Below are 90819 nucleotides of genomic sequence, written 5' to 3'. Positions count from 1 at the left end.
GAGCGCCAGGATATTGGTCTGGAAGGCAATGCCGTCGATCACGCCAATGATGTCGGCGATCTTGCGCGACGAGGCGTTGATGGCCTCCATGGTGTGAACCACCTGCGCCACCACAGAGCCGCCCTTGATGGCCACCTGCGATGCCGACTCGGCCAGTTCGTTGGCGTGCTTGCCGCTGTCAAAGTTCTGTTTGACGGTGCCTGCCAGCTCCTGCATGGAGGCTGCTGTTTGTTCCAGCGCGCTGGCTTGCTCCTCGGTGCGCGAGGACAAATCCAGGTTGCCCGCAGAAATCTGGCTGGTGGCGGTGGCAATGGTGTCGCTGCCGCTGCGCACCCGGCCCACAATCTCTTGCAGGCTCTGGTTCATGTCTTTGAGTGCCTGCATGAGCTGGCCAGTCTCGTCGCCCGAGCGCACCTCGACACGGCTGGTCAGGTCGCCCGCTGCCACGGCCTGCGCCACCTGCACGGCCTCGCGCAGCGGGCCAGTGATGGAGCGCGTGATCCAGTACGCCAGCGCCACGCCACTGACCAGCCCGGCCAGCCCCAGCAGCAGCAGCATCCAGCGCGCCGACTGCGCCTGTGCGCTGGCCCGGGCGCCACTCTCGACCACCAGGCGCTGCTCCATTGCAGACAGCTGATCCACGCGCTGCTGCACGATGGCCAGCTCGGGCAGGGTACGGGCGGTCAATTCAGCGTAGGCCTCTTCCTTGTTCCCGGCGTCCACCAGCGCGTTGAACCGGGCTTGCGAAGTGACGTAGCGCCCACGGGCCTGCTCGGCTTCGGCCAGCAGCGCCCTGGCCTCGGGCAACTGCACCATCTCGGTCAATGTCTTGAAAGACTGGACGAAAGAAGTGCGCGCGGCCACGATTTCAGCGCGCATCTTGGCGCGCTGGGCCTCGTCGGGGGCCAGGTAAATCTCGATGGTGCGCCGCGTATTGGCCTGCGCAATGGCGCTGAGCGTGTTGGCCGCCTGCGCCTTGACCCAATCGACCTCGATGATGTGGCTGTTGGCCGCCGACACACTCGTCAGGCGCAGCACACCGACCACCACCATGACCAGCATCATGGCAATCAACAAACCAAAACCCAGGGCCAAGCGGGTTCCGATGTGCAGGCCGCGCGCACGCGGTTGGGACGTAGGGGGCATACAAGCTTCCTTTTGGTGAAATATGCGTACCGCGCAGAACTGGCGGGTGTTTTTTGCTACTTTTTTAATAGCAAATGACTGGCGTAACCTAGCATTCTTACATCGCAACCACGCAGGCCAAAATTACCTGCATTGCGCAGCCCAGAAGCCGACGAAAACGCACCACCATTGTGCGCAGCCTGCACCAGGCTTGTGCGCCGCTCCTGCACCGCCACGCTCATCCCCGCACTGGGCCGTTGCACCGCCCGCATGGCCGCAGGCGAACGCCGCCTGGCCCAGCGGCTGGAGGACAAACTCGACGGCAATTCGACTCTTCAGACAGACACCCACACCAGCAAAAAACGGCACACCCCTGCCGCTGCCTGCCGGGGCGCGTGCGCCAGCGCCGCTGCCGCACAGCCACCCGGCGATACTTGCCTGCCTGGGCGCCCCACCGCTGACCCCTCCTGCGCCGTCGCCCTGACTGCCCCCTTCCGCCACCTTTGCCTCCCTTTTCCCACCCCTGATTGACGTGCCTACACCCCACTCCACGCCCCCCGCCCCGGCCATCGACTTTGACGAGGCCTACTACCAGCGCTTTTACTTCGACCCCAAAACCAGCGTGGCCGACCCGCAGCACATCGAGCGCCTGGGCGCCTTTGTGTGCAGCTACCTGCACTACCTGCGCGTGCCGGTGCTGCGCGTGCTGGATGTGGGCTGCGGCATCGGGCTGTGGCGCGATGTGGTGGCGCGGCATTTTCCGCAGGCGCAGTTCCACGGCGTGGAGGTCAGCGCCTACCTGTGCGAGCGCTTTGGCTGGGAGCGCGGCTCGGTGCTGGACTACCGCGCCAGCGCGCCGTTTGACCTGGTGATCTGCCAGGGCGTGCTGCCCTACCTGAACGCCGCCGACGCCCAGGCCGCCATGCGCAACCTGGCGCGCCTGAGCCAGGGCGCGCTGTACGTCGAGGCTGTCACGCGCGAGGACTGGGAGCAGGACATCGTCGATCAAACCCTGACCGACACGCGCCAGTACCGCCACCGCGCGCAGCTGTACCGGCGCACGCTGGCCGAGGGCTTTACCGAAATCGGCGGCGGCCTGTGGCTGAGCCACCGCGCTGAAGTACCGCTGTTCGCCCTCGAACATATGGGCGGGCGATGAGCAGGGCGGGCCTGGTTGGCGCTGGCGCAGGCGCGGCTACAGCGGCAGCACCTGCCACGTTAACGGCACCCGCTGCGCTGGTAGCAGCGGCCGAACAGGCGGCGCCCCATGCCACAGCTACGGCAGCAGCGCCCATGCCTGCGCCACCCCACGCTGTCTCGCGCCTGCGCACGGCGCGGCTGGCGCGCAGTGCCAAGCCGTTTCTGGCGCGCGGTGGCTCGCGGGTGCTGCGCTGCCCGGACTGCCGTGTGGCCCTCAGCCACTGTCTGTGCAGCCTGCGCCCGCAGGTGGCTACGCAGGCGGGCATGTGCCTGATCATGGCCGACATCGAGCCGCTCAAGCCCAGCAACACCGGCTGGCTGATTGCCGACGTGGTGGCCGACACCTGGGCCTTTGGCTGGGCGCGCACCGAGGTCGATCCGGCCCTGCTGGCGCTGCTGGCCGATCCGCAGTGGCAGCCGGTGCTGGTGTTTCCGGGCGAGTTCGTCGCGCCGCAGCGGCTGCTGACGGCGTGGCCGGGGGCAGACAGCACCCATGCCCATGCCAGCGCAGGTGGCACTGGCACCACGGCCAACACCAACCCTGGTGGTGCCTGCGCAGCAGAGGCACCCCAGGCCACCGAGGCACTCCGGGATGCCGCTGCCACCGACAGTACCCGCGCCGCGCCCCCCGCAGCCGCGCCCGCCCGGCGCCCGCTGTTTGTGCTGCTGGACGCCACCTGGTCGGAGGCGCGCAAGATGTTCCGCAAAAGCCCCTACCTCGACCACCTGCCGGTGCTGAGTTTGCAGCCCGAGCAGCTCTCGCGCTACCGCCTGCGCCGCTCCCGGCGCGAAGACCATTTCTGCACCGCCGAGGTCGCCGCCCTGTGCCTGGAGCTGGCGGGCGAGCCCCACGCCGCGCGCACACTGGAGGCCTACCTGGACGTGTTCACCCACCACTACCTGCAAGCCAAGCAGCAACTGCCGGTGGATTGGCACAGCGCGGCACATGCCCAACTGCGCAGCCTGCGCCCGCCAGATGTGCCAGCGGATGCGGATGCGCCCGGCAGCCGCCAGAACCATCAAAATGTATAGCTGCTTGCGCCCGAAATGTAAGGGCTGGAGGCCCATTGAGGCCTGATTTTTTCTGCCTGGCAGTGCTGCGCCACACAGCACGCCCACCACCGCCTATTTGCTCCCGAATCAATAGCTTCTTACGCTTATTTCATAAGGGCTAGAGGCCAATTTGACCTGCATTTTCCTGGGCGATGGCACGGAACGGCGCCGACACCCGCGCATCCTGCGCCACCGCCTGCCAGAAGCGATGCGCCAGCGCCTGGGCCTGCGCCCATTCGCTCAGGGTGGCAGTGCTGGGCTGCAAAGCGCGTTGGGCAAAATCGCGCGCCACCAGCTCACCGCCGACGGGGGCGTAGAGCATGGGCAGCATGTCGTAGGTGGGCGACAGCGCCCAGTCGTCGCCGGGGCGCAGCAGTTGGCGCTCGGCCATGCGCTGGGCGGTGGCAGCCCAGTTGTCGATCTCGCCCACCGAATAGCGCGAGGGGCTCTATCCATTTGGGCTGGCCGCTTGCGGCCTGGAGGCAGAACCGCCCCCATTGGCTGGAGGGGTAAGCGCAGCCAGCCTGCTGCTGGATGTACTGCTGGATGATTTCTAGCGGTGCCCCGCCGCACGACAGTACACAGTAACTGCGCGACCAAAGCACCGGCTTGGAATACACGCCGGCCAACTCTTGGGTAAACATCGTGCGCAAGCGCCTGCTGGTGCCCGTCTTGAGTGCATTCACAAACCCGTATAGTGACCAATCATGAGCGAAGCCCGCAACCTGCGTAAAACAACCTATCGGCTGTACCCAACGCCAAAGCAGGTGTTTGCGCTCGATGCGCTCTTGCGCTCACACCAACAGCTTTACAACGCAGCCTTGGAAGAGCGCATCAGCGCCTGGTCAAAGGCGGGCAAATCGATTTCCTACGCTGACCAGTGCAAGAGCCTGACGCTGTTGCGCCGTGAATTGCCCGAGTGGCGCGATGCAGCCAACTGCTCCAGCCAGCAAATGACGCTGCGCCGCCTGGACAAGGCCTTTACCGCCTTCTTTCGGCGGGTCAAAGCGGGCCAAACACCGGGTTTTCCCCGCTTCAAGTCGCTGGGGCGTTTTTCCGGTTTCAGCGTCAAGAGCCATGGCGACGGTTGGCGCTTCACACCCACAGATGGCTGGAAACACGGCAGCTTGCGTCTGTCGGGCGTGGGCCAGATTCGTGCCCGTGGCCAAGCCCGTCAGGGCGGGGAAATTCGGGCGTCGGACATCCTGCACCGCGATGGTCGCTGGTATTTGTCGCTGACCGTGGCCGTGGCCAGCCCAGAACGCACCCGGCAGGCCGATGGCGCACTGGCCTATGACTGGGGCGTGGAGCGCTTCCTGTCGGGTGTCACGCACACCGGCGAGCTGGAGAACATCGACAACCCGCGCTGGTGGCAACAAGAGATGGAGCAGACCATCCGGTTGCAGCAAGCCGTTTCGCGCAAACCTAACCGCCGCTCCAACCGCAGAAAGAAGGCTGTGCGCAGGCTGGCTGCTGCCCGCGCCAAGGTAGCCCGCAAGCGGCTGGACTGGGTGCACCAGCAAACGGCAGCGCTGGCAGGCAAATATGCCTTGGTGGCAACGGAAGAACTCACGCTCAAGAACATGACCCGCAGCGCCTCGGGCACTGCGGAAGAACCGGGAAAACAAGTGGCCCAAAAGGCGGGCCTGAACCGGGAAATTCTGGACACCGCCCCTGGGCTGTTCACTTCGCTGTTTCGCTACAAAGTGCTGGAAACTGGTGGCGAATGGGTGGACGCTCCAACCCGCAAACTCAAACCCAGCCAGCGCTGCCCCCGGTGCTGGCATGTGGCCAAAAAGCAGTTGTCGCAGCGAATGCACTGCTGCGAGCAATGCGGGCACCAGGAGAACAGGGATACGGCTTCAGCGCGTGTGGTGCTCTGCTGGGCTTTGGAATCAATATCCGGTCAGGAACTGGCCGAGACGGGGATTCATTCTCCCCGTGAAACTCCACCCTTTGCAACGCATAGGGTGGAGTAGTTCATCTTTTGCACCTGGCCCGACTGGATCAAGGGCGCCAGCGCGCGCGAGACCGTGGGCTGGCTGACGCCCAGCAGGCGCTGCAAGTCGGCGCTGGAGAGTACGCTGCCTTGTCGGCGCAGGGCTTGCAAGGCGTGGGCGGTAAGATCGTTTTGCGGTGTCATGAATGGTGGCATGAATAGATACTTTTTAAAAATATCTATATATTTCAAATAGTTATAAATTTTTCTGAATAGATTGTGCAGCGCAGATTTTTGCTCATTGCCGGGGCGGCAGCCGTGGCCGGCGCACTGGGCGCCTGTGCCAGCGCGCCCTCGCACACCGTGCTGCCGCTGGCGCAGTTGCAGCAGGCGCTGGCACAGCGCTTTCCGCGCACGCACACGCTGGGCGGGGCGCTGGTGCAGCTGCAATGGCAGGCGCCGCAGTTGCAAGCGCTGCCCGAGCGCAACCGGCTGCGCGCGCAGCTGGCCGTGCAGGTGTCGGGGCCGCTGCTGCGGCGCAGCGTGGACGGCACGCTGGCGCTGGACTTTGCCCTGCGCTACGAAGCCAGCGACGCCACACTGCGCGCCACCGATGTGCGCCTGGGCACGCTCGACTTTCCCGGCCTGCCCCCGGCCACGGCGGCGCTGGTGAACACCGCCGCAGGGCCGCTGGCGGCGCAGTGGCTGGGCGAGGTGGTGCTCTACACCCTGCGCCCGCAAGACCAGGCGCGCCTGGCCGCCCGGGGCCTGCAGCCGGGCGCCATCACCGTCACAGCGCAGGGCCTGGAAGTGCAGTGGCTGCGGCCAGGCACACCGTAAATTGCACAATCCACTATCAAATCAATAGCTACCAGCGCTTTCTGTACGGGCCTTGAAAGCCATTTTGGCGCTTGATTTACCACGCTGCGCCCAGTCACCGCAGAGCGCGCCCCAGGGCGGTGCAGCGCAGTGCCCTGCACGCCCTTGCCCGCCAGAGGCGCCCCGCCGGGGCAAAATCACCCCCTATGAGCTGGAACCGCACCCTATCCAACGACTTCAGCCAGGCCACCGCCCTGGTCGCTGATGCCAATACCTCCACCCGCAGCGTCATGGGCGCGCAGCTGCGTGAGCTGGGCGTGAAATCCATCCGCCAGGTCTCGCGCGCCAGCGATGCCCGCAAGCACCTGGAGGCACAGACCTTCGACATCGTGCTGTGCGAACAAAACTTTCCACAGGAATCCATCACCGGGCAAGAGCTGCTGGACGACTTGCGCCGGGGCGGCATGCTGCCGCTGGCCACCATTTTCATCATGGTCACGCCCGAGGCCTCGTATGCCAAGGTGGCCGAGGCGGCCGAGTCCATGCTCGACGGCTACCTGCTCAAGCCCTTCACCGCCGCGCGCCTGCAAGAGCGCATTGCCCAGGCACGCCAGCGCAAAGTGGCCCTGCAAGAGATTTACCAGCTGATTGAAGACCAGTCGTTCATCCAGGCCGCGCGCCTGTGCCTGACGCGCTTCAACGAGCGCGCACCGTACTGGAACTTTGCCGCCCGCATCGGCGCCGAGCTGCTGCTGCGCCTGGCGCGCTTTGAGATGGCGCAAAAGCTCTACGAGGCCATGCTCACCGCCGAACCCGCCCCCTGGGCGCGCCTGGGCCTGGCGCGGGTGCAGCTGGAGATGGGCCAGCCGCACAAGGCCAAGCCGCTGCTGGAGGCCCTGCTGACCGACGAGCCCAGCTACGCCGATGCCTGCGACAACTTTGCCCGCACGCTGGTGGAACTGGGCCAGTTTGAAGAAGCGCTGAAGGCCTACAAGACCTCGACCGACCTCACGCCCGCCTCGATTGCGCGGCTGCAACGCCACGGCATGCTGGCCTTTTACCTGGGCGATAAACCCACCGCCGTGGCGCTGCTGGAGCGCTCGGTGCGGCTGGGCCTGGGCTCGAAAATGTTCGATGGCCAGACCCTCACGCTGCTGGCCATGCAGCGCTTCGAGATCGACGAGCCCAAGCAGTTTCGGCAGTTTTTCAAAGACCAGCAGGCCATGTCCGAGCGCAACCCCGAATCGGTGCGGCTGCGGCGCATGGTGCAGGCGCTGCATGTGCTGGACGCCTGCCTGTACCAGGGCGCGCCCGAGACGCTGGAAGCGCTGAGCCATTTGACAGAGCCGATTTTGCAGCCCGACTTTGACTTTGAGGCCGCCTGCAACCTGCTCTCGGTGCTGGCCCTGCTGGCCACCAAAGACATTATTCCGCCCGATGGCGAACGCACCGTGCAGACGCTGGGCCTGCGTTTTGCCACCTCCATGGCCATGTGCGAGCTGCTGATGGGCGCCGCCTACAAGCACGAGCGCACCTGCGAGCTGCTGCAAGCGAGCAACACCCAGGTGCTGCGCCTGCTCGACCAGGCCCTGGCGCCCAGCCGCAGCGGCGAACCCGGCACCGCAGGCAAGGCCGTCGAAACCCTGCTGGCCCAGGGCGTGGCCACGCTCAACGCCAAGGTGATTGAAACGGCCTGGCGCGTGCTGCAACGCTACGAAAGCGACATTGCCAACGCCACCGAGCTGGCCGAGAAGATCGAGCCCTGGCGCCAGGCACTGGGCAGTGCCTACAACAAGCCCGTGCTGGGCGACCGCAACATGCGCCAGTCGGGCGGCGTGAGCCTGCGCGGCATGGACTCGGCACCGCTGCAACCCACCATGGGCGCAGCGCACCACGCCCACGCCGTCTGAGGGCCTTGCGCACGCCCGGCGCGGTAGCGGCTCAATGGGGAAACCCGTAGGGCGTGAACCGGCTCTGGTTTTCATCGACCTCCAGCGCGCGCCCGACATACGGAAAGGCGCGCTGCGGGCAACGGTCGCGCTCGCACACCTTGCAGCCCATGCCGATGGGGGTGGCGGCCTCGGGGGTCTGCAAATCCAGCCCCTGGGCATAGACCAGGCGCCCGGCGTGGCGCACATCGCAGCCCAGGCCGATGGAGAACGTGCGGCGCGGCGAGCCATAACCGCCCTGGCTGCGCGCAATGGAGCGGGCCACCCACAGGTAGCGCCGCCCGTCCGGCATGTTGGCCAACTGCGCCAGGATGCGGCCCGGTTGGCCAAAGGCTTCGTACACGTTCCACAAAGGGCAGGTGCCGCCCGTGCGGCTGAAGTGAAAGTGTGTGGCCGACTGGCGCTTGGAGATGTTGCCCGCCCGGTCCACGCGCACAAAGAAAAACGGCACCCCCGGCGCACCCGGGCGCTGTAGCGTGCTCAGGCGGTGGCACACGGTTTCAAAGCCCACGCCAAAGCGCTGCTCCAGCAGTTCGATGTCATAGCGCAGCGACTCGGCTGCCGCCAGAAATGGCCCATACGGCAACAGCAAGGCCCCCGCAAAGTAGTTGGCCAGGCCCATGCGGGCCAGCTTGCGGGCCGCCGTGTCGTGGGCCAGCTGCGGCACGCGGATCAGCGCATCAATGGTGTCGGCGTGCTCCAGCAGTGCCCATTGCGTGCCCAGCTGGAATGCCTGCTGCGCGCCGTTGAGTTCGGCGGCCAGCTGCAAGGTGCGCCGCTCAGGGGCAAAGCTGCGTTTGCCATGCGCCGCATCCTCGGTGCGCTCCATGCGCACACCGTGGCGCAGTTCCAGGCGCTGCGCCAACCAGTGCGCTAGCGCGTCGCCCTGCGCCTGGGCTTGGGTGGCCAGGGCTTCGGCAGCGCGGTCGAGCACGTCGAAATGGTTCTGGTGGGCAAAGAAAAAGTCCCGCACCACCTCAAAGGGCATGGCCGTGGGCGCGGCGGCATCGGAGCGGCCATCGCCCAGGCGCAGGGACATCATCTCGATGCGCTCCATGGCCTCCAGGTGCCGGCGGTGCAGCGCCAGCACGGCCTGGCCCAAGGCGGGCATCTGCGCAGCCACCTCTTGCAACTCGGGCAGCGCCACGGGCTGGGCGGCATCGGCAAATACCTCTTTCAGCCCGGCAATCAAGCGCGCCTCGTCGTCCTCGGAAAACTCCTGGATATCGACGCCCAGGGTGCGGTTGAGCTTGAGCAACACCGACACCGTGAGGGGCCGCTGGTTCTGCTCGATCTGGTTCAGGTAGCTGGGCGAGAGGCCCAGGGCATGGGCCAGGGCGATTTGCGACATGCCCCGCTCCGCACGCAGTTTGCGCAGCTTGACGCCCATGAAAGTTTTTTTCACAGCACCCCCGAGAGCAGCGACAAATTTGCAAAATTTGCAATTTCATGGATGGTGTTTCGCAAGATTTCGCCTTTTTAGCTCTGTTGGGAACCGGGTATTTTGCGTAAATTGCGAAGAATGACAACCCCCGGAGACCACCCCATGACCACCCCGACCGCAGACAGCGCTGCCCCTGCCAGCGCCAGCTTCAAGCCCAAGAAATCCGTCGCCCTCTCGGGCGTGACCGCAGGCAACACCGCGCTGTGTACGGTGGGCAAAACGGGCAACGACCTGCACTACCGGGGCTACGACATCCTGGACATGGCCCAGGTGTGCGAGTTCGAGGAAGTGGCCCACCTGCTGGTACACGGCAAGCTGCCCACGCGCGCTGAACTCCAAGCCTACAAAGCCAAGCTGCGCGCCCTGCGCGGCCTGCCCGGCAGCGTGAAGGTGGCGCTGGAGCAATTGCCCGCCGCCAGCCACCCCATGGACGTGATGCGCACCGGCGTCTCGGCCCTGGGCTGCGCCCTGCCCGAAAAAGACGACCACAACCTGCCCGGCGCGCGCGACATTGCCGACCGCCTGATGGCCAGCCTGGGCAGCATGCTGCTGTACTGGTACCACTTCAGCAACTCGGGCCGGCGCATTGAGGTGCAAACCGATGACGACTCCATCGGCGCGCATTTTCTGCACCTGCTGCACGGCGCCAAGCCCTGCGATGCATGGGTGCGGGCCATGCACACCTCACTGAACCTGTACGCCGAGCACGAGTTCAACGCCAGCACCTTCACCGCGCGCGTGATTGCGGGCACGGGCAGCGACATGTATTCGAGCATTGCCGGGGCCATTGGCGCGCTGCGCGGCCCCAAGCACGGCGGCGCCAACGAGGTGGCGTTCGAGATCCAGAAACGCTACGACAACCCCGACGAGGCAGAAAACGACATCCGCCACCGCGTGGCCAACAAAGAGGTGGTGATCGGCTTTGGCCACCCGGTCTATACCGTGAGCGACCCGCGCAATGTCGTCATCAAGGAGGTGGCGCGCCAGCTCTCGCTGCAAGCGGGCAGCAGCAAGATGTACGACATTGCCGAGCGCCTGGAGCGCGTGATGTGGAAAGAGAAAAACATGTTCCCCAACCTCGACTGGTTCAGCGCCGTGAGCTACCACATGATGCAGGTGCCCACCGCCATGTTCACGCCGCTGTTCGTCATGGCGCGCACCAGCGGCTGGGCCGCGCACGTGATCGAGCAGCGCCTGGACAACAAGATCATCCGCCCCAGCGCCCACTACACCGGGCCGGACGACCAGCGGTTTGTGCCCATCGAAGAACGCCATTGAAGCAAAAACCATAGCTGCCAGCGCTTATCACATAGAGCTTTCGGCCTGTTTTTGTGCTGAAAGCAACGTCCACCAAGCGCAAGCAGCTCACAAAAAAAGAGCAAACCTGTCCCGCCCCATGATGAACACTGCCCACCGCAAACCCCTTCCCGGCACTGCCTTGCAGTATTTCGACGCGCACGAGGCCGTCGAACAACTCCAGCCCGGCGCCTGGGCCCAGCTGCCCTACACGGCGCGCGTACACGCCGAAAACCTGGTGCGCAGCGCCGACCCCGCGCAGCTGAACGACTACCTGCGCCAGCTCATCGAGCGCCAGCGCGACATGGACTTTCCGTGGTTCCCGGTGCGCGTGGTGTGCCACGACATCCTGGGCCAGACGGCGCTGGTGGATTTGGCCGGGCTGCGCGATGCGATTGCCAAGGAGGGCGGCGACCCGGCTGCCGTGAACCCGGTGGTACCGGTGCAGCTCATCGTGGACCACTCGCTGGCCGTGGAGTGCGGCGGCTTTGACCCCGACGCCTTTGCCAAAAACCGCGCCATTGAAGAGCGCCGCAACGAGGACCGCTTCCACTTCATCGAATGGACGAAGAAGGCGTTTACCAACGTCCAGGTCATCCCGGCGGGCAACGGGATCATGCACCAGATCAACCTGGAGAAGATGTCGCCCGTGGTGTACGTACAAGACGGCGTGGCTTTCCCCGACACCTGCGTGGGCACCGACAGCCACACGCCGCACGTCGATGCGCTGGGCGTGATCGCCGTGGGCGTGGGCGGCCTGGAGGCCGAGAACGTGATGCTGGGCCGCGCCAGCTGGATGCGCCTGCCCACCATCGTGGGCGTGGAGCTGACGGGCGCGCCCCCCAGCGGCATCACCGCCACCGACACCGTGCTGGCGCTGACCGAATTCCTGCGCCAGGAAAAAGTGGTGGGCGCCTACCTGGAGTTCTACGGCGCGGGCGCGCAGGGCCTGTCGGTGGGCGACCGCGCCACCATCAGCAACATGTGCCCCGAATACGGCGCCACTGCCGCGCTGTTCGCCATCGACGCGCAGACGCTGGCCTACCTGCGCCTGACGGGCCGCGACGAGGCGCAGGTGCAGCTGGTGGAAACCTATGCCAAAACGGCAGGCTTCTGGGCCGACACGCTGCGCGAGGTGCAGTACGAGCGCGTGCTGCGCTTTGACCTCGCAAGCGTGGTGCGCAACATGGCCGGGCCATCGAACCCGCACCGGCGCCTGCCCACCTCACAGCTGACCGAGCGCGGCATTGCCGGTGCCGTGAAGCTGGAGATGGCCCGCGCCGACGAGGCCGAAGGGCGCATGCCCGATGGCGCCGTCATCATTGCCGCCATCACCAGCTGCACCAACACCAGCAACCCGCGCAACGTCATCGCCGCCGCACTGCTGGCGCGCAACGCGCGCCGCCTGGGCTTGGTGCGCAAGCCCTGGGTCAAGACCTCGCTGGCGCCCGGCTCCAAGGCCGTGGAGCTGTATTTGAAGGAGGCCGGCCTGATGGAAGACCTGGAGGCGCTGGGCTTTGGCATCGTCGGCTTTGCCTGCACCACCTGCAACGGCATGAGCGGCGCGCTGGAGCCGAAAGTCCAGCAAGAGATCATCGAGCGCAACCTCTACGCCACCGCCGTGCTCTCGGGCAACCGCAATTTTGACGGGCGCATCCACCCGTATGCCAGCCAGGCGTTTCTGGCATCGCCGCCGCTGGTGGTGGCTTATGCCATCGCAGGCACGGTGCGCTTTGACATCGAACGCGACGTGCTCGCGGTGGTGAACGGCCAGCCCATCCGCCTGCAAGACCTGTGGCCCAGCGATGAGGAGATCGACGCCGTGGTGCAGGCCGCCGTCAAGCCCGAACAGTACCGCGCGGTGTACGGGCCCATGTTCGCCATCCACGCCGACGGTGGCGACAAAGTCAACCCGCAGTACGACTGGCGCGCCCAGTCCACCTACATCCGCCGCCCGCCGTACTGGGACACCGAAGGCGTGGGCGCGCTGGCGGCCTTCCCGCGCACGCTCCAGGGCATGCGCGCGCTGGCGCTGCTGGGCGACAACATCACCACCGACCACCTCTCGCCCTCCAATGCCATCCTGGCCGACAGCGCAGCGGGCGAGTACCTGGCCAGGATGGGCCTGCCCGAAGAAGACTTCAACTCCTACGCCACGCACCGGGGCGACCACCTCACGGCCCTGCGCGCCACGTTTGCCAACCCGCAACTGCGCAACGAGATGGCGGTGGTCGGTGGCCAGGTGCAAAAAGGCTCGCTGGCGCGCATCGAACCCGAGGGCCAGGTGGTGCGCATGTGGGAGGCCATCGAGACGTACCTGCACCGCCGCCAGCCGCTCATCATCATTGCCGGGGCCGACTACGGCCAGGGGTCAAGCCGCGACTGGGCCGCCAAGGGCGTGCGCCTGGCGGGCGTGGAAACCGTGGTGGCCGAGGGCTTTGAGCGCATCCACCGCACCAACCTGATCGGCATGGGCGTGCTGCCGCTGGAGTTTGCGCCGGGCGTGAACCGCCGCACGCTGCACCTGGACGGCAGCGAAACCTACGACGTGCTGGGCCAGCGCACCCCGCGCGCCGACCTCACCCTGGTCATCCACCGCCGCAGCGGCGAAACGGTGCAGGCGCGCGTGACCTGCCGCCTGGACACCGCCGAGGAAGTGTCGGTGTACGAAGCGGGCGGCGTGCTGCAACGCTTTGCCCAGGACTTTCTGGAATCCAACCCCAAAACGGCCTCTGGCGCTCTGCGGTAAAGCGCAAGCAGCTATCAAAATATGAGCAAACTACCCCAAATCAAAATCCCCGCCACTTACCTGCGCGGCGGCACCAGCAAGGGCGTGTTCTTCCGCCTGCAAGACCTGCCCGGCGCCGCGCAGCACAGCGGCCCCGCGCGCGACGCGCTGCTGCTGCGCGTGCTCGGCAGCCCCGACCCGTATGGCAAGCAAATCGACGGCATGGGCGGCGCCACCTCGTCCACCTCCAAGGCGGTGATCGTGTCGGCCTCCAGCCAGCCGGGGCACGATGTGGACTACCTGTTCGGCCAGGTGTCCATCGGCCAGCCGGTGGTCGATTGGAGCGGCAACTGCGGCAACCTGTCGGCGGCGGTGGGGCCGTTCGCCATCGCGGGCGGGCTGGTGGCCAAGGAGCGCATTCCCGACAACGGCATCTGCACCGTGCGCATCTGGCAGGCCAACATCGGCAAAACCATCGTGGCGCATGTGCCCATCACCCACGGGCAGGTGCAGGAGACGGGCGACTTTGAACTCGACGGCGTGACCTTCCCCGCCGCCGAGGTGCAGCTCGAATTCCTGGACCCCGCCGATGGCGGCGAGGAGGGCGGCGCCCTGTTCCCCACGGGCAACGTGGTGGACACGCTGGACGTGCCCGGCGTGGGCCGCTTGCCGGCCACGCTCATCAACGCGGGCATACCCACCATCTTCCTCAATGCCCGCGACCTGGGCTACACCGGCACCGAGCGGCAAGACGCCATCAACGGCGACGCTGCTGCGCTGGCGCGTTTTGAAGCGATCCGCGCCTGGGGCGCCGTGAAGATGGGCCTGATTGCCCAGGTAGCCGACGCCGCCACGCGCCAGCACACACCCAAAATCGCCTTCGTGGCACCGCCCGCCGACTACGTGGCCTCCAGCGGCAAGGCCGTGCAGGCGGGCGAGGTGGATTTGCTGGTGCGCGCGCTGTCCATGGGCCAGCTGCACCACGCCATGATGGGCACGGCAGCGGTGGCCATTGGCACGGCGGCGGCCATCCCCGGCACGCTGGTCAACCTGGCCGCCGGGGGCGGCACACGCAACGCCGTGCGCTTTGGCCACCCCTCGGGCACGCTGCGCGTGGGCGCCGAAGCCCGGCTGGCGAACGGCCAATGGACAGCCACCAAAGCCCTGATGGGCCGCAGCGCCCGCGTGCTGATGGAAGGCTGGGTACGGGTGCCTGGCTGACCCCAGTTTTTTGGCAGGAGCGGTCGCCTCGGGGGCCATGGCAAGCACTCCTGTTTTCATAGCTGCTAGCGCTTGCCCAGCGGGCGCTGGCGGCTCTTTTTATATAAATCCTACCGGCACGGGTGCTGGCTGCACGGCGCTGGCCTGTGGGGCGATGGAGAAAAAAGCAATGTCCACACGCAAACAACTCAAGCAACTTGTCGAGGCCCGCAGCGGCCTGATCGTTCCGGGCGCATTCAACGCGCTGTCGGCCACCGTCATTGCCGACCTGGGCTTTCAGGCCATTTACGTCACCGGCGCGGGTGTGACGAACATGTGGTTTGGCATGCCCGACCAGGGTTTCATGGGCCTGCACGAGATCGCCGAGCACACCGCCCGCATCCGCGACGCCGTGCAGGTGCCGCTCATCGTCGATGCCGACACCGGCTTTGGCAACGCGCTCAACGTGGTCCACACCGTGCGCACGCTGGAGCGCGCCGGGGCCGACTGCATCCAGCTCGAAGACCAGGTGGCGCCCAAGCGCTGCGGGCATTTCAACGGCAAAGAGGTCATCAGCACCGAAGAGGCCGTGGACAAGATCAAGGCCGCCGTGGATGCGCGGCGCGACCCCGATTTGCTCATCATGGCGCGCACCGACGCTGCCGCCACCCACGGCTTCGAGGCCGCCGTGGAGCGCGCACAAAAGTTTGCCGAGGCGGGCGCCGACATCCTGTTCGTCGAAGCCGTCACCCAGGCCGAAGAGGTGCGCGCCCTGCCCCAGCGGCTGGCCAAGCCGCAGTTGATGAACATGGTGATTGGCGGCAAAACGCCCCTCTTCAACGCCGACCAACTGGGCGCGCTGGGCTTTGGCATCGTGCTCTACGCCAACGCGGCCTTGCAGGGCGCGGTGATGGGCATGCAAAACGCCCTGACCGTGCTGCGCGACACCAAGGAAGTGCGCGAGGACAGCGGCCTGGTCACCCCCTTTGCCGAGCGCCAGCGCCTGGTGGGCAAACCCCAGTGGGATGCGCTGGAGCAGCGTTACACCGGAGGCACCAGGGCACCGCAATGAGCGACTTTTTCTACCGCTGTGCGCCAGAACCGTGCGCACCGACCACCGCGCCAAACTTGCAGCCCCGCGCGCTGTACGAGGCCCTGGCAGACCGTGTGCGCGAGCGCATCCTGGCCCATGAACTGAGGCCGGGAGAGCCCATCAGCGAAACGGCCTTGATGCACGAATACGGCGTCAGCCGCACGCCGGTGCGCGAAACCCTCAAGCTGCTGCACCACGAGGGCTTGCTGACGGCGCGCCCCCGGCGGGGCATGTCGGTTCGCATCCTGGGCACACAAGAGCGCGAAGAGGCCATGCGCCTGCACCGCCTGCTGCAAACCCACGCCAGCGCCCATGGCGTGGCGTTCGGGGCGCAGCCATGCCAGTCGTTGCTAGGCCGCATCCTGGGAATGACCGAACTGCACCTGCGGCTGGCCTACGGGCCGGCCTTTGAAGGGATGCTCCAGAAAGCGCAGGGCCAGCAGGGGCGCTGAAGGGCACCGCGTCAGGCCAGCAGCGGCTGGCGGGCCTGCGCGATGAAGGCTTGCAGGTAGTCGATGGCCGTGTCCCCCTCGCGCACGCCCAGGTAGATGTGCTTGGCAATACCATGCGGCCCCAGCCGCACGGGCACCACGTCCATCTTGCTGGCGTACTCCTGCACCAGCCAGCGCGGCAGTCCAGCCACGCCCCGGCCACTGGCCACCATCTGCAACATGATGTCGGTGGTTTCAATGGTTTTGTGGCGCTTGGGCAGTACGCCTGCGGGCAGCAGAAACTGGGTGTAGATGTCCAGCCGGTCTGTGGCCACCGGGTAGGTGATGAGCACCTCTTGCGCCAGCTGGCGGGGGTTGACGCAAGGCGCATCCGCCAGCGCGTGGCCGCGCGCTACCACCAGCACCTGCTCGTAATCAAACACCGGCTCAAAGTGCAGGCCCGGCTTGAATACCGGGTCGGGGGTGACCAACAGGTCAATCTCGTAGCCGTACAACGCGCCCATGCCGCCGAACTGGAATTTCTGCTTCACATCCACGTCCACGTCGGGCCACGCGGCCAGATAGGGAGACACCACCTTCAGCAGCCACTGGTAGCAGGGGTGGCACTCCATGCCGATGCGCAGCGTGCCACGCTCGCCTTGGGCGAACTGGCGCAGCCGCTCTTCGGCCAAGCTGAGCTGGGGCAGCACGCGGCCCGCCAGCGCCAGCAGGTACTGCCCGGCCTGCGTGAGGCGCAGGCTGCGGCCCTCGCGCAGCCAGATGGAGGTGCCCAGCTGCTGCTCCAGCTTTTTCATGCTGTGGCTCAGGGCCGACTGGGTGACGCAGAGCTTGTCGGCAGCCGCCGTGAGCGAGCCCTGGCGCTCAACCTCCTGCACCACGGCGAGATGGATACGCTCCAACATAAATATATGAATAAAACTAATCGATACGTGAGATAAGACCATTTTACTTCATCGATAACGGGGTCTACGATGCCCTTTTTTCGCTTGGATGAAGACCGACATGACAACGATTCACAGCCTTGGCTTTCCCCGCATCGGCGCCCGCCGCGAACTCAAGTTTGCGCTGGAGTCCTATTGGAAAGGGCAGTCTTCGCGCGACACCCTCCTGCACCTGGGCGCGCAACTGCGCCAGAAGCACTGGGCAGACCAGAGCGGTCTGGACTGGGTACCCGTGGGCGACTTCTCGTTTTATGACCAGGTGCTGGACATGAGCTTTACTCTGGGCAACCTGCCCGAGCGGGTGCAGGGCTTCCAGGGCGATGCGCTGGACAACTACTTCCGCGTGGCCCGGGGCCGCTCTGCCCCAGCCGCTGACGGCACTCCAGACTGCTGTGGCGGCGTGGCTGCGGGCGAGATGACCAAGTGGTTTGATACCAACTACCACTACATCGTCCCCGAGTTCAGCGCAGCCACCACGTTCACCCTCGACGCCTCGCGCCTGCTGGCGCAACTGGCGGAAGCTGCAGCCCAGGGCGTCCAGGCCAAACCTGTGGTGCTGGGCCCCCTCACCTACCTGGCCATCGGCAAGGCCAAGGACGCTTCTGACAAGTTGGCACTGCTGGAACGCCTGCTGCCGGTGTATGCGCAGTTGCTCGACACGCTGGCCCAGCAGGGCGTGCAGTGGGTGCAAATCGACGAGCCCATCCTGGTGACGGAGCTGGACGCCGACTGGCAACACGCCTTCAACACCGCTTACCACCACCTCAAGGCCGCCAAGGTCAAGCTGCTGGTAGCCACCTACTTCGGCCAGTTGCAGGACAACGTCTATCTGGCAGCCCATCTGCCGGTGGCGGGACTGCATGTGGATGCCGTCAACGACCGCGAAGGCGTACTGCCGCTGCTCAACCTGCTGCCCACGCACAAGGTACTGTCGCTGGGCGTGGTCAATGGCCGCAACATCTGGAAAACCGATCTGACCGCCGTGCTCGACTGGCTCGAGCCGTTGGCGCAGCGCCTGGGTGAACGCCTGTGGATTGCGCCGTCGTGTTCGCTGTTGCATGTGCCGGTCGATCTGGACAGCGAGCAGCAGCTCGACAGCGAGGTCAAGTCCTGGCTGGCGTTCGCGCTGCAAAAGCTCGATGAGCTGAAGGTGCTGGGCACCGCACTGCGCCAGGGCCGCAGCGCAGTCCAGGATGCGCTGGCCGCCAACCAGGCCGCCCTGGCTGCGCGCCGCACGTCTGTGCGGGTGAACAACCCCGCAGTGCAAACGACCGTGGCCCGGATCAGTGCCCACCTGGGCCTGCGCGAAAGCCCCTACGCCCAGCGTGCGCCCAAGCAGTCGGCGCGGTTGAAGCTGCCACCGTACCCCACAACGAGCATTGGCTCCTTCCCGCAGACAGCGCAAATCCGCCAGGCGCGCAGTGACTTCAAGGCGGGCAGGCTCGACCCGGCTGGCTACCGGGCCGCGATGCGGCAGGAGATCGCGCGCAGCGTGCGCGAGCAAGAAGCGCTGGGGCTGGATGTGCTGGTACACGGCGAGGCCGAGCGCAACGACATGGTGGAATACTTCGGCGAGCAGCTCGAAGGCTATGCGTTCAGCCAGTTTGGCTGGGTCCAATCCTACGGCTCACGCTGCGTCAAGCCACCGATTTTGTTTGGTGACATCAGCCGCCCCCAGGCCATGACGGTGGAATGGATCGCCTACGCCCAGTCGCTCACCCGAAAGCCCATGAAGGGCATGCTCACCGGCCCCGTGACGATCCTGAACTGGTCCTTTGTGCGCGACGACCAACCGCGCTCGGCATCGTGCAAACAACTGGCACTGGCGATCCGCGAGGAAGTTCTCGATCTGGAAAAAGCCGGCGTGCGCATCATCCAGATCGATGAGGCCGCACTGCGCGAAGGGCTGCCGCTGCGCAAAACGCAGTGGAAAGAGTACCTGGACTGGGCCGTGGAGTCGTTCCGCATCACCGCCAACGGCGTGCGCGACGAAACCCAGATCCACACCCACATGTGCTACTCGGAGTTCAACGACATCATCGCCTCGATTGCCGACATGGATGCCGACGTGATCACCATCGAAACCTCACGCTCGGACATGGAGCTGCTGGATGCTTTCGAGCACTTCCAGTACCCCAACGAGATCGGCCCCGGCGTGTACGACATCCATTCGCCCAACATCCCGACGCAGGAGCACATCGTGCAGCTCATGCAGAAGGCTGCTGAGCGCATCCCTGCCGAGCGCCTGTGGGTGAACCCGGACTGCGGCCTCAAGACGCGCCAGTGGTCTGAAGTGATTCCCGCGCTGGCCAACATGGTTGCTGCCGCCAAGACCCTGCGCGCCTGCACCGCCTGAGGCACCCGCCCAGCCCCAGGCGCGCAACACACTATCCTGGCAGCGGCACCTTGTCTGGCTGCGCAGCGGTCGTATCTCATGTGACACTGGAATGCTGCATTCCGACCACAGGAGCTTTGCCATGACCGCTGCCGCCACCGCCATCCTCACCACCCAGCCGCTGGGCCCGCTGTGGCCCACGCTGGACCCGTTTTTGTTCTGCGCCCACCACGACGACGCCTACCCGGCGGGCAATGGGGCCTTCGGGCCTGCCGCGCCGCTGCTGGCAGGCCGCCAGATGGGCAGCGATTTCAGCCGCCAGGACGGCTGGAGCATGTACCACGGCCAGGCGGTGCCGGGTTTTCCGGTGCACCCGCACCGGGGCTTTGAAACCGTGACACTGGTGCGCCAGGGCCTGATCGATCACTCTGACTCGCTGGGCGCGGCAGCGCGCTTTGGTGGCGGTGATGTGCAATGGATCACGGCGGGCAAAGGCTTGCAGCATTCCGAGATGTTCCCGCTGCTCGATGCCAGCGCGCCCAATCCGCTGGAGCTGTTCCAGGTCTGGCTGAACCTGCCTGCGCGCAACAAGATGGCCACGCCGCACTTCACCATGTTCTGGAACGAGCGCATTCCGCGCCTCATCCACCACGACGACCAGGGCCGCACCACCACCGTCACCGTGGTGGCGGGCGCCCTGCCGGGCACGGCGGCCCCGCTGGCGCCGCCGCCCGAGTCGTGGGCTGCGCAGCCCGATGCCGATGTGGCCATCTGGACGCTGCACCTGGCGCCCGGCGCCACCTGGACGCTGCCCGCTGCCCAGGCGGGCACGCGGCGCATGCTGTATTACTTTGTCGGCGACGGCCTGCGCCTGGGACTGCACGACGTGCCCGGTCACGCGGCGCTGGAGGTGGATGCCCGCCAAGACTGGCTGCTGACCAACACCGGCACCCAAGCCGTCGAATGCCTGGTGCTGCAAGGCCGCCCGATTGCCGAGCCGGTGGCGCAGTACGGCCCATTCGTGATGAACACGCAGCAGGAAATCATGCAGGCCATGCAAGACTACCGCAGCACACAGTTTGGCGGCTGGCCCTGGCCTGCCAGCGACCCGGTACACGGCCCACAGGCGCGCCGCTTTGCCCGCTACCCCGGCCAGGATCACGAAGTATTGCCGCCCGACACCACGGCGTAAAATTCATGCCAAATCAGCCGCAAACGCTTACAGAGCAAGCGCAAGCAGCTATGATTTTTATCAGCCCCACCCCCCTCTACGCAAGAGAAAGCACCGCATGAACATCACCGCCGATACCGCCGTCACGCTGAGCTACACCGTTACCAGCCTGGCAGGCAAGCCGCTGGACGCGGGCAGCCTGGCCTATTTGCACGGTGGCTACGACAACATCTTCCCCAAGGTCGAGGCAGCGCTGGACGGCCAGGCCGTGGGCTTTGCCACCACGCTGGAGCTGCCCGCTGCCGATGCCTTTGGTGAGCGCGATGAATCGCTGGTGCGCACCATCCCCAAGGCCGAGTTTCCGCCCGGCGTGAAGGTGGGCGGGCAACTGCAAGGTCTGGGCCCGGATGGCCAGCCGCAGGTGTTCAATGTGGTCAAGATCAAGGGCCCCGAGGTGCATCTGGACGGCAACCACCCGCTGGCCGGGCAGGCACTGAAGTTCAGCTGCAAGGTGACCGACGTGCGCGCGGCCAGCGCCGAAGAAATTGCCCACCGCCATGTGCATGGCGCCCACGGCCACCAGCATTGAACGGGTGAATCGCTGGGCAACGGCACAGGGGCGGCGCCAGCCCGCCCCTCAGGTGCCCAGCAAGGCGGCCACCTCGTCGTCATCGACCGGGCCAAAGTAGCTGTAGCACTGGCCCACCGACCGAAAGGGCTCGGGCGTCTCCAGGCACACCACTTCGTCGGCCAGCAACTGGACTTTGCGCAGGGCCGCGTGGGCGGCCACCGGCACGGCGCACACCAGCCACAGCGGCCGGTGCGAACGCACCGCGTGCAACGCGGCCACCATGGTGGCGCCTGTGGCCAGGCCGTCATCCACCACGATGGTGGTGCGCCCCGCAGGGCTGATGGGCGCACGCAGGCGCGTGTACTGGCTGCGCCGGGTGTGGATGGTGCGCATCTGGGTGCGGGTTTCAGCGGCCAGGTAGTCGGCATCGGCGCCCTGCGAGGCGGCACTGGGGTCGATGTAAGTCCAGCCGCTTTCATCGACGGCGCCGACGGCCAGCTCGGGCTGCAAGGGCGCACGCAGCTTGCGCGCCAGCACCACGTCAAACTCGCCGCCCAACTGGTCGGCCAGCAGTTTTCCCATGGGCACGCCGCCGCGCGGAATGGCCAGCACCAGCGGGTTGCGGCCCTGAAAAGCACTGAGCCGCTGGCACAGGCGCTGGGCGGCTTCTTCTCGGTCACGGAACATGGCGAACCTTTGCAAGAGGGGTCAAGGGGGAGCGGGCGCTCCATCGCGCAGCGCGTGCGGCTGGAGCACATCCACCTTGAACGTGGGCTCGTAGGGTGGCACGTTGCACTCGATGATGTCGGACGGCGCCACGTCGAGGCGCACGCCCAGCACATCGGCATGCACAGGCAATCGGGCCACGCCCCGATCCACCAGAACGGCACAGCGAATCTGTGCGGGCTGCCAGCGGGCCAGGTACTCGACCACGCGCAGCAGGGAGTGCCCGGTGTAGAGCACATCGTCCACCACCAGCAAGGTGTGGCCTGCCAATGCCAAGTCGGCGTGCCGGGGCTCTTCGGTCAGCCGGGTTTCCGGGTACAACAGGGTCAAATCATCGGCATAGCGCTTGACCGAAAGGTCCAGGCGCAGCGGTATGGCCAGGCCATGGCGCTGCACCATCAGCGCAGTCAGCCGATCGGCCAGCGGTGCGCCACGGCGCAGCACCCCAATCACGGCCACTGGGGTACAGCTGCCTGCCAGGCCACTGGCCAGTTGGCGCGCCATGGTGTCCATGACTGCGCCCAGTTGGGGGGTATCGTAGAGACAGGTGCGAACGCCTGGGGGTGCGGTCATGGTGAGGCTCTCCAGTCTGGCGCAGGGGGCGGTGGGCAGGCGTCACGCTTGCGGCGCGGGCTCATCTGCGCTGCGTACCAGCAGCACGGGCACCGGGGCCACGCGCAGAACCTGCTCGGCATCGCTGCCCAGCAGCAGGCGGCTCACACCACGGCGACCGTGGGTACCCAGCACGATGAGATCGGCAGGCCAGCTGCGAACCTGCTCCAGCACGGCATCGGCCAGACGCCGACCCGGGGCTTCATCCAGCACCACGTCGGCAGCAATGCCTTGGTCGATGGCCTGCGCCCGGGCCTGGTTGAGCAGCTCCTGGCCCGCCTCGTGCAGCACGGCAAAAATGTCCGTCGCCACCGGCGCGTAGGAGCCCAGAGCCAGCGCCGCCGAGAGCTCATCGGTCACGTGCAGCAAGCGCAACTGGCCACCGCTCAAACGCGCCAGCGCAATGGCTTGCTGCAAACCTTGCAAGGCGGTGGCGCTGCCGTCAACAGGAACAAGAATACGCTGGTACATGTGGGCTCTCCTGGGTGCGGTGGTTTGGCTGGTGGGTACAAATGCCGGTGTTGTTGCGCACCGGCTTCAGTGCCGGCGCAGCAGTGCCTGGCGCAGCAGGCGCGCGGCACGGTCACGGATATGCAAGGGGCTGTGGCCCGGTTGCGGCGGTTGTACGCGGGTGGCACTGCAAGCGGCCAGAAAGTCGTGCAGGATGGCGGTGTCATCCAACGCGTTGTGGCCCTGGCGGTGGAACTCGGGGTGCCACTGGGTGGCGGCGATGTAGCCGCGCCCGGGGCCCGGACGGCGGCGAATGGCCTCGGGCACCACATCGGGGTGGCTGTAGGCCTCGATCTCAAAGTCCGGCGCCAGGCGTTTGATGCCCTGGTGGTGGATGCTGTTGACGCGCACGCGCCGCTGGCCTGGGTACAGCTGCGCCAGGCGCGAGCCGGGCACAAACTCCACCTGGTGGAAGTTCTGGTCGTAGGTGCTGGCGTTGCGGTGCTGCAAGGCGCCGGGGCGTTGGGTTTCGATGTCCTGGTAGAGCGTGCCGCCAAAGGCCACGTTGATCAGTTGCAGACCCCGGCAGATGCCAAAAATGGGCTTGCCCGCCTGGGCAAACGCCTCGACCACGGCCAGGTCGTAGAGGTCACGCACGCGGTCGCCCTCCCACGCCTGGCGCAAAGGCGCCTCGCCATAACTGCCGGGCCAGACATCGGCGCCGCCGTGCATGACCACGCCATCGAGCCAGTCAGCGTAGTGCGCCAGCGTGACATCGCCGCGCGCTGTCTCGCCCGTGGGGCAAGGCACCATCACCACCATGGCACCGGCGGACATGATCCAGTGGGCCACCGATTGCTCGATGTACTGCAAGGTTTTGCCCGTGAACAGGGAACGCGACGGATCAGCGTGCGAGAAGCAGGCAGAAAGCCCGATTTTGAGGCGGCGTGAGGCTGGCATGCCCTGGTTGTAGCACCTGCGCCTGCGCGGGCCTGTAGGAGGGCACCGCAGACGCTGGAGCTGCCAGCGCAGTGGGGGACGGGCGGCAACAATTGACATGCATCAAGCCTGTACCGCCCGCTGTCTGCACGATACCCGGCACTGGTTTACAGTGTTCGTGTCGGTACGATGCCGATCCATAGCTACAAAAGGAGCCCAACATGCAAGTTCAGGTACACACCAACGACCACATTCAAGGCGGCGAGTCGCTGGCACTCTGGATTCAGGAAGAAGCAGCAGCCCGGCTGGCACGCTTTCGCGAGCACATCACCCGTGTGGAAGTGTTCCTGACCGACGTGGACGCAGGCAAGTCAGGGGTTAACGACAAGCGCTGCCGCCTGGAAGCACGCCCCGCCGGGCACCAGCCGATCACCGTAACGGCCGATGCCGACAAAGTAGCCAGCGCTTTCACCAGCGCCGCCGACAAGCTGATCCGCGCACTGGACGCTGACCTGGGCCGCATCAAGGACAAGAACGCCCGCGAAACCATTCGCACCCTGGAGGAATGAGCCCCCCGCCCCGCGCTGGCCAATGCCGCAGCGGGGCTTGATTAGCTCACTTTTCAGGAGCTGCAAGCGCTTGTATAGCAAGCCTTGCAGCTCTTTTTTATGCCTCTTTTAGCCATGACCCACACCCACGATACCGAGCAGCGGCTGGCCGACCTGGAAATCAAAGCCAGTTTCAATGAAGACCTGCTGGACCAACTGAACCTGACCATTTACCGCCAGCAGCAGCACATCGACTGGCTGCTGCAAGAGGTGCGCCGCCTGGGCCAGCAGCAGCCCGAGGGCGGCGGCGCTGCACCGCGCAGCCTGCGCGATGAGCTGCCGCCGCACTACTGACAGCGCACAGTGCAGGCGCGGCGGCGGCGCCCACACTGCGGGGCTCAGTGCGCCGTGTCAGGCAACGCTGAGGGCACCGGCCTGGGTCAGCCGCTCGGGCACCAGCAGCAGGTTCATTTCTGCCTGGCCCATGATGCCCAGCTCCTCGGCGGTCAGCGCAATGGTCTTGCCGCTGGCCATGGCCGCCTTGGCGATGGAGGCCGATTTCTCGTAGCCGATGAGGGGGTTGAGCGCCGTCACCAGCGTGATCGACTCGGCCATGCGCTGGGCCAGCAGCGGGTGGTTGGCCTCAATGCCTTCGACGCAGTTGACCTGCAAGGTCTGGCAAGCGCGCGCCAGGTGCGTCAGGCTTTGGTGCAGCGCCCAGCCCATCAGCGGCTCAAAGGCGTTGAGCTGCAACTGGCCGCCTTCCGAGGCCATGGTGATGGCCACGTCGTTGCCAATCACCTCAAAGCACACCTGGTTCATCACCTCCGGAATCACCGGGTTGACCTTGCCCGGCATGATGGACGAGCCCGCCTGGCGCGCAGGCAGTTTGATGTCGCCCACACCGGCCTGCGGGCCCGACGAGAGCAGGCGCAGGTCGTTGCTGATCTTGGACAGTTTGGTGGCGATGCGTTTCAGAATGCCCGAAATATCGACAAAAGCGCCGGTATCGGACGTGGCAGCAATCATGTCGGCGGCGGGCGTGACGGGCACACCCGAGAGGCGCGCCAGCTCGGGGATGACCACATCGACATAGCCCACAGGGGCATTGATACCGGTGCCAATGGCGGTGCCGCCCAGGTTCACTTCGGTCATCAGGTGGGCCGACTCGCGCAGGCGCGCTTCGTCGGCGGCAATCATGCTGGCAAAGGCGGTGAACTCCTGGCCCAGCGTCATCGGCACGGCGTCTTGTAGTTGTGTGCGGCCGATTTTGAGGACGGGAGCGAATTCACGCGCCTTGGCTTCAAACGCACCGCGCAGGCTGGCCAGGGCGTCCAGCAGCGCCTGGATTTCGAACCAGGTGGCCAGCTTGAGCGCGGTGGGATAGGCGTCGTTGGTGCTTTGCGAGGCGTTGACGTGGTCGTTGGGGTGAACAACGTCGTAGCGGCCTTTGGGCAATCCCAGGTGCTCTAGTGCACGGTTGGCGATCACCTCATTGGCGTTCATGTTCGTGGAGGTACCAGCGCCGCCCTGAATGACATCGACCACAAACTGGTCGTGCAGCTGCCCGGCGATCAGGTCGTCACAGGCTTGGGCAATGGCGTGGGCTTGGGTGGGGTTGATGGCGCCGAGCTGCAAGTTGGCGTGGGCAGCGGCTTTTTTGACGAGGGCAAAGGCACGGATGAGTTGGGGCATGTGGGCCACGGTGCGGCCGGTGATGGGAAAGTTCTCCACCGCACGGGCGGTGTGAACCCCCCAGTAGGCTGCGGGAGGGATGGTCTTGACTCCGATGAAGTCGCTTTCTTGGCGCATGAAACAGTCTCAGTAAGGTGACAAAAAACGGATGGCACCCGCCCGAACCGGCCCGGCGCCACCAGTGCAAAAGCCCTGCCGAAGGGAACTGGAAAACCAGTCCCCGAAAGCAGGGCTCCGGGGCAGATTATGTCCCGCTGCGGCATGGCCCCCATACTGATCGGCATAACCATAGCGACTCCCGTGTCGCCCACCTTGCACTCAATCCTGGCAGAGCAGCCCCTGTACCGGGCGGACGCTGCGCTCGACGGCACCATCCAAAGTGAAGGCGTTGGCCATGTGCGCCAGGTGGGTGGCCTGGTCTTGCAGGCTGACTGCTGCTGCTGCTGCCTGTTCCACCAGTGCAGTGTTTTGCTGGGTACCGTCTTCCATGTGGACGATGGCCTGGTTGATCTGCTCGATGTCGTGGATTTGCTCGCTGCTGGCCTGGCTGATCTCGGCCATGATGCCGGTGACGCGCTGCACATTGGCCACGATCTCCTGCATGGTCTGGCCCGCCTCCTGCACCAGCGCGCCACCACTTTGCGCCTTGTTGACCGAATCGTTGACCAGCGCACTGATCTCCCGTGCCGCAGCTGAGGAGCGCTGCGCCAGGTTGCGCACCTCGCTGGCCACCACGGCAAAGCCGCGTCCCTGCTCGCCCGCGCGCGCCGCTTCCACGGCTGCGTTGAGCGCCAGGATGTTGGTCTGGAACGCGATGGAGTCAATCACGCCATTGATGTCGGCAATCTTGCGCGACGACTGGTTGATCTCATCCATCATCGTCACCACGCCCGACACCACGGCGCCACCCTTGAGTGCCACCTGCGATGCCGACTGGGCCTGGTGGTTGGCCTGGGCCGCACTGTCGGCATTGCGCCGAACGGTCTGGGTGAGCTTGTCCACCGAGGCCACTGTATTGCCCAGCGCGTGGGCTTGCTGCTCGGTGCGCGCCGACAGGTCGCGGTTGCCCGAGGCGATTTCAGAGGTGGCGGTTTCCACCGACCTGCTGGTGTCGCGTATCTGGTGCAGCACGGTGGCAATGTTGTCGGCAAAACGGTTATAGGCCTGGGCGATCTGGGTGAGTTCGTCCGACCCCGATGCCTCCAGGCGGTGCGTGAAATTACCCTCTCCAGCCGCGGTGATGGCCAGACGCAGGCCCTGCAACCGCGCCAGCGCCCGGCTGATAGCGAAGTACAGCAGGGCGGCAGCCACCAGTGCAATGACCACCGATGACAACACCGAGGTCGTGAGCATCGTGCCCAGACCAGCGGTGACTTCGGCATGGTCGATGACGAGTGCCAGGCGCCAATCCGAGCCTGGCACCACGTGGGAGTACACCATGGCGGCGCGCCCACTGAAATCCAGGGTGGGTACTTCTGTGGTGCGGGTGGGCTCCAGCAGCGGCAGCGACAAATCGGGGTGAATGGCCGTGATCGGCTTGAGCGTCAAATCCCGGTCGGGATGTGCAATCACCGTGCCGGTGCCGCTGACCAGAAAAGCAAAGCTGTGGGGCGTGGGCCGGATGGCGCCAATCGCGGTAATGACCGCCTCCAGCATGACGTCACCGGCCACCACGGCCTGCACCTGGCCAGGGCTGCCGACCAAATCAGAAAACGTGATGATCAGCTTGCCCGTGCTGGCACCGATGAACGGCTGGGTAATCGCCGCCCCGCCTGCTCGCACCGCCCCCTTGTACCAGGCGCGCTGGGTGGGGTCGTAATCGGCAGCGCGCGCCCGGTTTTCAGAAAAAACAAAATGCTTGTCTGGAAAACCCATGTAGGCCTGATCGAATTGCGCCGCCTGCACCGCAGTTTGCAGCATCGGCACCGGATTGTCAGAGGCCACATGGGGCTTGAGTGACGCCACCACACGTTGCTTGGCCTGCAGCCACTGGCCTAGCGCAGTGCTGTGGGCACGCACCAGCGCGGCAGACTGGCTGTTGATCATGTCCATACTGCTGCTGCGGGTCATCAGCAAATTGGTGGTAGCAACGATCACCATCGCCAACATAACGATGCCAACGCACAGTGCCACCATGCGTGTTCGGAGAGAGGAAAACATAGGCAGATGTGGCAACGCCCTGTTGAAGGGGGTGCAAAGTGCAGTGGACCGAGGCAAGAATGCCGTTTTATCGCACTACTCCACCCTGTGCGCGGCAAAGGATGGAGTAGTTCACAAAGTCCGCTTGTCAGCGGGGTAATACCGCTCAGTGTGCAGCGGCGCTGGCTGCGCCCACGCCCGTTTGGGCACGAACGTACTGGTCGTCAAAGGCGGCACGCTCCATCCGGGCTTGTTCACTGTTGTCCAGCTTGGAGAACACGTAAATGCAAAGGAAGGCCAGCGGCATGGCAAACAGCGCTGGCTGGGTGTACGGGAACAGCGGTGCCGCGTTGCCCAGCACATCCACCCACACCGACTTGGAGAACACCACGAACAGCACCGAGCTGATCAGGCCGGTATAGCCACCCACCAGCGCGCCGCGCGTGGTCAGGCCGCGCCAGTACATGGACATCAGCAGCACCGGAAAGTTGGCGCAGGAGGCCACGCCAAAAGCCAGCGCCACCATGAAAGCCACGTTCATCTTCTCGAAGGCCACACCCAACAGCACCGCCACCACGCCCAAACCCAGCGTGGCCATCTTGGAGACACGGATCTCCTTTTCTTCGGACACATTGCCTTTCATGATGACGCGCGCATACAGGTCGTGCGAAATGGCCGATGCACCCGCCAGGGCCAGACCCGCCACCACGGCCAGGATGGTGGCAAAAGCCACCGCCGACAAAAAGCCCAGCAGCAAATTGCCGCCTGCGGCCTTGGCCAGGTGCAGCGCCACCATGTTGCCGCCGCCAATCAGCTTGCCAGCGACGTCGCCGCCCTCAAAGAACTGCGGGTCGGTGCCCACCAGCACAATGGAGCACAGGCCCATGAAGGCAATCACGTGGAAGAAGAAGGCGATGATGCCGGAGGCATAAAACACCGACTTGCGCGCTTCTTTGGCGTTGGTCACGGTAAAAAAGCGCATCAGGATGTGCGGCAATCCGGCAATGCCGAACATCAGGCCCAGGCCCATCGAAATGGCCGTCACCGGATCGGCCAGCAGGCTGCCCGAGGCCAGCAGATTGGGGCCCAGCTTGTGCACTTCCATGGCGCGGTTGGTCAGGGTCTCGAAGCTGAAGCCAAACTGGCTGAACGCCAGCAGCATGATGGCGGTGCCGCCCGTCAGCAGCATGCACGCCTTGATGATCTGCACCCAGGTGGTGGCGACCATGCCGCCAAAGATGACGTACACCATCATCAGCACACCGACGATGACCAGGGCCACGTTGTATTCCAGCCCGAACAGCAGCTTGATGAGTTGCCCGGCACCCACCATTTGCGCCACCAGGTAAAAGCACACCACCACCAGCGAACTGATCGCGGCCATGGTGCGCACCTGGCCCTGGTTGAGGCGGTAGGCGGTGATATCGGCAAAGGTGAACTTGCCCAGGTTGCGCAGGCGCTCGGCCATCAGGAACAGGATGATGGGCCAGCCGACGAAGAACGCGACCATGTAGATATAGCCATCCACGCCTTGGCCGTAGATCATGGCCGTCAGCCCCAGCAGCGTGGCGGCAGACATGAAGTCGCCGGCAATGGCCAGGCCGTTTTGCTTGCCGCTGATGCCGCCACCGGCGGTATAGAAGTCCGATGCCGACTTGGAGCGGCCCGCCGCCCAGTAGGTGATGCCCAGCGTCATCAGCACGAAGGCAAAGAACATGCCGATAGCGTGCAAGTTCAGCGGTTGTTTTTCCGTGGCGCCCAGGTCGGGGCCTGCCAGGGCCAGCGCGGGCAGGCACAGCAGCGCAGCCGCCAGCACACGCCCGGGGGAAGAAAGCAGAGGGGGCGTTCGGGTCATTTGGTTTTCCTCAGGGCGTCTTGGATGATTTGTTCATTCAGGGTGTCGAACTCGCCATTGGCACGGCGCACATACACCCAGGTAAGCAGGCAGAAGAACACGAACTGGAAAAACCCCAGCGCCACGCCCACCGTCAAATTGCTGCCCGCAAAAATGCGCACTGCAATGGCGCTGGGCACAAATGCCACCAGCAGCACAAAACTGAAAAAAACGCCGATCACCATCAAGGCCAGCATGGTGGCAAAGCGCCCGCGCTGCTGTATCAGCTCGGCGTAGCGCGGGTCGCGCTTGATGTTTTCGTACAGTGGATTGGACATGGGCCTCCCTAAAGAATCGCAGCCTGCTGACCGCGCTAAAAAGGCGCCATTCTAGGAAGTCAATCCTGTTAAATCCTTACAGAAAAATACCAGCTTCTGGCGTATGGAAACGCATTTTCACGAGGCTCCCAAGCGCCCACAAAAAAGCCCGAGCAGAGCGGCAGACCGGTGACTTGGCCACCACATCCGTCTTCGCCAAAAGTAAGGAAAAATCCTTACAATAGAAATTTCCTCTCAGGAGTTAGCTATGAACGCTATCCACGAAGTTGCAGCCATCACCGCCAAGGGGCAAATCACTTTGCCCAAGGCTATCCGCCAAGCCTTGGGGGTAGACGTGGGAGGCAAGGTGGCGTTTGATTTTCTGGGTGACAAGGTCGTTGTGAGTCGAGCGCCAACAGCTCATGAAGACCCCGCCATTGCTGGCTTTTTGCAGATGCTGGAACAAGACATTCAATCGGGCCTCCACATCAGCAGCCTGCCCGATGATTTGGCCAGGGCGCTGGTAGCGGCTGCAGCCCAATCCGTGGATTTGGATGCCGACATCGCTGGCGATGTGGATTTGTGATGCAGCGCCACGGCTGGACGCTGCTGTTTCATGACTGCTTGATAGCGCAGCTACAAAAACTGGCCACCGCTACCGCGCGGGCCAAAGCCCAAGACCCGGATGGGTATGGCACCAACGCCAACGTCAAACTGTTCAACGCGCTAGCGCAGTTGATGCTGGAGACCATACCCAGCAACCCCGGGCGCGACGAGTTCCGCCAAGGCAACACCATGGGGCCAGTGTTCAGGCACTGGCGCCGGGCCAAAATCGGACGGCGCTTCCGCCTGTTTTTCCGTTTCGACTCCAAAAGCAAAATCATCATTTTTGCTTGGATCAACGATGAGCACAGTTTGCGCGCATCAGGCAGCAGCACCGATCCTTATGCGGTGTTTTGCAAGATGCTCCAGCGCGGACATCCGCCCAATGGCTGGGAAGATTTATTGCAGGCCAGCCAAGCAGAATGGCCGGTGGATCGTATTAGTTGAGTTTTGCTTTTTTATCAAAAATTTAGCTATAGCATCAGTAATAGGCGCCCCAATAGCATCTTCAATCCATAAATATCTACCAAATGGATTGATATCAAGAAGATAATAATTCCCACCTTGATCTACACAAAGATCTATGGTCGCATAATCAAGTTTCATTTTTCTGCAAATGCCAATTATTTCTTCAGCAATAGCAGAAGGAAGATCATATTGAGAATGTGGAGTATTCGCCAAATCATAAGCCCTCCAGTCTATACGGCCTGCATCGGAATGGGTTGCATCAATTTTGCAAGAAAAAATATGATCACCAACAATTGTTAGACGCACATCATAGATTTTTTCGACATACTCCTGAAGAAATATTGGACACTCATTTTTTTGTTGGAAATCAAGAAAATCGTCTTCTTGCACTATTGATGCTAGAAGCATAGTTGGTTCGCCATCAACACTTAATTGCATTTGATGCAGTGTTTTTAAAACCACACAGGAATCCGAATTTCGAAAAAAATTTAATAGCGACTCCCGATCGTTGCTAATAATGGATTTAGGTTGCTTGAGAATATTTTTAGAAATATTGCCAATGTATCTAATTTTATTTTGATTAGCAACGGCCTCAGAAATAGATCCATTTACCAAAATACCGCGCTGCTCAAGGAGCGCATAAATCCCATTTAGCGATTCTCGCCATGTGAAAAACCAAAACTTTAATTCTTGACTGAATTTTTCTTCTGTTGTCGAAAAAAGTGAAAAAATTGGCTGACACACCCACGCGGAATGGATACTGTTAGTATTTAATGTAATATTTCCCTGAGTAATTTCTATGCTTGATTTTTCATCATTAAGTAAAAAAACAAAACTGGTATTTTTTAAATCTTTTCTCGCTGTAGAGATGATGGCACATGGGTAACCCAAAAGACGAATCTTTTGCTCTATTTCTTGTGCATGAGGATCTTCGAGACTACCAAAAATTGCAATCATATAATTAAGGATTTAAAAAAGCGCCTTACGGCGCTTTTTTCATTCGTTAGTATAATCGTCAGCCTGATTTTTTCCACTAAATGTAGCAGTCTTAATATCTAAAGAACCACGGTGCTTTACAGGAGTCCAAGTCCAGTGTGCTTCATCTGTTTCCACAGCAGGATTCGATTTGAGAAACTTAAGCGTGTACGATTTTTCGATGCTTACTGGATTTTCAGTAGTTGCGTGCATAATAGTCATTATAAATAAAATAGATAAAATGATTATTTATAAGAATTTCAATATTTGCAAATTAAAAAAAACTATTGTATTTTTATAAATATAGTTTTTAGCTATAAAAATCTGATAAATAACTTTTGCTGAATCTAATTGCAAAATTTGGGTAGTCAGTCGTGTTAGTGCACGAAAAAACGCGCCCGAAGGCGCGCTCTTTTTGCTCAGTGCGGTGCGGTGATTACTTGGCCACCACGCGCACCATTTCCAGGCACTTGTTCGAGTAGCCCCACTCGTTGTCGTACCAGCTGACGATCTTGACGAAGGTGCCATCCAGCGCAATACCGGCGTCGGCATCAAAGATAGAGGTACGCGTGTCGCCACGGAAGTCGGTGGCCACCACCTTGTCTTCGGTATAGCCCAGCACGCCCTTGAGCGCGCCTTCGGACTGGGCCTTCATCTCGGCCTTGATTTCTTCGTAGGTGGCGGCATTGGCCAGTTCCACGGTCAAGTCCACCACCGACACGTCCGACGTGGGCACGCGGAAGGACATGCCTGTCAGCTTGCCCTTGAGTTCAGGCAGCACCACGCCCACGGCCTTGGCTGCACCCGTGCTGCTGGGGATGATGTTTTCCAGAATGCCACGGCCACCGCGCCAGTCTTTGTTGCTGGGGCCGTCCACCGTCTTTTGCGTGGCGGTGGCGGCGTGCACGGTGGTCATCAGGCCGCGCTTGATACCCCACTTGTCGTTGAGCACCTTGGCCACGGGTGCCAGGCAGTTGGTGGTGCAGCTGGCGTTGCTGATGATGGCCTGACCGGCGTAGGTCTGGTCGTTCACGCCGAAGACGAACATGGGCGTGTCGTCCTTGGAGGGGGCCGACAAAATCACCTTCTTGGCACCGGCATCGATGTGCTTTTGTGCCGTCACCTTGTCCAGGAACAGGCCCGTGGATTCGATGACGATATCGGCGCCGACTTCGTTCCACTTCAGGTTGGCCGGGTCGCGCTCTTGCGTCAGGCGGATCTTTTTACCGTTGACGATGAGGTTGGAGCCTTCCACCGACACTTCGCCCTTGAAGCGGCCATGCACGCTGTCGTATTGCAGCATGTAGGCCAGGTAGTCGGGCTCCAGCAGGTCGTTGATGCCCACGACTTCGATGTCGCTGAAGTTTTGCAGTGCCGAGCGCAGCACGTTGCGGCCAATGCGGCCAAAGCCGTTGATACCAATCTTGATGGTGGTCATGTGTTTCTCTCCAGAGGGTTGCTTGCCAAAAATCACTTGCGCTTGAGGGCGGCCTGCACGGTGGCGACCACGTTGTCTTCAGTGAAGCCGAAGTGCTCGAACAGCACCGGCGCGGGGGCCGACTCGCCGTAGCTGTCAATGCCCACCACAGCGGCACAGCCGTACTTCCACCAGAAGTCGGTCACGCCCATCTCCACGGCAATGCGCGGCACGCCGGTGGGCAGCACGGCCTTCTTGTACTTGATGTCTTCGCGGTCAAACGTGGTGGTGCTGGGCATGGAGACGACGCGGACAGCGATCTTCTTGGCGGCCAGCAGGCGCTGCGCCTTGAGCGCCAGTTGCACCTCAGAGCCGGTGGCGATGATGACCGCTTGCAGTTTTTTCTTCAGGCCCACGTCGGTGGGCTCGGACAGCACATAGGCGCCGCGCGAGATATCGCCCACGTCGCGCTTGGGTGCGTAGGCCAGGTTCTGGCGCGACAGCAGCAGCGCCGTGGGCTTGTCGCGCTGCGAGATGGCCACGCTCCAGGCGACGGCGGTTTCGGTGGTGTCGGCGGGGCGCCACACGTCCAGGTTGGGAATCAAGCGCAGGCTGGCAGCGTGCTCAATGGACTGGTGCGTGGGGCCGTCTTCGCCCAGGCCGATGGAGTCGTGGGTGAACACATGCACCACGCGCAGCTTCATCAGCGCAGCCATGCGGATGGCATTGCGGCTGTAGTCGCTGAACGTGAGGAAGGTGCCGCCGTAGGGAATGAAGCCACCGTGCAGCGCCACGCCGTTCATGATGGCGGCCATGCCGAATTCGCGCACACCGTAGTTGATGTGGCGGCCAATCTGGCCATCTTCCGTCTTGACCACGGCGCCCTTGGCATCCATGCGCAGCGCGGGCGTGCTCTTGGTGTTGGTCAGGTTGGAGCCGGTCAGGTCGGCGCTGCCGCCCAGCAGTTCGGGCAGCGCGGCGGTGAAGGCTTCCAGCGCCAGTTGGCTGGCCTTGCGGCTGGCCACGGTTTCGCCCTTGCGGTGGGCTTCGACCACGGTATCGACGGCCACTTGGGCAAACGCCTTGGGCAGGTCACCGCGCATGCGGCGGGTGAACTCGAACGCCAGTTCGGGGTAGGCGGCTTCGTAAGCAGCAAAGCGCAGCGTCCAGTCGGCCTCAGCGGCCTGGCCTGTCGCCTTGGCATCCCAATCGGCATACACCGATTCGGGCACCACGAAGGGCTCGTGCGACCAGCCCAGGGCGGCGCGGGTCAGGTTGATTTCTTCGGCACCCAGGGGCTCGCCGTGGGCCTTGGCGGTGTTGGCACGGTTGGGGCTGCCTTTGCCAATGGCCGTCTTGCAGACGATGAGCGTGGGCTTGTCGCTGCTCTTTTTGGCCTTGGCAATGGCGGCGGCCACGGCGTCGGCGTCGTGACCATCGACGTTGTTGATCACGTTCCAGCCGCAGGCCGTGAAGCGCTGGGGCGTGTTGTCGATGAACCAGGGGGCTACTTGGCCGTCGATGCTGATGCCGTTGTCGTCGTACAGGGCGATGAGCTTGTTCAGCTTCCAGGCACCGGCCAGGGCCACGGCCTCGTGGCTGATGCCTTCCATCAGGCAGCCATCGCCCAGGAAGGTGTAGGTGTGGTGGTTGACGATGGTGTGCTTGTCGCGGTTGAACTCAGCTGCCAGCAGCTTCTCAGCCAGGGCAAAGCCCACGGCGTTGGTGATGCCCTGGCCCAGCGGGCCGGTGGTGGTTTCCACGCCGGGGGTCACGCCCACTTCGGGGTGGCCAGCGGTTTTGCTGTGCAGCTTGCGGAAGTTCTTCAGCTCTTGCACGGGCAGGTCGTAGCCAGACAGGTGCAGCACCGCGTACAGCAGCATGGAGGCGTGGCCGTTGGAGAGCACAAAGCGGTCGCGGTCAAACCACTGCGGGTTGGCGGGGTTGTGCTTGAGGTGACGGCCCCACAGCGCCACCGCCATGTCGGCCATGCCCATGGGGGCACCGGGGTGGCCGGAATTGGCTTGTTGAACGGCATCCATTGCGAGTGCGCGGATTGCATTCGCCATTTGTTGAGAGTTGGCCATGGGGCGGTTCCGGTCAGGAGGTGAGGGAAAAACCGGCGATTTTAGCGGTGCGCCCCGCGCCCCCTGCTGCGCGCACCCCGGCGCGCAGGCCATGCACTACAGTGCGCGCCATGAACCGCCTGCCCCCTTCGCCCTCTGCCAGCGCCTGTGCAGGCGCTGCCCTGCCCACGCCCACCGTCCTGTCCACGGCCCAGCCCGCGCACCCGACCCGCGCCCGCGCGCTGCTGCTGGCCGCTGGCCGGGGCGAGCGCATGCGCCCCCTGACCGATGCCACCCCCAAGCCCCTGCTGGTGGTGCAGGGCCAGCCGCTACTGCAGTGGCACCTGGAGGCGCTGGCCGCTGCCGGGCTGGGCGCCGTGGCCATCAACACCGCCTGGCTGGGCGCGCAGATCAGTGATTATTTTGGAAGCCATTTTGGCCTCCAGCCCTTTGCCGATAAGCGCGAGCAGCTATCAATTTTTTACTCCCAAGAAGGCCGCGACTTTGGTGCCGCGCTGGAGACAGCAGGCGGCATTGCACGCGCCCTGCCGCTGCTGGACGACATCTTCTGGCTGGCCGCAGGCGACGTGTTTGCGCCCGACTTTGTCTTTGCCCCCGAGGCGCTGCACGCGTTTGCCGCCAGCCCCATGCTGGCCCACCTGTGGCTGGTGCCCAACCCAGCGCACCACCCGCGTGGCGACTTCGGCCTCAGCCCCGATGGCCTGGCGCTGAACCTGGGCGCCGAGCACCCCGGCCCGCGCTACACCTACAGCACCATCGCCCTGCTGCGCGCCGAACTGTTTGGCCCACCGTGGTGCAACATCGCCCCGGGTAACCCGCAGGGCGAAGCGGCACCGCTGGGCCCGCTGCTGCGCCGCGCCATGGATGCGGGCAGAGTGTCGGCGCAGCTCTACGAAGGCCGCTGGACAGACGTGGGCACGCCCGAGCGGCTGGCCGCACTCAACACCACAGCCTTCTAGCCACACGCCGCCTGCCCGGGTGGACTACAACCGGATGCGCCCGCGTCCGACACCCGCACCTGCACCACGCCACACAATGGGGATACGGGCTTTGCTGCGCCCGGCGGTTCAGGAGGTGTGCCATGTTCGACTTTTTCAATCTGAGTTCGAAAGCCTATGCCCGGCGCGCAGAAACCATGCTGCGTGAAGCGCGCTTTGCCCAACTGGAACATGAAGCCGCCGCAGAACACCACAGCGCCCTGGCACGCATGTACGCAGAGCGTGTGGCCCGGCTCGAAGGGCACACACGCCGCACCGAACCGCACCCGCAGGCCCAGGCCGCAGCGCCAGCGCTATCTCAGGACGGGCAGCGCGGCGAGCGGGCGCCCTTTCGCGTACTGACCCAGACCGACGCCCAGGCCACTGGCTGAGTCGGCACCGGCGCAGTCCCCGCCGCCAGTGGGGGCACGCTGTGGGGCGCGCGGGCGCGCGTCCTCGGGGCGCATTACGATGGTCGGATGAACTCCGTCTATGCCCAACGCCGTGCGCGCCTGGCCGCGCAACTCGGCCCCCACGCCGTCGCCATCATCCCCACGGCCCCTGAGCGCCCGCGCAACCGCGACAGCGACTTCCCGTACCGCCACGACAGCTATTTTTACTACCTCACCGGCTTTACCGAGCCCCACGCCTGGCTGGTGCTCACGGGCGATGGCCACAGCACACTGTTTTGCCAGCCCAAAGACCTGGAACGCGAAATCTGGGACGGCTACCGCCTGGGCCCCGAGGCCGCGCCCGGCGCGCTGGGCGTGGATGCCGCCCTGGCGGTGGGCGAACTCGACGCACGCCTGCCGCGCCTGCTGGAAAACCACAGCGCCGTCTGGTACCCGTTTGCTACCCACAGCGGCCTGGCCGCGCGCGTGGAAGGCTGGCTGGCGCCCGTGCGCGCGCGGGTGCGCTTTGGCGCGCTGTGTCCCACGCAACAAAACGACCTGTGCGTGCTGCTGGATGAAATGCGCCTGGTCAAAGACACGCACGAGCAGGACGTGATGCGCCGCGCCGCGCAGATCAGCGCTGGCGCCCATGTGCGTGCCATGCAGACGTCGGCACAGATGCTGCGCGCGGGCCAGGATGTGCGCGAATACCACCTCGAAGCCGAGCTGCTGCACGAGTTCCGCCGCCACGGGGCGCAGTCGGTGGCCTACAACAGCATCGTCGCGGCGGGCGCCAATGCCTGCGTGCTGCACTACCGCGCCGATACCGCCCCCATCCGGGCAGGCGAGCTGGTGCTGATCGACGCAGGCTGCGAACTCGATGGCTACGCCAGCGACATCACGCGCACTTTTCCCGCCAACGGCCAGTTCACGGGGCCGCAGCGCGCGCTCTACGACCTGGTGCTGGCCAGCCAGGAAGCGGCCATTGCTGCCACGCGCGCAGGCGCCCGCTTCACCGACCCGCACGAGGCCACCGTGGCCGTGCTGGCGCAAGGCTTGCTCGACCTGGGCCTGCTGGACAAAACCAAGGTGGGCACCGTGCAGGACGTGATCGCCAACCGGGCCTATTTCCCGTTCTACATGCACCGCACCGGCCACTGGCTGGGCATGGACGTACACGACTGCGGCAGCTACGTGGAGCCCGCTGAGATCGGCCAGGTCAGCCAGCGGCGCGACCCGCTCTCGGGCGAAGTCATCCAAGACCGGCCCAGCCGCATCCTGCGCGCAGGCATGGTGCTGACCATTGAGCCGGGCCTGTACGTGCGCCCCGGCGCCGATGTGCCTGCGCAGTTCCACGGCATCGGCATCCGCATCGAAGACGACGCCATCGTCACCGACACGGGCTGCGAGTTGATCACGCGCGGCGTACCAGTCAAGGCCGATGACATTGAGGCGCTGATGCGCTGAAAGCAGCAGCGCCCACCCCTGCGCTGTGGCAGGTGTGGGCGCTGCGCCATGGCGGCCCTGCGGGGCCGTTACTGGGCGTACATCCGTTTGGCGTCATCCACGCACTTGGCTTTCAGGTCGCCGGTCATGGCATCGCAGCGCTCGGCGGCGGCCTTGTAATCGGCTTCACGCTTCTCGGCAGCGGCGTCCTTGCGGGCTTCGGCAACGGCGGCGCCTTTTTCAGCGGCGGTGGCGGCGGGCTGGGCCTGCACCTGGGCGACCTTGGCGTTTTCCACGGCGCGCACATGGGCGGCCTTGGCATCCTTGCGGCACACGTCCTTGGCATTGCCAGTCAGGTCGTCGCACTTTTCTTTGGCCACGTCGTACGCGGCATCGGCGTGGGCAACACGGGCCTTGTACTGGGTTTTGTCGCTGGGGCGGTACTGTGCTTCCAGCTCGGCCTTGGCCACCTTCTCGGCGCCTTTGGCCTCTTGCATGCAAATGTCTTTGGCATTGCCATGCATGGCACTGCACTTGTCCTTGTGCATTTTGTAATCGGCGCTGATGCGCTCTTTGGCCGCCGTGTGCTCGGCTGGCTGCATGGCCATCGAGACACTGGCGACCATGCCAGCGGCCATGAGGGCCACAAAATTACGGGTCAAGCTTGTCATGCTGAATGCTCCTGAAGAATAAAGAATGGCCAAAATCCGATTCGCTCTCAGTCGTCAAACCGGAATTCGGGGTGGCGTGCCTGCCATTCCTTGAGCTGCGTTTCTGCGGCGTCGCGGGCCAAGCCGTGGCGCTCTTGCAGCTTGCCCAGAAATTGGTCGCGCTTGCCAGCGATCACGTCCAGGTCATCGTTGGTGAGCTTGCCCCACTGCTCTTGCAGCTTGCCGGTAAATTGCTTCCAGTTGCCTTTGATGCGGTCTTCGTTCATGGCTTTGATCCTCAGAAAAAGTCTCGCCTGCGCCATCCACCCGTTGTGTGTGGAACACCTGCATGGGCGATGGGGAGACTCTACGTCCGAGGGCGCGCCCGCCGCGTAGGCAGCGCGGGGCACAGCACGTCAGTGCTTGCCTACTTTCGTGCAGGACAACCGCGCGCCCCGGGCACGAGACAACGGCGGGGCTGCGCGGCTGCTTGCGCGCAGGCGGGGCCTCAGCCGGGCATCAGCGGCCCTGCTGCTCCAGCCACTGCGCCAGCGCCTGCGCGGCCTGCTGCGTGGCTTCGGCCAGGGCGCGGGTGCCACCGGCGGCGTCGGCACTGGTGGCGGCCTGCTGGGCCACAAACAGGCGCTGGCCCAGCAACTGCTCGCCCGTGGGCGTGGGCTCGACCAGGGTGGCGCGCAGGCGCACCACGCCGGTGCTGCCCTGCTCGCTCGTGAAAATCTGGCTGAACTCTTCCAGCTCCACGCGCAGCACCGCTGTGGGCGCTTGGCCCTGGCGCGCGGCAATCAGCGCTTTGTCGGCGCGCAGCACGGCACGGCGCTCACCCAGCACGGCGCGCAGGCGCTGCTCCAGCAGTTGGGCGGGCGGCTGGCTCCAGCGCGCGCTTTGGTAGGGGCGCAACTGGCGGGCGTCGGCGTAGGCCAGGCGGTAGTGCACGGCGGTGCTGCCATCGACCGGGCCGGCGCTTTGCACATCGGCCAGCGCCAGTGCGGGCAGCGGTGGCTGCTCGGCGGCGGGGGCCAGTTGGCCCGGCCCCAGGTCGTAGAGCACGGGACGCACCGGCGGCTGGGGCAGGGCCGAGCATCCAGCCAGAAAAATAGCAGCAAAAGTGGCTACAACGCTTGCTGGACGGGCGCTAGCAGCTATTTTTTTAAGAGCATTCATAGCAATCCTTGTCAGGGCTTGGCAGGTGCGACAGCAGGCACGGGGGCCACAAAACCGGCCTCACCGGGGCCGGGCAAGGGCGCGCCGGGGCCGTAAATGAGGGCCTGGGGGTTGTCGCTGACGCCCGCTGTCATGCGGCCAAACTGGCGCGCGGCGCGGGCGGTGGCGTCGGTGGCGGCCTCCACCCGGGGCAGGGTGACGGCGTTGAAGCGCTCCAGCGAGCGGCTCAGCGCCAGGGTGCCGCGCGCGGTCTGGTCGATGACGCCATCGGGCTCGTTCAAGCGCCGGGCCACCTGGCCCATGTCGGCGGCGGCACTGGCGGTGTTGGCACCGGCCTGTTGCAGCGTCTGTAGGGTCTGGCGCGCCTGCGCGGCCAGGGCGGGCACAGCGGCCAGCGCGGGGTCGAGCCGCTGGGTGACGGTGGCATCGAGCTTCAAGCTCAGGGCATGCACGCTGCCTGCCGCCTGGCCGATGTTCACCAGCGCACTGGTGATGTGTTTCTGGTTTTCTTCGCCCAGCACCTGGTTCAGGCGTTGCACGGCGTCGTCCAGGCGGCCCAGGATCACCGGCCCCTGGTCGGCCAGCTTGCTGAAGGGCGAGGATTCGAGCGGCAGGCGCGGCAGGCCGCTGTCGCCGGGGGGCAGCGGGGGGTGGTCTTCGCCTGCGTCGTCCAGCAGCACGTAGGCCAGGCCGGTCACGCCCTGGTAGCCCAGCACGGCAAACGTGGAGGCTGTGATGGGCGTCTCTTCATTCACGTCGATGCGGATCAGCACATTGCCGCTGACCTGCGGGTCAAAACCGATGTGCGTGACCTTGCCCACGGCCACGCCCTTGTAGCGCACCGCCGCCTGCGGCTGCAGGCCGCTGACGCCCTCGCGGCTGGAAAGCTCGTAGGTGTGGTAATTGCCGTTGTCGCGGGTGAGCCACATGCCCAGGCCCGCCACCAGCAGCGACACGATGAGCACGAACAGGCCAGCGGCCATGGCGTGGGCTTTGTTTTGCATCAGGATTCCTTGAGGGGGGTGGGCGGTGCCATGGCGCGGCGGCCACGCTCACCCAGGAAGAATTGTTCAACGAAGGGGTGGGCAAAGTGCGCCACTTCGGTGGGCGTGCCGGTGGTGATGACGCGCTTGTCGGCCAGCACGGCCACGCGCGTGGCCAGGGCAAACAGCGTGTCCAGGTCGTGCGTGACCATCACCATGGTCACGCCCAGCTCGGCCTGCAACTCACGCACCAAGGCGCAAAACTCATCCGAGCCGTGGGGGTCCAGGCCCGCCGTGGGCTCGTCCAGCAAGAGCAGCGGCGGGTCCATGATGAGGGCGCGCGCCAGCGCCACGCGCTTGATCATGCCGCCGGACAAATCGGCGGGCATGCGCGTGGCGTGCTCGGGCTTGAGGCCCACCATTTGCAGCTTGACCATGGCGGCGTCGCGCACCAGATCGGCAGGCAGCGTGCCCTGCTCGTTCAGGGCAAAGGCGATGTTGTCGAGCACGTTGAAGGCCGAAAACAGCGCGCCGTGCTGGAACAACATGCCCACGCGGCTGGCGGCGCCCTCGCCGGTCATCTCGCGCGCGGGACGACCCAGCGCCGTGACGCTGCCGCGCGTGGGCTGCATCAGGCCCAGTATCTGGCGCAAGAGCACGGTTTTGCCGGTGCCCGATCCGCCCACCAGGGCCAGGATTTCGCCGCGCTGCACGGTCAAGTCCAGGTCTTGGTGGACAGAGAACGCCTTGTCGCCTTTGCCAAACACCGTCCACAGGCCAGCAATTTGCACCACGGGTGCGGGCACGGCAGCCATGTCAGAACCCCACATTCTTGAAGACCACGGCAAACACCGCATCCACGATGATGACCACGGTGATGGACGTGACCACCGAGGCCGTCGTGCCCTCGCCCAGGCTTTGCGTGTTGGGTTTGACGCGCAGGCCCCAGTGGCAGCCAATCAGCGCAATCAAGGTGCCAAACACCACCGATTTGGACAGCGCCAGCCACAGGTTGCCCACCTTCACTGCGGCGGGCATGGCCTCGAAAAAATAGGCGGGCGAGATACCCATGGCCATGTCAGCGGCCAGCATGCCGCCCGCCAGTGCGGCCAGCGTAGTCCAGATGCTGATGAGCGGCATGGCAATGGCCAGTGCCAGCGCGCGCGGCAGCACCAGCCGAAAGCCGTGCGGTATGCCCATGACGCTCATGGCATCCAATTCTTCGGTCACGCGCATGACGCCGATCTGCGCCGTGATGGCCGAGCCCGATCGCCCCGCCACCAAAATGGCACCCAGCAGCGGCCCCAGCTCGCGGATCAGCGAGATGCCCAAAATATTGACGATGAACGCCTCGGCGCCAAACTGGCGCAATTGCAGGCTCATCAGGTAGGCCAGCACCACGCCAATCAGAAAACCCACCAGCGCCGTAATCGGCAGGGCCATGGCGCCCATGCTGTAGAGGTGGCCCGACACGTCGCGCCAGGGCGCCCGGCGCGGCGCGCGCAGCACGCGCAGGCTGTCGAGCAGCAACTGCCCCACCAGCAGCAGCAGGTGGCGGGCATGGTCCACGCCGTGCATGACCAGCGTGCCCAGGCGGTCGATCTGGTCGGCCAGGCGCCAGGGCTCGGGCGGCGCGGCGGTACAGCTCAAGCGCGCCACGCGATCGAGCATGGCGCGCTGGGAGGCGTCCAGCGCCAGGCGCTCGGGCCAGGCGCGGCCCCAGTGGTTCCATAACAGCTGCGCGCCCACGTGGTCCAGCCACTCCAGGCCGCGCAAGTCCCAGCCCAGGCCCGCAGCGGCGCGCTGGCCCCGCAGTTGTACCGACAGCGCGCGCCACTGCGCACGGGTGCCCAGTTGCGCCGCGCCCCAGCGGCCCAGCAGGCGCACGCACGGGCCATCGGGCGTGTCGGTGCGCTCTAAGCGGGGGGAGGAATCGGACATGGGTCAGTGTAAAAAAAAGTACAGGGCCAAGGCGCCGATGGTAGCGGCACCGTGCCGGGCAGCGCCGCAGCTGCCATGGCCAGCGCGTGAAATATTATCAAAAAACGCCTCCAAGGCAAGCAGGATAAGCGCAAGCAGCTATCTTTTAAATAGCAAAAACCAGGCACTACCACCGCCTGGCCCGCACCCGCCAGCACACCGCCGCACAATGGCCGCCACAGCCGCGCAGACGGCTGAACCTCGGCACAGGAGACACCGTGAGCGACACCACTTTCGACTACATCATCATCGGCGCGGGCACGGCAGGCGCCCTGCTGGCCAACCGCCTCAGCGCCAATCCGCAGCACCGCGTGCTGCTGATCGAGGCCGGGCGCAAAGACGACTACCACTGGATCCACATCCCTGTGGGCTACCTGTACTGCATCGGCAACCCGCGCACCGACTGGCTCTACCAGACCGAGCCCGACGCGGGGCTCAATGGCCGGCGCCTGCGCTACCCGCGCGGCAAAACGCTGGGCGGGTGCAGCAGCATCAACGGCATGATTTACATGCGCGGCCAGGCGCGCGACTACGACCAGTGGGCGCACCTGACGGGCGACGACACCTGGCGCTGGGACAACGTGCTGCCCGCCTTTCGCCAGCACGAAGACCACTGGCGCCTGGACCAGCCCGGCACCGCCAGCAGCGACTTTCAGCGCCTGCACGGCCACCGCAACACCGGCAGCACGGGCGAGTGGCGCGTCGAAAAACAGCGCCTGCGCTGGGACGTGCTCGACGCCTTTGCCCAGGCCGCACAGCAGGCGGGCATTGCCGCCACCGACGACTTCAACCGGGGCTGCAACGAGGGCGTGGGCTATTTCGAGGTCAACCAGAAAAGCGGCTGGCGCTGGAACACGGCCAAGGCGTTTTTGCGCCCCACCTGCACGGGCCGGGCCAACTTCACGCTGTGGACGCGCGCTCAGGCCACCCGGCTGCTGCTGGCCCCGCAGCCCGATGGCCGCCCGCGCTGCACCGGCGTGCAGGTCTGGAACGGCCAGGAGATGGTCACGGCGCACGCCACGCGCGAGGTGGTGCTGAGCGCAGGCGCCATCAACTCGCCGCAGCTGTTGCAGCTCTCGGGCATAGGCCCGGCGCCGCTGCTGCGCGCGCACGGCATCGAGGTGGTGCATGACCTGCCCGGCGTGGGCGCCAACCTGCAAGACCACCTGCAAATCCGCGCCGTGTTCAAGGTGCAGGGCGTGCCCACGCTCAACACGCTGGCCAACTCCCTGTGGGGCAAGGCCAAGATCGGGCTGGAATATGCACTCCAGCGCACCGGCCCCATGAGCATGGCGCCTTCGCAGCTGGGCGCTTTCACCCGCTCCAGCCCCGCACAGCCGCACCCCAACATCGAGTACCACGTGCAGCCGCTGTCGCTCGACGCTTTTGGCGAGCCGCTGCACCCGTTTCCGGCGTTCACCGCCAGCGTGTGCAACCTCAACCCCACCAGCCGGGGCACGGTACACATCCAGAGCGCCGACTTCCGCAGCGCCCCGGCCATTGCCCCCCACTACCTCAGCACCGCCGAAGACCGCCAGGTGGCCGCCGACAGCCTGCGCCTGACGCGCCGCATCGTGGCGCAACCGGCGCTGGCACGCTACCAGCCCCAGGAATACAAGCCCGGCGTGCAGTTCGACAGCGATGCCGATCTGGCGCGCCTGGCGGGCGACATTGCCACCACCATCTTCCACCCCGTAGGCACCACCAAGATGGGGCGCGAGAGCGACCCCCTGGCGGTGCTGGACGCCCAGTTGCGCGTGCGCGGCGTGGCCGGGCTGCGCGTGGTGGATGCGGGTGCCATGCCCACCATCACCAGCGGCAACACCAACGCCCCCACGCTGATGCTGGCCGAAAAAGCGGCGCATTGGATGCGCGCCGAGGCGCTCGGGCGCGCTTAACGGATGCCGCCCACGTAGCGCGGCAGGTCAGGCGGCGCTGGCGCCGCATGGCCCGTGCTGGCGCGCGCTGCCCCCGGGGCGCTGGCTGCACCCAGGGGCTGGGGCCAGGCGCGCTCCAGGCGCTGCGCCCATTCGGCCAGCTCGGGGAGGTCGCGCTCCTGGGCCTGCTCGCAGGCAAAGCGCACGATGGCGCGGGCGTATTCGGCATTGCAGGCCATCCATTCGGTGTCCGTGACCCGGCCCGTCTTGCGCCGCAGCAGCACATGCAAGTGGGCAGCCACGGCCAGGGTATCGCTGGTGTTCATGGTCGCATCCTCCTTATCCGCCCAGGCGCTCGCGGTGCAGGGCGATGTCCAGTCCGGTCAGCTCGGAGGCATCGTCCACGCGCAAATCCACCACCAGCAGGCGCGTCAGCCACAGCAACAGGGCCGTGGCGACCACGCTGTAGCCCATCACGGCCAGCACGCCCAGCGCCTGCACGCTCAGGCTGGCACCGACACCGCCGATGGCCTTGTCGGCCAGCACCCCGGTCAGCAGCGAGCCGACGATGCCGCCAATGCCATGCACACCAAACACGTCCAGGGAGTCATCGGCCCCCAACCAGCGCTTGAGTCCTGTAGCGCCCCAGTAGCAGGCCAACCCGGCCACCGCCCCGATCAACAAGGCCGAGACGGGTGTGACAAAGCCCGCTGCGGGCGTGATGGCCACCAAACCAGCCACCAGCCCCGAACACAACCCCAGCAGCGAGGGGCGCTGGCGCACCACCCACTCGCCCATCATCCAGGCGATGGCACCGGCGGCGGCGGCAATGTGCGTGACCACCAGTGCCAGCCCGGCACGCCCATCTGCGGCCACCGCCGAGCCCGCGTTGAACCCGAACCAGCCCACCCACAGCAAACACGCCCCCACCATGGTCAGGCCCAGGTTGTACGGCTCAAAAGGTTCACGGCCATAGCCCCGGCGCGGGCCCAGAAACCAGGCGCACACCAGCCCGGCCACCCCGGCGTTGATGTGTACCACCGCGCCCCCGGCAAAATCCAGCGCCCCCAGCTGCACCAGCCAGCCGCCCGGCTCCCACACCCAGTGGGCAATGGGCGCATAGACCAGCACCGTCCACAGCCCGATGAACAGCAGCAGCGCCGAAAAACGCATGCGCTCCACCACGGCCCCCACCACCAGCGCCGCTGTGATGATGGCAAAGCCCAGCTGGAACATGGCGTACACCGACTCGGGAATGTGCGGCGCCAGATGGCTGACCGCCACTTTGCCGCTGGCCATCACGTAGTCCAGCCCGTCAAACCACATGCGCGAACCGCCGCCCAGCCAGGACGAGCCCGGCGTAAAAGCCCACGAGTAGCCCACCGCAAACCACAGCACGCTGACCAGCGCCGCCACCGCCAGCACACTGGCCATGGTGTTGAGCACGTTCTTGCGGCGCACCATGCCGGCATAGAACAGCGCCACCCCCGGCAGCGTCATCAGCAGCACCAGGGCCGTGGCAGTCATGACCCAGGCGGTGTCTGCGGCGCGGATGGACTCCTGCGCCACCAGCATGGGCCGCACCAGCGCTGCCGCAGCCCCCGGCGCGCCTGCGCTGTCTGCCGTCTGGGCCCAGGCGGGCGCCTGCACAGCCAGCCATACGGCCATGGTCTGCATGATGTGGTGTGCTTTTCTGTGCATGGCAGCGCCCTCCCGACTTGGATATATCCACTGGTACAGCACAAGCCATGCCAGCGCGCCAACGCCAGCACCGGGGCCACCTGCACTGCCAGCGCCCCAGAAAAGGGGGAGGGAAACTCCCTATGCACCGCCAGGGTGCATGCCGTTACAGTCACGCCACTCAACGGCGCACCACCACGGCGCGCCCAAAGAGGGGCCGAGGAGACAACCTACCGAGCCACAACCATATTCCCAAGCATCCGCCATGAGATGCCCTCTTGCCAAGGCGCCGCCCCTGTGTCGGCGCCTTTTTTTTGCCTGTGCCGCATTCACGCACTGGTTGTATTTCTCAGATAAAAACAGCCTCCAGGCCTTACGCAGAAAGCGCCAGAAGCTCTCAAGTCCATAGCAAAATTGGGTGCGACAATCGGCCCATGGAATGGATTGTTGTCACGCTGGCCTCGCTGCTGGCCGGTTTTGTGGATGCCATCGTGGGCGGCGGTGGCCTGGTTTTGCTGCCAGCGCTGTTTGCCACCTTCCCCAGCACGGCACCGGCCACGCTGATGGGCACGAACAAGGCAGGCGCTGTCTGGGGCACGGCCATCGCCACCTGGCAATACAGCCGCCGCGTGCAACTGCGCTGGGCGGCCATGCTGCCAGCGGCGCTGGCCGGGTTTGCGGGCGCTTTTGCCGGAGCCTGGGCAGTGACGGTGCTCTCACCCGACTTTTTGCGCAAGCTGCTGCCGCTGGTGCTGCTGGCGGTGCTGGGCTACACGCTGGCCAAAAAAGAGCTGGGGCGCCACCACCAGCCGCGCTTTGCGGGCCGCGCCGAGTGGGTGGCCGCCAGCCTGATCGGCGCCAGCATCGGCTTTTACGATGGTTTTTTTGGGCCGGGCACGGGGAGCTTTTTCGTGTTTTTGTTCGTGCGCCTGCTGGGCTACGACTTTTTGAACGCCTCGGCATCGGCCAAGCTGCTCAATGTGGCCACCAACGTGGCTGCCATCATCCTGTTCTCGCTCAAAGGCCATGTCTGGTGGCACTTTGCCCTGCCGCTGGCCGTGGCCAACGTGCTGGGCAGCGTGTTGGGCACGCACATGGCGCTCAAGCACGGCACGGGGTTTGTGCGTGGCATATTCATTGCCGTGGTCAGCCTGCTCATCCTGAAAACGGGTTACGACGCCTTTCTGCGCTGAGCGCCAGGGCCGGCCACACCGGCCCGCCCTGCGGCCTTTGTCCACACGGTCGCCCGCCTGCGCCGCTTTGCCACCCGAAAGGCCCCTGCCATGCCCACACCCCGCCCCTCCATCGCCCTGATCGGCGCACCCAGCGATGCAGGCGCCAACCTGCCCGGCACCAGCCTGGGGCCAGACGCCCTGCGCATTGCCGGTATCGCCCCAGCGCTGCGCGCACGCGGCCTGCACGCCATCGACCAAGGCAACCTGAGTGGCCCCGGCGTAGACCACCACGCCGGGCACGCGCCGCAGCAGGGTTTTCGGCATCTGGCCGAGGTGGCGCAGTGGAATGCGGCGGTGTGTGGCGCCGTCGCCGAAGCGCTGGCGGCAGGCCACCTGCCGCTGCTGCTGGGCGGCGACCACAGCCTGGCCGTGGGCTCCATCAGCGCTGTGGCCCGGCACTGCCGCCAGCGCGGCCAGCGCCTGAAAGTGCTGTGGCTGGACGCCCATGCCGATGCCAACACCCCGGCCACCAGCCCCAGTGGCAATCTGCACGGCATGCCCGTGGCCTGCCTGCTGGGCCACGGGCCGCAGGGCCTGACGCACCTGGCGGAGCACAGCCCGGCGCTGGTGCCCGCGCAACTGGCCCTGCTGGGCGTGCGCAGCGTGGACGCGGCAGAAAAACGCTTCGTCAACGCCCTGGGCATCGAGGTGTACGACATGCGCTACATCGACGAGGTGGGCATGCGCGCCACCATGGCGCAGGCCCTGTACGGTGTGGACCGGCACACCCACCTGCACGTCAGCTTTGACCTGGACTGCCTCGACCCCACCGTGGCACCCGGGGTAGGCACGCCCGTGCGCGGCGGCCCCACCTACCGCGAAATCCAGCTGTGCATGGAGATACTGGCCGACTGCGGTGCGCTGGGCTCGGTGGATGTGGTGGAACTGAACCCGACGCGCGACGTGCGCAACCAGAGCGCCGAACTGGCCGTGGACTTGCTGGAGAGCCTGTTTGGCAAAAGCACGCTGATGCGCGCGCGCTGAAAGCGCCGCGCGGGGACATGCCGCCGCGCGGCGCTTTCAGCGCACCGGCAGCTCGATCTCGGCCACGGGCCGGGACTTGCCGACGGGCGCCATGGCCTGGCCTTTGCGCACGGCGGCAATGTCTTCTTCGCTGGGGTATTCGTCCAGCAGCCAGTAATCGAACACGCGCCGGGCGATGGGCGCCGCCTGGGCACCGCCAAAACCGGCGTTCTCCACAATCACGGCCAGCGCAATGCGCGGCGCATCCGCCGGGGCAAAGGCGATGTAGAGGGCGTGATCGCGCTGGCGCTCTTGCAGGCGCGCGGCGTTGTACTTGTCTTTCTGGCCGATGGTGACGGCCTGCGCCGTGCCGGTTTTGCCCGCCGACACGTAGCGCGCGCCAGCAAACACCCGCGTCGAGGTGCCGCCCTGCGTCACGCCCACCATGGCGCGGCGCACGGCCTCGATGTGCTCACTCTTGTAGCCCAGGTTGACCGGCGCCGGGGGCTCGATGGAGCGGCGCTCGCGCGTGACCGCATCGATGGTGGCCATGCCCAGGTGCGGGCGGTGCTGCACGCCACCATTGGCCAACGTGGCCGTGGCGTAGGCCAGTTGCAGCATGGTGAAACTGTTGTAACCCTGACCAATGCCCAGCGAGATGGTTTCGCCCGCATACCACCTTCTCTGCTCGGGCCGGCGGTAGGCGTTGCGCTTCCACTCCTGGCTGGGCAGCACGCCGCGCAGCTCGCCATTGAGGTCAATGCCGGTGAACTGGCCAAAGCCCAGCGGTTTCATGAAGTCGTGCATGGCATCGACGCCCATGTCATTGGCCAGCTGGTAGTAGTACACGTTGCTCGACTGCACGATGCTGCGGTACAAATCCACCGCACCCAGGCCGTGGTCGCCATGGCTGCGGAAGGTATGGCCACCAAACGTCCAGGAGCCACCATCGTGGATGATGGTGCCTGCGGTGCGCTTGCCCGTCTCCAGCGCCGCCAGCCCCATGAACGGTTTGTAGGTCGAGCCCGGCGGGTAGGTGCCGCGCAGCGCCCGGTTGAGCAGCGGTTTGTCAATGGACTCGTTGAGCGCGCTCCAGTTTTCCTGGTCAATCCCCTCGACGAACAGGTTGGGATCGAACGTGGGCTTGCTCACCAGTGCCAGCACCTCGCCATTGCGCGGGTCTATGGCCACCAGCGCACCCCGGCGATCGCCATACAGGTCTTCAATGAGCTTTTGCAGCTTGATGTCCAGCGACAAGGCCACCGTATGGCCCGGCGTGGCAGGAAAGCTGTTGAGCCGGCGCACGGCGCGCCCGCCCGCCGAGGTTTCCATTTGCTCCACGCCGGTGATGCCGTGCAGCTGCGCTTCAAAGCTTTGCTCTATGCCCAGCTTGCCGATGTACTCGGTGCCCCGGTAATTGGCTTCTTCTTCGGAGTCTTCGATGCGCTCTTTTTCTTTTTGGTTGATGCGCCCGATGTAGCCAATGGCGTGGCTGGCCACCTCGCCCAGCGGGTAGTTGCGAAACAGCCGCGCCTTGATGTCCACGCCCGGAAAGCGGTAGCGCTGGGCCGTGAAACGGGCCACCTCTTCGTCGGTCAGGCGGGTACGGATGGGCAGCGAATCAAAGCTGCGCGACTCTTCCATCAGGCGCTTGAAGCGGCGTTTGTCACGGGCGTGGATGTCCACCACCTTGGACAGCTCCTGAATGGTTTCTTCCAGCACCCCGGCCTTGGAGGGTGTGATCTCCAGCGTGTAGGCGGCGTAGTTGGTGGCCAGCACCACGCCATTGCGATCCAGAATGAGGCCCCGGTTGGGAACCACCGGCAGCACGGCAGTGCGGTTGCTCTCGGCCTGTTCGGCCAAATCCTCGTGGCGCACCACCTGCAAAAAAACCAGGCGCGCCACCACCAGGCAGAACGCCAGCAACACCGCCAGCCCCACCACCAGCACACGGGCGCGAAAACGCGCCGCATCCAGCTCCACATTGCGCAGCTCGGTCAAGGCGCACCCCCTGGTTGGCACCTGCACTCAGGCACTGCGCTGGCACCACGCAGGCCATACCCTACCGCCAAGCCAGAGCACATCTCGCTCATAACGGCCGGTTGGCATCCTGGTCGGGAGCGCGGCGTTGCGGCGCCAGCAGCAACATGCTGGCCAGCGGCCACAGCAAGGCCTCCAGCACCGGCGCCCACAAAATGTCCCACTCCGGAAACACGCCCCCCGACAACAACCGAATCAGCGCCTGTAGCGCATGTGCGCCCACAAACAGACCCAACATTTGTAGCGCCTGCAACCAGGCCCGAAACCACAGCAGCCGCCGGTGCGTCATGGAGGTGCCAAACAGCACCAGCGCATAGGCCAGCGCATGCTGGCCCAGCAGCGCAGACTGGTGAACGTCCATGCACAGACCGAACACAAAGGCCAGCCCCATGCCCACACGCAGAGGCTGGTGTACGCCCCAGAAGGCCAGCAGCACCATCAACACATCGGGCATCCAGAGCACGCGGCCCAGGGGCAGCATGTTGATGGCCAGCGCCGCTGCCAAGCTGGCGCCAATGAAGACCGGGTTGACTGGCAGCAGCAGTTGCTGTCCACGGGGCATGATCATGGTGCCTCCCGCCCTGTGCGCCGCAGGTGCCCTGGAAGTGGCTGGCGTTTCATTTTTGTTTGCCCTTCTTGAGCACTGCCGCGGGCTCGGCGGTGGGGCGCGCCGGATCGGTGCCCGCCGTCGGTGTAATCAGCATCACATGGCGCGCACCCTCTACCCGCGCGGTGGGCGTGCAATAAATGCGCGCAAATGCGGAGTCGGCGCGCCGCTCTACCCGTACCACCCGTGCCACGGGCAGGCCAGAGGGGTAGACACCATCGAGTCCGCTGGTGGTGAGCACATCGCCCTCTTGCACATCGGCGTTGGCCGAGACGAAACGCAGTTCCAGACCGCCGCCGTGGCTGGCCACCGGGTCGCCATAGGCCACGCCGCGCGCCCCCGTGCGGATATTGAGCACGGGAATGGCCTGGTCGCGGTCCACCAGCAGCGTCACCTCACTCAGAAACGGGTGCACCCGCGTGACCTGGCCCAGCACGCCAGCGTCGTCTAGCACCGGCGAGCCCAGTTCCACCCCGTGTACCTGGCCCTGGTCCACGACCACGCGCCGCGTGTAGGGGTCGGCCGTGTCGTACAGGATTTGCGCCGCCCGTGCAGGCGCTTGCAGCCGCTCGCGCAAATCGAGCAGCTTGCGCAGCCGCTCGTTCTCCTGTAGCAGCTCCTGGGCCTGGTTGGCACGCAGCGACAGCTGCAACACCTCTTTGCGCGCGGTGTCGGCCTGATCCTGTGCGGTTTGCAGGGCGTGAAAATAGTCTGCCCCGCGGCTGAAAAACTCCAGCGGCTGCACCATCAGCCACTGCACCGGATACAGCACCGTGGACACCACCTGGCGCAGCGGGTCGGTGATGCGCCAGCGCACATCCGCCAGCATCAGCAACAGCGCCAGCGCAATATACAAAACGATTTGCGACAGGGCAGATGGCCCTTGGCGCATAAAAGAGGGCGTGGTGCGGTCCAGGGTTCCCAGGGACATGGGGGCCTCCGTTCAGGCGTTGCGCTGCCCGGCACGCACCAGCGCAGCATCGGCTCGGAAGGTGGCAAAAGCGGTCATGCAATTGCGGCATGTCGGCCTGCCGGGCAGGCCAGGCCGCCTCACTCGCTGGTGAAGATGCTGCCAGTGCGCCCCATGCGCTCCAGCGCAATGCCGCAACCACGCACCACGCAGGTCAGCGGGTCTTCAGCCACCAGCACGGGCAGGCCGGTTTCTTCGGCCAGCAGGCGATCGAGGTCGCGCAAGAGCGCACCGCCGCCGGTCAGCATCATGCCGCGTTCGGCAATATCGGCGCCCAGTTCGGGCGGGGTTTGCTCCAGCGCGTTTTTCACGGCAGAGACAATCTGGTTGAGCGGTTCGGTCAGGGCTTCCAGCACTTCGTTGCTGGAAATGGTGAAGCTGCGCGGCACGCCTTCCGACAGGTTGCGCCCACGCACTTCCATCTCTTTGACTTCCGAGCCAGGAAAGGCCGAGCCGATGTTTTTCTTGATGGCCTCAGCGGTGGGTTCGCCAATCAGCATGCCGTAATTGCGGCGGATGTAGCTGATGATGGCCTCGTCGAACTTGTCACCGCCCACGCGCACGCTGCCTTTGTAGACCATGCCGCCCAGCGAGATCACGCCCACCTCGGTGGTGCCGCCGCCAATATCAACCACCATGGAGCCGCTGGCCTCGCTCACTGGCAGGCCAGCGCCGATGCCAGCAGCCATGGGCTCTTCAATCAGGTAAACGGCCGTGGCGCCTGCGGCTTCTGCTGCATCTTTGATAGCACGGCGTTCCACCTGCGTAGAACCACAGGGCACACAGATGATGATGCGCGGGCTGGGCGTGAGCAAGGTGCGCGGATGCACCATCTTGATGAACTGCTTGATCATCTGCTCAGTGATGACGAAGTCAGCAATCACGCCGTCCTTCATCGGGCGGATGGCCTCGATGTTGCCGGGCACCTTGCCCAGCATGGCCTTGGCCTCGCGGCCCACGGCCTGAATCACTTTCTTACCGTGGGGGCCCCCTTCGTGGCGGATGGCCACCACCGAAGGTTCGTCGAGGACAATGCCCTTGTCGCGGGCAAAAATCAGGGTATTGGCGGTGCCAAGGTCAATGGCCAGGTCGGTGGAGAAGTACCGACGGAAAGCTCCGAACATTCAAAATCCTCTCGGGCACGGCATGCGCTTCGGCTTGCAGTCGCCGGGTATGTAACGGGGTGTTTACGGGGTCTAAAGTGGCTCTTTTTCGCACAATGACCGGCAGTGGGCATGGTATTGCGGCAAAGGCGGGATAATACCGCATCCCCTGTGGACAACCCTTTTTGGTACATCCGCAGACACAGCTTTACATCTGGTTTCTGACGCCCATCTGACACCCATTCCCCCTATGGCACTGACCCCCCAGGATATTGGCCGCATTGCCCATCTGGCACGGCTTGAACTCAGCCCATCCGAGAGCGAGCGCATGCTCACACAACTCAATGGCTTTTTTGCCACCGTGGAGCAGATGCGTGCGGTGGACACCAGCGGTATCGAACCCCTGGCCCACCCGGTGGCCACCATCCAGGACGTACAGCTTCGCCTGCGCGACGATGTTGCCAGTGAACCCAACCAGCGCGAAGCCAACCAGAAGAGCGCTCCCGCCGTGGAGCGCGGCCTGTTCCTGGTGCCCAAAGTGATTGAGTGACGCACGCATGACTTCTTCCAACCCCCCCCTGCATGACCTGAGCGTGGCCGCGCTGGCCAGCGCCCTGCGCGAGCGCCACGTGAGCGCCCTGGAGACCGCCCAGCATTTTCTGGCCCGCGCCCAACAGCACCAGGCGCTGGGCGCCTATGTCGCCCTCAACGAAGAGGCCACGCTGGCCCAGGCACGCGCCGCCGATGCGCGCATCGCTGCGGGTACCGCTGGCGTGCTGGAAGGCGTGCCCATCGCCCACAAAGACATCTTCGTCACACGCGACTTTCCCACCACCGCTGGCTCGAAGATGCTGGTGGGCTACCAGTCGCCTTTTGACGCCACCGTGGTCACCCAACTCGCCCAGGCGGGCGCCGTGACGCTGGGCAAGCTCAATTGCGACGAGTTCGCCATGGGCTCGGCCAACGAAAACTCCGCCGTCGCGCCCGTCGGCTTTGACGCCCCGGCGCCCGTGCGCAACCCCTGGAACCACGACCATGTGCCCGGTGGTTCGTCCGGCGGCAGCGCCGTGGCCGTGGCCGCGCGCCTGGCGCCAGCCGCCACCGGCACCGACACCGGCGGCTCCATCCGCCAGCCGGCATCGTTTTGCGGCATCACCGGCATCAAACCGACCTATGGCCGCGCCTCGCGCTACGGCATGGTGGCCTATGCCTCCAGCCTCGACCAGGCCGGCCCGATGGCGCGCAGCGCCGAAGACTGCGCCATCCTGCTGTCCGCCATGTGCGGCCCCGACCCCGACCGCGACTCCACCTCGCTGGACATGCCCGCTGAGGACTTCAGCCGCTCGCTCAACGACAGCCTGGACGGCCTGCGCATCGGCATCCCGAAAGAGTTCTTTGGCGACGGCCTGGCCAGCGATGTGCGCGCCGCCGTCGATGCCGCCCTGCGCGAATACGAAAAGCTCGGTGCCAAGCTGGTTCCCATCAGCCTGCCGCGCACCGAGCTGTCCATTCCCGTCTACTACATCATTGCGCCCGCCGAGGCATCGTCCAACCTGAGCCGCTTTGACGGCGTGAAGTTTGGCCACCGCGCCAACAACTTCACCGACCTCGAAGACATGTACAAAAAGACCCGCGCCGAAGGCTTTGGCGCCGAGGTCAAGCGCCGCATCATGACCGGCGCCTATGTGCTCTCGCACGGCTACTACGACGCCTACTACCTGCAAGCGCAAAAGGTGCGCCGCATGATCGCCAACGACTTCCAGAACGCCTTCCAAGACTGCGACCTGATCGCTGGCCCCGTGGCGCCCACCGTGGCCTGGAAAATCGGCGAGCACGGCAACGACCCGCTGGCCGACTACCTGGCCGACATCTTCACGCTGCCCGCCTCGCTGGCGGGCCTGCCCGGCATGAGCGTGCCCGCAGGCTTTGGCGCGGGCGGCATGCCCGTGGGCCTGCAACTGATTGGCAACTACTTTGCCGAGGCGCGGTTGCTCAACGCCGCCCACCGCCTGCAGCAGGCCACGGACTTCCACCTGCGCACACCGCTCTGAAAACCATAGCTGCCAGCGCACGCCACGCAAGCGATTCAGCACCAAATCATGCTGATAACGCCGCCAGCCGTGCGCCAGCAGCTCCCATTTTGATAGCCAAGGACAGCCCCATGTCTGCGAAACTCATCCACGGTTACGAAGTCGTCATCGGCTTTGAAACCCACGCCCAGCTGGCCACGAAGAGCAAAATCTTCAGCCGCGCCAGCACCGCCTTTGGCGCCGAGCCCAACACCCAGGCCTGCGCCGTCGATCTGGCCCTGCCCGGCACGCTGCCGGTGATGAACCGCGAGGCCGTGGCCTGCGCCATCAAGCTCGGGCTGGCGCTGGGCTCGCACATTGCGCCCGTCAGCATTTTTGCGCGCAAAAATTACTTCTACCCCGACCTGCCCAAGGGCTACCAGATCAGCCAGTTCGAGATTCCGGTGGTGCAGGGCGGCGAGGTGTCGTTCTTTCTGGAGGGTGAGAAGAAAACCGTGCGCCTGGTGCGCGCCCACCTGGAAGAAGACGCGGGCAAATCGCTGCACGAAGACTTTCTCGGCCAGTCGGGCATCGACCTGAACCGCGCGGGCACGCCGCTGCTGGAGATCGTGACAGAGCCCGATATGCGCTCGTCCGAAGAGGCCGTGGCCTACGCCAAAGAGCTGCACAAGCTCGTCACCTGGATTGGCGTGTGCGACGGCAACATGCAAGAGGGGTCGTTTCGCTGCGATGCCAACGTCTCGGTGCGCAAGCCCGGCCAGCCGCTGGGCACGCGCCGCGAGATCAAGAACCTCAACAGCTTCAAGAACATGCAGCAGGCGATCGACTACGAGATCCGCTGGCAGATTGAAGAGATTGAAGATGGCCGCGCCATCCAGCAGGCCACCGTGCTGTTCAACCCCGACACGGGCGAGACGCGCGCCATGCGCACCAAGGAAGACGCGGCCGATTACCGCTACTTCCCCGACCCCGACCTGCCGCCGCTGGTGATTGCGCCCGAGTGGGTGGAGCGCGTGCGCGCCGACATGGCCGAGCTGCCGCGCGTGATGGCGGCGCGCTTTGTGCAGGACTACGGCCTGCCCGAGTACGACGCCACCCTCCTCACGCAAAGCAAGGCCATGGCCGCCTACTTTGAAGCCGCCGCCCAGGCCAGCGGCCAGGCCAAGCTGGCCAGCAACTGGATCATGGGCGAGATTTCGCGCCGCCTGAACGCGCAAGACAGCGGCATCGAAAGCGCCGCCGTCAGCGCCGCGCAACTGGCCGCGCTGATTGGCCGCATCCAGGACGGCACCATCAGCAACAACGCCGCGCGCCAGGTGTTCGAGGCGCTGTGGAGCGGCGAGGCCAGCGATGTCGATGCGGTCATCGAGGCCAAGGGCCTCAAGCAGATGAATGACAGCGGCGCGCTGGAAAAAATCGTCGATGAGGTGATTGCCGCCAACCCCGGCAACGTCGAGCAGTTCAAGGCCGGCAAGGACAAGGCGTTCAACGCCCTGATTGGCCAGATCATGAAGGCCAGCAAGGGCAAGGCCAACCCGCAGCAGGCCACTGATTTGCTGCGCGCGCGGCTGGGCGGCTAGCGCTGTTTTTGGCTGGCTGACCAGGGCGCCAAACGGTCAGGATATGGCGCAGCAACGGGATGCGGTACTGCAATGAGCAGCCGTTGCCGAAACCATTTTTTCCTTCCTGCCATGTGAGCAAACCCACTTCCTGCCAGGGCCAAAAAACAGAAAGCGACACAAGGTGTGCCGTGCGGTGAAGAATGTGCGCTATGACCTATTCCCCTCCCCCCACCTTGCGCATCGACTTTGTCTCCGACGTTTCCTGCCCCTGGTGCGCCGTCGGCCTGGGCGCGCTGCAAGCCGCTCTCGCCCGCGTGGCGCCGGACATCACCGCCGAGCTGCACTTTCAGCCGTTTGAGCTGAACCCCCACATGCCCGCCGAAGGCCAGGACACCATCGAGCACCTGACGCAAAAGTACGGCATCAGCGCCGAGCAGGCGCGCGCCAACGGCCAAGCCATCCGCGAGCGCGGCGCAGCCGTCGGCTTCACCTACGACCCCGAGCGGCGCAGCCGCGTCTGGAACACCTTTGACGCCCACCGCCTGCTGCACTGGGCCGAGCTGCAAGGGCCGGCGCAGCAGCTGGCGCTCAAGCAAGCGCTGCTCAAGGCCTACCTCACCGATGGCGAGAACCCGTCTGACCACGACGTGCTGGTGCGCCTGGCTGGCGAGGCGGGTTTGAATACCGCGCAGGCGCGCGAAGTGCTGGCCAGCGACGAATACGCCCAAGCGACGCGCCAGCGCGAGCAGGAGTTTCTGGACGCCGGCATCCATTCCGTGCCGGCCATCATCCTGAACCGCCAGCATTTGATTTCCGGCGGCCAGCCGGTCGAGGTGTTTGAACGCGCACTGCGCCAGGTGGCGGGCGCGGCCAACACGTCGGCGGCGTCTGTGCAGTCCGCATAGCCCGATAGCCCGGTGCGCACTCCCGGCCGGGGTGCCCTGGCCGTTCTATCGCCCGTTGCCAGCGGCAGCATGTTCAGAGGCCCGTCGAGGGCTGTGAAAAAAGGCCTGCCACGCTCAGCTTGATAACGCGCTAAGAAACTGCGGCGCCCGGCGCCAGCATGCCCCGGGTGACGATGAAGTCCACCACCTGCGCCAGCCCCTCCAGCGTTTTCAGATTCGTCATCACGAAGGGCTTGAGGCCCTGGGCGTTGGTGCGCATGCGGCGGGTATCGGCGTCCATCACAGCCAGGTTGGCGCCCACGTAGGGGGCCAGGTCGGTCTTGTTGATGACGAACAGATCACTTTTGGTGATGCCGGGACCGCCCTTGCGCGGGATTTTCTCGCCCGCCGCCACGTCGATGACGTAGATCGTCAGGTCGCTCAGCTCGGGGCTGAAGGTGGCGGCCAGGTTGTCACCGCCGCTCTCGATGAAAACGATGTCGGCCTCGGGAAACTGCACCAGCATGCGGTCAATCGCTTCGAGGTTGATGGAAGCATCTTCGCGGATGGCGGTGTGCGGGCAGCCGCCGGTTTCCACGCCCAGGATGCGCTCGGCGGGCAGCGCGCCGCTCACGGTGAGCAGGCGCTGGTCTTCCTTGGTGTAGATGTCGTTGGTGATGGCGATCAGGTCGTAGTGCTCGCGCATGGTTTTGCAGAGCATTTCCAGCAGCGTGGTCTTACCCGAGCCGACGGGGCCGCCAATGCCCACGCGCAGCGGCGGCAGGGGTTTGGTGCGGCGGGGGATGTGGTGCAGTGCGTTGGTCATGAGCGGAACAGGCGGGAGTATTGGGTTTCATGCTGGGCCGACAAGATGGCCAGCATGGGCGAAAAAGACTGGCGCTGGTCGTCGGTCAGCCCCAGCGCATGGTCTGCGGCAGCGGGGATGGCGGCGGCCAGGCGCGCCAGGATGCGCTGGCCCGCGCTCTGGCCCAGCGGCACGGCCTTGAGCGCGGCCTGCACCATGTTCTCGGCCCAGCCAAAGGCATAAGCCAACAGCACGTCGCGCGCGCCAGCCTCGGTGCTGGCGGCGGCCAGCGCGAAAGACACCGGGTAGGTGGGCGGCAGCGCCGCCAGCGCGGCAACGCCCTCCAGGCGCTCGGGCACGCCGGCGTGCTGGTTGCGCAGCCAGTCGGCCAGGGAGCGGCCCATCTGCTCGGTCTGCAAGCGCATTTCGCTGCTCTCGCGCGTGTGCAGCACCCAGTCGTTCAGCGTGCGCACGGTGGCGTGGTCGCCCCGCCGCCAGGCGGCCAGGGCCCGGCCCAGCACGGCCAGATCGGCGCGCGCCTGGGTCAGCCGCAGTTGGTCGATGAGCCAGTCGGATGCTGCACTTTCTGTAGCTACTCCCGCCCGCTCCACGGCCACTTCCAGCACTTCGGAGTAAGAAAACCCGCCCACGGGCAGCGCTGGCGAGGCCAGCCAGATCAGTTGCAGCAGGCTGGCAGCGGGCAGGGGCGCGGGGGCGGTGCTCATCGGTGTCCGTGCGGGGCGTGCCCATGGCCGTGCTCGTGCTCGTGCTCGTGCGCGGGGCCGTGGGTGTGCGCAGAGCCGTTCGGGGGGCTACCGGGATGACTGTGGCTATGCCCATGCCCGTGGCTGGCAGCGTGGTCGCCGTAGGCGCCGCTTTCGGGCTCGAAGGCGGCCTGCTGTTCCTGCACCGCCAGGTGCATGGCGCGCAGCATGTCGGCCAGCACATGGTCGGGCTCGATCTGCAAATAGGCCGGGGTCAGCTCGATGGGCACATGGCGGTTGCCCAGGTGGTAGGCGGCGCGCACCAGATCAAACGGCGTACCGTGCTGCGGGCAGGGCGTGATGCGCAGCACCGCCTGCGGCGCGGCCACCACGCGCACCAGCGTGCCGTCCTCGGCCACCAGCACGTCGCCGCCGCGCACCACGCTGCCGCGCGGCAAAAACACGCCCAGCGTGCGGCCCTGGCTGTCGGTGGCCTGGAAGCGGCTTTTCTGGCGCGTGTCCCAGTCCAGCACCACCTCGGCGGCGCGTTGCAGCAGCACGGGCGCCAGGTGCTGGCCACGGGGCAACAGTTTGGAGACGTGGAGCATGGTGGTTCAGGGCTCAGGGTTCGGGGTTCAGAACAGGAAGTAGCGCTGCGCCATCGGCAGGCTGGTGGCGGGCTCGCAGGTCAGCAGCTGGCCATCGGCGCGCACCACGTAGGTTTGCGCGTCCACCTCCATGCGCGGCGCGTAGTCGTTGTGGATCATGTGCCGCTTGCCCAGGCCGCGAATGCCTTTGACGGCGCTGAGCGTTTTGTGCAGGCCAAAGCGATCGCCAATGCCCGCCGCCAGCCCGGCCTGCGAAACAAAGGTGAGCGAGGTCCTGGCGATGGCCCCGCCAAAGGCGCCGAACATGGGCCGGTAGTGCACCGGCTGCGGCGTGGGGATGGAGCCGTTGGGGTCGCCCATGGCGGCCATGGCGATGCAGCCGCCCTTCAAAATGAGCGACGGCTTGACGCCAAAAAACGCCGGCTTCCAGACCACCAGATCGGCCCATTTGCCCACCTCGATGCTGCCCACTTCGTGGCCGATGCCGTGCGCAATGGCGGGGTTGATGGTGTATTTGGCCAGGTAGCGCTGGATGCGGAAGTTGTCGTTGCGCGCGCCGTCGCCGGGGAGTGCGCCGCGCTGCTGCTTCATCTTGTGCGCCGTCTGCCAGGTGCGGAGGATGACCTCGCCGACGCGGCCCATGGCCTGGCTGTCGCTGCTCATCATGCTGATGGCGCCCAGGTCGTGCAGGATGTCTTCGGCGGCGATGGTTTCCTTGCGGATGCGGCTCTCGGCAAAAGCCAGGTCTTCGGCAATGGCGGGGCTCAGGTGGTGGCACACCATGAGCATGTCCACATGCTCGTCCAGCGTGTTGATGGTGTAGGGGCGCGTGGGGTTGGTGGAGCTGGGCAGCACGTTGGCCTCGCCCACCACTTTCAAAATATCGGGCGCATGGCCGCCGCCCGCGCCCTCGGTGTGGAAGGTGTGGATGGTGCGGCCCTTGAACGCCGCCACGGTGTCTTCGACAAAGCCCGATTCGTTCAGCGTGTCGGTGTGGATGGCCACCTGCGTGTCCGTCTCTTCGGCCACGTTCAGGCAGTTGTCGATGGCGGCGGGGGTGCTGCCCCAGTCCTCGTGCAGCTTCAGGCCAATGGCGCCGGCGCTGATCTGCTCGTGCAGCGCGGCCGGCAGGCTGGCGTTGCCCTTGCCGAGAAAGCCCAGGTTCATGGGAAAGGCATCGGCCGCCTGCAACATGCGCTCCAGGTGCCAGGGGCCGGGCGTGCAGGTGGTGGCCAGCGTGCCGGTGGCCGGGCCGGTGCCGCCGCCCAGCAGGGTGGTCACGCCGCTGGCCAGGGCTTCTTCGATCTGCTGCGGGCAGATGAAGTGGATGTGGCTGTCCACGCCGCCCGCCGTGACGATGTGGCCCTCGCAGCTGATGATCTCCGTGCCGGGGCCGATGGCGATGTCCACGCCCGGCTGGGTGTCGGGGTTGCCAGCCTTGCCTATGGATGCGATGCGCCCGCCCTTGAGGCCAATGTCGGCCTTGACGATGCCCCAGTGGTCGAAGATCAGCGCATTGGTCAGCACCGTGTCCATGGCGCCTTCTGCGCGGCTGCGCTGGCTTTGCGCCATGCCGTCGCGGATGGTCTTGCCGCCGCCAAACTTCACTTCTTCGCCGTAGCTGCCCGCTTGCAGGGTGAAGTCTTTTTCGACCTCGGCGATCAGGTCGGTGTCGGCCAGGCGCACGCGGTCGCCCACGGTGGGGCCAAAAATTTCAGCGTAAGCGCGGCGTTCGATGGTGGCCATGGGCAAGGGCTTTCTATGGTTTTGATAGCTGCTCGCGCTGACTGCACAAGCGCTGGAGGCCGATTTGGTTCATATTTTTCAGAGCAGCCCTTGTGTCAGGCCGCGAAAGCCGAACACCGCGCGCTCGCCCGCGTAGTCCACCAGCTCGACGGTGCGCTGCTGGCCGGGTTCAAAGCGCACCGCCGTGCCGCTGGTGATGTTCAGCCGCATGCCGCGCGCGCTAGCGCGGTCAAAACCGAGCGCAGCGTTGGTTTCGGCAAAGTGGTAGTGCGAGCCGACCTGGATGGGCCGGTCGCCGGTGTTGCGCACCACCAGGGTGAGCGTGCGCCGCCCGGTGTTGAGCGCGTGCGCGCCGTCGTTGATGAGGAGTTCGCCGGGGGTCATGGGGGGCCTTTCAAGCGCGGGGGGGCGGGGGTGGTTCAGGCCATGCGCACCAGCAGCGCCGCGCCCAGCAGCGCGGTGGATGCGCCCGCCAGCACGGCCAGCCAGCGGTGGCGCGCCACCACGGCGTGGCCCAGGGCCATGCCCGTGCCGTGCAGCAGCGCCGTGCTGACCAGCATGCCCACCAGCGCCAGCCATTGGCCCGCGCCGCCCAGCTCGGTGCCGTGCGCCGCGCCGTGGAAGAAGGCAAAAGCGCCGACCAGCACGGTGGTCAGCGCCAGGGGCAGCTGGCGGCGCTGCGCCAGCAACAGGCCCAGCACCAGCAGCGAGGCGGCCACCATGGGCTCCACGCCCGGCACCGCCACGCCGACAAAGCCCGCCACCGCCCCCACGGCCAGCAGCGCCACAAAGGCCGCTGGCGCCAGCCACGCCGGCCGCACGGCCAGCGCGCTCCACACGCCCACGGCCAGCATGGCGGCCAGGTGGTCGGGGCCGGTGATCGGGTGCAGCAGCCCTTGCAGCAAGCCGCCGGGGCCGTGGTCGGCATGGCCGGCATGGGCCCAGGCCAGCGCGGGCAGCAGGGTCAGGGTGGCCAAGGCCATGGAAAGTGCTTTGTTTTTCATAGCTGGTAGCGCAGGTGGATAAAGGGCTGGAAGCCAAAAAGGCTTGAAATTCAGGCGTCAGACAATGGGCTGGTGGACGGTGACCAGCTTGGTGCCATCGGGAAAGGTGGCCTCGACCTGGATGTCAGAAACCATCTCGGCGATGCCGTCCATCACGTCGGCGCGCGTGAGCACGTTGCGGCCCTCGCTCATCAGTTGCGCCACGGTCTTGCCGTCGCGCGCGCCCTCCATCACGGCAGCGCTGATGAGGGCCACGGCCTCGGGGTAGTTGAGCTGCAGGCCGCGCGCGCGGCGGCGCTCGGCCAGCAGCGCGGCGGTGAAGATCAGCAGTTTGTCTTTTTCACGGGGCGTGAGTTCCATGTCGTTTCACTCCATGCTTTGGTCAGTCAGCCCATGCGGCCAGAACACGCTGGCCGAGCACGGGGCGTGGGTTCCATGCGCGGGCTCCGGGGTGCGGGGTGCGGGGTATGCAGGCTTGTCAGCAAACATCGTGCCTGCCCGGCGGGCGCCGGGAGATGGCATGAAAACTGCACCCGGCTGCTGTGTGCCCGCGCCGGGTACGCCTTGGCCCCCACTCCACCATGCCGCAGCCCTCCACCGCCCCGCCCAGCCACGCAGGCGCCCCGCCCCCGGCGGCGCCTGCGGACACGCCAGCGGGCGCGCCCCAGCAGGTGGTCAAGGTGCGCCGCGACTACAACCGCTGGGTGGCCACCGAAACCCTGGAGGACTACGCGCTGCGCTACACGCCGCAGCGCTTTCGCCAGTGGTCGGAATGGCGCGTGGCCAACACGGCGTTTGGCGCGGCATCGTTTCTGGTGCTGGAGGCCGTGGGCGCCACGCTGCTGGTGCAGTACGGCTTTGTCAACGCCTTCTGGGCCATCCTGGCCACGGGGCTGATCATCTTTCTGGCGGGCCTGCCCATCAGCGTGTACGCCGCCCGCTACGGCGTGGACATGGACTTGCTCACGCGCGGCGCGGGCTTTGGCTACATCGGCTCGACGGTCACGTCGCTGCTCTACGCCACCTTCACCTTCATCTTTTTTGCGCTGGAGGCCGCCGTGATGGCCTACGCGCTGGAGCTGGCGCTGGACGTGCCGCCGCGCTGGGGCTACCTGGTGTGCGCGCTGGTGGTGATTCCGCTGGTGACGCACGGCGTGTCCACCATCAGCCGCCTGCAGATGTGGACACAGCCGCTGTGGCTGGTGATGCTGGTGGTGCCGTATGTGTTCGTGCTGGTGCGCGATCCTGGTGCGTTTGCCGGGGTCACGCACTACGGCGGTGAATCGGGCCGGGCCACGGCGTTCAGCCTGCCCCTGTTCGGTGCGGCGCTCACCGTGGGCATTGCGCTCATCACGCAGATGGGCGAGCAGGCCGATTACCTGCGCTTCATGCCCGCGCGCGCACCGGCCCAGCGCTGGCGCTGGTGGCTGGGCGTGCTGGCCGGTGGCCCGGGCTGGGTGGTGCTGGGCGTGCTCAAGATGCTGGGCGGCGCGCTACTGGCCTACCTGGCCATCACGCACAGCGTGCCCGTGGACCGCGCGGTAGACCCCAACCAGATGTACCTGGCGGCCTACGAGTACGTGTTTCCACACTACGGCTGGGCGGTGGCGGCCACGGCGCTGTTCGTGGTGGTGTCGCAACTCAAGATCAACGTCACCAATGCCTATGCCGGCTCGCTGGCGTGGAGCAACTTCTTCTCGCGCCTCACGCACAGCCACCCGGGGCGCGTGGTGTGGGTGGTGTTCAACACGCTGATCGCTTTCATGCTGATGGAGATGAACGTCTTTCGGGCGCTGGGCGAGGTGCTGGGCCTGTACTCGAACCTGGCCATTGCCTGGATCATGGCCGTGGTGGCCGATCTGGTCATCAACAAGCCGCTGGGGCTGTCGCCCCGGGGCATCGAGTTCAAGCGGGCGCACCTGTACGACATCAACCCGGTGGGCGTGGGCGCGATGGCGCTGGCCTCGCTGCTGTCGATGGCCGCGCACCTGGGCCTGTTTGGGGCGCTGGCGCAGGCGTTCTCGGCGGTGATTGCCATGGTGACGGCGTTTGTCGCGGCGCCGCTGATAGCCTGGGCCACGCAGGGGCGCTACTACCTGGCGCGTGCCGCTGCTGCGCCGCCGCACGGGTCACGCCCCTGCGCCGGGGCGGATGCACCGGGGGTCGGCCCGGCGGCGGCGCCGCGCCCGCACGGGGCGGGCCGGGCGGCAGTGGCCGTGCAGCGCTGCGTGGTGTGCGAGCGCGCGTACGAAGCGCCCGACATGGCGCAGTGCCCCGCCTACCGGGGCGCCATCTGCTCGCTGTGCTGCACCCTGGACGCGCGCTGCGGCGACATGTGCAAGCCGCACGCCAGCCTGGCGGTGCAGTGGTCGGCGGCCTTGCGCTGGCTGCTGCCACGGCGCGTGTGGCGCTCGCTGGACAAGGGGCTGGGGCACTTCTTGCTGCTGATGCTGGTGATTGCGCCGCTGCTGGCGGCGGTGTTCGGGCTGTTCTACCACCAGGAGTTGCAGACGCTGGCGCTGGCCGGCGCCGATGCCAGCGCGCAGCAGGACACGGCCAGCGCCTTGCAGTCGGGCCTGCTCAAGGCCTACCTGGCGCTGCTGCTGATTGCCGGCATCGTGGCCTGGTGGCTGGTGCTGGCGCACCAGAGCCGCCAGGTGGCGCAGCAGGAATCCAACCGGCAAACGCATTTGCTGCAACGCGAAATCGCCCTGCACCACCAGACCGACCAGGCCTTGCAGGAGGCGCGGCGCGTGGCCGACCAGGCCAACCAGGCCAAGAGCCGCTACATCAGCGCCATCAGCCACGAACTGCGCACGCCGCTCAACAGCATCCTGGGCTATGCCCAGCTCATGGGCGACGACGCCAGCGTGCCGCCGCACCGCCAGCAGGCGGTGAACGTGATCCGCCGGGGCGGCGAGCACCTGCTGTCGCTGATCGAGGGCACGCTGGACATTGCGCGCATCGAATCCGGCAAGCTCACCCTGGACGTGGCCCCCATGCGCCTGGCCGACGGCCTGCACGAGATGGCCGACCTGTTCGAGCTGCAAGCCGCCGCCAAGGGCCTGGCCTTTGTGTTCGACGTGCAGGGCGTGCTGCCCGAGGTGGTGCGCGCCGACGAAAAGCGCCTGCGCCAGATCCTCATCAACCTGCTGGGCAACGCCATCAAGTTCACGGCACAGGGCAGCGTCACGCTGCGCGTGCGCTACGCCCGCGAGATGGCGCGCATCAGCGTGCAAGACACCGGCCCGGGCCTGACGGAGGCAGAAATCGCCCACATCTTCGAGCCGTTTGCGCGGGGCGGTGCGCCGGGCACCTCGGGCGCCAGCGCCGCAGCGCCCGTGCCGGGCGCGGGCCTGGGGCTGACCATTGCCAAGATGCTGACCGAGCTGATGGGCGGCGAACTCACGCTCACCAGCCAGCCCGGCGTGGGCTCGGCCTTCCACATCAAGCTGTTCCTGCCCGAGGTGCATGCCGATGCCTGGGGCCAGGCCCCGGCCCGCGCGCGCGCAGCCCCACCGCGCCGCGCCTATGCCGGTGCGCGCCGCCGCATCCTGGTGGTGGACAACGAGGAGGCCGACCGCGAACTGCTGGTGCAACTGCTGGAACCCCGGGGGTTTGCCTTGCGCCAGGCCTGCAGCGGGCACGACGCGCTCGACCTGCTGGCCAGCGGCTACCGGCCCGACGCCCTGCTGATCGACCTGGCCATGCCCGGCATTGACGGCTGGGAGACGCTGCGGCGCGTGCGCCAGATGGCGCTGCCCGATCTGCACTGCGCCATCGTCTCGGCCAACGCCTTTGACAAGGGGCTGGAGAACGCGCTGGGCATCGGCCCCGGGGATTTCATCGTCAAACCCATCCGCCACAGCGAGCTGCTGGACTGGCTGGAGCGCCGCCTGGCCCTGGTGTGGGTCGATGCGCCAGCGCCCGCTGCGCCCGCCGCCGCCCCGGTGGCGGCGCCCGCGCCGCTGGTGTTTCCGGAGGGCGCGGCGCTGGCGGCGTTGCAGCACAGCGTGTCGCTGGGCTACTACCGGGGCATCCTGAACGCGCTGGACGAGATCGAGCGCAGCCACAGCGGCCACGCCGCCTTCGTGCAGACCCTGCGCGCACTGGCCCAGGCGTTCCAGTTCGAGGCCATGGAGCAGATTCTTCAACAGGCACCCCATGCACCCCCACCTACCCCCTGAGCTTCCCCCTGAGCCCACGTCGGCACCCCCGATCCTCGACCGCGCGCACAGCGACGTGGTGCTGATCGTCGATGACGTGCCCGACAACCTGGCCGTGCTGCACGATGCGCTCGATGAATCGGGCTACACCGTGCTGGTGGCCACGCGCGGCGAAGCGGCGCTGCAACGTGCCGCACAGGCGCTGCCCGACATCGTGCTGCTGGACGCCCTGATGCCCGGCATGGACGGCTTCGAGGTGGCGCGGCGCCTGAAGGCCATGGCGCAGACGGCGCACATTCCCATCATCTTCATGACCGGGCTGACGGAGACCGAGCACCTGGTGGCGGCGCTGGAGGCGGGCGGCGTGGACTACGTGACCAAGCCCATCAAGCCCAAGGAAGTGCTGGCGCGCATGAACGTGCACCTGCAAGGCGCGCGCCGCGCCCGCCAGGAGGTGCGCCAGGCCGGACAGGCGCGCAACGCGCTGGACGCCTTTGGCTACGCCAGCATCACGGTGCGCGTGGGCGATGGGCGGCTGATGTGGCAAACCCCGCTGGCGCGCGACCTGCTGCTCGATTACTTTGGCAGCAGCGCGCCCTATGCGCCCACCGTGGTGCTGGACTGGCTGCGCCAGCACCTGCCCGACCTGGAGCGGCTGGCGCAGCAGCAGCAAGAGCCGCCGCGCCTGAACGTGCAGCAGGGCGCGCGCTGCCTGAGTTTTCGGCTGCACCAGCAGACCGGCGATGGCGAGGGCGGCGGCGACTGGCTGATCGTGATGCGCGAGGTGTCCGATACCGCCGTGATCGCCTGCCTGGGCCTGGGCTTCAAGCTCACGGCGCGCGAGGCCGAAGTGCTGTACTGGCTGGTCAAGGGCAAGACCAACCGCGACATTGGCGAGATTCTGGGCAGCAGCCCGGCCACCGTCAAAAAGCACCTGGAGCGGGTGTACGTCAAGCTGGGCGTGGAAACGCGCACGGCGGCGGCGGGCATGGCCATGGCGCGCATCCGGCAGTCGCACCCGCAGTTCGAGGGGTAGGCCCCAGTAGCCCGCAACGTGGCACAGTCCTTGCGTGGCACAGGGCTCTAGCCGACGGAGTTCCCATGCACGCATTGACCTTACCCGCTGCGGACCATTACGACGAGATGCTGCTGCCCAGTGGCGCCATCCGGCCGCATTACCAATCCTTTGCCAACTGGCTGCACGCGCAAACGCCCCAGGCGCTGGCCAAGAAACACGCCGAGGCCGATTTGCTGTTCCACAAGGTCGGCATCACCTTTGCGGTGTATGGCGACGAGGCCGGGGCCGAGCGCTTGATTCCGTTTGACACCGTGCCGCGCATCGTGCATTCCAACGAGTGGAAGATGCTGGAAGCGGGCCTGCGCCAGCGGGTGACGGCGCTGAACCGCTTCTTGTGGGACATCTACCACGACCACGACATCATCAAAGCCGGGCTCATTCCCGCCGAACAGGTATTTGCCAACGCCCAGTACCAGCCCGCCATGCAGGGCCTGGACTTGCCACACGGCATTTACGCGCACATCACCGGGGTCGATCTGATCCGCCATTGCGATGGCGGCTACTACGTGCTGGAAGACAACTTGCGCGTGCCTTCCGGCGTGAGCTACATGCTGGAAAACCGCAAGATGATGATGCGGCTGTTTCCCGAGCTGTTTGCCCGCTATCCGGTGGCCCCGGTGGCGCACTACCCGACCTTGCTGCTCGATACCCTGCGCCACTCCAGCGAAGTGGAAAACCCCAGCGTGGTGGTACTGACACCGGGGCCGTGCAACTCGGCCTACTTCGAGCACGCCTTCCTGGCCCAGCAAATGGGCGTCGAGCTGGTGGAGGGGCAGGACCTGTTCGTCAAGGACGACTACCTTTACATGCGCACCACCGTGGGCGCGCAGCGGGTGGACGTGATCTACCGGCGCATTGACGACGCCTTTCTCGACCCGCTGGCCTTCAACGCCGACTCCATGCTCGGCGTGCCGGGCCTCTTGTCGGTGTACAAGCAGGGCCACCTGATCTTGGCCAATGCCATCGGCACCGGCGTGGCCGACGACAAGTCGATCTACCCCTACGTGCCCGACATGGTCCGCTTCTACCTGAACGAGGAGCCGATCCTGCACAACGTGCCCACCTGGCAATGCCGCAAGCCGGACGACCTGGCCCATGTGCTGAAGCACATGGCCGAGCTGGTGGTCAAAGAGGTGCATGGCGCGGGCGGCTACGGCATGTTGGTCGGGCCTGCATCCACAGCCGCCGAGGTGGCCGACTTCAAAGAGCGCGTGCGCGCCAACCCCAGCAACTACATCGCCCAGCCCACGCTGTGCCTGTCCAGCTGCCCGACCTTTGTCGAGAGCGGCATTGCGCCGCGCCACATCGACCTGCGCCCGTTTGTGCTCAGTGGCCGCGAGGTGTCGATGGTGGCCGGTGGCCTGACGCGCGTGGCCCTGAAAGAAGGCTCGCTGGTGGTCAACTCGTCCCAGGGTGGTGGCACCAAGGACACCTGGATTCTGGAGGCCTGAGATGCTGTCACGTACTGCCGCCCAACTCTTCTGGATGAGCCGCTACCTGGAGCGCGCGGAAAACCTGGTGCGCATGCTCGATGTGACGCACTCGCTGTCGCTGCTGCCGCAATCGCGCGGGGCCATGACCGAGTTTGCCGCGCCGCTGGCCGTCACCGGCACGCTGAGCCCGTACATCGCACAAAACCGCAAGCTCGATGGCGAGGCGCTGTTTCACTACATGGCGCTCGATCTGGACAACCCCGCCTCGGTGCTGTCGTGCCTGAAGCTGGCGCGCGAAAACGCCCATGCCGTGCGCGGCAAGATCACCGCCGAAATGTGGGAGGCGATCAACGCCAGCTGGCTCGAAGCGCGCGAGATGCCCCGGCGCGGCATCACCGATGTGTCGGGCTTTTTTGACTGGATCAAGGAGCGCTCGCACCTGTTTCGCGGCGCCACCTACGGCACCTTGCAGCGCAACGATGCCTACTGCTTCATCCGCCTGGGCACCTTCATTGAGCGCGCCGACAACACGGCGCGCCTGCTCGACGTCAAATCGCAACTGATCGAGCCTGCCGTGGCCGGTTTGGCGCCAGTCCATCTGCCGCAGGAAAGCGCCCCCGAGTTTTATGCCTGGAGCGCGCTGCTGCGCTCGCTGTCGGCCTTTGAGGCCTACCACGAGGTGTACCGCGATGCGCTCGATGGCCGGCGCGTCACGGAACTCTTGATCCTGCGCCCCGACGTGCCACGCAGCCTGCGCGCCTGCTGCGACGAAATCCGCAGCATCCTGCCGGACATCAAGGCCCTGCCGGGCGCCATGGACGCGGGTCGGGAGGTCAAGATGCTGGCGGGCAAGCTGGCGCTGAAGCTGGAATATGGCGCGGTCGATGAAATCCTGGACGCTGGCGTGCACCACTGGCTGACCGATTTTCTGGCCCAGTCGGCCCGGCTGGGCGACGCCATCGGCAAGGCCTACCTCGAAGCCAATTGAGCGCCGGTTTTTTGAACCCCGCAAGGAAACGACATGCACCTGCTCATTGCCCACGAGACCGTTTACCGCTACGACCGCCTGGTCCAGCGCAGCACGCAGTACCTGCGCCTCACACCGCGCCCCGGCCACGGCCTGAAGGTGCTGTCCTGGCAGCTCACGCTGCCGGCCCCGGCATCGCGCTGCCTGGATGCCTACGGCAACACCATGCATGTGCTGACGCTGGACAAGCCGGTGAGCGAAATCCACCTGCTGGCGCGCGGCGAAGTCGAGACCGACGACCGTGCGCCCACGCCCGACCCCGAGGACGAGTGGCCCGCGCAGCTGTTCCTGCGCGACTCAGCCCTGACGCGCGCAGACGCTGCGCTGCGCCAGTTTGCCCACGGGCATGCGGCGCAGGTGGCGTCCGACCCGCTGGCGGGCCTGCTGCACATGATGCAGGCGTTGGTCGTGGTCATGCCCTATACACCGGGCAGCACCGACGCAGCCACCCCGGCCGCCGAGGCCTTTGCCAACCAGAACGGCGTTTGCCAGGACCACGCACAGGTCTTTGCCACCTGTGCGCGGCTGCTGGGCCTGCCCGCGCGCTACGTCAGCGGTTATCTGGCGACCGATAGCGAGCATGTGGCCAGCCACGCCTGGACCGAAGTACGCCTGCCCCAGGGCTGGCTGGGTTTTGATGTGTCCAACCAATGCCTGGCCAATGGCCGCTACGTGCGCCTGGCCATCGGCGCCGACTACGCCGATGCCTGTCCGGTGCGCGGTATGCGCCTGGGCGGTGGGGTGGAGCACCTGCAAACGGCGGTGCAGGTCAGCCACGGCGGCAAAGGGGCTGAGCAGTGAATCAGGCAAGGGATAATCGTGCCGATTCAACGCGCCTTCTCCTTCTTTCTCTCTCACCATGACCTACTGTGTTGCCATGCGGCTGGATGCCGGCCTGCTGTTTGCCTCGGACTCGCGCACCAATGCCGGGGTCGATCACATCGCCACCTTCCGCAAGATGAATGTGTTTGAAGTGCCCGGCGAGCGCCTGATCACGCTGCTGAGCGCCGGGAATCTGGCCACCACCCAGAGCGTGGTCAGCTTGCTGCGCCAGCGGCTGGCGCACAAAGGCGTGCCCGAGGGAGAGCATTTGTTCAACCGCGCCTCGATGTACGACGTGGCCGAACTGGTAGGGCGCACCGTCAAGGAAACGGTAGCCCGCGATGCCAATGCCCAAACCTTGGGGCAAGGGGTGGACTTTGGCGGCAACTTTCTGGTCGGCGGGCAGATTCGGGGCGAGGAGCCGCGTCTGTTCCATGTCTATGCCCAGGGCAATTTCATTGAAGCGGGGCAAGACACGCCGTACTTCCAGATTGGCGAATCCAAATACGGCAAACCCATCATCGACCGCGTGGTGCGCCACGACACCTCGCTGAAAGAAGCCGCCAAGTGCACGCTGATCTCGTTCGACTCGACGATACGCAGCAACCTGTCGGTGGGTTTGCCCATCGACATGCTGCTGTACCGCACCGACTCCTTTGCCCCGGCAGCGCCGCACCGCATCACCGCAGACGACCCCTACTTCCTCAAACTGAGCCGGGGCTGGGGCGAGGGGCTGCGCCGCACCTTTGCCAGGCTGCCCGACGAAGACTGGTTTCGCTGACCGGCTGTGCGCCGGGCAGCACCCGCCGGGGCCGCTACCAGAGGCCCCGGCTCTATTGGGATCATTTTGGCCTTGAGGCCAATCTGGTAAAGCGCCAGCAGCTATCGAAAAAATAGCAAACTAGCGCTGTCCTGTGGCGCATTGCGCCCCGCCCGGACAGCGCCAGTACGCCACCTGGCGTATTGGCCGGGCACAGGGGTGTCTCCAGAATCGGTTCATCGCTGACAAGACTGCCGCAAAGAACAAACAGCGCGGCAGACACAGCGACCACCACCCTTTCACTCCCTGGAGCCGCTCATGCAACGTCGATCCACCCTCAAGGCACTGACCGCCGCCATGGCCCTGGCGGGCCTGTCTGCCCTTCCCGCCCACGCCGCCGACACCATCAAGGTCGGCATCCTGCACAGCCTCTCGGGCACCATGGCCATTTCGGAAACCGTGCTCAAGGACACGGTGCTGATGGCCATTGACGAGATCAACGCCAAGGGCGGCGTGCTGGGCAAGCAGCTCGAACCCGTGGTGGTCGATCCGGCCTCCAACTGGCCGCTGTTCGCAGAAAAAACCAAGCAGCTGCTGGGCCAGGACAAGGTCTCGGTGATCTTTGGCTGCTGGACATCGGTGAGCCGCAAATCGGTGCTGCCCGTGGTCGAAGAAATGAACGGCCTGCTGTTCTACCCCGTGCAGTACGAGGGCGAAGAGCTGTCGAAAAACGTGTTCTACACCGGCGCCGCGCCCAACCAGCAGGCCATCCCGGCGGTGGACTACCTGATGAGCAAGGACGGCGGTGCAGCCAAGCGCTGGGTGCTGCTGGGCACCGACTACGTGTACCCGCGCACCACCAACAAAATCCTGCGCGCCTACCTGAAATCCAAGGGCGTAAAAGACAGCGACATCGACGAAAAATACACGCCGTTTGGCCACTCTGACTACCAGACCATCGTGGCCGACATCAAGAAGTTCAGCCAGGGCGGCAAGACGGCCGTGGTGTCCACCATCAACGGCGACTCCAACGTGCCGTTCTACAAAGAGCTGGGCAACGCGGGCCTGAAGGCCAAGGACGTGCCCGTGGTGGCATTCAGCGTGGGCGAGGAAGAACTGCGCGGCGTGGACACCAAGCCGCTGGTGGGCCACCTGGCGGCGTGGAACTACTTCATGTCCCTCAAGAACCCGACCAACGCGGCCTTCATCAAACAGTGGAGCGATTACGCCAAGGCCAAGAACATTGCGGGCCACAAAGACAAGCCGCTGACCAACGACCCGATGGAGGCCACCTACATCGGCATCCACATGTGGAAGCAGGCCGTAGAAAAAGCCAAGAGCACCGATGTGGACAAGGTGATTGCCGCCATGGCGGGCCAGACCTTCAAGGCGCCCAGCGGCATCGTCAGCAAGATGGACGAGAAGAACCACCACCTGCACAAGAGCGTGTTCATCGGTGAGATCAAGGCCGACGGCCAGTTCAACGTGGTCTGGAAAACGCCCGGCCCCGTCAAGGCCAAGCCCTGGTCGCCCTACATCGAAGGCAACGACAAGAAGAAGGACGAGCCACAAGGCAAATCCGCAATGTGACAGCCACCGGCCCCGGCGCCCGCGTTGCAGCGGGGGCCGGGCCGGACGAGGGCGCACCGCGCGCCCGCCCCTGTGCCCCGGGCTGTGTTCGGCGCACACATGACACCTACCGCGCAGTGCGCCCCCGTTCCATGCCTTCCAGAATCTTTTACCGCTGGTTTGTCTGCCTGCTGCTCTGGTGCGCAGCCGTGCAGGCCCACGCCCTCACGCCCGAGGCGGCGCGGGCCATGGCCGCAGGCGATACCGACGAGCGCATCGCCGCCCTGCAACGCGCCACGGCCACGCCCGACGACGCCACGCTGGCCTTCATCCGCGCCATGGCCGACGACGCCGTCAAGGTGGCGGGCGAGCGCGCCATCGTCCTGAAAGACGGCAAGGGACTCGATCCTGTCACCGGCGCCGAGGTGAGCGTGCCCGACGACGCCGAAGACATCGTCAACAACAACCGCATGCGCGGCGAATTCGACGCCGCGCTGGCCGCGCTGCAACTGCTCTCGCCCGACGCGGCCCAGCGCCGTGCCGCCATCGAGGCGCTGAAAGAAGACACCGACGAAGCGCGCCTGCCCCTGATAGAAAAAGCCCTGGCACTGGAAAAAGACACCCGCCTGCAAGCGCAGCTCGAAGCCATCCGCGCCCGCATCCTGCTGGCCAGCCCCAGCGCAGAGCGCCGCCTGGAGGCCGCGCAGTACCTGACCCACAGCGGCAACCCGGCCACGCGCACCGTGCTGCTGGAGCAACTGCGCCAGGAGGCCGACCCGAAGGCCCGGGCCGCCATGCAGTCAGCCTTGACCGCCGTGGAAGGGCGCCTGCAATGGGGCGAGAAACTGGCCGCGCTGTTCTCGGGACTGAGCCTGGGCAGCATCTTGCTGCTGGTGGCGCTGGGCCTGGCCATCACCTACGGGCTGATGGGCGTCATCAACATGGCGCACGGCGAGCTGATGATGGTGGGCGCCTACGCCACCTACGTGGTGCAGGGCCTGTTCCAAAAATACCTGCCCGGCGCCTTTGACTGGTACCTGGTAGCGGCCCTGCCGGTGGCGTTTGGCGCCTCGGCGCTGATGGGCGCGGTGCTCGAGCGCAGCGTGATCCGCTTTTTGTATGGCCGCCCGCTGGAGACCTTGCTGGCCACCTGGGGCATCAGCCTGGTGCTGCAACAGCTGGTGCGCAGCGTGTTCGGCGCGCAAAACGTGGGCGTAGAAAACCCCGCCTGGATGAGCGGCGGCGTGCAGCTCATGGACAACCTGCAGCTGCCCTGGAACCGCGTGCTCATCGTCGCCTTTGCCTTTGCCGTGCTGGCGGGCGTGGCCTTTCTCATCAGCCAGACGCGGCTGGGCCTGTTTGTGCGCGGCGTGACGCAAAACCGCCCCATGGCCGCGTGCATGGGCGTGAACACCGCGCGCATCGACACCTACGCCTTTGCGCTGGGCTCGGGCATTGCGGGGCTGGCGGGCTGCGCGCTGAGCCAGGTCGGCAACGTGGGGCCTGACCTGGGCCAGGGCTACATCGTCGATGCGTTCATGGTGGTGGTGCTGGGCGGCGTGGGCCAGCTGGCGGGCACGGTGTACGCCGCCCTGGGCCTGGGCGTGCTGAACAAATTTCTCGAAGGCTGGATGGGCGCCGTGCTGGCCAAGATTGCCGTGCTGGTGCTCATCATCGTCTTCATCCAGAAGCGCCCCCAAGGCATTTTTGCCATGAAAGGCCGCAGCGCGGAAGCCTGACCATGACCACCTCCTCTTCTCCCTCTACCCCTGCCGCCGCCGTTGCCGCACCCGCGTTGCAGCTCCCGGCCCCGGCGCCGCTGCTCACGCGCACGGGCTGGTCGGCCTTTGCCGCCGCGCTGATCGTGGTGTGCGCGGTGGCGCCGCTGCTCAACCTGTGGGTGCCTGCGGGCAGCCCGCTGCACCTGTCAGACTACGCTGTGGCGCTGCTGGGCAAGATCATGTGCTACGCCATCTGCGCGCTGGCCATGGACCTGATCTGGGGCTACACCGGCATCCTGAGCCTGGGCCACGGCCTGTTCTTTGCGCTGGGTGGCTACGTGATGGGCATGTACCTGATGCGCCAGATTGGCCGCGACGGCAACTACCACAGCGACCTGCCCGACTTCATGGTGTTCCTCGACTGGAAGGAGCTGCCCTGGCACTGGGCGCTGTCCGACAGCTTTGCCGCCACGCTGATTCTGGTGCTGGCCGTGCCGGGCGTGATCGCCTTTGTGTTTGGCTACTTTGCCTTTCGCTCGCGCATCAAGGGCGTGTACTTTTCCATCATCACGCAGGCGCTCACCTATGCGGCCATGCTGCTGTTCTTCCGCAACGAAACAGGCTTTGGCGGCAACAACGGCTTTACCGACTTCAAGCGCATTCTGGGCATGCCCCTGGCCACGCAGAACATGCGCATGACGCTGTTTGTGCTCACCGGCGTGGCGCTGCTGGGCTTCTTTTTGCTGGCGCGCTGGCTGGTGCGCAGCAAGTTTGGCCGCGTGCTGCAAGCCGTGCGCGACGCTGAAACGCGCGTCATGTTCTCGGGCTACTCGCCGCTGCCCTACAAGCTCACCATCTGGACGATCAGCGCCATGATGTGCGGCGTGGCCGGGGCGCTGTATGTGCCGCAGGTGGGCATCATCAACCCCGGCGAGATGAGCGCCGCCAACTCCATCGAGATCGCCGTCTGGGCCGCCGTGGGCGGGCGAGCCACGCTGATCGGGCCGATTGTGGGCGCCTTCATCGTCAACGGCGCCAAGAGCTGGCTCACGGTGACGGCGCCCGAGTTCTGGCTGTATTTTCTGGGCGCGCTGTTCATCGCCGTGACGCTGTTCCTGCCCCACGGCGTGGTGGGCCTGGTGAAAAAACTCAAAAGCAAAACCTCCCCAGGAGCCGCACCATGACCCCCGACCTGATGGACGAAGGCGCCCGGCGCCTGCACAAGGCGCAGGCAGCCGTGGCCACCCCGGGCCACACCGAATCCGGGGGCCGCGCCGCAGGCTTCTCGCGCATTGCCACGCCCGGCGCCGTGGACGTGACCCATGGCCGCATCCTGTACCTGGAAGACGTGCATGTGAGCTTTGACGGCTTCAAGGCCATCAACGGCCTGAACCTGGACATTGCTCCCGGCGAGCTGCGCTGCATCATCGGCCCCAACGGCGCGGGCAAGACCACCATGATGGACATCATCACCGGCAAGACGCGGCCCCAGCAGGGCAGCGTGTTCTTTGGCAGCACCATCGACCTGCTGCGCCACAACGAGCCCGAGATTGCCAGCCTGGGCATTGGCCGCAAGTTCCAGAAACCCACCGTGTTCGAGCAGCTCACGGTGTTCGAGAACCTGGAGCTGGCCCTCAAAACCCACAAGGGCGTGGCATCGAGCATGTTCTTCCAGCTGGACTCAGCGCAGTCCGACCGGCTGGCCGACATCCTGCACACCATCCACCTGGCGGACAGCGTGGCGCGCCAGTCAGGCAACCTGAGCCACGGACAAAAGCAGTGGCTGGAGATTGGCATGTTGCTGATGCAAGAGCCCCAGCTGCTGCTGCTGGACGAGCCCGTGGCCGGCATGACCGACGACGAAACCGCCCGCACCGCCGAGCTGTTCTTGACGCTCAAGGGCCAGCACTCGCTGATGGTGGTGGAGCACGACATGTCGTTCATCCGCACCATCAGCGAAAAAGTCACCGTGCTGTGCGATGGCGCCGTGCTGGCCGAAGGCACGCTGGACCAGGTGCAGGCCGACGAGCGCGTGATCGAGGTGTACCTGGGCCGCTGATACCGCCGCCCAGCCAACTATCAAAACCATAGCTGCTCGCGCTTACTGTATCAGCGCCAGAGCCCAAAAACACTACAAAACCACCATGCTCACCGTCCAGAACCTCCACCAGTACTACGGCGGCTCCCACATCCTGCGCGACGTGGGCCTGAGCGCCGCCCCCGGCCAAGTCACCGTGCTGCTGGGGCGCAACGGCGTGGGCAAGACCACGCTGCTCAAAAGCCTGATGGGCCTGGTGCCCATCAAAAGCGGCACCATCACCTGGAATGGCCAGCCCATACAGCACCAAACGCCCTACGAGCGCGCCCGCAGCGGCATCGGCTTTGTGCCCCAGGGCCGCGAGATTTTTGGCCGCCTCACCGTGGAAGACAACCTGCGCATGGGCCTGGCCTACAAAAGCGGCTCCACGCCCATCCCCGAGCACCTGTACACGCTGTTTCCGGTGCTCAAGCAGATGCTGAAACGGCGCGGCGGCGACCTCTCGGGCGGGCAGCAGCAGCAACTGGCCATTGCCCGCGCGCTGGCGCCCAGCCCCAGCCTGCTGATCCTGGACGAGCCCACCGAAGGCATACAGCCCAGCATCATCAAAGACATTGGCCGCGTCATCCGCCAGCTGGCCGACCACGGCCTGGACGGCCACCCCGTGGCCGTGCTGCTGTGCGAGCAGTACTACGACTTTGCCGAAGAGCTGGCCGACGCCTACCTGGTGATGGAGCGCGGCGAAGTCATCGCCCACGGGCCGGGCAGCGAGATGCAGGAAAAAGGCATCCAGCGGCTGGTGGCGATTTGAGGCAGCGCACGGCGCACGGCACCAGAACCGCCAAAAAACAGCATCCAATCAGGCTCTAATGCCCGCCAGATAAGCGCAAGCAGCTATCATTTCAGGATTGATTCAGGCGCCAGCGCCTTACACCACACAAGGCCCCAGCCACACGCCGCTGCGCAGGCGCTCGGGCGGCTGCTGCGCCCACACCTGGGCGCTGGCGTCCCAGGTGTCCACCTGCACATGCAGCCCGGCGAACACGCCGTAACCGTCGCCCGCGCGAATGTCCTCGCCCGCCGACAGGCTCTCGCCCGCCTTGATCGCGCCGCCCGCATGGATGCACTCGCCCGCCTTGATGCCCCAGCCCGCCTCCAGGTGCTGCACGCCGGTGATGGCGCCGCCCACCCAAATGCCCTGCCCCACGCGCACGCTGGCCGCGCCCGTCAGGTGCCCGCCCACGCGCACGCCCTTGTCGCACTCCACGCTGCCGTGGGCGATCAGGTCTTGCCCGACAAACGCGCCGCCTTTGAGCGCCAGCGTGCCGTGGCACACCAGATCCCACCCGGCGCGCAGGTCGCCGCCGCAGCGGATATCGCCCTCGGCCTCCACGCCCCAGTCCGCGCGCAGGTCGCCGCCCACTTGCAGCAAGCCCTGGCTGACGATGGCGCCCGCGACGCGGACGTCCTCGCCCACCACGATGGATTCGCCAGCGCGCAGGCCGCCGCCCGCCCGAATGGAGCGCCCCGTCTGCAACACGCCCGACACATCGACGTTGCCGCGCACCACCAGCGTGCCCGCAAACACGAGGGCGTCGGCCTCCAGGCGGTCGAGCGTCAGCACCTCGTTGGTGGGGCCGAACTGCGACAGCAGCCAGCAGGCATCACCCACGCGCCCGGCGTTGACCAGGGTATCGAGCGCCTGCTGGTAGCCGCTGCCGTCCTCGACATGGCGGCTGAACCAGCGGAAGCCATCGGCGCAGGGGCTCTTGGCGCGCAAGAATTTTTTGGTGAATTCCATGGCCATCACCCCTGGCATGGCAGCGGGCGCGCGAACGCGGGCGGTGGGTGGACGAGGAACGAAGCTATGGGCGTAGGCCCACCAACAGAATCTGGGTGCATGGGGCATCTCTGGGGGGAGCGGCCCGTGCCGGTGCGCAAAGGCGCACATCCGCAGGCCGCCATCGCGCTGGGCGGGTGCCCGGCGATGGATGTTCTGCGCAGATGGGGGAGGAAAGGTTATCGCCGGGCGGAGGAATGTGCGACCGGCTTGTAGGGCCAGAGCGCACGCGCCACCCCGCCCCAGCCCACGATCAAGCCGCCGCGCAAGGGGCCGGGCTGGAAGTGCATGGAGGGCTGGGAAGGCATAGGGGCGCGATCGTAGCAGCGCGGGGGTATCGCACTGGGGTGGGTGGGTTTTGGCGGGGCGGGGCTGGAGCAGTCAAACAGGCGGGGAATCGAGGCGTATCTGAGCCGGTGATGCTGCCGCCTATTTTGCTATTAAAACAATAGCTTATAGCGCTTATCACGTAAGGCTTAGAAGCTAAAAGCACTAGACTCTTCAGAGGAGCACCATGCGCATGAACGCTACCCAGTTTTAGTCCAGCATCGCTAGTTTGCTCCACCAAGCAGTGTGTCCATTACGCCGATTGCCTCGGTGAGGAGACGTTCGGCACTTTCAAGCTCAGCAATGAGTGCGTCAAGTACAGATTCCTGCTTGCGCTTTGCTTGATTGAGTTCCTTGGTGATGCGTGGCAACGCGACAGTTGTCGCCTTAAAACCGATCATCGATTCCCTAGCTGTAGGAAGGGAGCTTAAGAGAGCCAAGGCAGCAGTTTTTGCAGTTTGTGTTTGCTCACTACCAAATGCCACAGATAGTGCGGCTGCTTTTGTCAGCGCAGCCACCGAATCGTTCATAGCTGCATGGAACAGAGGAATTTCTGCTTCGGTTCGGGCAGCAAACTGCATCATTTCATCTGCAACTTTGGCGATGAGTCGGCGTGCCTGTTTCGCAGTAGCTCCTTCCGGCGCAGCCTGAAGAGCTTGTAATTCAGCAGTGCCCTGGACAGTCTTAGACGCCAGTTCATTTTGTGCATCGCTCAGACGATTCACTATGCTGGTTACCTCTCCTATTCGCTCTTCGAATGTTTCGATCAAATCGAGCAAGCCGTCATCTTCCTCTGAAGTCACTTCGCTTTGCATTGTCATGCTGTGCCGATCTGCTTTTGGTGAATCGGAGAAGTTCGTGAGGATTGCAGTTGTGCTTCTCGGGATATGCCGCCAAGACTGAACGTGTTTTGTAATGTGCAAAATCACGAGTCTTTCGAACTGATCGCTGTCTGCAAAATCCCAATGCAGGACGCCTTCGATTTTCAGTCGCTGTTTGAACTCTTGGAGTTTCATAAGCTGCTCACTGTCGATCTTGCTCGGCGGGATTGGCGTGTCTTTGAAATAGAAAAGTATTTCTGGATTACCAAGCCCTCGCCGATTCATTTGAAGCGCGCGGTCAAACTCTTCAGCAGTTCCTGAGCCAGCCCTTCCTGTGGGCGTACCGAATCGCGACCACATGATGCCGACAAACAAGTCGTAGTCCTGTGGCAACTGCTGATTAATCACATCCTGCGCATCTACGCCAACGCCGGGGTATGCATCATCCTCCCAACGAATTACTTCAAGTCGGACACCTAAATTACGCGCCCAAGTTCTGTTCCATTCGCGGATGGCATCTCCCAAACGATTTCTCTCGTCGGTGACATCGCCAGGTGAAGCGAGAAAAATCGAGAGTACAGATTCAGTTCGAGCCATTGGGAAGTTCTGGTAGATGATGAAGAAGTGTGGGCTATGACGCTTGGCGTAATGTATCCAGTAAAACTTGCTTCACGATTGACACGAAATATGTCAAACCCAAATATCTGAGGCAAACAAACAGTGGAAACGGGGGTATGCAAAAACTGGGTAAACAGAATGCGACACCCCCCATCACATCGCCCAAATACGCGGCCTCTGTGCTTCCAACTGCCAAAAATGCGCGCGCCACGCGGCCCAGACCTGTTGCAGCAGGGCCATGGCGGGCTCCACCATCGGGGCCAGGGCGCGCACCACCACCACTTGCGGGTTGGGGCTGGTGGCGCCTGCGGTGGCGGCCAGCGGGTGGGCGTCGATCACGGCGCGGGCCAAGTCCAGGGCGGTGTCGCGGCGGGTGCGCTCCAGCGCCGATCCGGTGATGAAAAAAATCGACGCCATGCAGCGCTGCCCGGCCAGCCCCAGCGGGCTGTTCAGCAGCAGGTCGTCGGTGGCGGCAATGTTGCCGCGCTCCAGCCACACGCCGGGCACGTCGATGTGCTGCACAAAGCGGCCCGCCGCAAAGGGCTGGTCGGCGTGGGGCAGGCCCAGGGCGGTGGCGTCCCAGCCCAAAAATTCGGCGCCCGGCGCCAGCTCCAGCGTCAGGCGGTTTTCGGCCTCGCAGTCGCTGTAGGCAATGGCTTCCAGCGGCAGCCATTCCAGCCGGGCGCCCGCGTCCAGCACGGCGTGGGTGCGTTGCAACGCCAGTTCACCCGTAGATCGGTAAAAGCGCGTGGCCCCCGGCGTGGTGATGAGGGCGTGCGCGCCGCTGGCCACCTGGGCGCGGATATCCAGCGTGTCGCCGCCCACCAGGCCGCTGGGCGGGTGTACCAGCACGTTGTGGCAAATGGCGTCGCCTTCGGGGTACAGGCTTTTCAGGATGCGCAGCGGGCCGTTGTGTGCATGGCGCACCACGGTGCGGGCGCCTTCGCGGCGGTAGTCAAGTTGGAGATGGGCGTGCCAGGGCATACAAAAAATTAACGCCCCGCAGCCGCTGCTGCCGGGGGGGTGTCGGCGGCGGGCGGCGCCCCGCCCGGTGCGGGCGCGGCGTGCTGCATGGCCCACAGGCGCCGCAGTTGCCCCAGCTCTATGTCAAAGCGTTGGTGGACGCGGCGCTTCTCGCGGTCTTGGCCGGTGATAAAGCGCTGTTGCTCCAGGATGCCTTCGTCGTTTTCCGCCAGTTGGCGGCGCAGCGCCATGGGCGCCTTGAGCGGGTCGTTGCGGTAGAACTCCAGCTCCACATCCAACGTTTTGCGCTGGGCCTGCAAATCCACAATGCGCTTGGCGGCGGCGTTGCTCACTTCTTCCACCTGGGCGATGGCGTTGGCGCGCTCGGCGTCATGCGCAGCTTTGTCGGGGTAGCGCGCCAGCAGGGCACGATCGCGGCGGCGGTCGTCGGCAATGCGGTTGCGCTCTTCCTGCTCTTTGCGCCGCTGCACTTCCTGGGCGGCGCGCTCTTGTTCGGTCAGGGTGGGGCCCACCACCCGGCGCACGGTGCCCGAGGGGCTCAGCTCGCGCTGTTCGCGGTCAAGGCACTCCACGATGGGGCGGTCGGCAGTCAGCTTGCGGCCGTTTTTGTCGATGCAGGTGTAAATGCCCGAACCCTGCGCCAGAGGCTGGGCCCACGCCAGCGTGCAGCCCGTGGCCGCCAGGCCGGTTGCCAAGGCCAGCGTGCGGGCCGCCATCCAGGCACGGTGGGGTCGCAAAGGTGTCATCGCCGGGCCCTTTCCACAAAACAGTTGCGCCACACAGGACACGGGCAATGGCGTTACACGCCGTAGCGCTGGCGGTAGGCCAGCACCCGCTCGTGGTGGGCCGATACGCCCGAGCCGTCATCTTGCTGCAAATACTGCAACAAATCGGCCAGCGTGGCGATGGCGCACACCTGCAAGCCCAGTTGCTGGCGCACGTATTGCACGGCGCTGTGGTTCACGTCCTGGCCGTTTTCGGTGGCTTTTTCCTGGCGGTCCAGGGCGATGACCACGGCGTGGGGCGTGGCGCCTGCGGCCTGGATCAGCGCAATGGATTCGCGCGCTGCGGTGCCTGCCGACATCACGTCATCGACGATGAGCACGCGCCCTTGCAGCGGCGCGCCCACCAGGGTGCCGCCTTCGCCATGGTCTTTGACCTCTTTGCGGTTGTAGGCAAAGGGCACGTTGCGGCCCCGGCGCGCCAGCTCCACGGCCACGGTGGCGGCCAACGGAATGCCCTTGTAGGCGGGGCCAAACACCATGTCGAATTCGATGCCGCTCTCCATCAGGGCTTGTGCATAGAATTCGGCCAGCCGACCCATCTTGGCACCGTCATCAAACAAACCGGCGTTGAAAAAATACGGACTCAGGCGCCCGGCCTTGGTCTTGAACTCGCCAAAGCGCAGCACGCCCGACTCCACCGCAAAACGCACAAAATCCTGTGCCAGACGGTCTTTCTCTATTGCTTGCGCGCCACCAACCACCATGGGAAATTCCTTGTTCAAGTTAACCAGCCTCAACCTCAATGGCATCCGCTCCGCCACCCGCAAAGGCGCCGAAGACTGGATGGCCAGCCTGCGCCCGGATTGTATTTGCGTGCAGGAAATCAAAGCCCAGGCCGCCGATATAGAAGGCAAGTTCGAGGAGCTGGCGGGCCTGCGCGGGTATTTCCATTACGCCGAGAAAAAAGGCTATTCGGGCGTGGGCATTTATACCCGCCACGAGCCCAGCGATGTGGTGGCGGGCTATGGCTCGCCCGAGTTCGATGCCGAAGGCCGCTACCTGGAGCTGCGCTTTGACACGCCCGCGCGCAAGCTCTCGGTCATCAGCGCCTACTTTCCCAGCGGCGCCTCGGGCGAGGCGCGCCAGCAGGCCAAGTTCCGGTTTCTGGCCGGGTTCCACCCGCACCTGATGCAGACCAAGGCCGAGCGCGAGTTCATTTTGTGCGGCGACCTGAACATCGCCCACCAGAGCATCGACCTGAAAAACTGGCGCAGCAACCAGAAAAACAGCGGCTTTACCCCCGAAGAGCGCGCCTGGGTGAGCCAGCTGCTGCACCCCACCGAGCCCAGCGGCGGGCTGGTGGATGTGTACCGCCGCCTGCAACCCGAGGCCACCGATGCGGCCTACACCTGGTGGAGCAACCGGGGCCAGGCCTACGCCAACAACGTGGGCTGGCGGCTGGATTACCACCTGGCCACCCCCGCCCTGGCTGCGCTGGCGCAGGCCGAGCACATCTACAAGGGCGAGAAATTCTCTGACCACGCGCCCATCACGGTGGATTACGCCTTCACACTCTGAGCCGCGACTGGCCCACCGCCAGCGCCCCGCCCGCCATCTCCACCGCTGCCTTCCCATGCCCGACTCCCTGATGACCACCGACGCACCGCCGTCCACCTGCCTGCACCCCAAAGACGCAGACAGCCTGTGGCGGCTGGTGAATGCGCCGCACCCCCTGGTGGGCAATGCGCACCACCTGGGCGAGGCGCTGGTGCAGGCTGGGTTGGTCACACCGGCAGCGCTGCTGCGCAGCCTGCAAATCCAGCAACAAGAGCGTGAGTGTGGGCAGCACCGCCCCGTGGGCCAAATCCTGGTGGCCCAGGGCGACCTGACGCAAGAGCGGCTGCGCCAGGTGATTGGCAGCTGGCTGGGCGGCTACATGGTGGACCCCAGCGAGCTGCCCCCCGACGCCGCCGCGCTGGCGCTGGTGCCGCGCGCCGTGGCCGAGCGCGAATCCGTGCTGCCCCTGCTGGCGCGCGAGGACGCGCTGGTGGTGCTGATGGCCGACCCGCTGGACCGCGTGCTGCTCGATGAGCTGCGCTTTCTGACCCAGCGGCGGCTGGTGCCGGTGCAGGCCGCGCCGGGCACCCTGCTGCCCGCCATTGCCCGGGCCTACCGCACCCACCCGGGCAACCCACCAACCACCGGCACGCCGCGCTCCCTGACCAAGGCCGCAGGCAACCCGCCGCCGCTGGCCATGCAGCGCGCCAGCGCCCAGGAGCTGGCCAGCGACCTCACCAGCGCCCTGCCCGAGGGCGATGCCCAGCAAGCCGATGTGGTCAGCGAGTCGGACAACACGCTGGTGCGGCTGATCAACTCCGTCATCAACGAGGCCATTGCGCACCGCGCCTCCGACATCCACATCGAGACCGAACCGGCGCCGCAGAACGTGCGCATCCGCCTGCGCGTCGATGGCGAGCTGGCGCCCTACCTGGAGCTGCCCGCGCGGTTTCGCTTTGCCATGGTGGCGCGCATCAAGATCATGGCCAGCCTGGACATTTCCGAGCACCGCAAGCCCCAGGACGGCAAGATCGACTTTGCCCGCTTTGGCGGCCCGCCGGTGGAGCTGCGCGTGGTGACGGTGCCCACCTCGCACGGGCTGGAAGACGTGGTGCTGCGCCTGCTGGCCAGCGCCAAGCCCATACCGCTGGAGCACATCGGCCTGAGCCCCGCCCACCTGCAAGTGCTGCGCGCCGTGGTGCACAAAAGCTACGGCCTGGTGCTGGTGTGCGGCCCCACGGGCTGCGGCAAGACGACCACGCTGCATTCGGTGGTGAGCGACATCAACACCGAAGGCCGCAAAATCTGGACGGCCGAAGACCCCATCGAAATCACCCAGTCGGGGCTGCGCCAGGTGCAGGTCAACCCGCGCATCGGCTGGACGTTTGCCGCCGCCATGCGCACGTTTTTGCGCGCCGACCCCGATGTGATCCTGATTGGCGAAATGCGCGATGAGGAAACCGCGCGCATCGCCATCGAAGCCTCGCTGACGGGGCACCTGGTGCTATCGACGCTGCACACCAACTCGGCGCCCGAGAGCATCACGCGGCTGCTCGAAATTGGCCTCGACCCGTTCAACTTTTCTGATTCGCTGCTGGCCATTCTGGCGCAGCGCCTGGTGCGCCGCCTGTGCGTGGCCTGCCGCCAGCCGCACCCGGCAGACAATGACACGCTGCTGGCCATGGCCTCGCAGTACCTGGCCAGCGGCGTACAGAACACGCCCGAGGCGCGCGCCGCGCAGGTGGCGCGCTGGCGCAGCAGCTACGGCAGCAGCAGCGGCGGCACGGTCACGCTGTGGCAGCGCCAAGGCTGCCCCCAGTGCGACGGCCACGGCTACCGGGGGCGCCTGGGCATCCACGAGCTGATGCAAAGCGACGACGCCATCCGCCAGCACATCCGCCAGCGCGCCAGCGCCACCGAGATTCGCCACAGCGCGCTGCAAGCGGGCATGCGCACCCTGCGCCAGGATGGCATCGACAAAGTCTTGCAGGGCCTGACCGATATGCCCGAGGTGCTGGCGGCCACCAACCTGTGAATTGATAGCCAAAAGTGCCTCCAGCCCTTTCGGGACGGGCGCTAGCAGCTATCAAAAATGCACCAAAACCAGCCGCCAGAAGGCGCTCAGCGGCCCAGGTCTTTGGCGCTGACGCCGGCAATGCCCCAGTTCTCTTTGGGCACGTCGTGGATCCAGACGCGCACGTTCTCTTTGGGCGCGCCCACGGCCTCGTGCAGGGCCTGGGTGACTTTTTCGATGACGGCTTTTTTCTGCGCTTCGGTGCGGCCTTCAATCATGTAAATCTGGGCAAATGGCATGGCGGTTTCCTGGCAATGGTCAAAGAACGAAGGGGGCCATCAATCGAGCTTGATACCCAGCTTCTGGATCAAGCTGCCCCAGCGCAGGTTTTCTGCGCGGATGAAATCGGCAAACTGTGCCGGTGTCTGCACCCGGATGTCGGCAGAGATGGCCTCGAAGGCGTTGGTGGCATCGGTCAGCTTGGAGCCCTCGCTCCAGGCCGATTGGAGCTTGTCCACGATGGCGCGTGGCGTGCCCACCGGCGCCACCAGCCCGAACCAGGTCTCCACTTCAAAACCGGGGTAGCCCGACTCGGCAATGGTGGGCACCTGGGGCAGGGCGCGCGAGCGCTTGGGCGAGGTCACGGCTATCGCCTTGAGCTTGCCCGCCTTGATGTGTTGCAGCGTGGTGGCCAGCGAGCTTTCCATGCTCATCAGCAGCACGCCCGACAGCAGGTCGGGCACGATCTGGCTGGAGCCTTTGTACGGCACGCTGGTCAGCTGGATGCCCGCCGTGGCCTGCAACAACTCCGCCGCCAGGTGGTTGCTGGTGCCGATGCCCGAGGTGGCGTAGTTGAGTTTGCCCGGGTTGGCCTTGGCGTAGGCCACCAGGCCCTTGAGGTCGCTGAAGGGCGCGCTCGGGTGTACGACGATGACGCAGGGCGAGGTGCCCACCAGCGAGATCGGCGCAAAGTCTTTTTCGACCGAGAACGGCACTTTGGCGTACAGGTGCGGCGCAATGGCCAGGCTGCTGATGGCCGACAGGCCGATGGTGTAGCCATCGGCAGCGGCCTTGGCCACGGCCTCGGTACCGATGTTGCCACCCGCACCGGCCTTGTTTTCCACCACAAAGGGTTGGCCCAGTTTTTCTGCCATGACCTTGGCCGCCGTGCGCCCCATCACATCGGTGGGCCCGCCGGGCGGGAACGGCACGATCAGCTTGACCGGCTTGGTCGGCCAGGCCTCTTGCGCCCACGCGGGAAGCGCAGCCACGGAGGCGGACAGGGCGGCGCCAGCGCCGGTGGCGATGAATTGTCTGCGTTGCATGGTGTTGTCTCTTTTCTGGGTTACACGAACCGAACCGACACGCTTCCCAGGTTCTGGATGCGCAAGGTGACGTTGTCGCCCGCCTGCACCGGCACGGCTTCGGTGATGCCGCCCGACAGCACCAGGCTGCCAGCGGGCAGCGATTGGCCACGGCGCCCCAGGTGGTTGACCAGCATGGCCACAGCGGCGGCGGGGTGGCCCAGCACGGCAGCGCCTGCCCCCAGGGCCACGGGCTGGCCGTTCTTTTCCAGCACCACGCCCAAGGTGCGCAAGTCCAGGTCACGCGCCGGGGCCACGCGGCCACCGACCACGAAACGCGCCGCCGAGGTGTTGTCGGCAATCACGCTTTTCAGGTCGAACTTGAAGTCGCGGTAGCGGCTGTCGATCACTTCGATGCCGGGCAGCACCACATCGCTGGCGGCCAGCACAGCGCCGATGTGGCAACCGGGGCCGGTGAGTTCGGTGCGGGTGATGAAGCAAATTTCGGGCTCCACCTTGGGGTGGATCAGCTCGCTGACCTTGACCTCGGCGCCCTCGGCCACGACGTATTCATCCACCAGGAAGCCGAACACCGGGTCGGTCACGCCCATTTGTTTCATTTTGGCGTGCGAGGTCAAACCGGCCTTGTAGCCCACCACGCGCGCGCCCTTGCGCAGCTTGCTGGCCAGAATCAAGTCCTGGATGGCGTAGGCATCGTCCCAGTCCATATCGGGGTGGGCTTCGGTGATTTTCAGGGTGTCCTGGGCTTGCAGTTGGCAGTTTTCCAGGTGCTGGGCCAGTTCAGCGAGGGTGTGGGTTTGCAGTGGCATGGAGGGGCCTTCGTCGTAGAGTGGAAAAATCGGGGGAATGGGAGCAGCGGGCACCGCGCTGCTCAGCGTGGCAGCCGGGCCACCAGGCTCGCCAGGGGGCGGCGGGCCAACGGGGCGGGCGGGCCCAGCTGCGCCAGGCTGCTTTTGACCAGGTCGTAGGCGGGGCGCACCCGCTGGGGTACATGGATGCGCACCTGGTCAAACTGCTCGGACTGGGCCAGCGCCAGCATGTCGTTGCGCAACCGGCGGTAGGTTTGCAAGGCGGTGGCAAACGCCTGCGCTGCGGCCACCTGCGACGGCTCGCGCAGGCCGCGTTGGTAATGCGACCAGGTGCTGTCGATGAGTTGATCGAGTTGCCCAATGCGCTCCACCACCGCGCCAATCTCGCGGCAGGCATCGGCATTCATGATGAGGATGTTGCAGGCGCGCAGCTCTTCGATGCAATCGGCCAGTACCGCCAGCGGAGCGCGGCCAGGCAGCAGCTGCGAGGTTTCGCGCTTGAGCTGCCCGATCAGGCCCTGCACCGTGCGCAGCTGGGCATTGCTGGCACCAATCGATTCCACCGATTGCTGCGCCGCTGCCGACAGGGCCTGGGCGTTGGCCACCAAGTCCTGGCTCAGGCCCTCCTGGGTATGGGCGGCGGCGGCCATGTCGCTGGCAGCCTCCAGGGTGCGGCCCGCGCGGGTGCGGATGTCGGCCAGCGCGGTGCTGGTGTCGCGGGTGCGCTCAATGCTGCCGTGGATGTCTTGCAGCACCTGTTGCAAATAGCTGTCTGCGGCCACCGTGCTGTGGGTGATGCCGGACACCATCTGGCGGATTTGCAGCGTGGCCTCGTTGGTGCGGGTGGCCAGCTGGCGCACTTCCTGGGCCACTACGCTGAAACCCCGCCCGTGTTCACCGGCGCGGGCAGCCTCAACGGCGGCATTGAGCGACAGCAGGTTGGTCTGCATGGCCACCTTCTGGATGATGTCCAGGATGGTTTCGATGTTGTCGCGGTGTCGCATGACCTCGCGAAAGCGCTCTTCCAGGCCCTGGGCCGATGGCTCCAGCGCGGCAATGCGCTCCATGGTCTGGTGCAGCAGGCCATCGCCCTGCACGGCCAGCGCATGCATGGAATCGACCTCGTTGCGGGTGACGGCAGCCGCTTGCGCCACCGTTTCCACGCTGCGGTTGAGCGCACCAACGCCATCGAGCAGCTGTGCCAGAACGCCAGCCTGCGCGCGCGAGGCGCTCACCACTTTGGTAAACGACGACATCATGCTGGCGTTGTTCACTGTGACATCCAGGGCCTGCTGGTCCAGCCGCCCCAGCGCCGCTGCCATGGCACGGCGGCCCACGCGGGCCCACCCGCCACGGGCACGCCCCGCCACGCCGACCAGCGCCAGCAGGGCCAGACCAAGGAGGGCCAGCTCACGCAAGCCATCCCAGGGCCATGACCAGGCGGGCCAGGCCAATGCAGCCAACAGCAGCACCACGGCAAAGCCGAGCAACGTGCCCATATATCGCTGATGGCGGCGTTATGCGGCCATCAGGCCGCGCGCCTTGGCCATGGTCAGCGCCGTGTCTTCAATCATGTCCTCCTGGCCACCGACCATGCCGCGCCGGCCCATCTCCACCAGAATCTCGCGCGC

Annotated in this window: 84 protein-coding genes and 3 pseudogenes; 40 read left to right on the top strand and 47 right to left on the bottom strand. The window is 65.5% G+C overall.

What is annotated here, in order from left to right:
• Nucleotides 1–1146, bottom strand: a 1146-nt coding sequence (locus tag EV674_RS10585; protein ID WP_132750433.1) for an MCP four helix bundle domain-containing protein, incomplete at its 3' end; no start/stop codon positions are given.
• Between the two features lie 511 nt (nt 1147–1657).
• Here EV674_RS10585 and EV674_RS10575 point away from each other — a divergent pair.
• Together EV674_RS10575 and EV674_RS10570 are read left to right on the top strand one after the other, a co-directional pair.
• On the top strand, nt 1658–2284 hold the full coding sequence (locus EV674_RS10575; RefSeq protein ID WP_241524932.1) for a class I SAM-dependent methyltransferase: 627 nt from the start codon (nt 1658–1660) through the stop codon (nt 2282–2284).
• A gap of 134 nt (nt 2285–2418) precedes the next feature.
• A complete protein-coding gene (locus EV674_RS10570) occupies nt 2419–3357 on the top strand; it encodes a tRNA-uridine aminocarboxypropyltransferase (RefSeq protein ID WP_119013264.1) in 939 nt (312 codons plus the stop codon).
• 139 nt (nt 3358–3496) lie between these two features.
• On the opposite strand, the gene EV674_RS10565 is transcribed toward EV674_RS10570, so the two are convergent.
• Together EV674_RS10565 and EV674_RS10560 are read right to left on the bottom strand one after the other, a co-directional pair.
• Nucleotides 3497–3808, bottom strand: coding sequence for a hypothetical protein (locus EV674_RS10565; RefSeq protein ID WP_165887090.1), 312 nt, complete (start codon nt 3806–3808; stop codon nt 3497–3499).
• An 88-nt stretch (nt 3809–3896) separates the two neighbouring features.
• A pseudogene (locus tag EV674_RS10560) lies at nt 3897–4121 on the bottom strand (transposase); the annotation flags it as partial.
• On the opposite strand from EV674_RS10560, the gene EV674_RS10555 reads away from it, so the two are divergent.
• Nucleotides 4086–5357 (top strand): RNA-guided endonuclease InsQ/TnpB family protein, encoded by a 1272-nt coding sequence (locus EV674_RS10555; RefSeq protein ID WP_119013192.1) that lies wholly within the window; start codon nt 4086–4088, stop codon nt 5355–5357. The pseudogene EV674_RS10560 and the gene EV674_RS10555 sit on opposite strands and share 36 nt — an antisense overlap.
• Here EV674_RS10555 and EV674_RS10550 read toward each other — a convergent pair.
• The gene (locus EV674_RS10550) at nt 5309–5521 is read right to left on the bottom strand and encodes a MarR family transcriptional regulator (RefSeq protein WP_119013193.1); all 213 of its coding nucleotides are present in this window, start codon (nt 5519–5521) and stop codon (nt 5309–5311) included. The genes EV674_RS10555 and EV674_RS10550 overlap by 49 nt on opposite strands.
• A gap of 75 nt (nt 5522–5596) precedes the next feature.
• Between EV674_RS10550 and EV674_RS10545 the strand changes: the two genes are divergently transcribed.
• On the top strand, nt 5597–6157 hold the full coding sequence (locus EV674_RS10545) for a DUF1439 domain-containing protein (protein WP_241524934.1): 561 nt from the start codon (nt 5597–5599) through the stop codon (nt 6155–6157).
• 185 nt (nt 6158–6342) lie between these two features.
• Nucleotides 6343–8046, top strand: coding sequence for a response regulator (locus EV674_RS10540; protein ID WP_119013195.1), 1704 nt, complete (start codon nt 6343–6345; stop codon nt 8044–8046).
• Nucleotides 8047–8077: 31 nt separating this feature from the next.
• On the opposite strand, the gene EV674_RS10535 is transcribed toward EV674_RS10540, so the two are convergent.
• Nucleotides 8078–9490, bottom strand: coding sequence for a short-chain fatty acyl-CoA regulator family protein (locus tag EV674_RS10535; protein ID WP_119013196.1), 1413 nt, complete (start codon nt 9488–9490; stop codon nt 8078–8080).
• 141 nt (nt 9491–9631) lie between these two features.
• Here EV674_RS10535 and prpC point away from each other — a divergent pair, with 141 nt between their 5' ends.
• The 5 genes from prpC to EV674_RS10510 all read left to right on the top strand — a co-directional run bounded on the left by prpC (nt 9632) and on the right by EV674_RS10510 (nt 16298).
• Nucleotides 9632–10807 carry a bifunctional 2-methylcitrate synthase/citrate synthase gene (prpC, locus tag EV674_RS10530; protein ID WP_119013197.1) on the top strand — a complete coding sequence of 392 codons (1176 nt, stop codon included), beginning with the start codon at nt 9632–9634 and terminating at the stop codon, nt 10805–10807.
• A 121-nt stretch (nt 10808–10928) separates the two neighbouring features.
• Nucleotides 10929–13574 (top strand): Fe/S-dependent 2-methylisocitrate dehydratase AcnD, encoded by a 2646-nt coding sequence (acnD, locus tag EV674_RS10525; RefSeq protein WP_119013265.1) that lies wholly within the window; start codon nt 10929–10931, stop codon nt 13572–13574.
• Between the two features lie 21 nt (nt 13575–13595).
• Entirely contained in the window at nt 13596–14774 is a 1179-nt protein-coding gene (prpF, locus tag EV674_RS10520) for a 2-methylaconitate cis-trans isomerase PrpF (RefSeq protein ID WP_119013198.1), read from the top strand.
• Between the two features lie 169 nt (nt 14775–14943).
• The gene (locus EV674_RS10515; RefSeq protein ID WP_119013266.1) at nt 14944–15825 is read left to right on the top strand and encodes an isocitrate lyase/PEP mutase family protein; all 882 of its coding nucleotides are present in this window, start codon (nt 14944–14946) and stop codon (nt 15823–15825) included.
• Complete coding sequence (locus EV674_RS10510; RefSeq protein ID WP_119013199.1) at nt 15822–16298, top strand: GntR family transcriptional regulator; 477 nt, start codon at nt 15822–15824, stop codon at nt 16296–16298. Before EV674_RS10515 ends, EV674_RS10510 begins: the two co-directional genes overlap by 4 nt.
• Nucleotides 16299–16309: 11 nt before the next feature.
• Here EV674_RS10510 and EV674_RS10505 read toward each other — a convergent pair whose 3' ends face one another.
• On the bottom strand, nt 16310–17200 hold the full coding sequence (locus EV674_RS10505; RefSeq protein WP_119013200.1) for a LysR family transcriptional regulator: 891 nt from the start codon (nt 17198–17200) through the stop codon (nt 16310–16312).
• 100 nt (nt 17201–17300) lie between these two features.
• Between EV674_RS10505 and metE the strand changes: the two genes are divergently transcribed.
• The 3 genes from metE to EV674_RS10490 all read left to right on the top strand — a co-directional run bounded on the left by metE (nt 17301) and on the right by EV674_RS10490 (nt 21334).
• A complete protein-coding gene (gene metE, locus EV674_RS10500) occupies nt 17301–19595 on the top strand; it encodes a 5-methyltetrahydropteroyltriglutamate--homocysteine S-methyltransferase (RefSeq protein ID WP_119013267.1) in 2295 nt (764 codons plus the stop codon).
• 121 nt (nt 19596–19716) lie between these two features.
• Nucleotides 19717–20766: a pirin family protein gene (locus EV674_RS10495; protein WP_119013201.1), complete on the top strand. Its 1050-nt coding sequence runs from the start codon at nt 19717–19719 to the stop codon at nt 20764–20766.
• 97 nt (nt 20767–20863) lie between these two features.
• Nucleotides 20864–21334: an FKBP-type peptidyl-prolyl cis-trans isomerase gene (locus tag EV674_RS10490; protein WP_119013202.1), complete on the top strand. Its 471-nt coding sequence runs from the start codon at nt 20864–20866 to the stop codon at nt 21332–21334.
• A 48-nt stretch (nt 21335–21382) separates the two neighbouring features.
• On the opposite strand, the gene EV674_RS10485 is transcribed toward EV674_RS10490, so the two are convergent.
• From EV674_RS10485 to EV674_RS10470, 4 genes are all read right to left on the bottom strand, one after another.
• Nucleotides 21383–22003: a phosphoribosyltransferase gene (locus tag EV674_RS10485; RefSeq protein ID WP_119013203.1), complete on the bottom strand. Its 621-nt coding sequence runs from the start codon at nt 22001–22003 to the stop codon at nt 21383–21385.
• Between the two features lie 21 nt (nt 22004–22024).
• The gene (locus tag EV674_RS10480; RefSeq protein ID WP_119013204.1) at nt 22025–22615 is read right to left on the bottom strand and encodes a phosphoribosyltransferase family protein; all 591 of its coding nucleotides are present in this window, start codon (nt 22613–22615) and stop codon (nt 22025–22027) included.
• Nucleotides 22616–22657: 42 nt separating this feature from the next.
• Nucleotides 22658–23125, bottom strand: coding sequence for a universal stress protein (locus EV674_RS10475; protein ID WP_119013205.1), 468 nt, complete (start codon nt 23123–23125; stop codon nt 22658–22660).
• A gap of 66 nt (nt 23126–23191) precedes the next feature.
• Nucleotides 23192–24064: a gamma-glutamyl-gamma-aminobutyrate hydrolase family protein gene (locus EV674_RS10470; RefSeq protein ID WP_119013206.1), complete on the bottom strand. Its 873-nt coding sequence runs from the start codon at nt 24062–24064 to the stop codon at nt 23192–23194.
• A 200-nt stretch (nt 24065–24264) separates the two neighbouring features.
• On the opposite strand from EV674_RS10470, the gene EV674_RS10465 reads away from it, so the two are divergent.
• Nucleotides 24265–24612, top strand: a complete 348-nt coding sequence (locus EV674_RS10465) for an HPF/RaiA family ribosome-associated protein (protein ID WP_119013207.1) — start codon at nt 24265–24267, stop codon at nt 24610–24612.
• Nucleotides 24613–24726: 114 nt separating this feature from the next.
• Nucleotides 24727–24945, top strand: a complete 219-nt coding sequence (locus EV674_RS10460) for a SlyX family protein (protein ID WP_119013208.1) — start codon at nt 24727–24729, stop codon at nt 24943–24945.
• 57 nt (nt 24946–25002) lie between these two features.
• Here the strand turns inward: EV674_RS10460 and EV674_RS10455 are convergent, their stop codons facing one another.
• From EV674_RS10455 to EV674_RS10440, 4 genes are all read right to left on the bottom strand, one after another.
• On the bottom strand, nt 25003–26403 hold the full coding sequence (locus tag EV674_RS10455; protein WP_119013209.1) for an aspartate ammonia-lyase: 1401 nt from the start codon (nt 26401–26403) through the stop codon (nt 25003–25005).
• A gap of 201 nt (nt 26404–26604) precedes the next feature.
• Entirely contained in the window at nt 26605–28446 is a 1842-nt protein-coding gene (locus EV674_RS17915) for a methyl-accepting chemotaxis protein (RefSeq protein WP_119013210.1), read from the bottom strand.
• A gap of 145 nt (nt 28447–28591) precedes the next feature.
• Nucleotides 28592–30280 carry a cation acetate symporter gene (locus EV674_RS10445; RefSeq protein ID WP_119013211.1) on the bottom strand — a complete coding sequence of 563 codons (1689 nt, stop codon included), beginning with the start codon at nt 30278–30280 and terminating at the stop codon, nt 28592–28594.
• Nucleotides 30277–30597 (bottom strand): DUF485 domain-containing protein, encoded by a 321-nt coding sequence (locus EV674_RS10440; RefSeq protein WP_206613244.1) that lies wholly within the window; start codon nt 30595–30597, stop codon nt 30277–30279. Before EV674_RS10440 ends, EV674_RS10445 begins: the two co-directional genes overlap by 4 nt.
• A 247-nt stretch (nt 30598–30844) precedes the next feature.
• Here EV674_RS10440 and EV674_RS10435 point away from each other — a divergent pair, with 247 nt between their 5' ends.
• Together EV674_RS10435 and EV674_RS10430 are read left to right on the top strand one after the other, a co-directional pair.
• Nucleotides 30845–31162, top strand: coding sequence for a type II toxin-antitoxin system PrlF family antitoxin (locus EV674_RS10435; RefSeq protein WP_119013212.1), 318 nt, complete (start codon nt 30845–30847; stop codon nt 31160–31162).
• Nucleotides 31162–31626 carry a type II toxin-antitoxin system YhaV family toxin gene (locus EV674_RS10430; RefSeq protein WP_119013213.1) on the top strand — a complete coding sequence of 155 codons (465 nt, stop codon included), beginning with the start codon at nt 31162–31164 and terminating at the stop codon, nt 31624–31626. The genes EV674_RS10435 and EV674_RS10430 overlap by 1 nt, the downstream gene beginning before the upstream one ends.
• Here the strand turns inward: EV674_RS10430 and EV674_RS10425 are convergent.
• From EV674_RS10425 to tkt, 4 genes are all read right to left on the bottom strand, one after another.
• Complete coding sequence (locus tag EV674_RS10425) at nt 31579–32604, bottom strand: ATP-grasp domain-containing protein (RefSeq protein WP_132750430.1); 1026 nt, start codon at nt 32602–32604, stop codon at nt 31579–31581. The two genes, EV674_RS10430 and EV674_RS10425, sit on opposite strands and share 48 nt — an antisense overlap.
• Before the next feature lie 39 nt (nt 32605–32643).
• Nucleotides 32644–32835, bottom strand: a complete 192-nt coding sequence (locus EV674_RS10420) for a hypothetical protein (protein WP_132750429.1) — start codon at nt 32833–32835, stop codon at nt 32644–32646.
• 223 nt (nt 32836–33058) lie between these two features.
• Nucleotides 33059–34060: a type I glyceraldehyde-3-phosphate dehydrogenase gene (gene gap / locus EV674_RS10415; protein WP_119013214.1), complete on the bottom strand. Its 1002-nt coding sequence runs from the start codon at nt 34058–34060 to the stop codon at nt 33059–33061.
• A 32-nt stretch (nt 34061–34092) separates the two neighbouring features.
• The gene (gene tkt / locus EV674_RS10410) at nt 34093–36126 is read right to left on the bottom strand and encodes a transketolase (RefSeq protein WP_119013215.1); all 2034 of its coding nucleotides are present in this window, start codon (nt 36124–36126) and stop codon (nt 34093–34095) included.
• A gap of 119 nt (nt 36127–36245) precedes the next feature.
• Between tkt and EV674_RS10405 the strand changes: the two genes are divergently transcribed.
• The 3 genes from EV674_RS10405 to EV674_RS10395 all read left to right on the top strand — a co-directional run bounded on the left by EV674_RS10405 (nt 36246) and on the right by EV674_RS10395 (nt 38962).
• On the top strand, nt 36246–37085 hold the full coding sequence (locus tag EV674_RS10405) for a nucleotidyltransferase family protein (RefSeq protein ID WP_374761678.1): 840 nt from the start codon (nt 36246–36248) through the stop codon (nt 37083–37085).
• A 122-nt stretch (nt 37086–37207) separates the two neighbouring features.
• On the top strand, nt 37208–37495 hold the full coding sequence (locus tag EV674_RS10400; protein ID WP_119013217.1) for a hypothetical protein: 288 nt from the start codon (nt 37208–37210) through the stop codon (nt 37493–37495).
• Between the two features lie 87 nt (nt 37496–37582).
• Nucleotides 37583–38962 (top strand): aminopeptidase P N-terminal domain-containing protein, encoded by a 1380-nt coding sequence (locus EV674_RS10395; protein ID WP_119013218.1) that lies wholly within the window; start codon nt 37583–37585, stop codon nt 38960–38962.
• Nucleotides 38963–39030: 68 nt separating this feature from the next.
• On the opposite strand, the gene EV674_RS10390 is transcribed toward EV674_RS10395, so the two are convergent.
• From EV674_RS10390 to EV674_RS10365, 6 genes are all read right to left on the bottom strand, one after another.
• Nucleotides 39031–39612, bottom strand: coding sequence for a hypothetical protein (locus EV674_RS10390; protein ID WP_119013219.1), 582 nt, complete (start codon nt 39610–39612; stop codon nt 39031–39033).
• A 47-nt stretch (nt 39613–39659) separates the two neighbouring features.
• Nucleotides 39660–39878, bottom strand: coding sequence for a CsbD family protein (locus EV674_RS10385; protein WP_119013220.1), 219 nt, complete (start codon nt 39876–39878; stop codon nt 39660–39662).
• 232 nt (nt 39879–40110) lie between these two features.
• Nucleotides 40111–40773, bottom strand: a complete 663-nt coding sequence (locus tag EV674_RS10380) for an ABC-type transport auxiliary lipoprotein family protein (RefSeq protein ID WP_119013221.1) — start codon at nt 40771–40773, stop codon at nt 40111–40113.
• Nucleotides 40774–40784: 11 nt separating this feature from the next.
• Nucleotides 40785–41777 (bottom strand): MlaD family protein, encoded by a 993-nt coding sequence (locus EV674_RS10375; RefSeq protein ID WP_119013222.1) that lies wholly within the window; start codon nt 41775–41777, stop codon nt 40785–40787.
• The gene (locus EV674_RS10370; RefSeq protein WP_243647380.1) at nt 41777–42571 is read right to left on the bottom strand and encodes an ABC transporter ATP-binding protein; all 795 of its coding nucleotides are present in this window, start codon (nt 42569–42571) and stop codon (nt 41777–41779) included. The genes EV674_RS10375 and EV674_RS10370 overlap by 1 nt, the downstream gene beginning before the upstream one ends.
• Before the next feature lies 1 nt (nt 42572).
• Nucleotides 42573–43697, bottom strand: a complete 1125-nt coding sequence (locus EV674_RS10365; protein ID WP_119013224.1) for an MlaE family ABC transporter permease — start codon at nt 43695–43697, stop codon at nt 42573–42575.
• 257 nt (nt 43698–43954) lie between these two features.
• On the opposite strand from EV674_RS10365, the gene EV674_RS10360 reads away from it, so the two are divergent.
• Nucleotides 43955–45634 carry a GMC family oxidoreductase gene (locus tag EV674_RS10360; protein WP_119013225.1) on the top strand — a complete coding sequence of 560 codons (1680 nt, stop codon included), beginning with the start codon at nt 43955–43957 and terminating at the stop codon, nt 45632–45634.
• Here EV674_RS10360 and EV674_RS10355 read toward each other — a convergent pair.
• Both EV674_RS10355 and EV674_RS10350 read right to left on the bottom strand, forming a co-directional pair.
• Nucleotides 45631–45939, bottom strand: coding sequence for a hypothetical protein (locus tag EV674_RS10355; protein WP_119013226.1), 309 nt, complete (start codon nt 45937–45939; stop codon nt 45631–45633). The genes EV674_RS10360 and EV674_RS10355 overlap by 4 nt on opposite strands.
• 13 nt (nt 45940–45952) lie before the next feature.
• Nucleotides 45953–47314 (bottom strand): ammonium transporter, encoded by a 1362-nt coding sequence (locus EV674_RS10350; protein ID WP_119013227.1) that lies wholly within the window; start codon nt 47312–47314, stop codon nt 45953–45955.
• A 413-nt stretch (nt 47315–47727) separates the two neighbouring features.
• Here EV674_RS10350 and EV674_RS10345 point away from each other — a divergent pair, with 413 nt between their 5' ends.
• Together EV674_RS10345 and rocF are read left to right on the top strand one after the other, a co-directional pair.
• Nucleotides 47728–48486 carry a sulfite exporter TauE/SafE family protein gene (locus EV674_RS10345; RefSeq protein WP_119013228.1) on the top strand — a complete coding sequence of 253 codons (759 nt, stop codon included), beginning with the start codon at nt 47728–47730 and terminating at the stop codon, nt 48484–48486.
• Between the two features lie 90 nt (nt 48487–48576).
• On the top strand, nt 48577–49512 hold the full coding sequence (gene rocF, locus EV674_RS10340; RefSeq protein ID WP_119013229.1) for an arginase: 936 nt from the start codon (nt 48577–48579) through the stop codon (nt 49510–49512).
• 36 nt (nt 49513–49548) lie between these two features.
• On the opposite strand, the gene mrdA is transcribed toward rocF, so the two are convergent.
• From mrdA to EV674_RS10320, 4 genes are all read right to left on the bottom strand, one after another.
• Complete coding sequence (gene mrdA, locus EV674_RS10335; protein WP_119013230.1) at nt 49549–51492, bottom strand: penicillin-binding protein 2; 1944 nt, start codon at nt 51490–51492, stop codon at nt 49549–49551.
• Between the two features lie 88 nt (nt 51493–51580).
• Entirely contained in the window at nt 51581–52099 is a 519-nt protein-coding gene (gene mreD / locus EV674_RS10330) for a rod shape-determining protein MreD (RefSeq protein WP_119013231.1), read from the bottom strand.
• 49 nt (nt 52100–52148) lie between these two features.
• Nucleotides 52149–53069, bottom strand: coding sequence for a rod shape-determining protein MreC (mreC, locus tag EV674_RS10325; protein ID WP_119013232.1), 921 nt, complete (start codon nt 53067–53069; stop codon nt 52149–52151).
• Nucleotides 53070–53188: 119 nt separating this feature from the next.
• On the bottom strand, nt 53189–54232 hold the full coding sequence (locus tag EV674_RS10320; protein WP_119013233.1) for a rod shape-determining protein: 1044 nt from the start codon (nt 54230–54232) through the stop codon (nt 53189–53191).
• Between the two features lie 229 nt (nt 54233–54461).
• On the opposite strand from EV674_RS10320, the gene gatC reads away from it, so the two are divergent.
• From gatC to EV674_RS10300, 4 genes are all read left to right on the top strand, one after another.
• Nucleotides 54462–54761, top strand: coding sequence for an Asp-tRNA(Asn)/Glu-tRNA(Gln) amidotransferase subunit GatC (gene gatC, locus EV674_RS10315; RefSeq protein ID WP_119013234.1), 300 nt, complete (start codon nt 54462–54464; stop codon nt 54759–54761).
• 7 nt (nt 54762–54768) lie between these two features.
• The gene (gene gatA, locus EV674_RS10310) at nt 54769–56262 is read left to right on the top strand and encodes an Asp-tRNA(Asn)/Glu-tRNA(Gln) amidotransferase subunit GatA (protein ID WP_119013235.1); all 1494 of its coding nucleotides are present in this window, start codon (nt 54769–54771) and stop codon (nt 56260–56262) included.
• Nucleotides 56263–56372: 110 nt separating this feature from the next.
• Nucleotides 56373–57821 (top strand): Asp-tRNA(Asn)/Glu-tRNA(Gln) amidotransferase subunit GatB, encoded by a 1449-nt coding sequence (gatB, locus tag EV674_RS10305; RefSeq protein ID WP_119013236.1) that lies wholly within the window; start codon nt 56373–56375, stop codon nt 57819–57821.
• 191 nt (nt 57822–58012) lie between these two features.
• Nucleotides 58013–58708 (top strand): DsbA family oxidoreductase, encoded by a 696-nt coding sequence (locus tag EV674_RS10300; protein ID WP_119013237.1) that lies wholly within the window; start codon nt 58013–58015, stop codon nt 58706–58708.
• A 130-nt stretch (nt 58709–58838) separates the two neighbouring features.
• On the opposite strand, the gene ureG is transcribed toward EV674_RS10300, so the two are convergent.
• The 7 genes from ureG to EV674_RS10265 form a co-directional block, all read right to left on the bottom strand.
• Nucleotides 58839–59513 (bottom strand): urease accessory protein UreG, encoded by a 675-nt coding sequence (gene ureG, locus EV674_RS10295; protein ID WP_119013238.1) that lies wholly within the window; start codon nt 59511–59513, stop codon nt 58839–58841.
• Nucleotides 59510–60217 (bottom strand): urease accessory protein UreF, encoded by a 708-nt coding sequence (locus EV674_RS10290; RefSeq protein ID WP_119013239.1) that lies wholly within the window; start codon nt 60215–60217, stop codon nt 59510–59512. The genes ureG and EV674_RS10290 overlap by 4 nt, the downstream gene beginning before the upstream one ends.
• Nucleotides 60214–60804: an urease accessory protein UreE gene (ureE, locus tag EV674_RS10285; RefSeq protein WP_119013240.1), complete on the bottom strand. Its 591-nt coding sequence runs from the start codon at nt 60802–60804 to the stop codon at nt 60214–60216. The genes EV674_RS10290 and ureE overlap by 4 nt, the downstream gene beginning before the upstream one ends.
• Before the next feature lie 27 nt (nt 60805–60831).
• On the bottom strand, nt 60832–62550 hold the full coding sequence (gene ureC / locus EV674_RS10280) for an urease subunit alpha (protein ID WP_119013241.1): 1719 nt from the start codon (nt 62548–62550) through the stop codon (nt 60832–60834).
• Nucleotides 62551–62628: 78 nt separating this feature from the next.
• Nucleotides 62629–62934, bottom strand: a complete 306-nt coding sequence (locus EV674_RS10275) for an urease subunit beta (RefSeq protein ID WP_119013242.1) — start codon at nt 62932–62934, stop codon at nt 62629–62631.
• 35 nt (nt 62935–62969) lie between these two features.
• Nucleotides 62970–63533 (bottom strand): HupE/UreJ family protein, encoded by a 564-nt coding sequence (locus EV674_RS10270; protein ID WP_243647379.1) that lies wholly within the window; start codon nt 63531–63533, stop codon nt 62970–62972.
• 78 nt (nt 63534–63611) lie between these two features.
• Nucleotides 63612–63914 (bottom strand): urease subunit gamma, encoded by a 303-nt coding sequence (locus EV674_RS10265; protein ID WP_119013244.1) that lies wholly within the window; start codon nt 63912–63914, stop codon nt 63612–63614.
• A gap of 221 nt (nt 63915–64135) precedes the next feature.
• Here EV674_RS10265 and EV674_RS10260 point away from each other — a divergent pair, with 221 nt between their 5' ends.
• The 11 genes from EV674_RS10260 to urtE all read left to right on the top strand — a co-directional run bounded on the left by EV674_RS10260 (nt 64136) and on the right by urtE (nt 78979).
• Complete coding sequence (locus tag EV674_RS10260) at nt 64136–67741, top strand: hybrid sensor histidine kinase/response regulator (protein WP_119013245.1); 3606 nt, start codon at nt 64136–64138, stop codon at nt 67739–67741.
• Nucleotides 67719–68756 carry a response regulator transcription factor gene (locus EV674_RS10255; protein ID WP_132750428.1) on the top strand — a complete coding sequence of 346 codons (1038 nt, stop codon included), beginning with the start codon at nt 67719–67721 and terminating at the stop codon, nt 68754–68756. The genes EV674_RS10260 and EV674_RS10255 overlap by 23 nt, the downstream gene beginning before the upstream one ends.
• A 107-nt stretch (nt 68757–68863) precedes the next feature.
• A complete protein-coding gene (locus EV674_RS10250) occupies nt 68864–70249 on the top strand; it encodes a circularly permuted type 2 ATP-grasp protein (protein WP_445512699.1) in 1386 nt (461 codons plus the stop codon).
• A gap of 1 nt (nt 70250) precedes the next feature.
• On the top strand, nt 70251–71219 hold the full coding sequence (locus tag EV674_RS10245; protein WP_119013248.1) for an alpha-E domain-containing protein: 969 nt from the start codon (nt 70251–70253) through the stop codon (nt 71217–71219).
• Nucleotides 71220–71252: 33 nt separating this feature from the next.
• On the top strand, nt 71253–72059 hold the full coding sequence (locus EV674_RS10240) for a transglutaminase family protein (RefSeq protein ID WP_119013249.1): 807 nt from the start codon (nt 71253–71255) through the stop codon (nt 72057–72059).
• A gap of 58 nt (nt 72060–72117) precedes the next feature.
• Nucleotides 72118–72861 carry a proteasome-type protease gene (locus tag EV674_RS10235; protein WP_119013250.1) on the top strand — a complete coding sequence of 248 codons (744 nt, stop codon included), beginning with the start codon at nt 72118–72120 and terminating at the stop codon, nt 72859–72861.
• A 297-nt stretch (nt 72862–73158) separates the two neighbouring features.
• Entirely contained in the window at nt 73159–74430 is a 1272-nt protein-coding gene (gene urtA / locus EV674_RS10230) for an urea ABC transporter substrate-binding protein (protein WP_119013251.1), read from the top strand.
• Nucleotides 74431–74561: 131 nt separating this feature from the next.
• On the top strand, nt 74562–76148 hold the full coding sequence (gene urtB / locus EV674_RS10225) for an urea ABC transporter permease subunit UrtB (protein ID WP_119013269.1): 1587 nt from the start codon (nt 74562–74564) through the stop codon (nt 76146–76148).
• 2 nt (nt 76149–76150) lie between these two features.
• Complete coding sequence (urtC, locus tag EV674_RS10220; RefSeq protein ID WP_119013252.1) at nt 76151–77314, top strand: urea ABC transporter permease subunit UrtC; 1164 nt, start codon at nt 76151–76153, stop codon at nt 77312–77314.
• On the top strand, nt 77311–78189 hold the full coding sequence (gene urtD, locus EV674_RS10215; RefSeq protein ID WP_119013253.1) for an urea ABC transporter ATP-binding protein UrtD: 879 nt from the start codon (nt 77311–77313) through the stop codon (nt 78187–78189). The genes urtC and urtD overlap by 4 nt, the downstream gene beginning before the upstream one ends.
• A gap of 85 nt (nt 78190–78274) precedes the next feature.
• Complete coding sequence (gene urtE, locus EV674_RS10210) at nt 78275–78979, top strand: urea ABC transporter ATP-binding subunit UrtE (RefSeq protein WP_119013254.1); 705 nt, start codon at nt 78275–78277, stop codon at nt 78977–78979.
• A 117-nt stretch (nt 78980–79096) separates the two neighbouring features.
• On the opposite strand, the gene EV674_RS10205 is transcribed toward urtE, so the two are convergent.
• The 5 genes from EV674_RS10205 to pyrE all read right to left on the bottom strand — a co-directional run bounded on the left by EV674_RS10205 (nt 79097) and on the right by pyrE (nt 84247).
• Nucleotides 79097–79969: a hypothetical protein gene (locus EV674_RS10205; RefSeq protein WP_119013270.1), complete on the bottom strand. Its 873-nt coding sequence runs from the start codon at nt 79967–79969 to the stop codon at nt 79097–79099.
• A gap of 590 nt (nt 79970–80559) precedes the next feature.
• Entirely contained in the window at nt 80560–81753 is a 1194-nt protein-coding gene (locus EV674_RS10200) for a hypothetical protein (protein ID WP_132750427.1), read from the bottom strand.
• Nucleotides 81754–81927: 174 nt separating this feature from the next.
• Complete coding sequence (locus EV674_RS10195; RefSeq protein WP_119013256.1) at nt 81928–82758, bottom strand: urease accessory protein UreD; 831 nt, start codon at nt 82756–82758, stop codon at nt 81928–81930.
• 8 nt (nt 82759–82766) lie between these two features.
• Nucleotides 82767–83504, bottom strand: a complete 738-nt coding sequence (locus EV674_RS10190) for a DUF4124 domain-containing protein (protein WP_241524935.1) — start codon at nt 83502–83504, stop codon at nt 82767–82769.
• Between the two features lie 53 nt (nt 83505–83557).
• Nucleotides 83558–84247 (bottom strand): orotate phosphoribosyltransferase, encoded by a 690-nt coding sequence (gene pyrE / locus EV674_RS10185; RefSeq protein ID WP_119013257.1) that lies wholly within the window; start codon nt 84245–84247, stop codon nt 83558–83560.
• A 10-nt stretch (nt 84248–84257) separates the two neighbouring features.
• On the opposite strand from pyrE, the gene EV674_RS10180 reads away from it, so the two are divergent.
• A complete protein-coding gene (locus EV674_RS10180; RefSeq protein ID WP_119013271.1) occupies nt 84258–85061 on the top strand; it encodes an exodeoxyribonuclease III in 804 nt (267 codons plus the stop codon).
• 55 nt (nt 85062–85116) lie between these two features.
• On the top strand, nt 85117–87075 hold the full coding sequence (locus tag EV674_RS10175) for a GspE/PulE family protein (protein ID WP_119013258.1): 1959 nt from the start codon (nt 85117–85119) through the stop codon (nt 87073–87075).
• Nucleotides 87076–87161: 86 nt separating this feature from the next.
• On the opposite strand, the pseudogene EV674_RS10170 reads toward EV674_RS10175, so the two are convergent.
• The 5 genes and pseudogenes from EV674_RS10170 to EV674_RS10150 all read right to left on the bottom strand — a co-directional run.
• Nucleotides 87162–87371, bottom strand: a pseudogene (locus EV674_RS10170) (2-hydroxymuconate tautomerase); the annotation flags it as partial.
• A 21-nt stretch (nt 87372–87392) separates the two neighbouring features.
• The gene (locus EV674_RS10165) at nt 87393–88379 is read right to left on the bottom strand and encodes a Bug family tripartite tricarboxylate transporter substrate binding protein (RefSeq protein WP_119013260.1); all 987 of its coding nucleotides are present in this window, start codon (nt 88377–88379) and stop codon (nt 87393–87395) included.
• A 20-nt stretch (nt 88380–88399) separates the two neighbouring features.
• Nucleotides 88400–89188: a 2-oxo-3-hexenedioate decarboxylase gene (gene dmpH / locus EV674_RS10160; RefSeq protein WP_119013261.1), complete on the bottom strand. Its 789-nt coding sequence runs from the start codon at nt 89186–89188 to the stop codon at nt 88400–88402.
• Nucleotides 89189–89250: 62 nt separating this feature from the next.
• Entirely contained in the window at nt 89251–90687 is a 1437-nt protein-coding gene (locus EV674_RS10155; protein WP_119013262.1) for a methyl-accepting chemotaxis protein, read from the bottom strand.
• An 18-nt stretch (nt 90688–90705) separates the two neighbouring features.
• A pseudogene (locus EV674_RS10150) lies at nt 90706–90819 on the bottom strand (4-hydroxy-2-oxovalerate aldolase); the annotation flags it as partial.

Source organism: Simplicispira metamorpha (assembly GCF_004341365.1).
In the GTDB taxonomy this organism is placed as follows: domain Bacteria; phylum Pseudomonadota; class Gammaproteobacteria; order Burkholderiales; family Burkholderiaceae_C; genus Simplicispira; species Simplicispira metamorpha.
Note: the sequence above shows the minus strand (reverse complement) of the source record. Positions and strands in the feature narration are given on the sequence as shown.

Bases quoted from the DNA above. Each gene is read 5' to 3' on its own strand.
- EV674_RS10570 (WP_119013264.1), top strand. From the start codon at position 2,419: ATGCCTGCGCCACCCCACGCTGTCTCGCGCCTGCGCACGGCGCGGCTG.
- EV674_RS10555 (WP_119013192.1), top strand. From the start codon at position 4,086: ATGAGCGAAGCCCGCAACCTGCGTAAAACAACCTATCGGCTGTACCCA.
- EV674_RS10550 (WP_119013193.1), bottom strand. From the start codon at position 5,521: ATGACACCGCAAAACGATCTTACCGCCCACGCCTTGCAAGCCCTGCGC.
- EV674_RS10540 (WP_119013195.1), top strand. From the start codon at position 6,343: ATGAGCTGGAACCGCACCCTATCCAACGACTTCAGCCAGGCCACCGCC.
- prpC (WP_119013197.1), top strand. From the start codon at position 9,632: ATGACCACCCCGACCGCAGACAGCGCTGCCCCTGCCAGCGCCAGCTTC.
- acnD (WP_119013265.1), top strand. From the start codon at position 10,929: ATGAACACTGCCCACCGCAAACCCCTTCCCGGCACTGCCTTGCAGTAT.
- prpF (WP_119013198.1), top strand. From the start codon at position 13,596: ATGAGCAAACTACCCCAAATCAAAATCCCCGCCACTTACCTGCGCGGC.
- EV674_RS10515 (WP_119013266.1), top strand. From the start codon at position 14,944: ATGTCCACACGCAAACAACTCAAGCAACTTGTCGAGGCCCGCAGCGGC.
- EV674_RS10510 (WP_119013199.1), top strand. From the start codon at position 15,822: ATGAGCGACTTTTTCTACCGCTGTGCGCCAGAACCGTGCGCACCGACC.
- EV674_RS10505 (WP_119013200.1), bottom strand. From the start codon at position 17,200: ATGTTGGAGCGTATCCATCTCGCCGTGGTGCAGGAGGTTGAGCGCCAG.
- metE (WP_119013267.1), top strand. From the start codon at position 17,301: ATGACAACGATTCACAGCCTTGGCTTTCCCCGCATCGGCGCCCGCCGC.
- EV674_RS10495 (WP_119013201.1), top strand. From the start codon at position 19,717: ATGACCGCTGCCGCCACCGCCATCCTCACCACCCAGCCGCTGGGCCCG.
- EV674_RS10490 (WP_119013202.1), top strand. From the start codon at position 20,864: ATGAACATCACCGCCGATACCGCCGTCACGCTGAGCTACACCGTTACC.
- EV674_RS10485 (WP_119013203.1), bottom strand. From the start codon at position 22,003: ATGTTCCGTGACCGAGAAGAAGCCGCCCAGCGCCTGTGCCAGCGGCTC.
- EV674_RS10480 (WP_119013204.1), bottom strand. From the start codon at position 22,615: ATGACCGCACCCCCAGGCGTTCGCACCTGTCTCTACGATACCCCCCAA.
- EV674_RS10475 (WP_119013205.1), bottom strand. From the start codon at position 23,125: ATGTACCAGCGTATTCTTGTTCCTGTTGACGGCAGCGCCACCGCCTTG.
- EV674_RS10470 (WP_119013206.1), bottom strand. From the start codon at position 24,064: ATGCCAGCCTCACGCCGCCTCAAAATCGGGCTTTCTGCCTGCTTCTCG.
- EV674_RS10465 (WP_119013207.1), top strand. From the start codon at position 24,265: ATGCAAGTTCAGGTACACACCAACGACCACATTCAAGGCGGCGAGTCG.
- EV674_RS10460 (WP_119013208.1), top strand. From the start codon at position 24,727: ATGACCCACACCCACGATACCGAGCAGCGGCTGGCCGACCTGGAAATC.
- EV674_RS10455 (WP_119013209.1), bottom strand. From the start codon at position 26,403: ATGCGCCAAGAAAGCGACTTCATCGGAGTCAAGACCATCCCTCCCGCA.
- EV674_RS17915 (WP_119013210.1), bottom strand. From the start codon at position 28,446: ATGTTTTCCTCTCTCCGAACACGCATGGTGGCACTGTGCGTTGGCATC.
- EV674_RS10445 (WP_119013211.1), bottom strand. From the start codon at position 30,280: ATGACCCGAACGCCCCCTCTGCTTTCTTCCCCCGGGCGTGTGCTGGCG.
- EV674_RS10440 (WP_206613244.1), bottom strand. From the start codon at position 30,597: ATGTCCAATCCACTGTACGAAAACATCAAGCGCGACCCGCGCTACGCC.
- EV674_RS10435 (WP_119013212.1), top strand. From the start codon at position 30,845: ATGAACGCTATCCACGAAGTTGCAGCCATCACCGCCAAGGGGCAAATC.
- EV674_RS10430 (WP_119013213.1), top strand. From the start codon at position 31,162: ATGCAGCGCCACGGCTGGACGCTGCTGTTTCATGACTGCTTGATAGCG.
- EV674_RS10425 (WP_132750430.1), bottom strand. From the start codon at position 32,604: ATGATTGCAATTTTTGGTAGTCTCGAAGATCCTCATGCACAAGAAATA.
- EV674_RS10420 (WP_132750429.1), bottom strand. From the start codon at position 32,835: ATGCACGCAACTACTGAAAATCCAGTAAGCATCGAAAAATCGTACACG.
- gap (WP_119013214.1), bottom strand. From the start codon at position 34,060: ATGACCACCATCAAGATTGGTATCAACGGCTTTGGCCGCATTGGCCGC.
- tkt (WP_119013215.1), bottom strand. From the start codon at position 36,126: ATGGCCAACTCTCAACAAATGGCGAATGCAATCCGCGCACTCGCAATG.
- EV674_RS10400 (WP_119013217.1), top strand. From the start codon at position 37,208: ATGTTCGACTTTTTCAATCTGAGTTCGAAAGCCTATGCCCGGCGCGCA.
- EV674_RS10395 (WP_119013218.1), top strand. From the start codon at position 37,583: ATGAACTCCGTCTATGCCCAACGCCGTGCGCGCCTGGCCGCGCAACTC.
- EV674_RS10390 (WP_119013219.1), bottom strand. From the start codon at position 39,612: ATGACAAGCTTGACCCGTAATTTTGTGGCCCTCATGGCCGCTGGCATG.
- EV674_RS10385 (WP_119013220.1), bottom strand. From the start codon at position 39,878: ATGAACGAAGACCGCATCAAAGGCAACTGGAAGCAATTTACCGGCAAG.
- EV674_RS10380 (WP_119013221.1), bottom strand. From the start codon at position 40,773: ATGAATGCTCTTAAAAAAATAGCTGCTAGCGCCCGTCCAGCAAGCGTT.
- EV674_RS10375 (WP_119013222.1), bottom strand. From the start codon at position 41,777: ATGCAAAACAAAGCCCACGCCATGGCCGCTGGCCTGTTCGTGCTCATC.
- EV674_RS10370 (WP_243647380.1), bottom strand. From the start codon at position 42,571: ATGGCTGCCGTGCCCGCACCCGTGGTGCAAATTGCTGGCCTGTGGACG.
- EV674_RS10365 (WP_119013224.1), bottom strand. From the start codon at position 43,697: ATGTCCGATTCCTCCCCCCGCTTAGAGCGCACCGACACGCCCGATGGC.
- EV674_RS10355 (WP_119013226.1), bottom strand. From the start codon at position 45,939: ATGAACACCAGCGATACCCTGGCCGTGGCTGCCCACTTGCATGTGCTG.
- EV674_RS10350 (WP_119013227.1), bottom strand. From the start codon at position 47,314: ATGCACAGAAAAGCACACCACATCATGCAGACCATGGCCGTATGGCTG.
- EV674_RS10345 (WP_119013228.1), top strand. From the start codon at position 47,728: ATGGAATGGATTGTTGTCACGCTGGCCTCGCTGCTGGCCGGTTTTGTG.
- rocF (WP_119013229.1), top strand. From the start codon at position 48,577: ATGCCCACACCCCGCCCCTCCATCGCCCTGATCGGCGCACCCAGCGAT.
- mreD (WP_119013231.1), bottom strand. From the start codon at position 52,099: ATGATCATGCCCCGTGGACAGCAACTGCTGCTGCCAGTCAACCCGGTC.
- mreC (WP_119013232.1), bottom strand. From the start codon at position 53,069: ATGTCCCTGGGAACCCTGGACCGCACCACGCCCTCTTTTATGCGCCAA.
- EV674_RS10320 (WP_119013233.1), bottom strand. From the start codon at position 54,232: ATGTTCGGAGCTTTCCGTCGGTACTTCTCCACCGACCTGGCCATTGAC.
- gatC (WP_119013234.1), top strand. From the start codon at position 54,462: ATGGCACTGACCCCCCAGGATATTGGCCGCATTGCCCATCTGGCACGG.
- gatA (WP_119013235.1), top strand. From the start codon at position 54,769: ATGACTTCTTCCAACCCCCCCCTGCATGACCTGAGCGTGGCCGCGCTG.
- gatB (WP_119013236.1), top strand. From the start codon at position 56,373: ATGTCTGCGAAACTCATCCACGGTTACGAAGTCGTCATCGGCTTTGAA.
- EV674_RS10300 (WP_119013237.1), top strand. From the start codon at position 58,013: ATGACCTATTCCCCTCCCCCCACCTTGCGCATCGACTTTGTCTCCGAC.
- ureG (WP_119013238.1), bottom strand. From the start codon at position 59,513: ATGACCAACGCACTGCACCACATCCCCCGCCGCACCAAACCCCTGCCG.
- EV674_RS10290 (WP_119013239.1), bottom strand. From the start codon at position 60,217: ATGAGCACCGCCCCCGCGCCCCTGCCCGCTGCCAGCCTGCTGCAACTG.
- ureE (WP_119013240.1), bottom strand. From the start codon at position 60,804: ATGCTCCACGTCTCCAAACTGTTGCCCCGTGGCCAGCACCTGGCGCCC.
- ureC (WP_119013241.1), bottom strand. From the start codon at position 62,550: ATGGCCACCATCGAACGCCGCGCTTACGCTGAAATTTTTGGCCCCACC.
- EV674_RS10275 (WP_119013242.1), bottom strand. From the start codon at position 62,934: ATGACCCCCGGCGAACTCCTCATCAACGACGGCGCGCACGCGCTCAAC.
- EV674_RS10270 (WP_243647379.1), bottom strand. From the start codon at position 63,533: ATGGCCTTGGCCACCCTGACCCTGCTGCCCGCGCTGGCCTGGGCCCAT.
- EV674_RS10265 (WP_119013244.1), bottom strand. From the start codon at position 63,914: ATGGAACTCACGCCCCGTGAAAAAGACAAACTGCTGATCTTCACCGCC.
- EV674_RS10260 (WP_119013245.1), top strand. From the start codon at position 64,136: ATGCCGCAGCCCTCCACCGCCCCGCCCAGCCACGCAGGCGCCCCGCCC.
- EV674_RS10255 (WP_132750428.1), top strand. From the start codon at position 67,719: ATGCACCCCCACCTACCCCCTGAGCTTCCCCCTGAGCCCACGTCGGCA.
- EV674_RS10250 (WP_445512699.1), top strand. From the start codon at position 68,864: ATGCTGCTGCCCAGTGGCGCCATCCGGCCGCATTACCAATCCTTTGCC.
- EV674_RS10245 (WP_119013248.1), top strand. From the start codon at position 70,251: ATGCTGTCACGTACTGCCGCCCAACTCTTCTGGATGAGCCGCTACCTG.
- EV674_RS10240 (WP_119013249.1), top strand. From the start codon at position 71,253: ATGCACCTGCTCATTGCCCACGAGACCGTTTACCGCTACGACCGCCTG.
- EV674_RS10235 (WP_119013250.1), top strand. From the start codon at position 72,118: ATGACCTACTGTGTTGCCATGCGGCTGGATGCCGGCCTGCTGTTTGCC.
- urtA (WP_119013251.1), top strand. From the start codon at position 73,159: ATGCAACGTCGATCCACCCTCAAGGCACTGACCGCCGCCATGGCCCTG.
- urtB (WP_119013269.1), top strand. From the start codon at position 74,562: ATGCCTTCCAGAATCTTTTACCGCTGGTTTGTCTGCCTGCTGCTCTGG.
- urtC (WP_119013252.1), top strand. From the start codon at position 76,151: ATGACCACCTCCTCTTCTCCCTCTACCCCTGCCGCCGCCGTTGCCGCA.
- urtD (WP_119013253.1), top strand. From the start codon at position 77,311: ATGACCCCCGACCTGATGGACGAAGGCGCCCGGCGCCTGCACAAGGCG.
- urtE (WP_119013254.1), top strand. From the start codon at position 78,275: ATGCTCACCGTCCAGAACCTCCACCAGTACTACGGCGGCTCCCACATC.
- EV674_RS10205 (WP_119013270.1), bottom strand. From the start codon at position 79,969: ATGGAATTCACCAAAAAATTCTTGCGCGCCAAGAGCCCCTGCGCCGAT.
- EV674_RS10200 (WP_132750427.1), bottom strand. From the start codon at position 81,753: ATGGCTCGAACTGAATCTGTACTCTCGATTTTTCTCGCTTCACCTGGC.
- EV674_RS10195 (WP_119013256.1), bottom strand. From the start codon at position 82,758: ATGCCCTGGCACGCCCATCTCCAACTTGACTACCGCCGCGAAGGCGCC.
- EV674_RS10190 (WP_241524935.1), bottom strand. From the start codon at position 83,504: ATGACACCTTTGCGACCCCACCGTGCCTGGATGGCGGCCCGCACGCTG.
- pyrE (WP_119013257.1), bottom strand. From the start codon at position 84,247: ATGGTGGTTGGTGGCGCGCAAGCAATAGAGAAAGACCGTCTGGCACAG.
- EV674_RS10175 (WP_119013258.1), top strand. From the start codon at position 85,117: ATGCCCGACTCCCTGATGACCACCGACGCACCGCCGTCCACCTGCCTG.
- EV674_RS10165 (WP_119013260.1), bottom strand. From the start codon at position 88,379: ATGCAACGCAGACAATTCATCGCCACCGGCGCTGGCGCCGCCCTGTCC.
- dmpH (WP_119013261.1), bottom strand. From the start codon at position 89,188: ATGCCACTGCAAACCCACACCCTCGCTGAACTGGCCCAGCACCTGGAA.
- EV674_RS10155 (WP_119013262.1), bottom strand. From the start codon at position 90,687: ATGGGCACGTTGCTCGGCTTTGCCGTGGTGCTGCTGTTGGCTGCATTG.